The sequence below is a fragment of the Flavobacterium defluvii genome, assembly GCF_900129555.1.
In the GTDB taxonomy this organism is placed as follows: domain Bacteria; phylum Bacteroidota; class Bacteroidia; order Flavobacteriales; family Flavobacteriaceae; genus Flavobacterium; species Flavobacterium defluvii.
This window is the reverse complement of record NZ_FQWC01000005.1, coordinates 57,672-173,014: the sequence shown is the minus strand read 5'-3', so window position 1 is coordinate 173,014 and position 115,343 is coordinate 57,672. Positions and strand designations below refer to the sequence as shown.

The window sequence follows — 115,343 nt, the reverse complement described above, 5'->3', positions numbered from 1 at the left end:
CCCGCATCAGCAGCAGTATAAGTTGCAGGTAAACTTTCAGCATCTGTTAAATCTTTAATAATCTGAGCATAAACTTCGTCTACCGTTGCTCTTCTTGATTTTAAACTTTCTAACTGGATAGAAGTTGGTTCGTGAAGAACAATTGGAACGCCTCCCCAAATACGAACTGCCTGAAAATAAAGTAATCCGCGGATAAATTTAGCTTCGTTAATTAATCTCGTTTTTACAACTTCGGATCCTGAAACCTGAGGAATGTTATCAATAGAAACGTTTGCTCTGTTAATTCCTGCATAAATTTGTCTCCACGCTACCTGTACACGGTCATTGGTTGCATCATGTGTTAAACTGCTCATGGCTCTAACCTGCGGATTTGTTGCAGAAACTCCGGCAGCTGCATAATCTGAACCCATATCGGTTAAGAAATAAAGGTTTCTTCCAAATAAACTCTGTTCTCCCGGATCAAGGCTTAAAGAAGCATAAACCGCTGTTACACTCGCAACGGCATCATCCTGAGTTTTAAAGTAATTATCTTCGGTTACAAACGAGGTTGGTGTTACCTCAAGGTCGGTGCACGATACAAATAATCCGGCACTTAATAGGAATGTTATTATAATCTTTTTCATTTTATATTTTTTTTACTTAGAAAGTTACGTTCAGTCCCGAGATGAATGTTTTTGAGTTTGGATAAGAACCAAAATCAATTCCCGGATATAAGTTGTTTTGTTCGTATGAGCTTACCTCAGGATCATAGCCAGAGTATTTCGTCCAGGTCACTAAATTTTCTGCAGAAACATAGAATTTTACGCTTTTTGCTCCCAGTTTTTTTGAAGCACTTTTTGGTAAAGTATAGCCAAGTGTGATTAATTTTAATCGTAAGAAAGACGCATCTTCTACATAACGTTCAGAAACAATTCCCAGTGGTGAACTTGATGCTCTCGGAATTTCGTTACTTGGATTTGTTGGTGTCCAGCGATCAACCAGAGCAGTTGAAGCATTTGTTCCAAGGGTTGAAATTTCTAACTGCTGATTTAAAGCGTTGAAGATTTTTGCGCCATAAGAACCCTGAAAAGAGAAATTCAAATCAAAATCATTGTATGAAATTGTGTTGCTGAAACTTCCAACAAATTTTGGCTGAGATGAACCTAAATTACCTTTATCAAGTGCTGTTATTACACCGTCTCCGTTAGTGTCAACATATTTTCGGTCTCCCACTTTTGTATTTGCCAAACTGTTGATTTTTGGCTGTGTGTTAACTTCTTCCTGAGTCTGGAAAATTCCATTTGTTCTGTATCCCCAAAAAGTTCCTAATGGCAGTCCAACTTTTACTGTTACAGGCTGCTGTTGTAATAAAGAACCGTTTGGTACTACAGGGAAAAACTGATTAACACCATTTCCAATTTCTACAACTTTGTTTCTGTTGGCAGAAAACACAAGATTTGAGTTCCAAGAAAAGTTTTCTGTTTTAAGGTTTTCTGTATTTAAACCAATTTCGATACCTTTATTTTCAACACCTCCAATGTTTTGAAGAACACTCGCATAACCAGAAGTTAACGGAACAGGAACACTGATTAATAAATCGTTAGTTTTCTTGTAATACACATCAAAAACAAAATTGATTTTTCTTTCTAAAAGTGATAAATCTAATCCAACGTTATATTGTGTTGTTTTTTCCCATTTCAAATCCGGATTTGCCAATCGGGTAGGAGCAAGACCTGTGTATAGTGTTCCGCCAAAAGAATAATTTACAGAACCCATTTGAGCTAAGGCAAGATAGTTTCCAATTTCCTGGTTTCCTGTTGTTCCGGCAGTAATTCTAAGTTTTGCCTCTGTTACACCTTTTATGTTATTTGCAAATTCTTCATCGGTAATATTCCAAGAGAAACCTGCAGAAGGGAAATAACCCCAGCGCGATTCAGCACCAAATCTCGAAGATCCGTCTGCACGGGCAGAAAGTGTAAAATTATATTTTCCTCTATAAGAATAATTTACTCTCGCCAGCCATGATTTTAAAACACTTTCGTATGCATCGCTGTATGGTTTTACGGCAACACCATCCTGTAAAGCATTATAAGTATTGGCATCATTTACAAAAGTATTAGCTCCCGCAGTAACTACTTCACCTTTTGTGTATTGAAGTGTGTAACCTCCCAAAGCTGAGAATTTATGGTTTTCACCGAAGTTAGTATTATAGTTTAGTGTATTTTCATTTAAAACAGAACTTACCAATCTGTCTCCAACAGAAGCTGAACCTTTTGTTCCTGCACCGTTTGATGTATTTGCCGGAGCATAATAGTTTTGTTTTGTATCGATTACATCACCGCTTACGGCAACTTTAGCAGTTAGTTTTTTAGTGATTTTATATTCGCCAAATAAACTGGTAAGGATTCTGTTGATTTTAGTTTCGTTAATAGTATTTTCTAAATCGTTAATTGGGTTTGGTACAAAACCATTTACTGAAGTAGCATAAATATTATTTTTTACATTATAAGTTCCGTCTTCATTTCTAATAGGAACAACCGGAGCGGTTAATAAAACACTCACTAAAGGGTTTGGATTTCTTCCACCGGCACTATTGCTAGCTATACCATTTGAAACGGAATTGCTGTAATTAGCGTTAACGCCGAATTTAAAGTTTTGAGAATAGTTTTTTTCATAGTTAACACGAAGTGAAATTCTTTTAAAATCAGATCCCAAAACAATTCCTTCCTGATCAAAATATCCGGCAGAAATAGCATATCGTGATCTTTCGTCTCCACCGGAAAATGACAATTGATGATTTTGTACCGGAGTTGCTTTTTTAAATGCAGCCGACTGCCAGTCATAGCTTCCGGAAGTTTTAAAAGCTTCAATCTGTGCATCAGAAAAAGATGGAGTCTGACCAATACTTGCCTGCACATCATTTCGTAAACTTGCCCATTGGCTGGCATTCATTACGCTAAGTTTTTTCGAAATATTCTGAACTCCAAAATATCCCTGATATGAAATATTATCCTGACCTTTTGTTCCTTTTTTAGTTGTAATAATAACGACACCGTTTGCCCCACGAGAACCGTAAATTGCCGTTGCCGATGCATCTTTTAAGACTTCAATAGATTCAATATCAGAAGGATTTATCGTAGACAAAACATTTAAGCTTGCTCCGGCATTCGCTACTCCGGCAGAGCTGTTTGCGTTGTCATTGTAAATCAAAATTCCGTCCAGAACATAGAGAGGTTCGTTACCTGCCGTGATTGAGTTTCCTCCACGAATACGAACGCTTGAAGAAGCTCCCGGCCGACCAGAACTTTGTGTAACTACCACACCCGAAACTGCGCCGCGCAATAAGTTATCTGCGGATGATGTTACCTGAGATAAATTGGCTTTTGGTACAGATGCTACAGAACCCGTAATGTCTTTTCTCTTTTGAGTTCCGTACCCTACCACAACTAGTTCGTCAAGTTCTTGTCTTTCTTCTTTTAAGTGAATTATTACCGGATTTTTTTCTACTACGATTTCCAGTTTTTTATATCCTATGTAGCTTACGATTAAAGTGTAAGGAAATTTCTGGCCTGTCTGAAAATAAAATTTTCCTTCAGCATCTGTCACAACTCCGTGAGTTGTACCTTTAATTGTTACAGATGCACCTATAATTGGCTGATTTGTAATGTCATCGACTACCGTTCCGTCGAGTTTAGATTGTATAAGCGGTGTTGTATTTTGTGCCTGAAATTGCAGGGATGTTAACAAAATTGTAACCCATAAAATGAGGTTTATATTTTTTTTCATTTCTTTGTAATGGTTTAAGTAATTAACAAGGTGCCCTGAGAGCTGAATTTTCAGCACTCTGATTGTTTCCTTGATTTAGTGATAAATGTTCTTTAAGCCTCGCCATTTCTGTTGCCGCAGAAATGGCTTTTTTTATTTACAGCAACAGCTTTGCATTGTTTTCATTTTAGTTTTTTTAGTTGGTTAATTATTTTCTTTTTAAAATATAGGTATGTTCAAAAATCCTTTTGCTGCAGCTTTTGCATCAATTAGATGATTGTAATTCAATAAAAGTATTCTGGTGGTGAAATTGAGATTTCGTTTTTTTTAGATTTAGTATTTAATCTAATAACGAACGGATTGCGTTGGTAATTAACAACAGAAGCACATATAACAACAATTGTTATAAGTATTATTTTTAGGAAGAATGAAATACGATATGCTTACGGTTGTTTTCACAATATAGTTTTTTTAGTTTGAAATATTATCTTAAACTCTACTAATCCTATAGACAAAGTTAATTTTAATATAATAAAAACCAAAAGTTTAGTAAACTTTTTTTAAAAAAATAATAAGTTTTATATGGTTAGGTTTAAAATTTATAGAGTTAAATTACTGCAAATCAATTACTTATGTTTGTTGTTTATTTTTTATATGTTAAAAATATTTTTTTTTCAACTCAAAAATTGTAGTATTTTACGGTTAATTTGCTAGTTATTAATATCTTAAATTGCTTTAAATAAGTCACAAAACACTTCAAAACACCTTCAAAAGCATTATGGAGTGAAAGCAAAATGTTGTGATGACATTAAATTCTTGAAATTTTAATGGTTAATGTTTGTAATATAGTTTTCCTCTTCTAATAATTAGACAGATATACTATGTAATGAAAGACAATTTGAGAATGAAATAGCGATCATCTCTTCAATTTTAAAAGCTATTTGAGTTTTTATAAATCTATTTAAAAGAATTACGCTAAATTTATATTCTTAAAAAAGTGTAAGTAATTGATAAAATTAAGTAAATACTTGTATTTGTAATAAGTACTCTTTTGCCTCCAAAAAAACAGCCTAATGATAAAAGTAGAACAAGCCATAGAAATAATTGAAGCAAACAGCAAAAAAATGCCAACAAAGCTAATTTCGGTCAGAAAAGCATTGGGCTATGTTTTGGCCGAAAAAATAATTTCGCCAATCAACATGCCGCCGTTTCGTCAGTCGGTTATGGATGGATATGCTTTTACGCATAGTATTAGACATCAATATGATATAGTTGGAATTTCACAAGCAGGAGATTATTCGAATATAAAATTAAAAAGTACCGAAGCAATTAGAATTTTTACCGGTGCTTTTGTTCCGGATGATGCAGATACAGTCGTAATGCAGGAAGACGTAATGGCAAATAAAGATTCGATTTTGATTGCAGCAATGCCCGAAAAATTGTCAAATGTGCGTCCGAAAGGAGAACAAATTGCTAAAGATGATATTGTTTTTGAAGCCAATACATTGCTAACGCCTGCGGCAATTGGTTTTTTGGCAAGTTTAGGAATTACAGAAGTTGAGGTATACAAAAAGCCCAAAGTTGCCATTTTAGTTACGGGAAACGAATTAATACAACCGGGAAAAAAATTAAAAAAAGGAAAAATATTCGAAAGTAACTCGATAATGCTTGAAGCAGCCCTTCAAACTATCGGAATACAAAAAGCAAAAGTTTACAGAGTAAAAGATAATCTTAAAGCAACTAAAAAAGCATTAAAAGGTATTCTAAAAAAATATGATATTGTTTTGATTTCGGGCGGAATTTCGGTTGGGGATTATGATTTTGTAAAAGAGGCATTATTGCAAAATGAGGTAAAAGAGCTTTTTTATAAAATCAATCAAAAACCGGGAAAACCTATGTTCTTCGGATCTAAAAATGATACCTTAATTTTTGCTTTACCAGGAAACCCGGCTTCATCATTAACAAATTTTTACATTTATGTTTTGCCGGCAATAAAAAACAGAATAGGATTTTCTGAAATTCATAAAACAAAAGTCGTTCGAAAATTAAATTCAGAAATTAAGAATGATACAGGAAAAACATTGTTTTTAAAAGCAAAATACGACGAAACGAATGTCACAGTTTTGAATGGTCAAAGTTCAGCAATGCTCAATACATTTGCGGTTGCTAATAGTTTATTGATCGTTCCTGAAAATATAAAAGAATATAAAAAAGGGCAGTTAGTAACGTTGCTGCCGATTTGATTAAATTTTAGATTTTAGAATTCAGATTTTAGATTTTTAGAATAAGAAAATAGAATGAAGAGTATAGAAAATAGATTTTTGGGATTAAGGATGAAAAGCGGTGTGTAATTTTAAACATATAGCAAAGCAACTTGAAACTTTAAACAAAGAAAACCTGAAACAAAACAACAAAGAACAAAAAAATGAACCTATTAAGTTCCGAAAATATTCTATTATTCAGTTTCGCATTAATCATTATTGCGTTTTTATATTCAAGCGTAGGACATGGCGGGGCTTCAGGATATTTGGCTTTGATGAGCATTTTTGCTTTTCCGGTTTCTATTATGAAACCATCGGCTTTGTTGTTAAATTTATTTGTTTCGAGTATTTCGTTTTTGTTTTATTACAGAAATAATTATTTCAGACCAAAGTTGTTTTATCCGTTTGCAATAGCCTCGATTCCAGCGGCATTTATAGGCGGATTTATCACTTTAGATAATGCGATTTATAAAATCATTTTAGGAATTATCTTGGTTTTTGCGGCTTTAAGATTGTTTGGAATATTTAATTTTAAAGAAAAAGAAGAAGTAAAAATAAATCTTCCTTTAGCATTGGGAATTGGTTTCGCAATCGGTTTATTATCTGGAATGCTGGGAATTGGCGGCGGAATTATCCTGAGTCCGATTCTGTTATTTCTGGGCTGGGCATCGGTAAAAGAATCGGCTGCGGTTTCGAGTTTATTCATTTTTGTGAATTCATTTGCCGGAATGTTAGGTTTCTTTTTAGCAGGAAAAACAATACCTGTTGAAAGTTTTTATTTAGTGCCAATTGCAGTAATTGGAGGAATGTTAGGCGGATTTTACGGAAGCGGCTCTTTCTCAAACAGAACCTTAAAAATGGTTTTAGGAACGGTTATTTTAATGGCAAGCGTTAAATTGATTTTTCCGTGATAATTATAAAATGGAATTAACCGCAAAGAACGCAAGGTTTTGAAAAGTGGTTTATAAAATGGAAAAGAACGCAAAGCTTTGTGTAGATACAGTTTTGCGAACATAAATTTAAAAGTTATAAACAAGAAAAAAATTTAACGCACTTTGCGGTAAAAACTCATTTCATCCTGAAACTTGAAACGTTAAACCTGAAACAAAAAAACAATGAAAACAACAGTATTTATTCTTTGTGGCGGAAAAAGCTCCCGAATGCAGTCGGAGAAAGGCTTGGTATTGTTTCAGAAAAAACCATTTGTAGAACATATTATTCAGGCAATTTTACCCATTACAGATCAAATAAAATTAATTACAGATTCACAGGAATATGATTATCTCGAATATGAAAAAATACCGGATTTAGTTTTAGACAAAGGTCCTATAGGCGGAATTTATACAGCGTTGACACATTCTGAAACCGAATTTAATTTGATTTTGAGTTGTGATATTCCGTTAATTTCAACCGAATTATTAAAAGAATTAATTTCTAAACATACAGAAGAAGCAGGAATTACAGTATTTGCTTCAGAAAGTAAAACGCATCCCTTAATTGGAATTTATTCTAAAAAAATTCTTCCAATTTTAAAAACTGCGATTGAAAATGATGAACTAAAGATGATGGATCTTCTGGCCAAAGTACCGCATCAGATTATAAAAATAGAAGAAAGTGAAAATTTTCCTTTAACCAATATCAATTCGGCAGACGAATTAAATGACCTGAATATCAATTTAAGTTAATGATTATGCAAAGCTTAAAAATACCTAAATTAACGGTTGTAGGCGCAGGTCCAGGCGACGCTGAACTAATTACTATGAAAGCCATAAAAGCTTTAAAAAGTGCCGATGTAGTTTTGTATGATGCTTTGGTTAACGAGGAGTTATTAGAATATGCACCAAATGCCGAAACTGTTTTTGTTGGAAAACGATTAGGTTGCCACGCTTATACACAAGATCAAATTAATGACTTAATAGTTTCGATGGCAAAAAATTATGGACATGTTGTACGTTTAAAAGGTGGTGATCCGTTTGTTTTTGGAAGAGGAAGTGAAGAAATCGAATTTGCAGAACAATATGGCATAGAAACTGCCGTAGTTCCCGGAATTTCTTCGGCCTTGGGAGTTCCTGCTTCGGCCGGAATTAGTTTAACGCAGCGCAAAACGGCCGAAAGTTTCTGGGTAATTACAGGAACAACTTCAGATCATAAACTATCAAAAGATGTGCACTTGGCTTCAAAATCGGCAGCGACTGTAGTGATTTTGATGGGAATGCATAAATTAGACGAAATCATTTCTATTTATCAGGAAAACAGAAACGATGATCTGCCAATTGCCATTATTCAAAACGGAACAAAAAATTCCGAGCAAAAAGTGATTGGAACTATAAGTACAATTACTAAATTGGTTTCCGAAAAAAAGATAGCTTCGCCGGCCATAATTGTAATTGGCGAAGTAGTTAAAAATACATCAAACTGGATTGCCTATTTTCAGGAACATTTTGATGATGAATTCATTTTTCAAAATTTAAATTTATAAAATGATTGAGGTTAAATATTTTGGAGCTGTTGCTGAGAAAACAAAATGCGAATTCGAAAAATTATCTTTTTCTGAAGAATTGTCATTGCAAAAACTATTACAGGATTTAAACGAAAAATATCAATTGGAGTCGCTTTCATTCAGCGTTGCAGTAAATCAAAAAATAGTTTCAAAAGCAGCAGAATATGATTTGCAGACCAATGATATTGTAGCTTTATTACCGCCTTTTGCCGGAGGTTAAAAATTAATTTATGAGTGCATCTAACCGATATAACCGACAAATAATTCTTCCCGAAATAGGAGAGGAAGGTCAGCAGAAATTATCGAAATCTAAAGTTCTGGTAATTGGTGCAGGAGGTTTGGGGGCAGCAATTCTGCCTTATTTAGCAGCAGCGGGAGTTGGTGAAATCGGAATTGTAGATGATGACAATATTGAGATTTCAAATTTACACCGTCAGGTTATTTACAAAAGTTCCGGAGTTGGAAAATCAAAAGTTGAAGAAGCTAAATTGATGATTTCTGAATTGAATTCAGAAATAAAAGTCAGCACTTTTTCTCAAAAATTATCAGGTAAAAATGCCATCTCATTATTTCAAAATTATGATATTATTGTTGATGCAACAGATAATATTTCGATTAAATATTTAATAAATGATGCTTGTATGATAACCAGTAAACCAATGGTTTACGGATCGATTTTTAGGTTTCAGGGGCAGGTTTCGGTTTTTAATTATCAAAACGGGCCAACATACAGATGTTTATATCCTGATGAAACCAACAACGCATTAAATTGTGATGATGCCGGAGTAATTGGGATTTCGGTTGGAATTATTGGAATGTTTCAGGCGAATGAAGTTCTAAAAATGATTCTCGGAATTGGAGAAGTTCTAAGCGGAAAAATATTGGTTTATAATATTTTGAATAACGAACAGCAAAAATATGATTTTGATAAAAGTGATTTTCAGTCATTAAGCAGAGAAACATTCGAAGAAAAATATAATAAATCTGAAGTTGAAGAAATAAGTTTTCAATCTATTTTAGATGAAATAAACAATGAGAAAGTTTTGTTTTTGGATGTTAGAAATGAAGACGAATTGCCAAAAATGAGTTTAAAAAATCAAATCCAGATTCCGTTACCGCATTTAGAAAATGAAATTAAAAAACTGGATAAAAACCAAACCATTTATATTTTCTGTCAATCTGGAATTAGAAGTAAAATTGCAGCAGAGTTATTTCATAAACATCAATTTAAAAATGTAAAAAGTGTTGCAGGCGGAGCTTTGGCAATGAAGCAATTATTAGAAGAAAAAAAGAATAGCCACGAATTCACGAATTAATCCAATTAGTTTGCGGATAGATTTTAAAAAATAAATTCGTGAAATGTGAATTATACAAATTATTACGTGATCATTCGTGAATTCGTGGCCGAAAAAATATAACATAATGAGTAAAAATGTATTTGTAGAAGGCCCTATCTCGCCTGAGTTTATCGCCGAATCGATTGCTAAACATCAATCGAAACATACAATTGGCGCGCACAATATTTTTTTAGGACAAGTTCGTGCCGATGTAATTCACGACAATACAGTCGTTGCGATTGATTATTCGGCATATAAAGACATGGCAAATGAAGCTTTGTATACGATTCGCGAAAAAGCTTTTGCCAAATTTGACTTAACCTGCATGCACATTTATCACAGTCTGGGCGTTGTAAAAGCTGGCGAAATCTGTCTGTTTGTATTTGTTTCGGCGACACGACGCAAACAGGTTTATGAAGCAACAGAAGCTATTGTAAACTGGATTAAAACCGATGTGCCGATTTTTGGAAAAGAAATGTTTGAAAACGATACTTTCACCTGGAAACAAAATACCTAACAAAATAAAATGGTAGATATTACGCATAAAATAAGCACTTTAAGAGTTGCAACTGCAACCGCAATTGTAAAAGTCAGCAAACAAGAAACAATTGATGCCGTTGTCAATAATTTAGTGCCAAAAGGGAACGTGTTTGAAATGGCAAAAACTGCCGGATTATTTGCGGTAAAAAATACGCATCTATCAATTCCGGATTGTCATCCGCTTCCTATCGAATTTACTTCGGTTGAATATCAAATCGAAGGATTAGAGATTCATATTATTTTCAAGGTAAAAACCGTTTACAAAACAGGAGTTGAGGTTGAAGCCATGCATGGCGCATCGATTGTTGCCTTAACCATGTATGATATGCTGAAACCAATTGATAAAGAGATCGAAATTTCGACAATTAAATTAATCAATAAAGAAGGCGGCAAATCATCTTTCAAAAATAAATTCCCTAACGCAATAAAAGCGGCTGTTTTTGTGTGTTCTGATTCTATTTTTGCAGGCGATAAAGAAGATCGTTCAGGAAAAACAATTGTAGAAAAATTAGATTCATATGGAGTTGAAACATCACATTATGAGATTATTCCAGATGAACTTGATATTATTCAGGAAAAAACAAAAGCTTACGCAAAAGATAATCAGCTGGTAATTTTTACCGGAGGAACAGGGTTATCTCCACGAGATGTAACGCCTGAAGCTTTAGAACCAATTCTGGAAAGCAGAATTCCGGGAATTGAAGAAGCGATTCGTAATTACGGACAGCAGAGAATGCCTTATGCGATGCTTTCAAGAAGTGTTGCAGGAACTTTGGGTAAAAGTTTAGTTTTGGCTCTGCCGGGTTCAACAAATGGCGTAAGAGAATCGATGGATGCTGTTTTTCCACATGTAATGCATGTTTTTCATATTTTAAAAGGCAAAAACCATGACAGCCTCTAACACAATTTTGACGGACGGTTTTGGGCGCAGGCACAATTATCTGCGCATTTCGCTGCTGGAAAAATGCAATCTGCGTTGTACGTACTGCATGCCGGCTGAGGGAATCGTGCTTTCTCCAAAAGCTAGTTTAATGACAGCAGATGAGATTTTTGCCATTGCTCAGACTTTCGTACAAAATGGTGTTGAAAAAATCAGGTTAACCGGCGGAGAACCTTTATTGAGAAAGGATTTTCCTGAAATTGTTTCTAAATTATCAAAACTAGATATTTCACTTTCGATTACTACTAACGGAATTTTAATCGATCGGCATATAGAAGTTTTAAAACAGTTTAATGTCAAAAAAATCAATTTGAGTTTAGATACTTTGGTCGCTTCTAAATTCGCTTCTATAACGCTTAGAAATCAATTTGAAAAAGTTATTGATAATCTGCATTTACTGCTAAATAATGATTTTCAGGTAAAAGTAAATGTGGTCTTGATGAAAGGTTTTAATGAAAATGAAATTGCCGATTTTGTCAAATTAACACAGTTTCTGCCTATTTCTGTTCGTTTCATTGAGTTTATGCCTTTTGCCGGAAACGAGTGGGACAGAAGTAAAATGGTTTCGCAAAAAGAAATTTTATCATTAGTTGAAACACAATTTTCATCGGAAGAAATTCAAAAACTGGAAGATGAAAAAAACTTCACTTCGAGAAATTATAAAATAAAAGATTTTCAGGGTAATTTTGGCATTATTAGTTCCATAACAAATCCATTTTGCGATAGCTGCAACCGAATTCGTTTAACCGCTGATGGAAAAATTAAAAACTGCCTTTTTTCGAATTCTGAAACGGATTTATTGACTCCTTTTAGAAATGGTGAATCGATCTCGAATTTGATTGCGCAATCTGTTCAAAGTAAAAAGAAAGTCCGCGCCGGAATGGTAACAATTGATGAAATGAATGATCCTGCCAAACATTTTGATAATCGAAGCATGATTGCAATTGGAGGGTAGAAATGAATTGTGAATTGTCAGGCTGAGCGAAGTCGAAGCCTTTTTTACATAATCTTGTCATTTCTCCTTCACCGAAATGACAAAACTGTGCGTTAAAACAAAAAAAGGTTTAACTTTTTAAAGTCAAACCTTTCTGTAATTATTTTTTCTTTTTAGCTTTTGCCTTTTTTTGAGACTTAGCTTTTTTCTTTGCTATTTTTTTAGCTTTAGCTTTATCCTTTGCTTTCTTGGCTTTTTCTTTTTTCTTTGCTTTTGCTTTTTGTTTTGCCTTTTTAGCTTTCTCTTTCTTTTTTTCTTTTTTAGCTTTAGCTTTTTTCTTTGCAGCTTTCTTTTTTTCTTTTTTCTTCTCTTTTTCTTCTTTTGATTTTGCAGGTTTTTCAGAAATTTCCTGAGCTGCGTTTGCAGTATTTGTATTTTCTTCTTTAGGTTCAGTTACAGTTGCTGCAGCCGGGGTTAATACTTTTTTTGCCGGAGTTCTTTTTATTGCTGGCGTAGGAGTTGTTACTGCGGCAGTCTTTATAGCTGGTCTGGCAGGAGCGTTTACTGTTTTTGTCGCTGCCGCTTTTGTTACAGAAGCCGCGGGAGCTTTTACAGATGTAGTTTTAGCTGTTGATGATGCTGCCGGTTTAGCTGGAGCAGCTTTACGAACCGGAGCTTTTTTTACAGGTGTATTTTCAGTTTTTGAAGGTTCTGCAGCAGGCTGAACAACTTCTGTTTTTGGTGAATCGATATTCTCTGGATTCGTTTCTTCGGTCTTGTTTTCCATATTTTTAGTGCTTTTAATGAGGATTATTATCAATAATGTAACTAAATTGTTAACTTATAGTTAAGTAAAGATAATTATAAAACAAGTCTTTCAATGTTAAGTTTTTCGTGAATAAAGAATGTTAAGTTTTTGAAAATGAAATATTTAATTTTTTGAGTAAAATAAAAATCAAAATTTCTTAACAATTCTACATGAAAAATCGGTGTTTTTCTATTTTAATGTTATGTTTTAAGAAAAAAGATATATCTAAATATGACTTTTGAAAAACAAATACCTTCGCCCTGATTTGAAAGTCATCCTTTTGTATTGTCCAGATAACTATCGCTCGTATCCAAAATTTTGAAATTGCTTTTTGGAGCTTCGCAAAGCGAACAGCAATAATCTTCGCCTAAATCTGTAAATAAAATTCTTTTGAAATTCCCTGACTTTCGTATCCGTATTCGGGTTTATACCACGTTAAACATTCCTGACATTGATAAACATCGAGCTGTTATTTTTCTTTTTTCTGTAGGTTTATGCTCTGAAATCATTGAACATAAATATTTCTAATTTGAGGTTAAAAGGTTTTGATTTGAAGAATATAGATATTTCAGAGATTTACTACGTAGTAATACGTATGTTTATTCAAAAATAAGAAAGTGAGTTTTTTGTAGAGACGCACCGCAGTGCGTCTCCACGACGAATGTAATTTATTTTTTTCTTCCAACAAATCGAATTACAGAACCCGTTCCGTTATGGAATAAACCTTCGCTGAGTTCAATTTCTTTTTCTTCTAATTCGATGATTTCATAATTCGGAAAATCGGCTTTGATTTCTTCTATTGAAAAAAGAGATTCAATATCTTTTGGCCCGCCCACTTTTTCGTTTTTTGTTACATATTCCAAATGGTTTTTACTGAAAGCTTCAAAAATAATAAAGCCGTCTTTTTTTAATAATGTATCCAGCTGTTTGTGAATATCCGATTTAATTTCTGCGGGAAAGTGTGCATAAATTAAAGCAATACAGTCAAATTGTGATTTCTGAAAATCTAAAGTTTCCAGTTCGCCAACCTGATAATCGATTGATACGTTGTTTGCTTCAGCAAGTTTTAAGGCTTTGTTTTTTCCTTCTTCGCTAATATCAAAAGCAGAAACTTCCCAGCCTAGTTTAGCAGCAAAAACAGCATTTCGTCCTTCGCCTTCGGCTGGAAAAAGAATCGTTCCCGGATTTAATTTTCCCAGTTGTTCTTTTAAGTAATTGTTGGGTTCTTCGCCATATGCAAATTCTTCGGTGCTGTAACGGTCATCCCATCTTTTTGTCCAATTGTTCATTTTACAAATTGAATTTAATTATTATAGGTTTATGATCACTAAGCATTGTCCATTCTTGATAAGTTCCTATTTGAACGCTTTCTAATGCTTCAATAAAATCATTAGAAGCAAAACAATAATCAAGATGATAAGGCTTGTTTTCGTGTCTATAAAGATATAAAGTTGGATGCTCTTCTTTGCCCTGAATTTGATTAAAATATTTGTGATAGGTACTGAAAATATTTTTGTCTTCCAATTTATTTACAACCGTTGTGTGGTTGCCTTCTCTTCGGGGTTTGTCCCAAATCGTATTGCTATTGAAATCTCCAATTAAAATGGTTTTGGTTTCTTTAATAAGATCTTCATAATAATTAATGGCTTTCCAAACCTGAGTTACATATTGCCCGTCTTTGTCCTGAGGATTGTTTGCCCAAATTGCAAATAAAGTAAAATCGAATTTTCCACCAGTTACAGCAATTGGCAGAATATTTTGAAAAGAAGGATTATGACAATCCAACAATTGAAACCGATAATCGCTATAAGAGAAAACACCAAGTCCTTTATGCGGATTTGTTCCGTACCAAAGTATGTCTTTTGGTAATTGAACGTTAGCCGGAAATTTTAATTTTTCCGGGTTTTCACATTCTGAAATTACAACAATATCAGGATTATGAGCGAGAATAAATTCTGCTTTTTTTCTGAAGGCCATGTTGCAGTTCCAGGCTATGAGTTTCATTGATATAAGAATTTAAAATTTTATTCCTATAAATTTCCAAAAGCTAAATTTTCTTTTTGTAGTATGCTCTTCAGGTTTATATTCTTTAATTTCTACCTTTTCTCGATCTTTAACTACAATACCAAAATGATTTTCAAAATTTGAATTTATACGTTCAAATTTCCCAAGTGAGATCATTTTATCATTTATTTGTTTCCCATCTGCATAATCTTCATAAATTTCTACAGGTAAAGGTTTATAATAAGGTGTAGATTTTATAAAATTAGTAAAAAAGTATGGGTCTAAATCTCCAAATTCAAGACTGAAAACAAGCGGAACTTCAATTATTTGACCATTTTTTTTGTTTTTAAATCCACAGTGAAAACCATGAAAAAAGTATCTCCATTCTTCGAGTTTTCCCGTTTGTTTGTTGTCCCTCAAAAACTGATTAAATGTTATCCAAGGACAATCTGAATCAATTGTAACTTTAAGTTGTTCAGCTAGTTTGAATATTAATTTTTCACCTAATTTCCTATAATCCTTAGCACAATTTTCAAAAAAGAGTTGGTGTTCTTCAATTTCTTGATCTGTAATTAGTTTAGCAATATTAATTTCTGGATTTAAAAGATGAATTCCAACTTGAAATCCTTGTAATTGATTTTTAAAATTTTGACCGACAGATTCTCTTTGATTTTGAACTGAATTTTCAAAAATAATTTTTAGGGTTTTGGTTCTGGGCATTTTTCTAATTTCTTCTAATGAAGGAATTTGATCAATTGATTTTACAATAATTGTTTCTGTCGTTCTTTTCACAATAACTGTTTGGTTAATCTAAAAAATAAATTGAAATATTTTATCAAATATATTAAATAAAAATACCCTTTCTCAAAACTGAAAAAGGGTATTTTATAAAAATATTTTTATTTAGTCAATCTTAACCAACAAATTTTGTTTCACCACTATTTACGTCAATTTCTGCAAAATTATGTTTTCCGATCACGATAAGCAGCTTGTCTGAATTATATCCTACATATCTAATTTCTGGTTGTCCTTTTTTTGGTTTTCCGCAAACAGAAATTACATTGGTCTGCCATTTCAATTTGCTTCTTTTGTAAGCTGATATGGTTTGCAAATCATTTTCAACATAATAAACAATGTTGTTTTTTTTAATTCCTCTTTTTTGTGTTTTGGCAAAATTAATTTCTGAGTTTTTTGAAATTAATGCATCATTGTATTTTTGGGAAATGCCAGGCTGGGCTACAATGAAGGTAAGCATTGATAGGTTTAAAAATTGTTTCATTTGGGGATAGAATTTGGGGTTCGTAATCGATTCAAATATAAATAATTAATGTAAATAATACGTTTTTTATAAAGAAAAAAAATACCCTTTTCCGAAAATAGGAAAAGGGTAAAATTTATAGGTTAATTTTGAAGAAAAATTATTTCTTCCAGCTAAAAATTCTTGGATTCACAGAAATCATTAACCAAGCCCAATTGTTGGTATGGCCGGCGTCTCCGTTTTTAATGAATTCCATTGTTTTAGAACCAAACATTTGAGAGTAACCTCCTGTAACTGTAATGTCTTTTTTGAAATTATAACCAAAAGAAGCATCGATTTCTGTTCCTAAATACGAATCCATTTTTTCATTTAATGGCGTAACAACATCAGCAGCAGATAAAAACACATGCGGAATTAGAGCAAACTGCCATTTGTTTACATTATAATTTAATTTTATAAAAGCATCTTGTAAACCAACATTATTTAAATGATTTCCAACATAAAAATAATCCATATAACCATTAAAACCATGATTGGTTCCAAAAATTGGATTGAATGATTTGATTACAGTGCTTCCATCATTAGTATCTTTTCCTGAAAGAAATTCATATCCTAACCCAGCTTTAAAAGCATCTGTTATTTGATATCCAAAGTTCACAGCAGCATTCCATGCGCTAACTTCTTGATCTGTGCTTTTTCCGGTTTGCCCGTATGCCCAAAAATTAGCGTCTATTTTACTGGTTTTATAAGCTAAGTAAGGTCCAAAAGTCTGCTTATAATCTACAAGTAATTTATTATCAGGATTAGGATTAGGTGCATATTCGTAACCAGTATTTAATACTAAAAAACTCAAACCAAAAGCTTCATTAAATTGGTTGTGGTACCATGCATATTGCAAAGCTTTATAATTGGCAACGGTATATGGAGTCTGCAGTACATTTTCGGCAGTAGAATTATAAGCTCCTCCAAAATCTAATTTTTGTTTTTCGGTATGAAATGAAACCGTAAGTGCATCATGACTTTGAGCCTGTTGTCCCCAGTCTTGTTCTCCTAAAATACGCTGATTATCATAAGAAAGTACCTGACGCCCCATTCTTGCGCTCCATTTTTCAGTAAAATTATATTGTGCCCATGCTTCAAAAACAGCAACTCCGTTTTTATCAGCAACTGCATTTGTTGGAACATCGCCCCAGGTTCTGGTATTTTGAAGGGTTAATTTAACGGCTAATTCATCTTGTTTATAATTGAAATTTAAACGAGAACGCTGTGATATTTGAGAAGTCCCTTTTTGACCTTCCTGCAGAAGCTGTTTATATCCGTTTCTGTATTCAAAACGAGGCCTTACTTGTAAATTTACATCTAATTCTTGTGCATATAAAGCTGCATTGGCAAATAAAAGGAATAGAACAATTAATTTTAATTTTTTCATAAAACTGGTAAATTTTTGATGGCGTAAATTTATAAGAAAATACGACTTTACTACTGCTAAATGTTATTATTTTAAAAATGAATCAGTGACAGGGATAAGTTGCTGCTTTTCAAATGTTTTTACTGAGTTCGCATCACTGCCATTCTTTTAAGCGCCAAATTGAAGTAGCCAATTCTGACAGTGAAACTTGTTCCAGTCAAAAATGAAAAAACATATATTGTATGTAAAAAAATACTTTTTTTAGTTAAATATGCTAAAACGCAGCTTGATAAAATTACGTATTTATACGTATTTAAATTAAAGAATACTCAGCTGCTTTGTTAGAAAGCTCCATTAAGTTTTTTACCTTTAGCTTTTTCATCAGATTAAAACGGTGTACTTCGGCAGTTCTTTTACTGATTTCGAGTACTTCTGCAATTTCTTTATTTCCCTTTCCTGACAATAAAAGCGTTAGGATTTCTTTTTCTCTTTTGGTAATCATCATTTCGTCGCCTAAGTTTTGTTTAGGTTCTAATGAATTAGAAGGATTTGTTAATTGACTGATTAAGATAGAAGAAATGTCTCCGCTGAAATATTTTCCACCTGCTGCAACGCTGTGTAGTGCTTTTAAAAATTCTTCTTTGCTGGAACCTTTTAATAAATAACCATCGGCGCCTGCTTTTATAGATTTCAATACGTATTCTTCCGATTCGTGCATCGAGAGCATGATGATTTTTATAGGATTGTTTTCGTTTCTAAGTTTTTCTACTAATTCAATACCAGTTAGATTTGGCATGCGAATATCAGCAATAAGTAAATCGGGTTTTGTTTCGGCAACAACTTCGAGTGCGTCAGCACCATCAATTGCTTCGCCTGCAACCTCGATATTTGCTTCGTTTTCAAGTAAAGATTTGATTCCATCTCTAACAAAAACATGGTCATCTGCCAATACTACACGAATGATATTACTCATAGTTTACTTAATTTTTAATCCTGAATTTTTACGTATATTCATCTAATAGAAGATGCTAATGTACGTAATTTTTAAATTAGATAATTACAAAATGGGGCAATTAGATAATTTTTTGAGATACTTCAGGTAATTATTATCTAATTATCAAATTGGCACATTATCTCATTTAAGAATAGGAATATTAAAAGTAATTCTCGTTCCTTCGCCGGGAATGGAGTTGATAAAAACACGACCGTTGATGGACTGGATTCTTTCTTTCATAAATAGAAGTCCCATTCCGGATTCGCTGCTGCGTTTTTTGTCTACGGAATTGATGTCGAACCCTTTTCCGTTATCATCAATAATTATGCTTAACAGGGATTCGCTGTGTGAAAGTTGCACAATAATATGTGTCGATTCGGCGTACTTAATGGCGTTGTTAATCGCTTCCTGTGTTAGACGATAAATATTGATTTCTATTAAGGAATCTAAACGCTGGTCAAAATTGGTTTTATTGTAAAAAAGGATTTCTTTTCCGGTTAGTTTTGAAAGTTCCTGCGTTAGTTTTGAAAGCGACGAAACAATTCCGTGATTGCTTAATTCTGGCGGCATTAAGTTGAAAGCTGCCGTGCGGACACCTTTTATAATGTCGAGGGAAAGTTTCTTTAAATACTCAATTTTTTGTTCAGACTTTTCTCTGTCATCCAAATTAATACTTTCCAGACTAAATTTTAATCCGGTAAGCATTTGCCCAATTCCGTCATGAATTTCTTTGGCGATTCGGTTTTGTTCGTTTTCCTGATTTTCAACAATTTTGCTCGAAATAATCTTTTGCTGGTTGATTTTTTCGGTTGTATTTTCAAGATTTAAACGCTCGACTTCACGCTGTGCTTTTTTGCGTTCGGTAATGTTGAAACAAACGATTAAAAGCTCCGGCTCGTCTTTTTTAATCATTACCGGAACCATTGATAAATCGAACCAAATGGTTTGATTTTCTTTATTTAAGATACTGATTTCGCCCTGCCAGCCGCTGCGCTGCTTTTCGAAAATCAAACGGTCAAAATTGAGTTGTTCTTTTTCGTCAATTGTTAAAACTTCAGAGAATTTTTTGTTGGATGAAAACTTGGTGTAATTTAAAAGTTTTGCAAATTTTTCTCCAACATGAATGATGGAACCGTCTGGTGAAATTCGACAATACAGTAAAGTATTTTCCATTGCATAATTGAGCGATTTTAATTCTTTAACTGAATTTTCCTTGATTTCGGTTAGAATTTCTGTGTCGTAAGCGAGTTTTAAAACTTTCTTTTCTGAAGATAAAAGTTTGGCAATCAGCCTTTCGATTTTTTTATTTGTAGGTTTGAAAATGAAGAAAAATTCTAAAAGCAGAACAAGAAGTGTAAAACCAAAAATCCAGTATCCTATTTTGCGTTGCTCGGTTACTTTTTTGTGCGTTTCGAGATCGTATTGCATTACAATCTGATTAATTTTAGAAATGAAAAAACCTTCATTTTCTAAAATAATCTTTACCAGTTTTTGATTTTCTGATGATTGTTTTTTCTGCTTTAAATTCAACAGAAAAGAATTGGTTGTTTGTGCAATTTTGTTGAAAATCGGATTGGTTTGTAAATACAATTTAGAAAGTGTTTCTGATTTTTCTTTTGGAAAAGCCAAACTTTCACTACCATTTTCGAGTGTGTTTTGGTTCTTTTTCCAAAGTGCTAAAACTTCGTTTAAATGCGAAATTTGTTTTGCAGAGACAGTATCTGAAACGTAATGTAAAATCAGAACTTCTTTTACGATTTTCTGACTCAGCATTCTCTGTCTGCCCGAATAATTGATGATTTTGGAATCGTTTAACTGCTGATTTAAATTGTACTGAACTAAAAACTGACTGACAATTATAGTTAAGACAATAGTAAGAAGCGCAAAAAAATATAGTCGTCGTAAATTTTTGAACGTAATTTTATCTTCTTCCTGATTGCTTTTTTTCATAAAGTCTATTTACAATCCTAAAGAAGCTTTTATTAGATTAAGATTTTCTTCAGTATAGTTAATTTTTAGGGCTTCCTGATGTCCTTTGTCAGACATTTTATCCCAGGTTTTTTTGATGATATTTTTTAGCTTTTCTTCATCGTGTTTGTGAACAAAAGGTTCTAAGTAATATTCTAAAAACACCAGACAAATAACGTCTTCCAGCAACTGGGTTTCAGCATCTTTTTTAAGTAGTTTTTTCTCAATTAAAAAAGAAACGCGATCAATAAAAGTTTGATCGTAACCTGCTTTCGCTAGAATTTCGGCAGTAGTTTTTGAGTGGAATTTTTTAAGTTCTTCTCTCCATTTCAAATACCCTACACGATCCATAGGGTACGATTCTCGGGCAACTTTCCATCGGCAGATATGCTGTGCTTTTGATGCAATCTGAATTTCTTCGGACGCATTCGGTTCAAACTGCATTAATCTTTCATACATCCTGTTTGAATACAATAATTCTTTTGGATATTCTTTGTTTTGGTCGGTTTCGATGTTAGGATCTTGAGCGTTTTCAGCATCAATCCATTCGCTTGCTTTTTGAAAAGGTGTACTCATTTTTTGATTGTATAATAGAATTTCAAAGATATGGAATTATGCAGAAAAGTCGAAAGTTTAATGTGAGAAGCACGAAGCAGGATTTAAAAACTTTGTGCAATCTTGCTTCTTCACCAAAAACGGTAACCTGATATTTTTCCTGTCCAGATTTAGCGACAAACTTTTCACAAAATTTATAACCAGCCATACCATTTCCAATTACTATTACTTTAATCATGATTTTGTTAATTATATTTTCACTGCGTTTGGATTTTTATCTTAATATGATATGTAATAAGGGATTTGAAAGAATTGATGATGTATAAAAAATAAAATTTGAATGGATTCTAAATAACAATTTCAGAAAAATATCGTAAATTCATAAGAATTTTACATGTGTTTTAAGAAAGGTATATCTTCAAATAAAAATATTATGAAAAAAATAATTTCGATTTTGCTTTTACTATTAATGATAGTAAGTTGTAAACCAACAGCGGGCAAAAATTCAGATATAAAACAAACTGCCTCAGAATATGGATCTCAGGAAGATGAAATGAAGTATTACTTTACTGCAACCGGAAATGAGCCGTTTTGGGGATTAAAAATGGGAAATGATAATATTGTTTTTACTTCTTTAATTCCAGGAAAAGAAAAACTCGTTTTTGCCTCTGTTGAAGCAATCAAAGCTATGGATGCAAATATCAAAATGTATAAAGTAAGTAATGAAACTTCTACAGCGACAATTTCAATTCAGCAGTTAGAATGCCAGAATTCAATGTCGGGTGCAATTTCTCCTTATAAAGTTTCGATAGAAATTAAAAACAATTCTGAACTTGAGGCCAAAAAGATTGGAGGATGTGGAAAATACAATACAGATTATCGTTTGCATGATATCTGGGTTCTCGAAGAACTAAACGGATTTAAGGTTTTTGTAACTGATTTTCAAAGAGAATTACCAAGAATCGAAATTAATGCAGCAGAAAATAGATTTATGGGTTATGGCGGATGTAATGCTATTAGCGGTTCTATTTTTTATGAGAAAGATCTGCTTCGTTTTACAAAAGTAATTTCGACTTTAATGGCTTGTGCACCCGGAAATAAGGAAGGTGAGTTTACAAAAGCTCTGCAAAGTACCACTACTTATTCTATTGAAAATAACAGATTAACTCTTTCAAACCCGTCTGCCAAGCTTTTGGTTTTCAAAAAAGTGGATTAATTGTTTATTTTAAATGTCTTATAGTGGTTTAAAAATAACTTATAGTAACATAAAGATGGCTTAGTGCTGCAATATTTTTGTAAAATAAAACTTATAAATATTTATTTTACATGAAAAAGATTTTAATGTTATTTATTGCTGTATCATTAGCTTGCAGCTGCAAATCAACTAAGACTACAAATTCTACAGCGTCAGCAAATGAAAACGCAATCGAAAAGAAATTACAACAAACCTGGGTTTTAGAGAATTTAAATGGAAAGTTAATTACTAATAAAGATTTTTCAATTTCTCCAACATTACAATTGGCTTCATCAAGTTTTTCTGGTTCAACAGGATGTAACGGCATTAAAGGAAGTTTGTTATCAGACGGTGCGGGAAAACTTAAGTTTCCAAATGTAACTTCAGAAACTAAAAAATGCGATGCTAAAAAAGAAGGTGAGTTTTTACAATTGTTAAGAACGACTTCTAGTTATTCTATCGAAAATAACAAACTGTATCTTTCTAATCAGTTTGGATTGACAATGTCTTTTAAAAAGGGCTAATTAAACTAAAGGCTTCGATTGATTTCGAAGCCTTTTTTATTGTGTTGAATCGTTTCCGTTCAACGGATTATCCGCGTACTATCTCATATTTTTATTCCAATAATTCTTTTGGTTCTTCGTCATCATCACCTTCAATAAAATCCAGTTCTAAAGCTCTTACACTCTGAACTGCATTTCCGGCAATTCCGCGAATAGATCCGTACATTCCCAGAGTATTATGAACTACTTTTTCGATTTGTTTTTCGCGTTGTTTCCAAATTCTCTGCATGGCTCTTTTCTCAGCTTCCAGGTCGTTTTGCATTTGAGTAAAACCTTCTACAATTCCTTCAATTTGCAAACGGAATTCGTTGCTTGTTAAAAAATCGTACAGCATCGACATTTTATCGCCTTTGTTTTCCTGCGCCTGTACGGCTTGATTTATCTGAATCAGCGACTGCCGTAAAACGGCACTTAAACCTTTAAATTCTTCATATGTACAAATCCAGATTCCGTCACGCATGCCCATACGTTCCATTCCAGCCGGCATAACTTCAGTGACTAAAACTCCAATATTGGCCCTTTTGGTACGAATATCGTTTTTGAATTTTTCGATCCAGGAAGGCTGAAAAGCTTTTGTTCTTTTGCTTTCATAATAAATAGAACCGCAATTTTGATGTTCGCGCGTGTTTACAATCTGAAGACAATCGGCACCATTTGCACCTTTTTTAACTTCATCGATGCTGTCGAGAGGGAAATTATTTGCCAGCCATTCTTCAATCGCTAATTCCATTACTTCGCCTTGTAACTGCATAGAACCTTGTTCCTGTTTGCGTTTCATTTCTTCTGTCAGCTTTTTTTGTTCTTCCAGCTGTTTTTGAAGTTCTTTGAATTTTAGTTCGTTTTTATCGTCTTCCTGTTTTCTGATTTTTTCACGTTCCAAAGCCAGTTGTGCATTCAATTGTTTTTCGGCTTCGGCCTGAATAGCTTCTTTCATTTCAAGTTTTTCGCGTTGTAATTTTGCGATTTCACCTTCCATTTTATTTAATTCCCTGATTTTTTCTGATTTTTCAGAGAGTTCTTTTTCCATTAAAAGCAAACGGTCTTTATTTTCTTCTTCGAGTTTGGCTTTCAGTTTTTCTGAAATTTCTTTTTCCGCTGTTTTTTTCTCACGTTCTAAACGTTCAGCAAAAAGTTCATTTTCCTGCTTCTTTTTGGCTTCAAATTCGGCTTTGGCTTTGTCCAATTGTTCATTTTTTAGCTCTAACTCACGGTTTTGAATATTGGCTTTTTGTTGAAATTCTTTGCGAATACTATCTTCCAGCTGATGTTTTAAAACATCATTTACGTCGATAGGAGTTCCGCAATTTGGACACTGAATTGAAGATTGTTCAGCCATTTTATTGATTTTTTTTATGTGTAGAATTATAATTTGCTAAGGTATTTAAAACTTCTCTTTTTATGATGCGGATTTCTGTACTAAATTGTAACGATTTTTTGTTATGGCCACGAAAGCGCTAGGAGGCTAAGTTTTTATTTCACGCAGATTTTATAAGATTTAGGCAGATTCTGCAGATGATTTTTTAAAAATAAATCTGCTAAAATCTGCTGAATCTGCGTGAAATTTATTTTTTGCATTTAGTAAATAAAACTTTGCGAGATTAAAAAAACTTAGCCTCCTAGCTCCTTTGTGGCAACAAAAACTCAACAGCAGATTGCGTTATTTCAGAATTATCGTCTTTTGAAGTTATTATTGATACATTAGTATAAAGATTTACTTTTTTCAATTCAATAAAACCAATCTCAGGATCCTGATTGTTTTTTGCAATATTCGATGGGACAATCGAAATTCCTAATCCGTTTTTTACCAATTGTACAATAGAATTAATGTTGTTTGCTTCGTGAATAATTTTTGGTTCAAAGCCATAAAAAGCACAAAGCTGGAGCAAAACTTCATGATAATGCGGCGCATAGTCTTTATTGAAAAAAACAAAAGTTTCGTCTTTCAGTTTTAAAATCTCATTTTCTGATTTTATCTGAACGGATTTTTTATTGTAAACCAACGAAAATCCATCTTTAAACCATAAATGAGATTGTATTTTAGGCGATTTTATTGGCGAACGAATAATTCCCATTTCGATTTTTCCCAATTCTAAAGCATCAATTTGTTTGGTAGTTGAAATTTCAAAAAGCTTGAAATTGACATACGGAAACTGTGCTTTGAGATGTTTGATTAAATCTGAAATAACAGCAGAATAAATTGAACTGATGTAAGCGATTCTGAATTCGCCCGAAACATTCTCGGCAATTTTTTTTGTTTTCGCTGAAATATGCTCCAGATTCTGAAAAAGTGCTTTTATTTCTTCTTTAAAATATTTTCCAGCTTCGGTTAATTCTACTTTTTTATTATTTCTTATAAAAAGTTTTGCCTCAAGTTCTTCTTCTAATTCTGCAATTTGACGGCTTAATGGAGGCTGAGATATAAAAAGTTTCTCAGAGGCTTTGGTGAAATTGAGTTCTTCGGCTACAGCCAGAAAATATTTTAAGTGACGTAATTCCATGATACTTTTAAAGTATTGTTAATTGATAAAAATAGTATTTTTAAAGTATTTATGAAAAAGATAGTTTTGAAAAAGCAAAAAATAAGTCTCTCGCAGATTGGGCAGGTACAGCAGATTATTAATTTTAGATAAATCATCTTAATCATAATAATATTCCAATCATATAATAGCAAAAAGATTAGCTCAATCTGTTTGATCTGTGAGTGATAAAAAACAAAGATCATGAAAAAATCAACTATTGAAGAAATCAAAGAACGATTTGACAATGATGTCGAACGATTTTCAAATTTAGAAACGGGGCAAGTCGCTACAATCGATGCCGCTATTTCTTTAGAATTAATAACCGAAGCTTCAAAACGTATTGTTCCGAATGCTAAAAATGTTTTGGATGTTGGCTGTGGTGCTGGAAATTATACTTTAAAAATGTTATCTAAAGTACCAAACTTGAATTGTACGTTAGTCGATTTGAGTTTACCAATGCTAGATCGTGCTTTTCAAAGAGTTTCGGCAGAAACGAACGGAAAAGTAGAAATAAAACAAGGCGATATTCGAGAAATAGCTTTAGAAGAAAACAGTTTTGATATTATCATGGCGGGCGCTGTTTTGCATCATTTAAGGGATGATGAAGATTGGGAAACAACTTTTTCCAAATTATTTAAATTGTTGAAAACGGGCGGCTGTCTTATGATTTCTGATTTGATTACGCAGGATACAGAATTATTGAACGAATATACCTGGCAGCGTTATGGTGAATATTTAGAAGAAATAGGAGGAGCAGAGTACCGCCAGAAAGTTTTGGATTATATCGAAAAAGAAGATTCTCCGAGATCTATGAATTATCAATTGGATTTAATGAAAAAGATAGGTTTTTCAAAAGTCGAAATCTTGCATAAAAATATGTGTTTCGGCGCTTTTGGGGGAATTAAATAGTTTTTCGCCACGAATTGAGAATTAAATTTCGTGAATTCGTGGCGAAAAAAAGTTTATAAAATTTGAACCGTTTTGTAAACCTGAACTGGAGCAGATAAAAAGGTTTCGCTTTTTGAGATAAAATCAACTAAATATGGCTGATTGTTATGTATATCAAGTCCCGGCTGATCTTTCCATTCTTCCCAAATGATGAAAACATTTTCGGTATTATGAAGATCATAACGAATACAGGCATCTTCTTTTCTGGTTTCTGTTACCAGGTTTTTAATTAAGTTTTTGACTTCTTCAAGATTTTCCTGTTTACTTTTTATAATTGCGGTGATAGAGATCATAATTATAAGTTTTTAAAGGTTTCTTCTAAATGTTTGGTATAATTTTCTTTGAAGATGACAATGTTTTCTGCAGTTGCACCTTTTTCAACGTCATGAAAATGGAAACCGTTTAGTTTTTCCATACCTACAAATTTATTCATTTTATGAAAGCCAAACATAGCTCCTTCATCAACAGATGTTTCTTCGAAGAATTCTCCAGGTAGGGTAAAAGCTGTTGCAGGTGCATTCCAACTTGTGGTGAGCATGTATTTACGTCCGTGCAATTGTCCGCCTGTTCCGTAATTAATGTCTGGATTTACCCGGCTTCTTCTGTCGCTTTTGTAAATTCCTTTGTTGTGTCCGGCAGTAAAAACGTCGTCAATGTATTTTTTGAAAAGATTTGGTAATTGAAACCACCAAACAGGTGTGTGATAGACCACAATATCTGCCCAAACAAATTTTTCTACTTCTTCTTCTAAGTTAAAGTCCTGTTTAATATCGGTTGTTTTTATTTCGTAATTTTTGCTTTTTAAAAATTCGATTGTCCAATTTGTAACGGTTTCATTGAATTTTCCACCTGAATGGGCAAAGTTTTGACTTCCGTTGATAATAAATATTTTTTTCATTTTACGTTTTCTAGTGAATTCGTGACGCGTGAGGGATAGGAGTGGAAATCCTTTTGTGTCTCGTTTTTTAACGAGGCATAAAAGATTGAAACGCATAGCCCGACCCGGAGGGGCACGCCCAAATTCTAATTATTTAATTTTTTGAGATTTGTTTTTTAAACACATAGAGACATAGATTTTTTTTCTTTGAAAAGAGAATTGAAAGAAACTAGTTTCTAACACATAGTTCTCAAAGTTTGTTATTCCTCAGAATGACAAGATTTTGTTATCTATGTTTGTTAATGCAAGTGAAACACCTTTATAGACAAAGAACGCTATGTTTCTATGTGTTTAAATATTATTTTAATTTCGAAATTGCCTGATTGATAAATTCCAATTCTGAAGCTGATAAATCGAAATCCATTGTTTTGGCGTTTGAAATGGCTTGTTCTGCATTTCTTGCTCCGGCTAAAACGATTGTAATTCCTTTTTGTAAAGTTGTCCAGCGAAGAACTAATTGAGAAATTGAAATATGTTTTGCGTTTGCTAATGAACTTAATTCTTCTACCAAAGTTTTTACTTTTTGAAGATCAAACTGACCGAAATATCCATTTCTGTGATCGTTTTCTTTTAGTTTACTGTCTGTAAAATATTTCCCGGTTAATAAACCTCTTTCCATTGGGCTGTAAGCAATTATTCCAATATTTTCCTGAATCGTAAGCGGTACCAAATCGGTTTGAATTTTCTGATTCAGCATACTAAATGGAACCTGATTTGAAGCTAACTGAATTGTTTTTTGTGCTTCTTTAATTTGTTCTGCGCTGTAATTACTCACTCCGGCAGCTCTTATTTTTCCTTGTTGGATAAGGATTTCTAAAGCTTCCATAGTTTCCTGAATTGGAGTAGTAGAGTCTGGCCAGTGAATTTGTAATAAGTCGATATAATCAGTTTGAAGGCGTTTTAAACTTTCTTCGACTTCTTTTATTACGTTGCTTTTTGAAGCATATTTATAAATTGGTATTTTTTTGCCATTATCATCAGCATCAAAAAAGAAATCACCTTTTCCGTTATTGCTTCCGTCCCAAACCAAACCAAATTTAGTTAGCAATTGTACTTTTGAACGATCCTGAGATTTTAAAGCTTCACCAATCATTTCTTCGCTTAAACCAAATCCATAAAAAGGAGCAGTGTCGATTGTAGTAACGCCGTGATCTATTGAAGCGTGAATCGAATCGATTGAATCTTTCTTTTCGTTTCCGCCCCACATGTTCCCGCCAATGGCAAAAGCACCGTATGTAATGGTTGATAATTCGAGTTCGGTATTGCCTAATTTTCTATATTCCATAATATTGTGTTTTTATGTCTTAAATTTCACTTGGCAAAATTATACCATTTTTACAAGTGTAAATTTGTATATATTTGTCTTTTTTATGTAAATTTGCAACTTCAATTAATTCTTCAGGTTATGAAAAAAGAAAATTTATACGAACCGTTTACTGTATCTTTTGAAACGTTGGATGAATATCCGGATGTTGGCGACCGTCATAATTTCTTTGAATTGGTTTATATCTTAGACGGAACAGGAAGACAGTGTATCAATAAAAATATTTTTAATTATGATGCAGGACATATGTTTTTATTGACGCCGGAAGATTGTCATAATTTTACAATTGAAACCAAAACGAAGTTTTTCTTTTTGAGATTTAACGACATTTATTTGAAGAATTCGAGTCTGCAAAATGAAAATATTCAGCGATTAGAATATATTCTTCAGAATGCCAATCATCAGCCGGGTTGTATTTTAAAAAATGATGCCGATAAATGTTTGGTAAAAGTAATGATTGAAGCTATTTGCCGTGAACATCAGGATAAAGATGTTTACAATCAGGAATTGATCCAGCAATTGGTTAATACCCTGATCATTATTGTGGCTAGAAATATTGCGAAGTATTTACCTGAACAGGTAAATGTAGGTTCCGAAGCCAGAGCAATGGATATTCTGCAATATATCCAAACTAATATTTATTATCCTGAAAAGATTAAAGCTGAATCTATTAGTGATTATTTCGGAATTTCGAATACGTATTTAGGACGTTATTTTAAGAAACATGCCAGCGAAACGATGCAGCAATATATTAGTAATTATAAAACAAAACTGATTGAACATCGTTTACAATTTAGTGATAAGCGTATTAACGAAATTGCGTATGAATTTGGTTTTACTGATGAAAGTCACTTTAATAAATTCTTTAAAAAGCAAAGAGGAAATAGCCCTTCTGAGTTTAGAAAGACGATTCGTGTTAGTGCTTAAACACGAATTACACGAATTTGCACAAATTTTTTTCTGCCACTTAGCTATCGGGATTCACAAATTAAAAAGATTTTTAATCTGCGTTAATTTGTGCAATTTGTGTTTTTTTAAATAATCTTCTTGATTACACGTAATTTATGCGTGTGTTTTTTAAGTTCTGGATTGTAGATTCCTAAATGGTCTAAACGGTCAATACGAACTTTACCGCTGGCGTGAATGATGTAATTGTTTTCCATAATGATTCCCACGTGAATGATGTTGCCTTCGTCGTTATCAAAAAAAGCTAAATCGCCAACTTCACTTTCTTCAATAAAACTTAAAGGTTCTCCTTCAAGTGCCTGCTGCGATGCATCACGATGAATTTTATATCCGTTTAATTTGTAAACCATTTGGGTAAAACCAGAACAATCGATTCCAAAAGGTGTTTTTCCACCCCATAAATATGGAGCATTCAGGTACATAAATGCAGTGCTTATTAACGCGCTTTTAGGTTTTAGACCACTGGTTTTAGTTCCTTCAAAATCAAAATTAGAAGTATTGATTTCGCTGTTATTCAAAAATGCTAAAGAAGCACCAAGTGGAATTGGTAACAATAAATTATCCGGAGCTGTGATGTAATCAATTAAATCAGCGTTTAGAATTATAGGCTCTTTGCTTAATTGATTGTATTGTTCCTCAGAAATTACCTGATATTGTTTAGAATCGACCCAGCCTTCATAATCATCAAACTGAATTTTTATTCGGGCCCATTGATTTTGACGTTCTAATATTTGGATATGTTCACCAAATAAAAGTTGTGTAACAATTTCGCTTCTGTCGCTAGGCTCAGATCGAACGGGTACTATGGCAAGATTGCAGATTCCGAACATTTAGATAATATGTATTAGTTTGAAAAATCAGGAGTTATTTGATTTATAAAATAACTCCTGATTGATTTATAATTTTTAAGCTCTTTCGATAACAATAGCAGATGCGCCACCGCCGCCGTTGCAAATTGCAGCAGCTCCGGTTTTAGCATTGTTTTGTTCTAAAACATTTAGTAACGTTACAATGATACGCGCTCCGGAAGCTCCAAGAGGATGTCCTAATGAAACAGCACCACCGTTTACGTTTACTTTATCGTTATCTAAATTTAATATTTTTGAATTGGCTAAACCTACTACAGAGAAGGCTTCGTTAAATTCGAAGAAATCAACATCGCTGATTGCAATTCCTGCTTTGTTTAAAGCTTTTGGTAAAGCTTTTGCGGGACTAGTTGTAAACCATTTTGGTTCTTGCGCAGCATCGGCGTAACCTTTTATGTAAGCTAAAGGCTTAATTCCTAACTCAGCAGCTTTTTCTTCAGACATTAAAACTAAAGCAGCAGCACCGTCATTAATTGTCGAAGCGTTTGCAGCTGTAACTGTTCCGTCTTTTGTAAAAACAGGAGCAAGGGTTGGGATTTTATCTAATTTTACATTCGTATATTCTTCGTCTTTTGCGAAGATAACAGGTTCGCCACGTCTTTGCGGAACTTCAACAGGAACTACTTCGTTGTCGAATTTTCCGGAATCCCAGGCTTTTGCACTTCTCTCATATGACTGAATAGCAAATTTGTCCTGTTCTTCACGGCTGATGTTGTATTCAGATGCACATAAATCAGCGCAAACTCCCATTGCGTTGTTGTCGTAAGCATCTGTTAAACCATCTTTTTGCATTCCGTCGAGCATTGTGGCAGGACCAAATTTGTTTCCGGCACGCATTTGTACATAGTGCGGAATTAAGCTCATGCTTTCCATACCGCCGGCTACTACAATTTCAGCGTCTCCGCAAGCTATTGCCTGAGCACCAAACATTACAGCTTTCATTCCAGAGGCACAGACTTTGTTTACTGTTGTGGCAGCAACTTCTTCTGATAATCCGGCAAAAAGTGCAGCCTGGCGCGCAGGAGCTTGTCCAACTCCAGCCTGGATTACATTCCCCATGAAAACTTCATCAACTAATTTTGGGTCAAGGTTAATTTTTGAAAGGGCTCCTTTTATAGCAGCAGCGCCTAATTTTGGTGCGGGTACGGTAGATAACCCTCCCATGAAACTTCCGATAGGTGTTCTAACGGCAGAAACGATAACAACTCTTTTGTTCATCTTCTGTTTAATAATAGTTAGTACAGCAAATTTACTCTTTATTTAAATAAATTCAAATTTTGGGCAAATAGGTTTAGAATTTAAATTTAAGATGAATTTTTTGTTAATTCTATTTGTTTGATTGTGAAGTGTTTTAAAAAAAAGTTTAAAAAAAGATAAAAAAAAGCGCAAAAATAGTTGCGAGAAATAGAATGTTGTTCTACATTTGCAACCGCAAAATAGGACACGTTTCCTTGAGCTTGGAGAGGTGCCAGAGCGGTAATGGAGCAGATTGCTAATCTGTCGACGGGTAACCGTCGCCAGGGTTCGAGTCCCTGTCTCTCCGCTTAATTTTGCCTCGGGGTGTAGCGTAGCCCGGTTATCGCGCCTGCTTTGGGAGCAGGAGGCCGCAGGTTCGAATCCTGCCACCCCGACAAAAACTTTAAGCGATAAAGTTTTAAAAATAATGGACGCATAGCTCAGCTGGATAGAGCACCTGCCTTCTAAGCAGGCGGTCGAAGGTTCGAATCCTTCTGCGTTCACGAAAAGCTCCTCAATTTGAGGAGCTTTTTTGTTTTTTACAATCTAGTCAATTTTATAAAAATTTTACTCAATAGTTCTGTTTTTCGGTAACTTATTTATTTTATTGGTTTTAGTATTGTATTTTTATACTAGAAATTAAACTCTGAACCAATGGAATCTCTTATATTAAAATATAAAAGTTTAGGAATAGCTGATGTATTACATTATGAGAAATTCAATTTAATTTCCATAAGTCATCACTCTACAAAAATTGAAGGTTCTACTTTAACAGAATTAGAAACTCAAATCCTCCTAGACGATGGTTTGACTCCAAAAGGAAAGCCTGTTAACGACACTTTAATGGTTACTGATCATTTTAAGGCCTTACATTTTATAATTGACAAAGCAAGAAATAAAACTGCTGTTACAACAGAATTAATAAAAGAGATTAATTCTTATGTGATGAAGAGTACAGGAGGAATTTACAATACTATTTTAGGAGAAGTAGATGCTAGTAAAGGAATGTTTCGAAAAGGAAATGTTACTGCTGGCGTGTCGTATTTTCCTAATTACGATAAGGTTGAAAGATTAACGAATGAATTAGTTTTATCAATTAATTCACAAATGAATACTGATTTATCAATAGATGAAAAATTGAATTTATCTTTTGATGCACATTTTAACCTTGTTAGTATTCATCCATTTTATGATGGAAATGGAAGAACTTCGCGTTTAATTATGAATTATATTCAGGCTTTTTATGATCTTCCTTTAGCAATTGTAAATAGTGAGGATAAACAAGAATATATTCAGGCATTGATTGATACAAGAGAAAAAGAAAATATCGAGATTTTTAGAAGCTTTATGAAAAATCAATATGAGGAATATCTTAAAAATGAAATAAAAAAGTTTGAAGATAGTTTTTCTTCTAAATCAAATAAAGGATTTAGCTTTCTATTCTAAAAGAGATTTATAAAAATATCACTCGAATCCTTCTGCGTTCACGAAAAGCTCCTCAATTTGAGGAGCTTTTTTGTTTTCTAATCGCATTGGTTTTTTAATAGAATTAAAACATTCCTACTTGGTTTGGACATTTTCCCTTGAAAAGTATTTTTCCATAAAAGTAAAAACCTAAACATTTCAAATACTTATTTAGATTTTACCCATACATTAATACTCTATAAATAAAGCTGTTAAAAAATAAACAGGTATAAATACTTAGCTGTTGATTTTTATTAATATTTATATTTGAAAGTTCAATATGGTTTTTCATGTAAAAAAAGAAATGATGGATCAAACTAAAATTATATTAGGAGCTGAAACCTCAATTTTAAAATCTTTTTTAATAAGCTTAACAGTTGGGTTAATAGGTGTTGTTGGTTTTCCCCTGTCAAGCAATGTGAGTGGATTTTCTCTAATTTTTATTGGTATTTTGCTTGGTATGGCATCTTTGGGATGTGGTTTTTTTACCGGAACACTTTTTGGGATGCCAAAAAGGAATACAACAGATTCAAGCGATTATACTTTAAATAATAGTCTTGTTGAAATTTCGGAATGGCTTACAAAAATTATTGTGGGTTTGGGTTTGGTAAACCTAAAACAAATTCCAAAATATCTTAACAGCTTAGGTCAGTTTCTAAAACAAGATTCTAACGGTCAAAGCTATGTTGATATTTATGCCATGTGCATTTTGGTTTATTTTTCAATTTTAGGATTATATATTGGATATAATTATATGAGGCTTGTGTTATCACTAAAATATAAAACAGTAGATGATAACATGCTAAAAGAATTAGTTAAAGTAAATGAAAAACTTGAAGAGACAAAAAATGAAAATGAAAAGCTAAAAGAAGTGACTACTGTTTTACAAGATGAAGTGGATGTAAAAGGCAACGTAACAAAGGAACTTTTAAAAATTGCTAATAAACCAGAAATTCCTATTGAAGATATACAAGTTAAGAGTGCAGAAATTGCAAATAGGGAAGATGTGAATGAATCAGAGAGCAATATTAAATCGTATGTTAAAAATATGATTAACAATGCACAAAAAAAATTAGAAAAAGGATTAAGCATGAACATAAATGATCCGCAGCATGGTCAATGGGGCGGAAATGCAATAAATAACGAAAGACAATTATCTGCAGAAGTAATCGAACGCTCTAAAGGCTTCTTTATGATTAATATAAAAGTTGAATCTACTAATGCTGATAATCCATTAAAGTCTGGTGAAATAATACTTTTAGCATTACATAATACTTTTGGAGATCCTCCTTTCCGTTTACTTACTGTAGAAAATGGAAAGGCTGAACTAAGTCTTTTTTCATATGGTTCTTTCACTATAGGTGCATTTGCTGATAGAGGCAAAACCGAATTAGAGTTAAATTTAGCAACCTTACCAAATGTATCTGAATATTTTAAAACGCACTAAACATTTTCCAATATCGTATTGATTTTAAAAAGTTTAAGAAAAGCTGCTCAAACCGAGTAGCTTTTTTATTTAACATTCCTTTCAAAATTTGAAAACTAGATATTTTTTTTAATGTTACAACAATAATTGCCAATTCCAGAATTAAAAATTCTAAGTCCTAATTCTCATTTTGAATAGTAAATCATATCAATTTGATAATTTTTTTTGCAGATAAAACTATTCTGTGTTTTGTATTTGGTTCATAGTTAGTGCTTTGAATGGTTTTGGTTTGCTCTGGCATATGATTTGTTTTTTGCACAAGAAAAAACAGAAACAATATGAAAGCAAATAAAACAAGAAAAAAAGAACTTACGAAACTATATGTATCTAATAAATCACTTAAAAATAAAGATCGAATAATAAATGTAATGGTGTTTAGTATCGTTTCCTTTATTGCTGTTTTGCTGATCTCTCAAATAATTTAGGACACATATAATTAATAAACTTATTGAAGATTATGAAAATTATAAACCCGATAATTGATCCTAAAATAAACTTAACTCCTAAAAAAAGTTTCTTTTCTAATTCATTTTGTAATATAAAATCAATTTTACCTGTTGAAGAAAATGAAAATCCAGTTGAATTTACTATTGAAAAAGCCAGATCAGCTCATACTTTTTGGATTAAACAAATCTGCGAAGTGACTTTATCCTCTGCAAAAGAGCGGGGAACGGGTATATCAGGACGTTCTCCAGAACTGCTCGAGACAAAAATGAAAAAAGGAGAAGCTATTATTGCGTTTGCATCAGATGGAAGATGGGCAGGTTTTTCGTTTATTTCTGCTTGGGAAAATGGCAGTTATGTTTCTAATTCAGGATTAATCGTTGCTCCTGAGTTCAGGCATACAGGACTTGCTAAAAGAATTAAAGAGAAAATTTTTGAATTGAGCCGCGAAATGTACCCCAACGCCCGTATTTTTAGTTTAACCTCAGGACGTGCCGTAATGAAAATGAACCATGAACTCGGTTTTGAACCGGTTACATTTTCTGATCTTACATCTGATGAAATGTTTTGGGAAAGTTGTAAAACATGTGTAAACTGCCCAATATTAATGATCAAGGAAAGAAAAAACTGTTTATGCACCGCTATGCTTTATGAACCAAAATAACATGTTTAGTAATTTAAGTAAAAAAATAGAGATAAAAAAAGACAGTTTTTAGTTACATATTGATACATTTCTTAGATTTGTATAACCACTAAAAAAACTCAGCATCATGCCGGTAATTGAACAATCAGGATATAATTCTCCCGCAATTATTCATAGAAACAGACATGTTTCTACGATTTATGCCGCTTTGTTTAAAAAGTTTGAAGTTCCGGGGTATACAAGAGAAAAGCTCGAATTGAATGATGGAGACTTTATCAATATCGATTTTCTTATAAATAATCCAAAAAAAGCGGTGATTTTGTGTCACGGTTTAGAAGGCGATTCCCGCAGAACTTATAATAATAGCTGTGCGGCTTATTTTCAGGAAAAAGGATTTTCGGTTTTTGCATGGAATAATCGCACTTGCGGAGGAGAGATGAACCGTCTTCCAAGACTATACCATCATGGAGCAGTTGACGATCTCGATGAAGTTGTTCAGTTTGTTTTAAAAAAAGGATTTGAAGAGGTTTATATGATTGGCTATTCAATGGGAGGTGTACAGCTGCTGAATTATTTTGGATGGACAAAAATTGATGAACGCATAAAAGCCGGAGTTTCTATTTCTGTACCAACTCATATTGCTACAAGTGCCGAAATATTGAAACAAGGTTTTAACAGAGTTTATTTGAAGAATTTTACAATTGATATTAAAAGAAAATTAAAATACAAAGCCACACAATTTCCAGATTTTATAAATCGGGATCAAATTGATAAAATTTCCTCGTTTGATGAAGTCGATCAGTACTTTACTGCACCATTGCATGGTTTTGCCAGCCGGGACGATTATTACCAGCGTGTTTCTCCTGAATTTTCTCTTAAAAATATCACAACTCCGGTTTTAATTATTAATTCTTTGGATGATCCTTTTTTGGGGGAAAGATGCTATCCTAGAGAAATAGCTCAGGAAAGCCAATACGTTTATCTGGAAACCCCAAAATATGGAGGTCATTGTGCTTTTCCTTTACGAAATTCAATGTATTCTTATGCAGAGAAAAGAGCGTATAATTTTTTTAAAACATATAAATCTGCCGAAGTAATTAAGGCTTAATCAATAATTCTTTTTATAGGTCATTTCTAAAAGATTCTCCATGCTGTTTGGAATACTGCATAATAATAAATTATTAGAGGCTGCAGGAAGTCCTTCAAAAGCAACTGCACCTAAATAATGTTCGTTAAAATCAAAACTGTACACCTGCCAGTTTTGAGTATTTTTTACCAATTTAAAGTCCAGATTGTGCTGTCCGTCTGTAGACGGAATATACTTAAAATCTTCATCAATTCCCTTTCCTAATGCCTTTACAAACGCTTCTTTACGTGTCCATAACGTGTAAAAAGCATTTTTTTTATCATCAGCATTTTGAATTGCAGCTCTTTCATGATCGTCAAAAATATCCGGAAGAAGGCTTGTGAATTTAAAGTCTTTTGACAAATATTCGATATCCAGCCCTACCATTTTGCGAGAAATTGCAATAGCTGCATAGTCTTCAGAATGTGACATATTAAAATGCAGCCACGGATGTGAAGCTAAATAGGGTTTTTTATTAAAATCATAATCAAGATGAATGTTTTTTATGTCAGATTTCGTGTAAGCTCCTAAAATAAGTTTTAAAATCGATCGGTATATTATAAATCTATTTCTGTCTATTTCTTTATAAAAACGTTTTGCTTTTTTAAGTTCGGGAGAATTAAGAAACTGAGATAAATACGATTTTAACTCAATAAAATTAGGCAGGTAAATAGTGTAAATGATAATATCGCCCGTGCTTAAAGAATATTCCCTGCCAGAAACTAATGTATCACTCTTTATATTCAAAAATGAAATAAAGAGTTTAGATGTTTTCATGTTTTTCATCTAAAATATCTTGAAGTAGTCTGGCTAAAACAATATCATTTGGCGGGGCTACAATATCCAAATGATTTCCTGAAATATTATGAATTGTAACTCCTCCCAAAGCTGCTTTTTTCCAGCCAAGATGTGTTGGATCAAGTTTATAGTTATCATCATCTTTTGATCGAAATAAATCTACGTTAAAACTTTGTGGTTTAAGATGGTAACGATCAACAATTTTTCTAACTAAACCATCGGCTTCTATAAATTGTTCCAATGCCAATGCTTCCTGTTCCGTCATGACTTTTTTCTTGCCGAAATGTCTTTGTAAAATGTATTCTTTTTTACCGTTTATACGCATTTTAAAAGCTTTCCAGCTCAACAGCATTTCTTTTAGAAAATCCAATCTTCGATGTGTAATATCAAAGTATCTCACGAGTTGTTTTCGTCTGTAACTTCCATAATAATAAGATGAATCTACATAAGAGTCGAGTAGTGCAGTCAGGCTCACTATTTTTCCTTGTTCTTTTAACTGGCGGGTCATCTCAAAAGCGACAATTCCACCAAATGAAAATCCGGCCAAAGCATACGGACCTTTTGGATTTACTTTGATAATAGCATCGATATAATGCGCCGCCATGGCCTCAATTGATTCGTACCAACCGTCAAAACCTTTTGGTTTCGTACCCTGAATACCATAAATAGGCTGATCGTCATCAAAATGTTTGCTTAAATTCATAAAATTTAAAACATTAAGTCCTGCACCGTGAATGATAAAAAGAGGTACTTTATTACCCTGCGGTTTTATTGGAACCAAACAATCTGAATAGATTTCAGTTCCGGTATTTAATAATTTGGCAAATTTCTCGACGGTTGAATATTTAAACAATGCTGATAAAGGAATTCGTTTTCCGGTATGTTTCTCGATTTCAATCATCACTTTTACGCCTTTGATCGAATGTCCTCCCATTTCAAAAAAATCACTGAAAATGTCAATATTTTCAATATTCAGACTTTCTTTCCAAATAGCAGCCACAATATTTTCTTCTTCTGTGCGAGGTGCGGTGTAATGAAGTTTTTTATTGGTTTTATATTTCGATAATGCTTTACGGTCTATTTTTCCGTTTAATGTTGTTGGGATTTTTTCCAATAAATTAAAGTCATGCGGAATTAACTGTGCAGGAAGCTTAGAAGTTAAAGCTTCACGCCATAAAGGAATTTGACTCTCAGCATTTTCCAGATCAGAATCAGGAACGATATGAGCGATAAGAAAATTTTCATCTGCCAAAACAACAGCATATTTTATACCATCAAGAAGTAGTAAAGCTTGTTCTACTTCGCCAGGTTCGATACGATGTCCTCTAATTTTGACTTGTTGATCCAGACGTCCTAAACATTCAATTTCGTTATTTGGAAGTAATTTCCCTAAATCGCCCGTGCGATATAGCAAGTTATTTTTATTGGAAGAAAATTTGTTTTCAATAAATTTTTCAAATGTTAATTCCGGTCTGTTCCAATATCCTTTTGCAACGCCATCGCCGCCAATTGCAATTTCACCAATTTTTCCCGGTGCGACAAGCTGACCTTGATTATCAATGATATAAATCTGCGTGTTTCCAATTGGTTTTCCAATCGTTATTAATTTATCCTCTGTTTTTATTTGTTTAACAGATGACCAGATTGTGGTTTCTGTTGGGCCATAAACATTCCAAAGTGTATCACATTTCTGCAAAAGTTCTTTTGCAAGATCAGCCGGCATTGCTTCGCCTCCGCATAAAGCTTTTAGAGGTAATTTTTGAGTCCAGCCAGAGTCTAAAAGCATTGACCAGGTTGTTGGTGTTGCCTGTAGAAAATTGATGTTTTCTTTTTTTACCAAATCAAGTAAAAGCCGGCCGTCTCTGGTAGTCTCATGATCTGCCAAAATTAATGTCGCGCCTTTTATAAGTGGTAAATAAAGCTCTAAACCTGCAATGTCAAAAGAAATTGTAGTAATAGAAAGCAACCTGTCATTTTCGTCAAGACCAGGTTCCAAAGCCATGCTGTAAAGAAAATTAACTAAGTTTTTATGCGTAATAGGAACGCCTTTCGGATTTCCGGTCGATCCGGATGTGTAAAGTATATAAGCATTATTATCTGGACTAACTGCAACAGAAATAGGTGATGACGAATAATGGTTCAAAGAATCCATGGCATCTTCTATAAAAAATGTTTGCGGCCATGTTGGCAGCGATGCAAATAACATTTTACTGGTGATTAAAGCTTTTGCACCAGAATCTGTCAGCATAAATTCTAAACGTTCTTTTGGATATTCTGGATCTAACGGGAGATATGCCGCACCGCACTGCATTATAGCAAGCAGAGTATAAAGCAGTTCCGGACTGCGCGAAACAGAAACTGCTATAAAATCTCCAGACTGAACACCTTGTGCTTTTAAATAATTTGCCAGTTGATTTACTTTTTGGTATAATTGAGAATAAGTAGTTTTTGAGTCATAAAATTCTAAAGCTGTTTTGTTTGGTGTTATTTCTGCCTGTTTTTGAAGTAATTCTGTTAAAGCTGAATTTGGATAAGGCATTACTGTATTATTCAAGGCATTATAATCGGCTAAATAATGACTTCCAATTATTTCAGATAACGGTTTTTCGGCATTGGTAATTAAATTGTTGAAGGTTTCCTGAAGTGTAACCATCATTTGATTTATTTTTTCTTTGGTAAACAATGTTGTATTGTATGACCATTGAAATATAGGGCCGTTTTTGGTTCTGAAAATATGAAGCTGGATTTCAAAAGTTCCAAATTGTCTGGGATTCACTTTTAATTCATGAGAAAGTCCTGCAAACGAAAATTCGCTTTCGATGTCACGATTCATATCAACTGTTAATATTACAGGAACTAGCGGAATTCTGGATGGATCTCTTTGAACTGCAAAACTTTTAAGCAAATGGCCAAAACTTACCTGTTGATGTTCATAAGCATCAAAGAGCTGAGAATTTCTTTGTTTTAAATATTCTAAGAAAGTAGCGTCGGGATTAATTTTACTTCGTAAGGGAAGCAGGTTTGCACAATCTCCAACTAATTGTTTCATGTCATAAAGTGTATTTCCTGATGATGGAAAGCCAACTACCAAATCATTTTGACCTGTAATTTTGCACAAAAAAACTTCGAATGCTGCCAGCAAAGTAGTAACCAGACTGCAGCCAACATTTATTCCTATAGTTTTTAATGAATTGGTAAGTGTATGATCTAGTGGAAAATCAATACGATCGCTGTTGTAGGTGCGCAAAGAAGGTCTCGGATAATCTAAAGGCAATTCGATTACCGGAGCAGATTCTTTATAAATATTCAGCCAAAAATCTTCAAGATGTTTGTATTCATTACTTTCCGTAAAAGAATTAATTCTTTCCGCATATTCGCTAAAGCGTTCAGGATTTGGCAAATCCGGTTCTTTACTTTCTGCATATGCAGAATACAATGCTCCAAGTTCTTCTAATATAATATCAATACTTAATCCGTCACCAACAATATGATGAATAGTTAAAGTTACAAGATGTTCAAGATCATCAATTTTAAGCAAATTAATTTTAAATAAAGGTCCGTTAACGAGATCAAAAAGAGCATTCACTTCTTCTTTGACAAAAGCATTTATAGAAGCTTCTTTTTTTGTTGTTTTTATTTTAGAAAAATCATTGCGGGAAATTTCAAAATTAACCTCGGTGTAAATACACATAAAACGACCGTCCGGGCTAAATACAGATCTCAAACCTTCATGACGATGTATTAGAGTTTTTACTGCTTGCTCAAAAACAGCTAGTATCAAATTGCCTTTGAGTTTGACAGATACAGACAAATTATATGCTCTATTGGCATCGCTGCCTCCAAAAATACAATCGGTCCATATTTCCTGTTGTGCATTTGTTGTATGAATTACACGTTCAATTTCAGGCGAAAATGGATTGAATCGAATTAAAGTTTCAGTTTCCATTTCTGTTTGTATTTGAGATTTGATTTCCATTGGTATTATGTTTTAAATCGAATTGCACAATTTTTAAATTGACAATTTTGAATATTAATTACCTTGAGATTTTTACTTATTATTTAAGATTTATCCTTTTAAAGTTTCCGCTTTGAGATGGATCTTCGATAAACCAGGCCGGATTTCCGTTTTCATCACGTCCCAGTTTACTCCCTTCAACAGGAGGTTCGTTTGCCATTATGGTATATTTCTTTTCAGAAGCAGTATTGGTTTCAAAAAATGGCTGATTGGTAATTTTAGAAATGTCGAAAATCTTTCCTTTTTTATGGACTCCATTATTTCCATTGGTTACACGATCATCATTATTTAATTTAACTGCCTCAAAATGTTTTACTTTTAAATTTACAAATGAAGTATTTCCGTTTACTGATGAGTTTTTTAAGTTTTGTAATTGGTCTACTTTTTGGCTCAAAAGCTGAATTTGATGTATAATATCTTCTAATGAAACTTGATTTTCATTTGCTGATACCGTTGTATTATTTGGCTGAATAAAAGGTTCAGCAGTTTGATTGATAATAATTTCGTTTTCTTTGGTTTTAACTTTTTCAGGAAGATTAAGTTCAATATAATCTGCTAAAAGTGCCGGTGTTGAATAAGTTTCGTTAAGTTGTCTGAAAGTAATAGGAAGATCAAATTCTTTTTTCAATTTTCCTGATAATTGGGTTAACGATAAAGAATCCAGCCCTAATTCTAAAAATGTATTTTCAGCCGAATCAGAATCGTACGTTATTCCTGAGGCATTTTTTATAATTTCTGAAATCTGAATAAGAATCGAATCTTTTCTTGAATTGGTTGTACTTGTTAAAGGTTCTTCATTATACGAAATATTTTGTATATCAGCCGCAGCAGTTTTTTGAACAACAATATTTTCAAGAGTATTTAGAGGTTCAATCCAGCAGGGTTTTCGGTCAAAAACATAACCCGGCAGTTCAATTTTTTGTCTTTGCTGCTGACTGTAAAAAGATTTCCAGTCCGGATTTATTCCTCTTAACCATAAATCGCCCAAAGCATTTAATAAAGTGGCATATTCATTATCATTTTCCTCTTTAGGAAAATTGATACTCGCAAAAGCGGCAATAACTTTTCCTGCAGCCTGCTGGCGTGCTAAAGTAATAAGTGTTTGGCCCGGACCAACTTCTAACAAAACAAAATCTTCTAATTCAAAAGCCGTATCCATTGCATCTGCAAATCTTACGGTATTTTTTAACTGATTAACCCAATATTCCGGATTTGTGGCTTCGGTGTCTGTGAGCCAGGTTCCTGTTGCTGTCGAAATAATAGGTAATCTCGGAATACTTAATTTTATTTTTTCTATTTCATTTTTAAAACTTTCCAAAATAGGATTCATCATAAAAGAATGAAATGCATGACTTGTAAGAAGCAGTTTGTTTGGAATTTCATTTGAATCCAGTTCCTGATTAAAAAGCGCAATATCTTCTTTAGTGCCCGAAACCACACAAAACTGATTTGAATTTATGGCCGCAATCGAAAGGGTATCCGGAATTAATTCCTGTAATTTTTCTATTGGAACTCTTACGGCTAACATTGATCCGCCCGGAAGTCCGCTCATTAATTTTCCTCTTACGGCAACTACACGCAAAGCATCTTTTAAACTCATAATTCCGGCTAAATGTGCTGCTGCAAATTCACCAATGCTGTGGCCGCACAAAAAAGTTGGTTTAATGCCCCAGCTAAGCCATAACTGAGACAAAGCATATTCGGTAACAAATAAACTTGGCTGTGTTAAGCGAGTGTCTTTTAAACGCTCTTCGGCTTCGGTAGAATTAATTTCGGGATATAGTATAGTGCGAATATCTAATTGTAAGTCTTCTACCAGTAATTCGGCACATTTATCAACGGCGTCGCGATACACTTTTTCACTATCATAAAGTGTTTTTCCCATTTGTAAATATTGTGCACCTTGTCCCGGAAAAAGAAATCCTATTTCGCCAGGGACACTTTTTAATACTGAAGATTTGGTACTTTTTGCAGTTAGAGAAAGCAGTTTTTCAGCAGCATTTTTTGAAGAATCGGCAATTAAAAAACTTCTGTGATTGAAATCATCCCTTGTCATATTCAAAGAATAAGCCACATCTGCCAAAGGAATTTCTTTTGCTTTATCAACAAAATGCCCCAAAGCATTTTCGTAGCCTAACAAGCTGTTTTTGCTTTTGGCAGACCACATTAAAATTTCAAGTGGTCTTCCTGTTGAGGATTGCTGAGGTTTTGAAACATATTCTTCTACAACCGCATGAACGTTTGTGCTTCCAATTCCAAAAGAACTCACACCTGCTCTTCGTATACTATCGTTTTTCCAGTCAATTAATTCATTGTTAATGTAAAACGGACTGTTGTAAAAATCTATATTAGGGTTTGGTTTCACAAAATTTACCATTGGCGGAATTTTTTTATGGCGCATTGCAAGCAAAACTTTTATTAGCCCTGCAACACCTGCAGCAGCAGTAGTATGTCCCAGATTACTTTTTATAGAACCTAAAGCACAATAATTATTTTTTTCCTGTTTGCCATATGCAATTTTAAGTCCTTCTATTTCGATAGGATCGCCAATAGGTGTTGCTGTTCCGTGCGCTTCCATATAACTTATGGTCGAAGGAGATATTTTAGCATCGTTAAAAGCACTGATAATCGCTCCAGCCTGACCTTTTGGACTTGGCGCCATAAAACTGCCTTTGTCGCCTCCGTCATTATTAACGCCAACGCCTTTAATTACGCCATAAATAATATCGCCGTCTTTTTCTGCTTCTTCCAGCCTTTTTAATAAAACTACCCCTGCACCGTCACTAAAAACGGTTCCTTTTCCCGAAGCATCAAAAGATCTTGTAGAGCCATCGGGACTTTTTATAAATCCGTCATCAAAAAGGTGACCGCTGTTCATAGGAGCTGTTACGCTTGAACCGCCTGCAAGAGCTACATCGCACATACCAGCTCTTATCGCTTTTACAGCTTCGGCTACAGCCAGCAAAGAAGTAGAACAGGCAGAATGCACGCTTACAGAAGGGCCTTTTAAATTTAAATGATATGAAGTACGAGGTGCAATAAAGTCTTTTCCGTTTACGGTATAAATCTGGAGTTCGCCAACTGAACTTTTTAGTTCTTTATTCAGAAAAATATTGTTTTCAAAATAACTGTTTATTTCACTTCCTGAGTATACACCAATACTGCCTTTATAATGTTTTGGCAGATGTCCGGCTTGCTCCAGAGTTTCGAAACAAATCTCCATAAATACCCGTATTTGCGGATCCATTGCGGCGGCAAGCTGCGGATTTAATCCGAAGAAATTGGCATCGAATGTTTTGGCTATAGGTAAAATTCCTCTTGCGCCTATATAAAGCGGATCTTTACGAAGGTTTTCAGGCAGACTTGGATCGAGTTCATCTTTTGTAAAAAGAGAAATTGTTTCTTTTCCGTCTCGCAGATTTTCCCATAATTCTTCGATTGTGTCTGAACCTGGAAATCTTCCGGCCATACCAATTACGGCAATATCTGCAGAAGTTGTTTTATTGTTGTTTTCCTTAAATGAAAATACATCTTCTCTGCTATTGTTTTCGCTGTTATTTTCTTCTAAAATAGCTGCAAGTTCTCTTATGGTTGGGTGAATATAAATTTTTGAAACAGGAACATCTTTTAATAAATTCTGTCTCATTGTTGTGGTTACTTTTTGTGCCAAAACCGAGCTTCCGCCCATATCAAAAAAATCGTCATCGATACCTATATTCGATATTTTCAATTCATCTGCCCAGATTTTTGCAATTTCTTTTTCTAATGGCGTGTTTGGTTTTTTGAAAAGCGGAGCAGAATCGGGTCTGTTATATTCAGGAACAGGTAGATTCTTTTTGTCAATTTTTCCATTTGGGGTTATCGGAAAGTCTTCTACCCAAATGTATTTTGACGGAATTAATATTTCGGGTAAAATTTTAGCAAGTGCTACTTGTATTGTTTTTTCATCCTGCAATAGTTCGCCGGATTTTAAATAAGCAATAAGTTTATCTTCATTTCCAATAGAATTGCTTACAACAACAGCAGATTGTTTTATTCCTGAAAGACTGTTTAATGTGGCTTCTATTTCGCCCAATTCAATACGATGCCCTCTAATTTTTACCTGATGATCGATTCGGCCTAAACATTGAAATTCTCCGTTTGGCAGTAATTTTCCAAGATCTCCTGTTCGGTATAAAATAGAATTTGGTTCGGATGAAAACGGATTTTGAATGAATTTTTCTGCATTAAGTTCCGGACGTTTCCAGTAACCTTCTGCAACTCCGTCTCCGCCAATAACTATTTCTCCAATTATTCCCGGAGCAACTGCTTTTCTTTCTTCATCTAATAAATAAATTTGTGTATTTGCAATAGGTAATCCAATTGTAATTAATTCATCATCAGCATGAATTTGTTTTACTGCAGACCAAATAGTAGTTTCGGTTGGGCCGTACATATTCCAAAGTGAATCACATTTTGCCGTTAATTGACGGCCAAGATTTAAAGGCATTGCTTCTCCGCCGCACAGAGCTTTTAATGCGAGCGGATTTTTCCATCCGGAGTCAAGTAATAACTGCCAGGTTGTTGGCGTTGCCTGCATTATTGTAATTTTCTTTTCTTGTAAAAGATTAAGTAAAAGCTGACCATCGCGGGTAGTTTCGTAATCGGCAAAAACTACCGAAGCGCCTTTTATTAATGGCAGAAAAAGTTCTAAACCAGCGATATCAAAAGAAATAGTAGTTATAGAAAGCAATTTGTCTTCTGCAGTTATGCCCGGCTCAATAGCCATGCTATAAAGAAAGTTGACTAAATTTTTGTGCGTAACAGTTACTCCTTTAGGTTTTCCTGTAGAACCAGAAGTATACATCATATAAGCAGCAAAACTTTGAGAAACGCCGGCAGAGAGCGGTAGAGTTGAATGCTGTTCAAGTGAAGCTAATGTATCTTCAATTACTATGGTTTTTGAATAATGGGGTAACGAACTTAAAAGTGATTTTGTTGTTAATAGAAAACTGGCTTCAGAATCTTCCAGCATAAATTCTAAACGTGCAGTTGGAAATTTTGGATCTAAAGGCAGATAAGCAGCTCCACATTGTAAAATAGCTAAAAGCGAAGCCGTTAATTTTGGAGTTCGCTCCATAGATACAGCAATAATTTGTCCCGAAGATATACCCTGAGCTGAAAATGAATTTGCCAGTTGATTGGTCATTTTTGCCAATTCGCTGTAAGTAAGCTGTTCATTTTCAAATTCGAGTGCTATCGCATTTGGAGATTTTTCGGCTTGTTCTGCAAAAAGTTCATGCAATGCATTTTTTGGGTAAACCATTTTAGTCAAACTTATCTCGTTGCCTAAATTATTGTTGTTAGCTCTTTTCATTTTAATGTCTTAAAATTAAAGTTGAACGAAATAATACATGGTAAACTAGAAAAAAAGTCACTTAAGTCGGGGCCAACAATTCATTTACAACTGGTTGTTAGTTAATAGATAAATGAAAGAATAATAAGTAGTTTTTAATCATTGTTATAACATCTATTAAAATTTTATTTTGCCTTGTATTCAATAAGTTAGTTCAAAAAAAAGATTTTTTTTTCACTCATAATTGTATTTTCCGTATAAAGCTATTATTCTCGATGAATGACATTTTTTGGATTATACTTTTCAAAAAAATCAAAAATTGGAGGGATTTTTAATGTCAATTTTTTAAACAAAAACATTCTACATTTTCACAGGTAAATTTATTACCAAATTCATCTGCCGGAATGTGTTTTAAAAGTCAATAATTCCTTATTAAGACTAATTTTTCCCTTGTAAGGAAAAACTTTATTTTGATATAAAAAATCAATTAGCTTTGTTTGATTTAAAATATTTATAATCAATAATTTAGGTGTTAATTTAATGCAGAATTTTTTACGAAAGCACCTATTAATTAAAGATTAAATAAAAAGGATTTAGTGATATAATTTAGAAGAATAAATAAGCGTTAATAGAAGTATTAACTGTTTTATACTGTAATCAAAATATTTAATTTTCGAAGTTGTATTAAAGACTTAAAATGCATAAAAAACATTTTTTCGATGTAGGTAAATAGTCACTAAAATACTACATTTTGTGTAGTTTATCGGAAATAAAAATCGTTATATCGATTTTATTTTTCTATTAAATATTTTTGCAGTATAAATAAAAAGGCTTATAAAAACTGTGAAGTATTTAAATATAAAAATCTTTAATCTACTCATAATAATGATGGCTTTTTTTCCTTTAAAAGGAATTAGCCAAACCACGCAGATAAACGATACAATGGAAACTATAATTCCATCCGGGAGCAATGCAAGCGGTAGTTCAGGTTCTGTGACATACTCAATTGGACAAGTATTCTATACTTACATAGGATTGCAGGCAGATTATATTGTTGCTCAGGGAATTCAACAGCAGGAATCAGATAAAAATCTGGGCACGCCAGAGGTTGAAGAGCCTAAAACAGAAATATTTGTTTTTCCAAATCCGGCAGCAGATTTTGTTAATGTAAGCATGAAAGGATATGAACTGGAAAGCGAAAACCGATCCTTTAAACTTTACGACATTCAGGGCAGATTAATAAAACAAAACAAAATTAATCAGGATGATACCCAGGTTAGCTTAAATAATCTTAGTCCTTCTATTTATATCCTTGTGGTGTATGTAGACAATCACATTTTGAAATCATTTAAAATATTAAAAAAATAAAGCATAGCATAATGAAATTTTCGCTTACCATACTATTATTATTTGTGACCTTTACGTTCAAAGTATTTGCACAGGCACCAGAAAAAATGAGTTATCAGGCCATTATAAGAAATCAGAATAATGATTTGGCTGCAAACTCAAGAATAAGTCTTAGAGTTATTGTGCATCAGGGAACTGCAACCGGAACAACAGTTTATCAGGAAACACATTCTCCAACAACAAATAATAATGGTTTAGTTTCTCTTGAAATAGGAACAGGAACGGCCAGTACAGGAACTTTTAGTGCAATTGCGTGGGACAAGGGTCCGTATTTTATCGAAACACAGGTTGACGCAAACGGAGGAACAAATTACAACATTATGGGCACTACCCAGCTTTTAAGTGTTCCTTATGCATTACATGCTAAAACTGCCGAAAGACTGGTAAGCGGAACCGGCGGCGCAACTAGAGCAGCTATAATTTCATTTACTTCATCCAGAAATATTACGGCCACAGATGTAAATAATACATTAGAATGTACAGGAACTGCAACCTTAACCCTAACTTCAGATTTTGGAAGCATGGCTACAGGCGATACGATCAATTTAGAAGCTCATAATGGAGCAGTACTAACAATTCAGGCATCTTCTGGAGTATCAATTAATTATAATTCAGGCGGGAGTGCCAAGTTTACCAGCACTGCCGGAAACGTACGATTTGGGTTTCTTAGAAAAATAGGTACAAACGCCTATATTATATCAGGACAATGAAAAAGCTGCTAATTTTTTTATTCTTTTCAACTGCAGTTTTTTCGCAAAACTATCAATATGCTATTGAACAGGTTCCTGCGACAGTTCCTGAACAACCCACCGGCGTAAACAATCAGTTAGAAGAAATCGAATATTTTAAAGCTTATTTATTGCCCATTGCGCAAAAAGCAACACTTCAGGCGGCTTTAGATAAATATGGATCAGTTCGTTTAGAAAGAGGAGATTATTCGGGGGTTAATCTTATAATGAAAAGCAATCAGCGATTATACGGACATCCCACGTTAACTAAAATCTCTAATGTGACTATTGCAGCCGGAAGTACAAATGTTCATATAGAACAGCTTTCATTTGTAGATCGTACGCTTAGTTTTGAAGCCGGTGCCCCAATTACAAACTGCGTTCTTAAAACGTTGCGATATGTTTATGTATCGGCAATTGGAGCAAAATTAGAAAATAACGAATTGATAAATATTGGAGGACAAATTAAATTTGACTGCAGTGCAGCGGGTTATTTCAGAAACAATAAAATCATAAAACACCAGGCTCAGTCTATTTCTAATCAATTAGTAATGAAAGGAAACAGCACAACGCCGAGCTACGGTAACGTTAACCTGCATTCTAATTATTTAACTCCTGCGGGCGACGCCACAGATATTGACGGATTACAGTCGGCTATTTTTGTTGGCGTTGACAGCGAAGGATGGAACCTGAATGGGCAAGGAACAAAAGCAATGTTTACAGCCAAAAATATGGGTAATTTAAAAATTACCGATTTTGGCGGCGGAAATGCTTATTCAGCCGTTCAAACCGGATCGTATGATATTGACGCTCAAAATGTTTTCTTCTTAAATAAATATCTTAAAACCTCAAATGATATTATCTCAGCCAGAACAAATATGTTTTTGGTCGATGGAGAAGGGACTTATAAAAGAGGAAGCGGAACTGTTACCGGATTTGATTTACTTGGAAATCTTGACAAAACCAACGCTGTAAAATATAATGGAGCTGAACAAACGAGTACAATTACCAACTCAGCTGTTACAACTGCTATAACCAATACTATTTTAGGAACAAAATATACTCCGTGGGCAAGACCGGTCTGGGAAATATTACCAGATCCTTTAGGACCAAACTGGAAAACAGAAAGAACGGGAAAAACCGATCAAACGGCTTATATTCAAAATCTTATTGATACAAAAGGAATTGCAGAATTACCGGAAGGAAAATTTTATATAGGATCTACTTTAAAAGTACATCTTGACGGAAATCATGGCATAATTGGGCAGGGAACAGGTAAAACAGTAATTGTAGGTTTAACAGATGATTTTCCTTTAATTACGCTCGATACGGGAACCGATACAAATTTTGTTTTGGCCAATTTAACCCTGCAGGGCGGAAGTGTGGGAATATATGCAGGAAAAAAGAACAATGTGGGAATTGGTCAAATTGCCTATGCAAACTTAAAATTTGTTGTGTTTAGAGATCAGACTTACGGAATTCATTTGTACCAGATTATGGGGCTTGATAATAATTACTTAGAATATCTAAGTTTTGTAAATTGCAGCAAAGGCTTTTTTCAGGAACCGCTGTTACCATACGCAGGAGATTATAACACATCGAGTTACGTAGACAAAACAATGTTTTACAGAAGTCAGTTTATAAATTGTGAAACCGCAATGTCTATGAAGGCAACAAGACCGGATAACTTAAACGCCTGGCTCGAATGTAAGTTTGATAAAGGAAAAACAGCTCTGGATATGGGAGCGCAAAATTATCCTATAATTGCCAATTGCGATTTTAGTAATTATACTGGAAGCAGCGTAATAAACAGTAACTCGATTTCGATATACAGTTCTAATTTTTATAATAATACGTCATCAACAGCAACTTTGAATGCTATGATTACTTATATTGAAGGATGTAAATTTTCAGATAGTTCTAAAATGTTTGCACCTGTAATGTATAACTCAACTTTTCATTACATACTGAATTCCAGTATTACGGGAGATGTAGTTGTCGCTAAACCGTCGAATTTATATTACGATTCTTCAGCGATTTATGTAAACTCGACATTATCGGCAAATCCAGCTTTAAGCAAATTATTGGTAAATGTAAAAGTAGGTGTTCCGACGGTTATAATCAATTCGACGCCAAATCCATATCCTCAATTACTAGTTACTCAATAAAAAAATATTTTTATATAGAAAAAGGTTCAGATTTAAATTATCTAAACCTTTTTTTTTGCTTTAATATTTAATTTTTGTAGGCTATTTCTGTTGATTTTGCCTTATTTTTCAATACTTCAAATCAAATTTTATTTCGTTTAAAAGAGTAATTTGATAGCCGTAAAAGGCTTCAAATTGTATTTTATCGGATTTTAAAATCCGTTGAACAGATTTATTATTATAAACTGAAAACAATATATATTTTTAACCACGATTTAAAAAGAATACTAAATAAAAACGTTCATTTGGCTTTAAACTTTATTAATAATTAAACACTTACGTAAAAAAGATGGTTTTTTAATAAAGTATGATGTAAACAAATTATTACGCTTTTGTATTTTCAAAATCCGGTAATAATTTCAAAATAAGTATTATTTATATTTTTTGATTTTATGAAATACAGTGTATACGAAAATATTAGAAAAATAAGAGAATTAAAAAATTTAACCAGAGAGTTTGTAGCAGCTGAACTTAAAATGAGCACCAGTGGTTATGGCAAGATCGAAAGGGGAGATGTTGATTTAACTGTTTCTAAATTAATTGAAATTTCAAAAGTTTTAGAGGTCTCAATTGAGTTCATATTCAAATTCGATGTTTCTATATTTTTTAACGAAACAAGCAGGTAATCATCTGCAAAAAAATACCAGCAAACAAATTAAAAGAATAAGATTATGGAAAATTATTACTTAAGAATAAAAGAGTATCGGTTGCAAAGTAATCATACTTCTGAATATGTAGCCATTCAAATGGAAATGAGCGTAAAGAAATACGAAAAAATAGAACAGGGGATGGTTGATCTGAAATTGTCAAAACTAGACAAACTGGTTAAAATTTTAGGGATTAAAAAAAGCGAAATTTTCAAGTTGACAAATTAAACTTTTTAAATAATAATCATTTTGAATTCTTCTTCAGGAAGAATTCAAGGTGAATAAAAAACAGAATTTTATTACTTGTGTTTTACTTTTAAAACATATCCTAAAGATTCTAAAATTAACACATAATGCGTTTTTGTAATATCTTTGATTACCGCATTTTGATCGCAGAAAGGTCCTGAATTTAAATGTATTTTATCTCCAATCTGGTATTGCATTACTGAAATTTCTTTGGCAGTATCGCCGCAGTTAAGCCACTCTTTTATAGTTTCAATTTCATTGTCTTTTACAATGGCATGTCTTCCAAGCCAAAACAAATACCTAACCACGCCCGGAGAATGAAATACCATATTTCTGTCTTTTTCAGGTAATTGAACAAATATGTAATTATTAAATAATGGCACTTCTACCTTAACTTTCCTATCGGATCTTTGCTGTGTTTTTTTAATTAAAGGACAGTAACAATTTATATTAAACTTTGTTAATTGCTCTGCAGCTCTTTTTTCCCATTTAGGTTTGGTGTATACTACGTACCATTTCATAATCTTAAATTTATTTGAGGTTGTAAATTAGTTTATAGGTAAGATGTATTTGTTTTTTAATGCATACACAATTCATTAAAAAAAAAAAGAAATATTTCAGTAGAAATATAGAGTGTAAATTTAATTTGAAGACAAAAAAATCACCAAAATATTTCATGCTAATTTTTCCTTATTAAGGACATTTAATCACAAAAATGTAATTTCTTATCAGCTTCATTATCATAATTTTATCTTAAAATATTGTGATGTCAGGATTGTAAATGTCGATTTAAAAATCTTGTTTTTATACAGCATATTTAAATCTCTATAAACAGTCGAAAGCCACAAATTTTGCCTTATTATTTTCTCTTTTTTGGATAGTAAAAATGTAACTATTCACGGGGAACCCTTATTCAAAAAATTAAAATACAGCGCCTAAACCCCAATAAACAGGTTCATAATTTTTTTCACAGATCATTACTCCATTCATAAACTGATTATTTAATTTAAAACATTAAAAAGATGAAAATTGGAATAACCTTTAGTGCTTTTGATTTGTTACACGCGGGGCATGTAAAAATGCTTGAAGAAGCAAAACAAAATTGTGATTATTTAATTGTTGGCCTGCAGACAGACCCAACGCTGGACCGCCCGACAAAAAACAAACCAACTCAAACAGTTGTTGAACGTTACATACAATTAAAGGCATGTAAGTTTGTTGACGAAATTGTACCTTATGCTACAGAACAGGATTTAGAAGATATTTTAAAATCTTTTACTATCGATGTACGTATTATAGGCGATGAATATAAAGAGAAAGATTTTACAGGCAGAGCTTACTGCGAAGAAAAAGGAATCGAGTTGCACTACAATACCCGCGATCATCGTTTTTCGAGTACAAATCTTCGTCATGAAGTGTATCAAAAAGAAATTTTAATGCATTCTAATGGCAATTAGTACTACCATTACTCATGTAGTTTTAACCGGCGGAATTGGCAGCAGACTTTGGCCTCTTTCCAGAAAAACACTTCCAAAACAATATCTCGAACTTTTTGACGGACAGTCACTTTTTGAAAAAACAGTACTTCGAAACGAAAATGTTTCTACAAAAACGATAGTGGTTGGAAATATTGAAAACTATAAAATGAGCAATGCTATAATGTCAAAATTCAACAAGCATTTTACTCATATTATAGAAGCAGTTCCCCGCAATACAGCTGCAGCGATTGCATTTGCAGCATTGGCATCAAAACCAGATGATATTTTGTTGATTACACCATCAGACCATATTATCGGAGGTACCGAATTGTACAACAATGCTTTGTGGCATGCCATTGTATTAGCCAATCAGGATTATCTGGTAACCTTTGGCATTCAGCCCACTAAACCCGAAACTGGTTATGGTTATATCGAATTTGAAAATGAAAATGTAATTGCATTTCATGAAAAACCCGATTTTAAAACAGCTGTAAGATATCTTGAAAGCGGAAATTATTTCTGGAATAGCGGACTTTTTTGTTTCAAAGCCGGAAAGTTTTTAGCAGAACTCGAAAAGCAGGAGCCAGAAGTTTACCAAACTTCAAAAATAGCTTGGGAGAGCAATATAAATGGGTTTCTGGATTATGATTTATCTCTCAATATTCCTTCCATCAGCATTGATTATGCCGTTATGGAACGAAGCAATGACATAAAAGTAATTCCCGCTCATTTTGACTGGTCAGATTTAGGTTCTTTCGAATCGGTTTATGATTATCTCGTTCAAAAAGGACATCCTATCGATGCTAATCGCAATATTGTTATAGGGACTTCTTTGCACACGACCTTTATTGGGGTTAAAAACTGTATTCTCATATATACATCAGATGCTTTGATGGTGCTCCAAAAAGAAAACTCTCAGGAAGTAAAACAAGTGTATCAGCAGTTAGAATCGATAGCTTCACCATTATTGTAAAAAGAATATTATGATCGATAAAAATTCCATAATATACATTGCCGGACACAACGGAATGGCAGGAAGCGCTATTTGGAGAACTTTAACTGCAAAAGGTTATCATAATCTTGTTGGAGCTTCGAGCAAAGAACTCGATTTAAGAAAACAAAAAGCCGTTCGGGATTTCATCAGAAAAACAAAACCGGATGTTATTATCGACGCTGCCGCAAAAGTGGGAGGAATCCAGGCAAACAATGATTTTCCGTTTGATTTTTTAATGGAAAACATGCAGATTCAAAACAATCTCATAAACGAAGCGCATCGTCTGGCGGTTGATAAATTTATTTTTTTGGGAAGTTCCTGTATTTATCCAAAATTAGCGCCTCAGCCATTAAAAGAAGAATATCTTTTGACAGCACCTTTGGAACCAACAAACGAATCGTATGCTTTGGCAAAAATTTCAGGAGTAAAATTATGCGAAGCCATCCGCAGACAATACCAAAAAGATTTTGTGAGTTTAATGCCAACCAATTTATACGGCTTTAATGACAATTTTGATTTGAAAAGTTCTCATGTTTTACCCGCCATGATTCGCAAATTTCACGAAGCCAAAGAAAACAATAATGCAGTCGTTACACTATGGGGAACAGGAAAACCAATGCGCGAATTTTTGTTTGTAGACGATATGGCCGAAGCAGTTGTTTTTGCTTTAGAAAATGAGCTTCCGGATCATTTGTATAATGTTGGAACCGGAAAAGATTTAACTATTAAGGAACTGGCATCAACAGTCCGGAAAATTGTGGGGCACACAGGAGACATTCTTTGGGACGACACCAAACCCGACGGCACGCCAAGAAAATTAATGGATGTTTCTAAAATGCACAACATGGGCTGGAAACATCAAACAGAACTCGAAGCAGGAATATATAAAACCTACAGTTGGTTTTTAGAGAACATCGAAAACTTCAAACAAAAGGTTTATTAACCTTTTTAGATTACTCCCATACTTCAAATCATTACAACTTTATAAAATTGCGACTTTGCAGCATAATGCCTCTGTGCTTTATAATTTAGATTATGAATCCATTGAAAAAAACAGCTCTTATAACAGGAGTCACAGGACAAGACGGAGCCTATTTAAGTGAATTTTTATTAGAAAAAGGCTATATCGTACACGGATTAAAAAGACGTACTTCGTTATTTAATACAGACAGAATCGACCATTTATATCAGGATCCTTATGTAGAAAACAGAAATTTTATTCTGCATTATGGCGATATGACAGACAGCACAAATTTAACCCGTATTATTCAGGAAATTCAGCCCGATGAAATTTACAATCTGGCTGCCATGAGCCACGTTGCCGTTTCGTTTGAAACTCCGGAATATACAGGAAACGCAGACGGATTGGGAACTTTAAGACTTCTGGATGCCGTTCGTTTGCTTGGGTTAGAAAAAAAGACACGTATCTATCAGGCTTCAACTTCAGAATTGTATGGCAAAGTACAGGAAGTTCCGCAGTCTGAAAAAACGCCATTTTATCCGCGTTCGCCTTATGCAGTGGCCAAAATGTACGCATACTGGATTACGGTAAATTACAGAGAAGCTTACGGAATGTACGCCTGCAACGGAATTTTATTCAATCATGAATCGCCTATTCGCGGTGAAACATTTGTGACCCGAAAAATTACCCGAGCCACTGCCAGAATCGCTTTAGGTCTTCAGCATAAATTATATCTTGGAAATCTCGACGCACAGCGCGATTGGGGACATGCCAAAGATTATGTACAAATGATGTGGATGATTCTTCAGGCTGATGAACCGGAAGACTGGGTTATTGCAACCGGAAAAACCACAACTGTCCGCGAATTTGTACAAATGAGTTTTGCAGAAGTTGGTATCGAATTAGAATTTAAAGGAAAAGGAGTAAACGAAAAAGGTCTCGTAAAATATTGCAGTAATCCTGATTATCAAATCCCGATAGGAACAGAAGTTTTGGCCGTCGATCCTAAATATTTCAGACCTACAGAAGTAGATTTATTAGTTGGTGATCCCACAAAAGCCAGAACCAAACTGGGCTGGAAATGCAGTTATGATTTACCGGGATTGGTAAAAGAAATGATGCAGTCTGATTTAAAGCTGATGGAAAAAGAACAGCATTTAAAAGAATACGGATATACCATCTTAAATTATTTTGAATAAGCCGAAAAACCATAAATAAACCAGCAATTTAATTTAAAACACATAGGAACTAGTTTCTTTTAATAGTCTTAAAATTCCTAAAAACTATGTTTCTATGTGTTTAAAAAAAATTACACTTCACGTAAAAACTAACTAAATGAAAATCAAAAATATTTGCTGTTTAGGCGCCGGTTATGTTGGCGGACCCACAATGTCTGTTATAGCATTAAAATGTCCTGAAATTAAAGTAACCGTTGTCGATTTAAATACAGAACGCATTTTGGCATGGAATGAAGAAAATTTAGAGAAACTTCCTGTTTATGAACCCGGACTTGCCGAAGTCGTTCGCGAAGCAAGAGGCCGAAATTTATTTTTTTCGACCGAAGTTGACAGCGCCATCGAAGCCGCAGACATGATCTTTATCGCAGTAAACACGCCAACTAAAACATACGGCGAAGGAAAAGGAATGGCTGCCGATCTAAAATTTGTAGAATTATGCGCAAGGCAAATCGCCAGAATTGCTAAAAATGATAAAATCATTGTAGAAAAATCAACGCTTCCTGTTCGAACTGCACAAACTTTGCAGACTATTTTAGACCATACCGGAAACGGAGTAAAATTTGAAGTGCTTTCCAACCCTGAATTTTTAGCAGAAGGAACAGCCATCAATGATTTATTAAATGCAGACCGGGTTTTAATTGGCGGCAACCAAACCGAAAGCGATCAAAAAGCCATTCAGGCATTGGTAGATATTTATGCACATTGGCTTTCGCCGAAGCAAATTTTAACTACAAATGTATGGTCTTCAGAATTATCAAAATTAACTGCCAATGCATTTTTAGCACAGCGAATTTCGTCAATAAATGCATTATCAGCTTTATGCGAAGTTACAGAAGCCGATGTTGATGAGGTTGCTGCAGCGATTGGGACAGATAGCAGAATTGGTTCTAAATTTCTAAAAGCTTCAGTTGGTTTTGGCGGTTCTTGTTTTCAAAAAGATATTTTAAACCTTGTCTATTTATGCCGCTATTTTAATCTGCCGGAAGTTGCCAGTTATTGGGAACAGATTATCATTCTCAACGATTATCAAAAATACCGTTTTGCAAAAAATATTATCTGCACGCTTTTTAATACCGTAAGCGGAAAAAAAATAACCTTTTTGGGCTGGGCTTTTAAAAAAGATACCAACGATACCAGAGAATCTGCAGCAATTTATGTAGCAGAACATTTAATCGAAGACGGTGCCGAAATTCATGTTTATGACCCAAAAGTTTCGGAAGAAAAAATAAAAGCAGATATGCGCTATTTATGGGAATTAAAAGGAATTTCTGAGGAAAAAATCAAATCAAAATTAAACCAGATTTTTGTTTACAAAACTGCAGTCGAGGCTCTCGATAAGGCACATGCAGTCGCAGTTTTAACAGAATGGGATGAATTTAAAACCTATGACTGGAAAACTGTTTACAGCAAAATGTACAAACCCGCTTTTGTTTTTGACGGACGTAATATTCTAGATTCTAAAAAACTTACGGCAATAGGTTTTCAGGTAAAGGGAATTGGAAAAGACATTCGTTTTAGTGATAAATTAAAAGGAATAAATGAATTGGTCCTTAGATAAAATAAGACAGCATCAGCATTTTGATAAAAGTTTAAATTTCATAAAGTTAATTTCGATTGTAGGAAGTACAGAAGTCATATTAAAATTAATAGGCTTTATTTCCGGAATATTAATCGTCAGAATGCTTCCTGTTTCTGAATACGCATTGTATACGCTGGCAAATACCATGTTGGGAACTTTAGTCATGTTTACAGATTCAGGTATTTCAAATGGTGTAATGGCGCTGAGTGGAAGAGTCTGGAAAGACCCAAAAAAACTCGGAATTGTCTTGGCAACAGGTTTAGATTTAAGAAAGAAATTTGCCTTCATAGCCTTAATAATTGCCACGCCAATAATCATCTATTTATTATTAAAAAATAATTCGGGCTGGTTATCAGCAGTTTTAATCTTTCTTTCTTTAATTCCGGCTTTCTATGCCGCGTTATCCGATTCTTTATTAGAAATAACACCAAAACTGCATCAGGATATTTCAAGTCTTCAAAAAAATCAATTAAGAGTCGGAATCGGAAGACTGGTTTTGATTGTTTTAACGATATTTATTTTTCCATGGACATTCGTTCTTATTTTGGCTTCCGGAATTCCGCAGATGTATGGGAATTCAAAATTGAAAATAATCAACAGAAAATTTGTAGAAAGCAATCAAAATCCTGATCCCGCGATCCGAAAAGAAATCTTAAAAATTGTAACCCGCATTCTGCCCAATATTGTATTTTACGCGCTATCAGGACAAATCGTAATTTGGATATTATCTGTTTTTGGCAACTCAACTGATTTGGCTAGTATAGGAGCCTTGGGCAGGTTTGCGGCACTTATGGCCTTTTTTACAACAATTTCAGGTACATTATTTCTGCCTCGCTTTTCTAGATTACCAGAAGAAAGAGAAATACTTTTAAGATATTTTTTATCTTTTCAATTAATTCTTTTTCTGGCTGCAGGCTGTATTATGTTGACTGTCTTTTTGTTTCCTGCCCAAATGTTGTGGCTTTTAGGGGCTTCGTATAGTTCTTTATCATCCGAACTTTTTTTAATAATGCTTTCAAATTGTATTGGTTTAATTGCCGCGATGAGTGGAAATTTAATTGGCAGCAGAGGACATTTTTTAAATCCAATTCTCATCATTTCCTTGAATTTAGGCACTGTTATTTTCGCTTATTTTATTTGGGATTTAACAACCCTTAGAGGCATTTTATATTACAGCATTTTTAATCAATTTATATCCTTAACAGCAAATTATATATTTAGTTTTTCAGTAATAATTTCTGCCAAAAAAATAGATTAAGAATTATCTCTAAACACAAGATTTGCAAACATAGCCCGCGGTTTTCAACCGCGGGAACATAATGTAAAGAACATCCAATATATGCTCCCCGTGGTTAAAACCACGGGCTATGTTAAAAAAATAGAATCAAACATGAATAAATTACCAGGTCAGGGAGGTCTTACCAAAAAAATAACCGTTGCTAAAGGAAATGTAAACCGCAGGAAGTTTGCAAAAAAAGCAGCAACAGATTTATCTCATTTGATATCGCAAGTCAGTAAAAGAAAGACTATCGAAATGGAAGTAGCCAGTTTCTCTTCCTGCAATGATTTTCACGAACAGCTTTTATCTGTTTTATCTTTTATTCGCTATGTAGGAAGGCCTATAAAATGGACCATTTATTCAGATGGATCACATAATGAGGAACAAATAGAACAACTGGAAAACAGTTTTGATTTTGTTAAAGTAGAAAAAGGACTCGACTGGACAAAAATCCAATCTTTAAAAGGTTTATGTAAAGAAGAATTAGAACCGTACGAAAATTATTTAATGGATTACGCCAAAAAATTTCCGCTGGGCAAAAAACTCTTTTATTATTTAAATCATACAATAGAAAAACCAACATTGTTCATCGATTCAGATATTTTATTTTATGAACACGCCAATGTTTTAAAATTAATCTTAACAGAAAAACCTGCTGCAAACGGCTGGTATATGCCGGATGTAAGCTGGGGATGTCTCGACAGCCGATATAAGGCCGCAAATACAGAACAAATTTATCAGGTAAACTCGGGTTTTATTTTTGCCAATACAGCTTTCGAACATATAAAAGAATCCCTCGAATTTTTTAAAACCTACAATTTCATTTACGAATATTTTAGTGAGCAGACGGTTTATCATCATTTGCTAAAAAACAATTCCTATATGCCTTTAACCCCAAAAACCTTCATTTTAGACTTAGGTGATCAATTTGATTTCTCTTATTTACTGAGCCCAAAACAAATGGCCGTAAGACATTATACAGGCCCGGTTCGTCATAAAATGTGGCAGCGAAATTATAAATGGCATTTAGGCTTATAAAAATTAATTAGATGAAAAAAGGAATTGTTTTAGTGGCCAATTTAAAAAGCCAGTGGTACAGCGAAAACTTAATTTATTCAATTAGAAAAAGCGGCTGTCTGCTGCCTATTCGGTTAATTCATTTTGGAGGAGAAAAAATCAATTCTCCCTATATTTTAAAAGAAGTTGAATTTTTAACCATCGAGGATTTTCCTGAAGAAGCCGTAAATTTTATTCAGAAGCTGAGAAGCGTTTTAACAGAATGTCCGATGGGATTTTTATACCGATTCCTGGCTTTCTTTTCAGATTGGGATGAATTTATTTATACTGATAATGATATTGTAGCCTTAATGAACTGGGAACGTTTGTTTGAGTTTGCCGAGGATTATGATTTAGTTCATGCCGATACAGAATACACAACCTGCGGAATCCACAATTATATGCAGCCCGAAAAAGTAAAAGAAATTTTTGGAAGCGAAAGTTTAAATTCTGCTATTACAGCCGGACATATTTTGGTCAAGAAAAGCCAAAAACTGATTGATGATATGAACGCTGCTGTAGAATGGTTCAAACAAAATCCTGAAATTCCCCAAAAACACGATCAATCCTTATTGCATATAGCTTCTTTAATTGGAAACTGGAAATTACTCAATTTATGCAAGCCGCCATTTAACTGGCTAAGTTCATGGTCTGGCGATTATATAAATACTTTAGACTTAATTCATGCCGTTCAGGGCGGATATAAACAAATTACAGAATCGTATCAATCGTGGTATGCGCAATTATCAGAAGAATCCAAAAAGGAAATCGATAAACAATCTTCATCGTTGGCTTTAGACGTTCCAATCAGTCATTTGCATTATTCAGGAAGGGGCCGGTTGGGAGCAGAATCTATAGACGATTTAATGTATTCCAGCCAAAGCGATAAAGAACGTATGATGAGTTTGTATAAAGTGCAAAGCTCTGATTTATTTTATATTACCTATATCAGGAATCAATCAAAACGAGTTAAAAGAAGACTTAAACGCATATTAAATTTATGAATGCAGCAGTTTGCACTATTTTCGAAGGGCATTACCATTTTGGGGTAGCAGCACTTTCTAATTCACTCTATCAAAACGGATTTACCGGCAATATTTATGTTGGTTACCGGGGTTCTCTGCCAAAGTGGATTTTAAAAGGCGAAAAGCAAACAATTGGAAAGTGGAAAGAAGCCATAATTTTAACTCCTGTTCCGGAAATAAAACTGATTTTTCTGCCAATTGTAACCAATTATAATATGGCAAATTACAAACCCGATTTTATGCTGGAATTATGGGAAGGTCCTGCAAAAGAGGCAGATGCAATGTTTTATTTTGATCCGGATATTGTCGTAAACGATTCATGGGCTTGTTATGAACAATGGGTACATTATGGCGCAGCACTCTGCGAAGATATAAATTCGCCTTTGCAGGAATTTCATCCGCGCAGGCAGGGCTGGAAAACCTATTACAAACATTTTAATATCGATTTACATTTTAAAAACCCAACATATGTTAACGCCGGGTTTTTGGGACTTCTTAAAAAAAACATTTCATTTTTAAATCTATGGGTTCAGATGCAGGAACTTATGGGGCCGGCAATTGGCGGTTTAGAAAATTCTATATTTTTAAATCAGTCTTACAATTCAACAGTTTTAAAAAGAGAAGGATTTCAGATTTTTGATAAACCCGACCAGGACGCGCTTAATGCCGCAATTGAAGTTTATGATGGACCTGTGAGCTACATTGGCAAAGAAGGAATGGGATTTTCTAAAGGAAACTCAACAATGTCTCACGGAATGGGAAGTCCCAAACCATGGAAAGCGCATCATTTAGTAAGAGCAATTGCCGGAAAAATTCCAAGAAACTCAGATGTTATTTATTGGAAATACTGCAGTTATCCTATACCCGCACATTCTAAATGGGAAATTAACAGAAAAATTATAGGCATCAAATTAGCCAAAGTTATTGGCAGATTTTATAAAGTGTAACTTTTTTTAAACGGATAAAATAAAAATTATGATTCCCAAAACAATTCATATTTGCTGGTTTAGCGGAGAAGAATATACTCCGTTTATAAAAGAATGTATGGCTACATGGAAAGTTCATCTGCCTGATTTTAAAATACGAATATGGAATAAAGATAGTTTTGATTTTGATTCGGTTCCTTTTGTAAAAGAAGCCTTTGAAGCAAAAAAATGGGCTTTTGCGGCTGATTATATCCGTTTATACGCCTTATACACAGAAGGCGGCTTGTATCTCGATTCTGATGTAAAAATTTTAAAACCTTTTAAAGAAAGATGGTTTGAATATGATTTTTTCAGCGCTCACGAAATACATCCCGGATTGTTTGAAAACGCCGGGGGAATGAAACAGTTAAACTCATCGTATCTTCCTGTAAACGGAGAAAGTATTACAGGTTTTGCCGTTCAGGGCGCCATTTTTGCTTCGGTGCCAAATCATCCTTATGTAAAAGATTGTTTAGATCAATATACAGATCTGCAGTTGTTTGGAGATGACGGAACAATGAATTTAAAAAAGGTAATAATAGGTTCTGTTATAACTCCCGTTGCCGAAAAATATGGCTACACGTATCAAAATAAAGAGCAGATTCTAAAAGAAAACATGCTCATCCTGCCGGCAAATATATTGGTTGGAAATTCTATTTATTTAGACAGACATTCATACGCCATCCATTTAATAAACGGAAGCTGGAGAGGAAAAAAAGGCATTGAGAAATTCCTGCATTTAGTCAGGAACCACTACCCAAGATTATTTCCCGTTGTCAATTTTATTGACAAAAGTTTCAAGAAAACCTACCGTACATCAAAATATTTGAAAACCATTATAACAAAAAACTAAAATGGAAATACTTTTCATTTGCGGTTCTGCCGAAATTGGCAATGATGGTGTAGGCGATTACACTCGTCGTTTATGCGGAAAGCTTATAAAATCGGGACATGATGCCCAGATTTTGTCTTTATGTGATCATCAGGCGGTTTCTTTTACAAGCGAAAGTCAGGTCGTAGAAGAAACTTCCGTAATCGTACATCGAATTCCAATTGCGACACCAAATCAGCAAAGACTAATCTGGCTGCAAAGTATTTTAAGAGATTTTGAACCCGATTGGATTTCGCTGCAATATGTTCCATATAGTTTCAACCCAAAAGGATTACCATTTTGGCTTCCATCTTATTTAAAAAAAATCAGAGGAAATCATAAATGGCATATTATGTTTCACGAATTATGGCTTGGTATTGACAGCGAATCTTCAATTAAACATAAATGTATTGGAAAACTGCAGCAGGTAATCGCCAAAAAAATAGTTCAAAATACCAAAACACATTCGATAAATACTCAAAACAAACTGTATCAGTTCTTTCTTGAGTCTCAAAATATCAAAGCTGAAATATTACCTATTTGCGGCAATATTCCTTTAACTGCAGAAAAAAAAGAGCCGCTGGAATTTGCTCAGTTTGTTTTGTTTGGAACCATTCATAACGGCGCTCCGTTTGAAGATTTTATTAAAGATTTGAAAAATATTTCAGATAAATTTGAAAAGCCTATAAAGTTTGTTTTTGTTGGAAAAAATGGACCTGAATTAATTAATTACACCACTATATTAGATAATTATAATATCGCTTATGAAATTCTGGGTGTACAATCAGAAAAAGTAATCTCGCAGGTTTTAAGAGACAGCGATTTTGGGATTTCGACAACACCTTATTTTCAAACAGAAAAAAGCGGCGTTTTTGCAGCTTACAAAGAACATCAAATCAATACTATTTGTGTTTCAAGAAACTGGACGCCAACAAAAGGGCAGTATGTAATTCCGCAGATTATTAAATACGAAAAAAATAAGCTGAATATCACCCCGCAAAATGTTGAGGTTTCTGATGTAAATGCAATAGCGGCCCAGTTTATCAGTTCAATTTCTGTATTATGAAATTATTGGTTTCTCATCCCACTTTAAATGCCAATTCAAAAAATCTGGTAACAGGTTTACTGAAAGATAATCAACTTTTTAAATTGTTTACTTCTATAGCCATATTTCCCGGGCAATTGTTATTTAAACTTGGCAGTTATCCAAAATTAAAAGATTTAAAAAGAAGAAATCTGGATAAAACATGGCAGCCTTATACAAGATCAAATTCTTTTTTTGAGTTTGGACGTCTGCTGACTTCAAAATTTAAACTGGATTTTTTAATTACTCACGAAAAAGGTTTTTTCTGCATCGACAAAGTCTATCAAAAACATGACAAATGGGTTGCCGATAATTTAGCCCAATTAAAAAAAGAAGGTCTTTTGGGAGTTTATGCTTATGAAGACGGAGCATTATCGACCTTTAAAGAAGCCAAGAAATTAGGCCTTTACTGCATTTACGATTTACCAATTGGATATTGGAAAACCGCGCGTTTATTAATGCAGAAAGAATTCGACTATAATCCAGATTGGTCAGAAACACTTATTGGTTTTAATGATTCATTTAAAAAACTAAATAAAAAAGACGAAGAATTAGCCTTAGCCGATGTCGTTTTTGCGGCAAGCAGTTTTACCAAAAAAACATTAGAAAATTATAGAGGAAACATACCCGAAATAAAAGTAATTCCGTACGGTTTTCCGCAAGTAACCAGAAAAAAAAACTACGAGCCTCTTATCGATCGAAAACTTAAAGTTTTATTTATTGGAGGTTTGTCGCAGCGAAAAGGAATTTCCTATTTATTCGAAGCAGTTGAAGAAATGCAGGACAAAATCGAATTGACCATTGTAGGTCATAAAGCTGTACCAAATTGCAAAGCATTAAATCAGGCTTTAGAAAAACACAAATGGATCCCGTCTTTATCCCACAACGAGGTTTTAGATTGTATGTACGAGCAAGACATATTTGTTTTTCCTTCACTTTTTGAAGGTTTTGGTTTGGTAATTACTGAGGCTATGTCGCAGGGAATTCCGGTAATTACAACAGATCGAACCGCCGGACCGGATTTAATAGAAAATGAAAAAGACGGCTGGATCGTTCCGGCCGGATCTTCAAAAGCAATAAAAGACATATTTATCAAAATATTCGAAAAACCGGAAATTCTGGAGCAGTTTGGGTTTGCCGCCCAAAATAAAGCTCAAACCAGACCTTGGTCTGTTTATGGACAAGAAATGTCTGATGCACTTGCTTCTTTAAAATTATAAAAAAAATAAAATGAACACAGTAAAAGAACAAGATTTGGAGCGCGCTTATAAATCTTTAAAAATAGCTATTTGGTTATATTTTTTACTTTGGGTTTTTGAAGGCGCTCTCCGCAAATGGATTCTGCCAGGTCTGGCTACGCCTTTATTAATAGTTCGTGACCCGATAGCAATTTTTATAATCATAAGAGCTTTTTATTTAAAAGTAAAATTTATAAACGGCTACGTAGTTTTGAGCGCTATTTTTACCTTATTAGGTTTAGCCATAACGCTTACTTTTGGTCACGGAAATCTGTTTGTAGGCCTTTACGGAGCCAGAATAATGCTTATTCATTTTCCTTTGATTTTTATAATCGGAGCTGTTTTTACAAAAGAAGATATTCTAAAAACCGGACGTGTAATGCTGGCGGTCAATATCTTGATGACTTTAATTATTTACCTTCAGTTTACAAGTCCGCAAACGGCGTATATAAATATTGGTTTAGGCGGAGAAGGAAGTGCAGGATTTGATGGCGCCATGGGATATTTTCGTCCGTCGGGAACATTTTCCTTTACAACAGGATTATCTGCCTTTTACATTTTAGCTTCAGTATTTGTATTTTATTTCTGGCTTTCAAAAGAGCGCTGTTCAAAGCTTTTATTGATTTCCAGCACAATTGCTTTATTAATTGCTTTGCCTTTAACGGTGAGCCGAACTGCAGTTTTAGGCGTTTTCTTAGTTGGCTTTTTTGCCTTTGCAGGTTCGGCAACCAGTATAAAATCTATAATAAGATTAATTTCTACAGTAGTTGTAATTCTAATTTTATTTACTGTTTTACAAAAAACTACGTCCATTTTTAATCTCGGAACTCAGGTTTTTATGAGCCGTGTTGATACCGCAAAAGGGCAGGAAGGAGGTTCTATCGTGATGAGAACCATAAACGGATTTACAGAACCTGTTACAACCTTATTAAATGCGCCATTGTTTGAAGGAAACCTTGGAATGGGAACCAATGCCGGAGCACAAATGTTAACAGGACAAAGAAAATTTCTGGTTTCAGAGGGCGAATTAAATCGTGTTGGCGGCGAGCAGGGACTTATTTTAGGCGGAGGTCTTATTGTTTTGAGATTAGTTTTGGCATTTGGTGTTTTTTTCAGTTCTATAAAACTGCCGGGAAATTATAAACTGCTTCCGTTAACTTTTTGCGGAACAGCTTTGTTTTTAATAACCCAAGGACAATGGGCACAACCAAGTATGCTGGGCTGCGCGGTAATTGCAACAGGTTTATTAATCGCTGGTTTAAATATCAAATTGAATACAGAATAATGAAAATTGTGCTTTTTACGCATCCTTCATTTTTGGGTCATCAAAGTATGCCGCGCTATGCCAATATGCTCCTGAACGGAATGAAAGAAAGAGGACATGAAGTAGTGGTCTGGACTCCAAAAGCCAGATTTTACAAAATACCTTCAATACCGTCTTTTAAAAAATGGCTGGGATATATCGATCAGTATTTTGTATTTCCATTAGAAGTAAAACTAAAATTGCGCAATTCATCAAAAGATACACTTTTTGTCTTTGCAGATCAGGCGCTTGGACCGTGGGTCCCTTTGGTAAAAAACAGAAAACATGTCGTGCACTGCCATGATTTTTTGGCCTTAAAATCGGCATTGGGAATGGTGCCTGAAAACCCTGCATCGTTTACCGGAAAGTTATATCAATCCTATATTCAAAGAGGTTTTTCTTCGGGAAAAAATTTCATTTCAATTTCAAAAAAAACCCGGCATGATTTACACAAACTGCATTTGGGCGAAATTGCAAATTCTGCAGTATGTTACAACGGATTAAGCCGTCCGTTTTTTTCTCTGCCAAGACAATCTTCAAGGGATTTGCTTGAAACAAAGCTAAATATCTTTTTGTCACAAGGTTATATTATGCACATTGGCGGGAACCAATATTATAAAAACCGACAAGGCGTGCTTGAAATTTATGAAACATGGAGAAGTGTATACAACACCAAAATTCCTTTGATTTTAATTGGCGAAAAACCTACTGAAGAATTAAATCTTTTGTATAAAAAATCACCTTATAAAGAAGATATTCATTTTGTAACAAATCTATCAGACGAACATGTTAATAATGCCTATTCCGGAGCAATATGCTTATTGTTTCCATCTTTAGACGAAGGTTTTGGCTGGCCGATAATTGAGGCTATGGCTTCTGGATGTCCGGTTATCACGACTAATAAAGCGCCAATGAATGAAGTAGGCGGAATGGCCGCTTTTTATATTGACAAAAAACCAACAAACGCTGAACATTGGCAGCAATGGAAAGAAGATGGCGCAAAGACAATAGAAAAAGTTTTGAAATTAAACCGGTTTCAGCATACAGAAACCATTGAAAGATCCTTTAATCAGTCGCAAAAATTTACTGCCGAATATTCTTTGAATGCTATCGAAATCATTTACAAAGAAATTAATCAAGTTGTATGAAAGTAATTCATTTTATAGCGGGGATTGATAAGGGCGGAGGCGGAACTACTGAATATATGAGATTATTGAGCACGGCCTTAAAGAAACATATGGAAATAGTTGTGGCAACAAAAAAAACTTCTAATCCTATTGATATTGAAGGTGTTCGGGTTAAATTTTTTCAAACCAGTACTTTAAGATGGTTTTCAATGCTAAAAGAATTTCGGGAATTTCTGCTTGAAGAAAAACCAGATATTGTTCATATAAATGGCATTTGGAGTCCGCAAAACTGGGGCTTCCAAAAAATAGCACAGGAATTAGGAATCAAAGTTATTATATCGCCGCACGGTATGCTTGAACCCTGGATATTGTCCCGAAATTACTGGAAAAAAAGATTAGGAATGTTTTTTTATCAAAATAAAGCTATTCAAAAAGCTGAATTTTTGCATACAACTGCCGAAATGGAAGCTTTAAATATTCAATATTTAGGTTATAAAACACCAATTCATATCATCCCAAACGGAATTGATTTGAATGATATAAAAGGAATTAAAGAGAATTACGGAACAAAAAAAATAGTTTTTCTGTCAAGAATTCATCCCAAAAAAGGAATCGAGTTACTGCTGGAAGCCTGGCGGAATTGCAATACAAACGGATGGAATCTGGAAATTGCCGGAAATGGAAATGACTGCTACATAGCAGGTTTGAGCAAAAGTGCTCAGGATTTAAAAAACGTAAATTTTGTTGGGGCAAAATACGGTAAAGAAAAATGGGATTTTTTGCGATCTGCCGATGTTATGATTCTCCCAACTCACAGCGAGAATTTCGGAATTGTAATTGCCGAGGCTTTGGCATTAGGAGTTCCGGTTATAACAACGCAGGGTACACCATGGGAAGATCTGGAAATTCACGAATGCGGATGGTGGATTAGTTTATCGGTTTCAAATCTTGAAAAAATTATTTCAGAAGTAATTCAGACTTCTGCTGCCGAATTGGAAACGATGGGAAGAAACGGAAGAAAACTCGTGGCAGAAAAATATGAAATCAGAGCTGTTGCGAATGAAATGAACGATTTGTATAAAAAAATACTTAATTAATCTATTTTGGATTTATCTACTTACAGTCATTCTTTTAGTTTAAAAAACAAAATTTCCAGACTTATCTGGAATTTTGTAAGACTCATTTTGTTCCGGCCATTTGCTTCCCGATTATTAAAAAAATGGAGAGTTTTGGTGCTAAAATGTTTTGGTGCAAAAATAGACTGGTCAACGCATGTCTATGCATCAGTAAAAATATGGGCTCCGTGGAATTTAGAAATTGGAAAAAATTCCAGTTTAGGACCTAAAGTTGATTGTTATAATCAGGGAAAAATAAGTATTGGCGATAATACCATTATTTCGCAAAAAACCTATTTGTGCGCCTCAACCCACGATTATACTCAAAAAGATTTTCCTTTAATATTAAAACCCATCACAATTGGAAACGGAGTCTGGATTGCAGCCGATGCTTTTATTGCGCCAGGAGTTTCTGTAGAAAATCATTCGGTTATTGCGGCGCGTTCTGTGGTTATTAAAGATGTTGAGGAAAATGCTATTGTAGGAGGAAATCCTTCGAAACTAATAAAATTTAGAAGCTTTGAATAAAATTCCAATTTCCGTAATCGTTTCTGTCAAAAACGAAGCTCAAAATTTACCCTTTTGTCTGGATAAATTAAAACGATTTTCTCAAGTAATTGTGGTTGATTCAGGAAGTACTGATGATACTATAATTATTGCTAAAGCTATGGGCGCTGAAGTATTGCAATTTCATTGGAATGGAAAATTTCCTAAAAAACGCAATTGGACGCTGCAAAACGCAAATCTTCTTAACGAATGGATTTTGTTTCTCGATGCTGACGAATTTGTGAGCGATGAATTTGTATCTGAAATAGAACATAAAATTCAGGATCCTGCTTACAACGGTTTTACCATTAGATTTGAAAATTATTTTATGGGAAGAAAACTTAAATATGGATATGGTTTTCAAAAATCGGCATTGTTTAAAAAATCCAAAGGCGCTTATGAAAAAATCGAAGAAGATTTATGGAGTCATTTGGATATGGAAGTACATGAACATCCTATTATAGAAGGTAAAGTTGGTGTTATCAAAACCAAAGTCGTTCACAAAGATTTTAAAAACTTAGAACATTATATAGATAAACATAACGCTTATTCAACTTGGGAAGCACAAAGATATTTACAGCTTAAAAAATCTAAAAACACGCTTTTATCCTTAAATCAAAAAATAAAATACGGATTGCTGAATACGGGTTTACTCCCGGTGGTTTATTTTTTTGGAGCTTACTTTTTAAAACTTGGTTTTTTAGACGGAAAAGAAGGATTTTATCTGGCACGTTTTAAGTCGCATTACTTTTTTCAGATTCAGACAAAAATTGATTTAATCAAAAATAAATAGGACAAGATGAAAAGAATATTGATAACAGGCGGAGCCGGATTTGTAGGTTCGCATTTGTGCAAAAGATTGCTCAATGAAGGCAATGAAGTAATTTGTCTTGATAATTATTTTACGGGAGCTAAATCGAACATTATTGATTTACTAGATCATCCTCATTTTGAAATGGTTCGTCACGATATTACAGAACCATATTATGCTGAGGTAGACGAGATTTACAATTTGGCCTGTCCGGCGTCTCCGGTGCATTATCAGTACAATCCAATAAAAACAATAAAAACCTCTGTGCTTGGAGCTATCAATGTACTCGGATTGGCAAAAAGAGTTAAGGCAAAAGTTTTGCAGGCTAGTACAAGTGAAGTTTACGGTGATCCGCTTGTGCATCCGCAAACCGAAAGTTATTGGGGACACGTTAACCCAATTGGTATTCGTTCTTGTTATGATGAAGGAAAACGCTGCGCCGAAACTTTGTTTATGGATTATCACAATCAGAACAAAGTTGCCATAAAAATCATCAGGATTTTTAATACGTACGGCCCAAACATGAATCCGTCAGACGGGAGAGTGGTTTCTAATTTTATTGTTCAGGCTTTGCAGGGAAAAGATATTACCATTTTTGGAGACGGTTTACAAACGCGTTCTTTTCAGTATGTTGATGATTTGGTAGAAGGCATGATTAGAATGATGAATTCAGAACGTGGTTTTTTAGGTCCGGTTAACCTGGGAAATCCAAATGAGTTTACAATGCTCGAACTGGCACAGGCTATTATCGAATTGACCGATTCTAAATCTAAAATTATTCATCTTGGTCTTCCACAGGACGATCCTAAACAAAGACAGCCGGATATTTCTTTGGCTAAAAATAAACTAAACGGCTGGGAGCCTAAAATACAATTACGCGAAGGTTTAGTTTCTACAATTAATTATTTCGACAAATTATTAGTAAGTCAAAAAGTGGCTTCTTTTTAAAACCTTATCAATCTGCTTATTTCTTTTTTTCTCAATTACCTTATTAAGGAAATAAACTATAAAAATTTCAACTTAAAACTTTGAATTTTAGGAGTTTTAACGACAATTGTGGTGGTTCGTCGAGAAGTTTTTCTAGTAGAAATCTTTTGTTTTAGTTTTATATTGAAATTATGTAAAATTTTTATTTTAAAATGTAATTATTATGAGAATTACCATAATCACAGTGTGTTACAATCGTAAAGAAACGATCGAAAAAGCCATCAAAAGTGTATTAGCTCAAAATTATAATGATATCGAGTACATAATAATTGATGGTAATTCTACAGACGGCACAAAAGATATTATTGAGTCATATCGCAATAAAATTTCCAATTATATTTCTGAACCAGATAAGGGAATGTACGATGCAATCAACAAAGGGCTAAAACTAGCAACCGGAGATGTAATTGGTTTGATGCATTCTGATGATGAGTTTTTTGACAGAAAAGCGGTTTCAAGAATTGCTGCCCGTTTTGAAAATGATGCTAATATCGACGGTGTTTATGGCGACGGTGTTTATGTTTCGAATGATAAAAACGAACGCTTAATTCGTGACCGAATAGGAGGGATTTTCAGCCTTAAAAGAATTAAAGAAGGCTGGCTGCCGCTGCACCCTACGGTTTATTTAAAAAAAGCAGTAATTGATAAACATGGTTTGTACAATCTCGATTTTAAAATTGCTTCTGATACTGAATTTCTGCTTCGCTATTTGTATAAATATAAAATCAATATGAGTTATATCGATGCTTATATAGTGAGAATGAGAATGGGCGGAATGAGTACGAGTTTTAAACGCGCTTTTGAAGTTTTAAAAGAAGATTATAAAATTTATAAGTTTCATGGTTTGGCTGCAATATCAGTTGTGTTTCTTAAAAAATCGATCGCTTTGAGGCAGTATATAGTTCATTAATTTCTTTTTTGAGAAGTGCAGATTAGAATTTAGAGTAATTAAAAATACTAATATATACCACAATGAAAATGAAGAAAATTTTACTCCCGATAGTTTTAGTGCTCTTGATGCTCCAGTCTTGTACAACCAAGAAAGAAATGCTGTATTTACAGGATTTAGACATGTATTCAAATTCAAATTTAAATTATGCATCGCCTAAAATACAACCCAATGATATTTTAAAAATAGATATTGGTGATATTAATCCGGTTGTGGCTGCGCCTTTTAACGTAAATCCGGCATCGACAAACGGACAGACTTCTGTAGAAATGATGAAATTATCAGGTTATTTGGTTACACCGCAGGGAAATATAATGATGCCTATTTTAAATGAAGTAAAAGTGGGCGGTTTGACTCCGGCAAATGCCGAAATAAAAATAAAAGAACGTCTTATAAATGAAGGTTATTTAATAAATCCAACAGTTCAGGTTAGAGTTCTCAATAATAAATTTACAATTTTAGGAGAAGTAAATGCTCCGGGGGTAATTTCTTTTAGTGAAGAATCCATCAGCTTACTGGATGCGATTGGACTGGCAAAAGATTTAACGTATTCTGCCATTCGAAAAGACATAAAACTAATAAGGGAAGTAGACGGAAAACGTCTTGTTTATCATATTGATTTAACCACAGCTTCGTGGATGTCTAACCCCAATTTTAGAATCAGACAAAACGATGTTATTGTTGTAGAACCAAATAAATTAAAAGTAAACAGCGGCGGCTTAATCAAAGACCCTATACAGGTTTTGGGTATAACAGCTTCTCTTTTGGCGGTTATTTTACTGATTGTTAAGTAAAGTAATCTGGAAAAATAATACGATTGTACATAATTAATAAAATAAGTTATGGATTTTAAAAAAGAATTTCTAAAGTATCTTCGTTACTGGCCTTGGTTTTTACTTAGTTTGATTTTGTGTGTTGGTGCGGCTTTTATTTTTATTAAAATAGTACCGCCAACGTATCAAACTTCGGCTTTAATTTTTATCGATAAAAAACAAGATGATAAAAATAAAATTATAACCATTAGCACGGATCAGAAAAGCAATGAGGCTAATTTAGACGACGAAATCAGATTAATTACTTCAAACGAGTTTTTAATGGATGTAGTTAAAAATATGGATTTAGGTGTTAGTTATTTTGAAAAAGTATATACCACACAAAATAATTATGTCAATAAGGTTCCTTTTATCTTAAATCTTACGGTTTCCAGAGATTCTTTGCCACAAGTTAGTTATGAAATAAAAGTTGATAAAACCGGATTTGTGATAACCGATCCTGCTGCTGAAAAGAAATTTAGAGTAAATGGTTATGATGGAAAGGATGAAGTAGAAGGTTTACCATTTAAAATTAAATTATCTGCAAAAGCGAAAAAAAATCCATCAAATTATTTTGAAAACGAATACAAAGTAAATCTTGAACCTACAGCAGAAGCCCTTAAAAATCTCAAAACGGCGCTTATAGTTGTATCTGATGAAAAATCAAAAGGAACAATAGAATTAAATCATATTAGTTCAGATCCTGTACGTTCCAGAAAAATATTAAATGAAATTATCGTACTTCTGGATAAAAGTATTGTAGTTAACAAGCAGAAAACGTTTACCAATACGGTTGCTTATTTGAAAAAAAGAATTAAAAGTTTTGCCAGAGAAAAAGATTCTATCGAAAGTGTAAAAGAAAGATATCTGCAAAACAATGAAATTGGCGTAATGGACAATTATGTTGCCGAAAAAACTGCCGACAGAACTCAGAAAGATGAAAGTTCGCAACTCAACGAAAGACAAATTGCGCTTGCCAGTTACGCCTTAAACGATATCAAAAAAACAGAAGCGGGGCAAACTTTGGGTACAAATTATAATCTCGAGTCATCCATCGTTAACCAGATGCTTTTAAATTATAATACCAAGCTCATGGACAGTGAGTTAATCCTGCAGAGAGCACAAAAAAATAATCCGGCTTATATTACTTTAATGACGCAGTTAAGAGTTCAGAAACAGGAAATTCTAAATTCTCTGGAAGGTTATTTAAATTTTTTAAATCAAAATAATATTGCCAATAAATCAGAGCAGAGTATTGCGGCTTCAAAAATTAAAAATATTCCAACACAGGATAAAATACTGGGAAATATTAACAGCAATCTCAGTATGAAGGAAGAAACCTATGTTGCATTATTGCAAAAGAAAGAAGAAGCGGTTTTAAATGGCGCCATTTTAGAATCAAATTTAAAAACCTTAAATGCTCCCGAAACAAATTATTCGGCTATTTTTCCGCAGCCAAGATCTTTTATGCTTGGAGCATTTTTGTTTGGCTTATTACTTCCTTTCGGTATCATTTACGTTCGCTTATATCTTGATACCAAAGTGCATAATGAAGAAGACATTCAAAAAGTAATGAATAATATTCCAATTTTGGGACACATTCCTAAAATTGATACCAATGAAAAACTGGAAAACACAGCTACATCTCATTCCTTAATAGCAGAAGCAACAAGAACTTTAGTTTCAAATGTTCGTTATTTACTGCATAAAAAGAAAGAAGACAAAGGGAACATTATATTATTTACATCTTCAATTCAGGGAGAAGGAAAATCCTTTTGTGCCTTTCATAATGCTGTAACAATAGGCAATCTAAACAAGAAAGTATTGCTTATTGGTGTTGATTTAAGAAATCCGCAGCTGCACGAATACTTTAATATCGATAAAAATGTGCCCGGCCTGACTAATTATTTGTCTAATAAAAATGACGACTGGAAAGGCTTTCTGCAAAAAAATAATAATTATTCTCAAAACCTCGACATACTGCTTGCCGGAGAAGTTCCGCCAAATCCGTCGCAGTTAATAACCAATTCTAATTTTGAATTGCTGATAGAAGAAGCAAAAGAACTTTATGATTTTATAATATTAGATACCGCTCCGGTTCAAATCGTATCTGATACGCTTAATTTTAGCTATTTGGCCGATGTTACAGTATTTGTAGTAAAATATGATTATACAGACAAAAGCAATTTAGTTCATGTAAATAATTTTATTAAAAAAGAACAATTAAAAAATGTAGGTATTCTTATTAACGCAGTAAATATGAAAACCGCCTACGGATATGGTTATGGACAAAATTATAGTTACCAGTATCAGGAAATAAAAGTAAAAAAACCATGGTATAAAAAAGCACATAGCTTAAAAGAAGCTTAAGTAATAAAGCATTACAAAAATTAAATAAAAACAAAATGTATCATAAAATAGTGCTTTTGATATTGCTTTTAGTTATTGGTGTCGTTTTTTATTTTTCCTGGCTGCCAGATCCTGGTTTAAGAAGTGAAAGCTATTTACCAAAATGGCTGTTGAATTGGAGTAATCATTATTATAATCTCCGTACCGCTGTTCCTTTTTTAGCTGTTGGTTTCTTATTAGAAGCATATTCACAGCATAAGAATTCAAATGAAATAAATCAAAATAAAAGTTTGAGTTTCATACAAAATATTGGCATTGCTGCAATAATCGTTTGTATAGCCGAAGGAGGACAATTTGTAATTCAAAAAAGAAATCCTGATGTAATGGATGTTTTTTATGGGATTATTGGAAGTATAATAGGAGGATTATTTTACAATTTATTGAAAAGAATTAAAAAATGCGAAACAGACATAAATTTACCTTCATAATCTGTTGTGCCATTGCAGACATGATCGCTATGATACTGGGTACTATAGTGTTTCTGAATTATGCAAATGAAGAAAAAATTGGCTGGAACGCATTGTTTCTTGATAAAATGATTCCTATTACAATTTTGAGCTGGTTATTCTCGGTTACCTACTTTCAGTTGTATAGGATAGACGTTCTTTTTAGTTTAGAATATTTTTTCCGCAATAGCTGGCGAGCTTTTTTTACCCAAAGAGTTCTATGGCATAGTTACATTTTTATTTTTCAGGATAACGTGCTGTATTTTTTTGGGAGCAAAGCAAATTTGATTCAGTTAAGCTTTTTGTTATCTTATTTCCTGCTGTCCAGAATTTTGTTTACAGTGGTGATAGGAAAAATAAAAGGATGGGTTTTTAAACGTTATACAGTAGCAATCTGGGGATTTAATAAAACGAGTATTGAACTGGCATCGCACTTAGAAAACAATTCCTTTTTTATTCATTTTCTGGGAATTGTCAACGAAAACTCATCTGTAGAATATACAAGCAATGAAGATTTCAGCGAAGCACTGTCAGAAGCCATACATAATGCATCAAAGGAAAAAATAAACGAATTGTATATTGTTTCAAAACCTGATTTTATTTCAGATTTGAATTATTTCTTTGAGCTTGGCGATAAATACTGCATGCGTTTAAAATTTGTTCCGGACTTTTCATCTATTTCAAAAAAACATTTTAATTCGAGCCATTTAAATAATTTTCACGTCATTAAGCCGCGTTTTGAGCCTTTACAAAATGCTTACAACAGATTAATTAAAAGAATATTCGATCTTACTTTTAGTATTCTGGTTATTGTTTTCATCATGTCATGGCTTTACCCTTTAATTGCTATTTTGATTAAAAGACAAAGCAAAGGGCCGGTTTTATTTAGACAAATGCGTACAGGCAAAAAAAATGAACCCTTTTGGTGTTATAAATTTCGAAGCATGTACATAAATTCTGGAGATGAAAGCCAGCAGGCGCAAAGAGGAGATTCGAGAATTACGCCAATTGGTAAATTTCTTCGAAAAACAAGTTTAGACGAAATGCCGCAGTTTTTTAATGTTTTACTCGGAAATATGAGTGTAGTAGGACCGCGTCCTCATATGATTAAGCATACATCAGACTATAACGGACATATTAATAATTTTATGGTCCGCCATTTTGTAAAACCCGGAATTACAGGACTTGCGCAGGTTTCGGGACTTAGAGGAGAAACGAAAAGAGTAGCCGACATGAAACGTAGGGTTACTACAGATATCCAGTATTTACAACGCTGGAGTTTAATAACAGACATTAAAATCTGTTTATTAACAATAATTGTAACCGTAAAAGGAGATAAAAATGCTTTTTAATTCATAAACTAAAAAATAATTCAAAATGTAAACTTAAATAAACTAATAAACCAACCATCATGGACATGACTAATTACCTTATTGGTCTGCTCACAGGAGTATCTGTGACAACCTTTTTTATCGGAAAAGAATGGTATAAGTATTATACCAAATATACGATTCAGCAAAAACAGCTCGATCGGGTTTTAAAATTGAATGATAAAATTAAAAAACTAAAAAATTTAAGTCCCTCTGATGCCCCAAAACTTAATGCCGGAATTTAAAAATAGCTTTTTAGCTGATTTGCCTTCAATTGCTTATTGATGAACAAGAATCCAATAAGCCGGTTGCTTTTCTTGATTGAATAGCGACACCGACTTTATTCTTTATCAAGATCTTCAAAATAGACTGTACCCAAAGGTTTAGACGAAATTTAATTTGATAATAATGAGCTCGATATCCTATCGGGCTCTTTCCTTTTTATATTTTTTTAATTCATTAGAACGGGTAAATGCTAATTTTTAAGAGATGATTAAAAAAGAAAAAGTCCTGGTTAAGGACAATAAAGGCATTTTTTTAAAAATGTTTAAAAGAAAATTTAAAAACGAATTTGAATTTTCTGATGCTTCTTTTTTGTTGAAAAATGAAAAGAAATCAAATGATTTTGACCATTCAGTATTTGTAATTTATGAATATTCAGAATTAATAGATTTCTTTAAATCTGAGTACAAAAGTCCTCATTGCATGATTTTTTTGTTTAGTAAATATCTGTATTCAAGTTTGTCTTTGATAGAAGAAATCAAAGGTTTAATGCTGATAGATGCCACAAAAACCAAAACTGAAATTTTTCAGGATTTGAAAATGTTTTTTAAAAAACCTTCTAACTTAATTCCAAAATTATCAGATAAGAAATTAGTAAAACTAAAAATGTCCGAAAAACAACTAGAAGCACTTCAGAGAGCTTTATTTTTTAGGATGTGATTTTAAATTAAGAATCAAAAAGCCGCTCAAATTGAGCGGCTTTTTTTATGTCTACATGTTAAATGGTTGTTTGTCAGTAAAATAGGTGTAAATACCTGAGTATTTATAATTTAATTGTATTAATTTTATTATAAAAATCAATGTTCTTTTCATAATAAGAAAGTAAAGTTTTACAATAAACGATTATAAGTGAATTTGGAAAAATAACTAATACGACTGAAACCATGAAAAATGAAATGAATCCTCAGGAAAAAAATGCAAAAGTTATTCTGGATCAACGTCCTTCAACCTGGCCTGAAGAAGGAAAAATTGATTTAAACATTCATGATCTCCCGCACCGTGGTGCTATAATCGAATGGTGGTATCAAAACTGTCATATAATATCTAAGGATGGTGACCGCTTTTCTCTATTTGCATCGTTTTTTAGACTAGCATCTAAAAAAGACGAAGACGAAGATGATTATTCATATGCCCATTTTATAATTTGGGCTTTATCTGATAAAGTCAATCAAAAATATTATACAGACTCGCTTGTCGATCCAAGTATGCCTGCAGAATCTCTTAAAGTTCTCAGTAAGAAAGAAGAAACCATTAATAAACAGTTTTATCGCGCACTAAAAGAAGTATATTCAAAAGGAAATGTGCCGTTTCCGGATAGACTTCTTAAAGAAGAAGCAAATGTAAGTCTTGACAATCTTTCCCTCGAATATGATCAAAATTCTTTTAAAAAAGATCAAAATGGTAATTATCATTTAGTACTAGATAATCCATTAGACAAAATAGAGTGTAAACTCGAATTTATTCCTTTAATTGAACCCGTTCGTCACGGTAATCAGGGAGAATTGTATGGTATCTGGAAAGAAGATATGTTTTATTATTTTATTCCAAAATGCAAAGTAAACGGCGAAATTTACATTGACGGCAAGTCTTATCAGGTAGAAGGCAGCGGCTGGTATGATCATGAATTTAGTAAATCCGGAGATGAAACTGCAGTTAGGGATTTTAGACATGATATGTCATGGGACTGGATATCGCTGCAACTGGATAATGGTTTTCAAATGTCGCTGTATGATCTTTATGATAATACTAAAAATGGAGAATATGCCGGAGGTACCGGAATTATAATTGATAATGAAGGTAAAAGAATAAGCGTTGAAGATTACTCCTATACACCTGTAGAATACTGGACAAGTTCGAGAACCTTTATATCGTATCCCATTTCGTGGGAACTTGAAATTCCCAGTTTTAATGTTTCGATGTTTGTTACTGTTGATTTTCCTGAACAGGAATTTATTACAACTCTTTCGATGCCTGCATTTTGGGAAGGAAGTATTAAAGCTTCAGGAAAATTTATGGGAGCCGGCGTGACAGGTGTAGGTTATTCAGAAAGAACAGGATTTAATACAAAAGAAAGTATTGAAAGTTTCTTAAAAGGAGTAGGAAAGATTACCCAAAATGTGGTAGAATCGCTATTGCCATTAAACCCAACAGATGATCAGTTTCATAAACTCATTAATAGTCCGGTGGGAATTGATTTTTTTAGTCCGGTCGATAAAGAACAATATGTTACTTCAGTTATTAAACCAATTAGAGAAATAGTAGACAGAAGTAAAAAAGCCTGGAGATCGTATGTACTGCTTGCTTGTATTGATGCCGTTGGCGGAAACTCACAGCCTTTTATTGATATTTTGGCCATGCCGGAACTTATTCATTCGGGGTCATTAATTGTAGATGATGTACAGGATAGTTCAGATACAAGAAGAGGCGGTACCTCTCTGCATCATCTTTATGGGGAACCTCTTGCAATTAATGCCGGAAATACCTGTTATTTTCTCGGAGATTTAGTCGTGAAAAAATCATTAATTCAAGATGATGTTCGTTTAAAAATCTACGAGCTTTATTTTGAGATGATGAGAGCTGCACATGCAGGTCAGGGGTTGGATATAAGCGGACTTCATTTACTTATGCCAGATGCGGTTAGCAGCGGAGACAGCTCAATACTTGAAAAAAGAATTTATACCATTCATCGTTTAAAAACTGCTGCGCCTGCTTGTACTTTAGCCAAAATAGGAGGAATAATTGGTGGAGGAAAACCGGAACAAATTGAAGCGCTGGCCAATTATTTTGAAGCCATAGGTCTTGCGTATCAAATAGTTGACGATGTACTAAATTTAGAAGGATACGAAAATAATCTTAAAGATAAAGGAGAAGATATTACAGCAGGAAAAATAACGATGCCTGTTGCAAAAGCAATGGGTTTACTCCCTTTGGACAAACGCGAATATATCTGGAAAACAATTCAAACAATGCCAAAAGATACAACAGTAATAGGTTCTGTTATTAAATTACTGGAAGAATGCGATGCGCTGTCTCTATGCCGCAAAGAAGCAGAAAATATAATGGAAGATGCCTGGAAAGATGTAGAAGAAATATTAACCGATTCATTTTATAAAATGAGACTGCGTGCATTTGGCTGGTATGCGCTAAAAATAGAATAAGTAAATTTTTTGAGCACAATTCTTGTTTTTATTGAGTTAATAGCAATAATTTCAATTCTGTACATTTACGATTAGGGGTAATAAAAACCCGAATTTAAATTATATAAATGTACTTAAAATATCTATTAATCTGCTTTGCGTTATTTTCAATCAAAGCAAATTCACAAATTGTAGAAGAAAAGAAAAATTTCCGTGCGGCAGATTCGCTGCTAAAAGAACATAGTTTTTCGGTTCACCGTGATAATTATTTTTTAACCGGAATGCCATTAAATGAAGCTGTTACAAGAAATAATGCCGATGTAAAGTATCAGGTTAGTTTTAAACTTCGGTTAAACTCAAAACCTTTATGGGGTGGATTTTTTCCGTATTTAATGTATACCCAAAAAGCATTTTGGGATATTTATGCAAGCTCAAAACCATTTTCAGAAATTAATTTTAATCCCGGCATTGCTATCGTTCGTCCGTTTTATTTAAAAGGCGGAAGACTTACTTATGGTACGATTTCTTTAGAACACGAATCAAACGGAAGGGATTCTATATATTCCAGAACGTGGAATATGCTGGCTTTTTCATTAAAGTCGCAAGTTTCTCCACGATGGACCGTTGGCATTAGAGGATGGATTCCGCTGGTTGATAAAGAAGATAATCCCGGATTGACGAAATATGTTGGATATGGCGAAGCAAGTGCGACTTACCAGATAAAACCCGGAAGATGGAGTGCCGATATTCTTTTTAGAAAAGGCAGCGGTCTTATCAATTACGGATCTTTGCAGACACAATTAAACTGGAAGCCCTATAGAGATGAGAACTATTATGTCACACTACAATGGTTTGTAGGTTACACCGAAAGTTTAATTGATTATCAGGAACACAAAAGCATGATACGTTTAGGTTTTACAATTAAACCTGAAAATATGGGCATTTTTTAAATTATTTTTTACCCGAAGCCCAAAGAACGGCATTTTTCAAAAGAGTAGTGTAAGCTTCATTTTCAAATAATTCAGGCGAATGTCCCATGAAAATATACAGATTTCGGGATTTAAAATGATCGTTTGTCCAAACTACAGGATGATCGCCCATTTTTATTTCAGAATTGGGTTTATAAGTCGATTCGTCAACCGAAGCTAAAACATGAACATTTCCTCTTGGGCTTTTATCATAGGTATACCATTCTTCTTTTTGAATTAAAAAATCTGTCGGAATTCCTTTTGTAACGGGATGCGATTTATCTTCAATATTTACTTTAGCATTTGCAAAAGTGGCTATATAATTTTTAAATCGTATTCCGCCCATAAAATCAGAAAACCATTGCCACATCGGGTAACCGTCAAATTCGCCCAGCAAAGTTGCATGATGAAGACCAATCCATCCGCCTTTGCCGTCGTTGATATATTTTTCAAAAGCTTTCATAGATTCTTCGCTCCAGGTATACGGAGGATAATCCAGCTGAATGAAAACTTTATATTGTTTTAAAAAAGCATCATTAATTTTTGCCGTATTTTCGATATAATCAATTGTAAAACCGCTCTCTGCAGCCAGTTTATTAAGCCATGGTTTTGCAGCCTGAGAAAATGCAAGATGATGCCCGCCGTTTTCATACAAAACCAAAGCTTTAAATTTTGATTTTTTTGAAGACTGGGCATGACAGTTTCCCTGAAAGAAGAAAACTGTCATTATTATAATTAAGAAATTTTTCATTGTTAACTTTTATTTTGATGCCAAAGCCGTTATCGCTTGTAAAAACCAAGCCGAATGCGGAATCCATTGTTCTGTCCAGCGCCATTCGTCGTTACCTTCAACATCCATTTTAAAATCAATTCCGGAACCGTCTGCATTTCCTTCTTTACCCGTAATACCATTTGAGATTCCGCCTTTTTCAGAACCATGACCATAATTAGAATGCATATAAGGCACATTTGTTTCTCCAAACTGATATAAAAAACAAACAGAGTAAGGATTACAGCCTAAAATCCATGATAATTGCTGCGATGCATATAAATCAAGTGGGTTTTTCTTAGAACCGTTGTTTTGTACAGAAATTACTTTTGCACCTTCTGCCGCTGCCGTTGCGAGCGATGCTAATCTTGCATTTTCGCCCTGCCACCACCAGCCGGTTTCGTTATCATGCGGAATAAAAAATCCATCTTGTACTTTGTTATTAAAAAGGAAACTTTGGCGTGCATAACCAAACGGATTTTCTACATTATTGGTAACAGCCAAATTATATTCCAAAGCTTTTTTAATAACATTTTTAGCCGTCTTTATTTCGTTGCTGTCGTTTTCTTTTTTCAAATAACGAGTCAAAGCCACGATTGGTAAACCTGCATCGGCAGCATGCCAAAACGGGCGATTGCTGTCGTTGCTTACAAACCAGCCTTTGTCAGTCATTCGGTTTTCAAGTTTGTGAGCCCATTTTCTGGCTTCATCTTTATAAAAAGTATCATTGGCAGCAATCCATAATTCGGTTGCAGCCATTAAAGCGCAATAATCATCAATAATATTTTCTTTTCCGTCATCATCATATTTTGTGTTGTTTATTAAAAGATGCGCATAAGCACGTTTAGCTCCGTCTAAATATTGTTTTGAGGTAAAATCGCCGCTTTTTTTCCATTGCGATATTCTGGCTAATGAAGCTATTGCCATTCCTGCGCCTTCGCGAAAAGCACTCTGATATTCATCTGTAGTTACACTATTAGCCTTTAAGCCTACAATTCTTCGGGCAGAAGGATTTTTATCAAAATAGCTAAAAACAATCATGTAAAAATAATCCTCATCAGATAAGCAGCGCATCATATAATCGGCTCCCCACAAGGCTTCGCTGTCTAACGAATCTTTTATTTTCCACTGTACAAGTTGTTTCGAAAGCGTCTCAGATGTATTGATTAGTGACCACGTAACTAAAGGTGTCTGCTGTGGAGAAACAAAATTAGCGTAAGCCAAATGCGAAAAATATTTACTAACATCTCCGGATGCATCGCACCAGCCGCCGTGCACGTCTACTTTTTTTGCACTTCCGTATAAAAGCATGTTTTTATCGGCTTCAAGTTCTTCTGGAGTATTGGCCCTCTGCTTATTATAATAATGTACAATGGCAGAAATAGTGCGTTTAGCCAATATATTTTCTTCAATAGAAAAACTTGCTGAGGTATAAATCTGATCTGCAATTTTGAAAGAGATTTTATAATTTCCCGGTTTTTCAAAAGACGTAAAATCGGCTTGATAAAATTTTTCACCAAGTTTCCAGTCTTCAACATTCTGAGCTTTTCCAACAAAAGCTGTAAATACTGTTTTTTGAGTTTTAGTATCAATAATATCAAAAGTTTTACCTTCACCAAGATCTGTTGGATATCCAATAATGGCTATTTTTGGACTCTTTGGATCAAAACCAACCTGATTTACATAAATTATAGGTTTACTATAAGCCATAATAGAAATAAACAGTACTATTAGGACATATCTTATTTTTTTACTGAATTTTGACATATTTAGTAATAAATCTTGAAGTTAAACTTTACTGATTTTACCAGCAAATTACAAAAAGGAAAATTTTTAGACTATTTTCTAAATGGCAGTATCAATTTAATTAATATTTAATAAAGCCCTTTATTTATGTATAATTTAAAAGAAAATGTATACAGAATGATGTGTATTTGATGGGCTTTTTTGCAACAAATTGTACAATTTAAAACCTCATTTTGGTCTTGCCTAAAAGATTTATTCCTGATTTTTAGAAATTTCCTCAATAATTATTTTTTGAATTTCTTCAGGTTTTTCCATCAGTACAGAATGTCCCGCATCTTCATATAGATATATTTTTTTCTTCGGTGCTTTTAGGTATTCAAAATATTTTTCGGCAATAGTATAATTAGTCTGAAAATCTTTTTTTCCAACAAAAAAATAAACCGGACATTTTACTTTTGGAAGTTCTGTAAAAAGATTTTGTTTTACAGCGGCATTCCACGTTGGCATCCAGGTTTCACCCCAGCCTTTAAGATACTCTTTTATAGCAGGAAGATTTTCATCGGGAATAGGCTGTCCGTCATAAAAAAACATCCATTTTCTGGAATAAAATATCTGGTTGTAGTTCTCAAAAGGAATTTTTACTGCATTTAATTCTTCTAAAGCAGCAGGATTATCTTTAGCATCTACTTTTAATTTATCAAGCAGCAGCTGTTCACTTTTTGTTTGATCGATTACGGAACTAATCGAAATATAAGCATTTAAAAGTTCGGGATGTTTCTCGGCCATACTAAAACCCAATACAGTTCCCCACGATTCTCCAGCGAGAAAAAGCTTCTTTTTATTGAATTTTTTTAGAAGAATTTTTATCACTTCATAAGTATCATTTTCCATTAATTCGAGTGTGATTGGAACTGAAGATTTGTTTAAAGCCAAAGTTTTTCCGGAATCTCGCTGATCCCATTGCACGACTAAAAAATGATCCTGAAGTTTATTTGTAAAAGTCTCAGCCTGATTCATTCTCGAACTGCCCGGACCTCCGTGTAAAAATAAAATAATAGGGTTGTTTTGGTTTCCTTTATAAGAAATAATCTGTTTTATTTTACCAACAGACAATGTATCATAATAGGTTTGGATTTGTGCGTTCGATTTACTTATAAGTAATACAAGAATAAGCAGTGTAAAATTTATTTTTTTCATTTGTTTAAGGCAGTTAATGATGAGATTTAATAAGATTCGTTTTGCTTTTGTTTTACTAAAGTAATGATTTTGATTAGTTTAATTTTTATAGCCTAAAATAAAACTCTCAATTTTTTTGATCAAGATAAAAATAATATAGATGAGCATTTTTATTGATTAAAATTTGAGTAATAAAATATTTTAATTTACTTACATTTTGTTTGTTGTAAAAATCTGAAAATCATATATTTTAACTTTTTTTTATTAAATTTGGTATTACAATTTCTAGCAATATCGATTATGGAAAAATTAAAACGCCCGGTTTATCTAAAAGCTGGTTCTGATGATTTTTTTAAGAAGCTGCGCACAGAAGTAAACGAAACTGTTCTACAAAACTCATCATTATACCTGTTAAATGTTGTAAAGTCATTAGGTCTTTTGGTTGTGTTTTTTTTATTTTATGGTTGTATTTTGTTTTTTGGTAACAATACATCATTACTTTTTCTTTTTTATATTTTATCCGGTTTTACAATGATTGTGCTTTTTATAAACGCTTTTCATGACGCTGCACATGGAGCATTATTTAAAAAAGGAAAGTATAACGAATGGTTCTTGTATGTTTTAGAACTTTTTGGAAGTAACCACTGGCTCTGGATGCGAAGACATATCAATCTTCATCATGCTTATCCAAACGTTCCGGATTGGGATATTGACATTAAACAAAGCGATATCATTCGAATTTTTCCAAACAGTCCGTTGTTTAATTACCATAAATACCAGCATATTTATATGTGGTTTATCTATCCGCTTTATAGTCTGAATTGGTTGTACATACGTGATTTTAAAGACTTTTTTGGAACCAAAAATAATTATGTCAAAAAGGTTGTTGACGATATTCCTGTCAAACAAATTTTTATATTATTTGCCGCAAAAATTATAAATCTGTTTTACATACTTTTTATACCCATGCTTGTTTTAAATCAGCCTTGGTATATCGTATTGGCAGGATGGTTTGCAATGCATTTATGCGGAAGTGTTTTGGGAGTCGTAGCACTTGTTTCGACACATGTTGACGAAGACGCACATTTTCCCGTAACGGATGATGAAGGAAATCTTTCGGCAACCTGGGCGGTTCATCAAATGATTGTCACTAAGGATTTTAGTACCAATAGTAAACTGGCTAATTTTTTATACGGAGGTTTTACACACCACGTAGCACATCATCTTTTCCCGGGAGTTGGGCATACGTATTATCCGTATATAACGCCCATCATAATTCGTTACGCCGAAGAATATGATCTTCCATATACTTCCTATCCATTTTATCATGCCGTGCGATCGCATTTTAGAATGCTGAAAAACAAAGGTGTCAATGAGAATATTTTTATGACGGGAGAGATTTGAGGTTCGAATCCCTCCGGGGTCACAACTATTTTAAAACCGGAATTTTTACAAAACTATCATTGTACCATTTTATCTGCAAAGGTTCTTTTGCATCCAGAATTGTTTCGTCACTCACATCTTTTCCCGTTCCGTAATTCAATTGCGAAAAAGGATTTTTGTTGATGGTAACAGCAATTAATAAACGGCTTCCTTTTCTTAATTGTTTGCTGGCAAAATGAGTGTTGGTAAACGAAATTGTTTCTATTGTATTAGGTTCCAGCAATTGCCTTTTCTCAATATCTTTTGCATAACTCGCACGCCCAATGTAATAAGATAAATGAAAGTATTCTCCTTCTGGTGTAACTTCATAAAGCGTAACGCCCAAATCCATATCTTTTTTATTGATGCTGCATTTGATTTCGCCTAAAAAAGATCCATTTACAATAAGAGGTTCTTTTAAAGGTTCACTCATATAGAAATAGCCATCATTTGTATTGACTTCTTTTTTTATAATCGGACTAGGATAGTAATTATTATTGCTGTTTTGTCGGTCTTTAAAATCAACTTCCTGCGATAAAAATTCTTTCTTTTTTGGTTTTTTAGAATCGGCCAGATAAAAATCTCCGGTTTTATTATTTGTCAAATAAAAAGTCAGGAAATCATTGTGCATTTTTTCAAATGATGGTGCGCTTTTCCATTCATTGGCGCCCATAACTTCATAGTTGATTTTATCTTTTAAAACATCAGGTTTAGTTCCGTTTTTCAAAATATAGTCAAACCATTGATAGGTAATTTTTTTAATATCAAACAGAGCATTTGCATCGACTTTGTAATCATTTATAACCGCTTCGCCGCCAATCTGTGTTCCAAAATGTCCGTAAGGGCCAATTATTAAATAAAAAGGCGTTTTTGGACTGTATTTTTGAAGTTCTTTTAAATAATACAAACTCGAATTTTGAGAATCATTATAATAACCGTCAAAAGCCAAAACCGGAATATTGATCTGAGAAAAATCATTTTTATAAGGTGCCATTTTTTGCCAGTATGCGTCAAACGACGGATGTTTTATCCATTTTTGAAACCATCGGTTAGGTTCGCCGTCAATGCTGTCTAAAGTTTTGTAGGCTGTTCCGGCTTCCCACCATCTAAATTTTAAACCTCTAAAACGTGGTCGGTTATTATTGGTAACCGTATCAAGATATTTATTATTTCCAACATAAAAAGCCCATTCGTAATTTGGGTTTATGAAAATATTATTTTCCATCGGAAGTCCCATTCCGGGTCTGTTAGCCACAGCAGGAACAATAGTTTTAAGTGCCGGATGCAGTTTTTTACAGGCCACCCATTGTGTAAATCCGTTGTAACTTCCGCCGTACATCCCGATACTTCTGCTGCACCAATTTTGTTTGCTTATCCAGTCAATGGCATCATAAACATCATTGGCTTCATCTTCATACGGATTAATTTCGTTTGGACTGAAACGCTTTCCTCTTGCATAAACTATTACGCCAATGTAGCCTTTATCTACAGATTCTTTTATAGATTTAAGATCTCTACCCGTATCGCGAACATAAATTGTATATTGAAGAATTACCGGTTTTGGAGTTTCGTCATTCTTTTTTCGGGCAACCATTGCCGATAATATGGCACCATCTCTGGTTTTTATTGAAACACTGTCCTGAATATCGTAATCACTTTCTGTATTGGCTAATTTGGCTGTTTTTGTTTGTTGTGCAGAAATTTGACAAACAATAAAAAATAAACTCAGAAATAAAAATAATGCTTTGTTATTCATAATCAGTTAGTTTTTCAGTTGAGCGAATTTAATTATAAATTTATATATTTACTTTACTATAGACTCAAATTATAACTTTATGTTACATTTCATTAAAACTTCAGTTTTGTTAATGTTCTTTCTGGGAATAGTTTCTGCGAAAGCACAAAATGAAGCTTATGCAGAACCTGTAGAGCATAAAATTGAAGACACAACTTTTGTAAACTTAAAAGATTACAGCAAGGATTTTGTTTATGATATGAAATATGCCACGGAAGATAATTTTCTGAAAGCCAAAGTATATGATTGTGCAGAATGTTTTCTGCGTTTAAAAACCGTAAAAGCTTTGGTTGAAGCCAATAAGGATTTTATGAAAAAAGGATATAAAATAAAGCTGTACGATTGCTACAGACCTTTGTCTATCCAAAAGAAAATGTGGGAAATTGTATCGAACCCTGAGTATGTAGCCGATCCAAAAAAAGGCTCCATCCACAATAGAGGAGGAGCCGTTGATATTTCTATAGTTGATGCAAACGGAAAAGAAGTTGATATGGGAACTGCTTTTGACTTTTTTGGTCCCGAGGCCGGCCACAACTATACTAAGCTTTCTAAACAAATTTTAGCCAACCGAAAATTTCTTAAAAAAATAATGATCCAAAACGGTTTCAATTCGTTTGATTCAGAATGGTGGCATTATAATTTAAAAACCGGATTGAAAGATACGGTTTCTAACCAAAAATGGAATTGCGAATAATTATTCAACGCATCTGATATTCTGCATGAAATACGTATTGGGCTGATACGTTTTTCCGTTCAGTTCAGAAACTAATTCTCTTTTTACAATATAATCTTCAACATCAGTCAGGTATTTAATTCGCATAATTAAAACAGGAGAAGTTTTCAAATCTTCATAATTATCTTTCATAAACATGAAAATTCCTGTATTAACGCGATTATCAAAACCTTTGTCGTCGCGAATTAAAGTTCCGCAGTTTTCCTGATTAATATGAAGAAGTGTTACAATTTTTCCGTTTTCTAATTGTAAATACACTTTTGAGTTTTTATCAAAACAATTTGCTTTCAAAAAGTCTTTACTTTTTTGAATAAGCTGTAAGTTTAAAGTAGGTAAACCATCAGTCTGCGCAAGCGAAAAGAAAACATAACTAAAAGTTCCGCCAAAGTTTTTTTCACTAATTAAATATTCGTTTGTTACTTTATAAGTTCCAATTGAGTCCGTTACGTTGGCACTGTATTCACAAGGTTTTTGAGCAAATGCGGTAAAGGTTAATAAAAAAAGAGTCAGGGTAATTAGTTGTTTCATTTTAGTTTATTTTTCTGCAAATTAAAACTATTTTGCTTTCATTTTTATCTGTTGTAAAAAAACAATATCTATTTCCTCCATTTTTTATTTTCCATTTTTTGCGAATGTTCTCAACTGTTTCAGGAAAATTGCGGGTTGTCACGTTTGCCTGCTGATTTTGCAGCTCATTTTTCATGTCATTTTTATTGTAAGAAATCACTTTTTCTATTTCAAAACGACGTCCCGGAAAATCAATTAAATCTTCTGAAGTATATAAATGCGAATGCTTATGAAGTTTGTTTATTTTGAAAAAAGTGCTTACTTCATCAAATCCTCCTGATTTCATTATGGCCGAATTGGGTTCGTAAAGATATTTTTGAGGAAAATTGTAAGATGGAAATTCAGTTTGGTCTAAAATAAATTCAAACGTTTCAATTTTGTCTTTTAAAATATTGGCTGTTTTTAAAGTTATTTTGCCCGAATAATCTTTGTGAATTTCAAAAAGCAATTCTTTAACTTCATTTTCAAGCGCAATAATATGAATGTTTTTTACAAATTTTAATTCTGATAAGCCTGCTGAAATATCAAGTAAAGGTGCTGTTTTTATTAAAATAGAATCGGTTTTTTCAAAATAAAAATCTAAAGATTCCGGTACATTTGGCAGACAGTCTTTCAGCATAAAAACTTTGCCTTTTGTATCATTTCGACGCGAAGGATCAATATAAATCCAATCCCATTTTATTTCTGATTCTTTTAAAACGCTGGCAGAATCATCAGCATAAAAACGGCAGTTTTGAACTTTTAACTGCTCAAAATTATGTTTTACAATCGCTGATAAATCTTCGTTTATTTCGCAATGTGCAATGGTTTTAAATTTTTGAGAGAAATAAAAATCATCGACCCCAAAGCCTCCGGTAAGATCTATTAAACTTTCTCCTGAAATTAAAGATGCTTTGTAAGCCGCTGTTTTTTCAGAAGAAGTCTGCTCAACAGAAATTTTGCTGGGATAAATAATATTTTCGGTCGAAAACCAGGTTGGTAATTTGTCTTTGGCTTTTGCCTTTGCTTCAATTTGGTTTAAAATTAAAATCCATTCCACTTCCGGAAACGGATTTTTTTGAAGCGCTAATTTTGTTATTGATTCACTACTATTCTGCGTAATAAATTCCTGAATGTTTTTACTTAAAATAGAAGTGTTCAAAGCTAAATTCTTTCGGTTAAAACAGATATGATTTTATTGTCTGGAAAGAATTCTTTTAAAATTACTTTTATCATTGTAAAAAGCGGTACTGCAATAATCATTCCGACAATTCCAAACAGAATACCGCTGATTAAAGTAATGAGGAATATTTCCAGCGGGTGCGAATTTACACTTTTTGATGAAATTATAGGCTGACTTATATTATTATCAATCGCCTGAACCAATAAAAAACCTATTACGACATAAATTGTGGTTGGCAGAATTTCGGATCTAAAATCTTGCCCAATTAAACTTATCATTGTTAAAAGCGCAGCCAAAATGGTCCCTATAATCGGACCGATGTATGGAATAATATTTAGAACGGCACATAAAAACGCAATAACAAAAGCATTTTTGTTTCCAAAAATAACCAAAACGATAAGATACAAAATAAACACAACTGTTAACTGAAGTAAAAGCCCAATAAAATAGCGGGTCAACATGTGGTTTATTTTGGTAATAGAATTTAAAATTTTGTCTTCGTTTGAATCCGGAAGTAATTTTCTGGCTGTCGATTTAAAATCATCCTGATCTTTTATAAAGAAAAAAGTAATGAAAAATACAGAAACGAGTCCCATTCCCATATCGGCCATAAAATTTAAAATTGAATTGATGAAACCTGTAAAGTAACTGAAATTCAGCATTGAAGTGACTTTAGAATCTCTCAAAACTTTATTAAGATCAAAGTGCTGAACATTAAAATAGGTTTCAATACTTTGTTCTGTTTCCATAAATTGTGCCTGCAGCTGATTGGTGTCTAAAAGCGATAAATTATTGGCTTGCGAAATAATCAACGGAACAAATAAAAAGATAAAACCAATTAATAATAAAATAAAAATTACAATGGCAGTTGTAGCGGCAAAAGAATCTCTGAATTTTAATTTATTTTTTAAAAATAAAACCAACGGATTAGATATCAGACACAATATTAACGAAATGCACAGATAAACAATTACAGTTTGTATTTCGTATAAAAAGTATAAAACAATACCAATTATTAAGATTGTAGCCAGTGCTCTTAAAATCCCGTTAGAAATAGTTTTTGATGTTATCATATTAAAATTTTAGACTATAAAAATAGGAAAAAGCTTTTTAAAATTTTACAGATAACAAAAAAAAGCGAGATGTTTTCATCTCGCTTCTATAATGCATTTCTTTTAATTAAGGCTGTGCAAAAGAATTTCTTGGACCACCGCTTGCGAAAATTGCAGCAATTCTGTTTTTCTGTCCTGTAGAGAACATATACATTGCAGCATCATCAGTATAATCCATGTAGTTCATTGTCATCTCTACCGGAGTACCAGAACACGTACTGTAGTGAGGATAAGCAGGAGAACCATAGTTTGCAGTGTTGTGAGTTGGAGTATCAGATACTAAATCGCTTCCGCAAGTTGCATCTCCCCAAATGTGACGTAAGTTCAACCAGTGTCCAACTTCGTGAGTACCAGTTCTTCCTAAGTTATAAGGAGCATTTGCAGAACCAGATAATCCGAAATATTTAGGATCAATTACAACTCCGTCTGTAGAAGAAGATCCTCCAGGGAATTGCGCATAACCTAAAATTCCGCCTCCAATAGTACAAGACCATAAGTTAAGTTTTGTTGTTGGAGAAGTTGGTGCTAAACCACCCTGAGCTGTTTTTTTCATAGCATCATTTGTTCCCCAAGAAGTTTTAGTTGTAGATTTTCTAATAACCTGATCTAAAACAAATGAGATTCCTACGTTTGCTTTTACACCGGCAAAAAGAGCAGGAACATTGTTGTAATCTGAGTTTAAAGCATTGAAGTCTTTGTTTAAAACATCAATTTGAGATTGAATTTGTGTGTTTGAGATATTCTCTGCAGTCGTTCTGTACAATACGTTTACTACAACAGGAATTTGGATTTTTCCATTTACAAGTTTTCCTGTAAGTAACGCTTTGTTTGTGTAAGCTTCAATTTCGTTCATTCTAATAGCCAAAGTAGGATCAGCTTTTAATTGAGCTTCTAAAACGTCCTGACTAGCGCAAGTACGAAGAGTTGGTTTTGCAGCTGCATCTGAATTTGTTCCTTCAGATTGATCATTTTGGCAAGAAAACAGCACCAACGCTGTAATTGCGGTAATAATAACTTTTTTCATAATTAACGGGGTTTTTTGTTATAAAATATTAGTTTTGGTTAACCAGATCGCAATTTTATAACAAAAACATTTTGTAGCCAAATTTTTATATGAAATTATTTTGGAGAATTTTGCGATCCCTTATATAGTCTAGTTCTTACAAAAAAGTTAAAATTATTTTTATGAAGTAAATTCTTATTTATGAGTATTTTAGGAGTAAAAAAACTATAATTAGATCAAAATTTAACCTTTTGGCAAAATGTTTATTCTAATTTTAACGTTTTTCCTACGTATTTCTACTTTTTTTTGAAAATCAATTTTTTGTGTTAAAGGCTCAAAGCAGTGATCTCATAAAGCGCAATACTGGCTGCCTGAACCACATTCATACTGCTGTTTTTTCCAAACATATTGATGTGTACAATTTGATCGCAGATTTTTAAAAGTTCATCCGAAATGCCATCGATTTCACTTCCTATTAAAAGTGCCGTTTTTTTATCTTTTGGAATTATAACTTCTTTTAAAGGTTTGCTGTTGCTTGTAATTTCCAAAGCAATGATTTCGAAGTTGTTTTGTTTTAGATAATCAATTAATTCTGAAGTTTCTTCGACAATCTGATGTGGTACATGAAGATGTGTACTGCGGGAAGTTTTGTTAATTTTTCTAGGTGTAAGCGGAATATCTTTTCCAAGAAAAATAATATTTTCGACGCCAAATGCTTCAGAAATTCTAAAAAGTGAACCAATATTCTGCTGGAAATAAATATGATCACAAACTAAAGTTATTGGAAATGTTTTTCGCTCAAATTGATTTTCTTCGTGAGTAAGCTGCACTTTTTTAATTTTAATTTGTAAAAATATAATTGATAATGTTGGCGCCCATTTTTAAAGCTTTGTCGCGAACATTTGCCGGATCGTTATGTACTTCAGCATCTTCCCAGCCATCACCCAAATCACATTCGTATGTGTATAATAAAACCAGTTTGTTTTCTACAAAAATTCCAAAAGCCTGCGGACGGGTTCCGTCATGTTCATGAATCTTTGGTAATCCGTTCGGAAAAGGAAAAGGTTTTTGAAAAATTGGATGACTCGCCGGAAGCTCAACTAAATTATTATTTGGAAATATCTTTTTGATTTCTTTTCGAATATATTGATCCATTCCGTAATTATCATCGATGTGAAGAAATCCGCCTCCGTTTAAATAATTTCTAAGATTTGCAATATCAGAATCGCTAAAAACCACATTTCCGTGTCCGGTCATGTGCACAAAAGGATACGAAAGCAAGTCAGGATTGCTTGGTTCAACTGTCGAAGGCTTTGCTTTTATTCGGGTATTAATTGTCGAATTGCAAAAACGAATTAAATTAGGCAAAGAGGTTGGGTTTGCATACCAATCGCCCCCGCCGCTGTATTTTAGCAATGCAATTTCTTGTGAAAATGAAGAGATTGAAAAAAGGAAAAACAGGTAAAATATTTTTTTCATGTAATTGTATTTTTTCTGTCATTTCGACGAAGGAGAAATCACACTAGAAACTCCGTAAAGATTGTCGACAATCTGTGTTGATAAGTGAGTGCGATTTCTCCTTCGTCGAAATGACAATACTGAATTGATTAATTAGGCGTTTCATTAAAAAACACCACACTATGACAGGCTACAACCGCCGCTGTTTCTGTACGTAAACGGGTATTTCCTAAAGTTACGGGCTGATATTTATTTTCGATAGCCAATGCAATTTCTTTTTCAGAAAAATCACCTTCAGGACCAATTAACAAAGTGACATCTTCGTTTGGTTTTAAAGCTTCTTTCAAAGATTTTTTATCGGTTTCCTCACAATGCGCAATAAATTGTAAACCGCTGTTTTTCTTTTTTATGAATTCTTTAAACGAAATAGCTTCATTTAATTTCGGAAGAAACATTTCATTTGACTGTTTCATTGCCGAAAGAATGATTTTTTCAAAACGCTCCTGGTTAATCACTTTTCTTTCAGAACGATCGCAGATTATGGGCGTAATTTCCTGAATACCAATTTCTGTTGCTTTTTCTAAAAACCATTCAAAACGATCATTCATTTTGGTTGGTGCAACCGCAAGATGCAGGCGAAATTTTGGTTCCGGAGATTTTTTTATCGAACGAACATCAACCACACATTTATTATCTGAAGCGAGCGTAATTTCAGTTTCAAACAATAAGCCATGACCGTTTGTAACATATAGTATATCTGAATCTTTTTTTCGTAAAACCTTTATGATGTGTTTGCTTTCTTCTTTATCAAAAGAAAAACTTTCCGTTGTTTCGTCTATACTCGGATTATAAAATAACTGCATAATTAAAACTGAATTCGTGCTTTTGAAACTACTGAAGAATCTTCAAAACGTTTTGATAAATATTTTTGATAACCTACAATTCCAATCATTGCGGCATTATCTGTTGTATATTCAAATTTCGGAATAAAAGTTTTCCAGCCGTATTTGCTTTCACTTTCTTTTAATGTATTTCTGATTCCTGAGTTGGCAGAAACCCCGCCGCCAATAGCAATTTGTTTGATTCCTGTTTCTTTGACAGCCAGTTTAAGCTTGTCCATCAAAATTTCGATAATCGTATGCTGAATTGAAGCGCAGATATCGTTTAGGTTTTCTTCAACAAAATTTGGATTTTCCTGTTTGTTTTTTTGAATGAAATATAGAATCGCCGTTTTTAATCCTGAAAAACTAAAGTCTAATCCGGGAACTTTTGGTTTTGTAAACGTAAACGCTTTTGGATTTCCTTCTTTGGCATATTTATCTATTAAAGGTCCGCCCGGATAAGGAAGTCCGAGAATTTTTGCGCTTTTATCAAAAGCTTCTCCAACAGCATCATCTGTAGTTTCGCCAATAATTTCCATATCAAAAAAACCGTTCACTTTTACAACCTGCGTATGTCCGCCGCTTATGGTTAAAGCTAAAAAAGGAAATTCTGGTTTATCGTAGCCTTCTTCATCAATAAAATGTGCTAAAATATGCGCATGCATATGATTTACAGCTATTAACGGAATATTTAATGCTAACGATAACGATTTACTGAAAGAACTTCCTACAAGTAATGAACCCATTAAGCCAGGACCTTGTGTAAAGGCAATGGCAGTTAGCTGTTCTTTTTGTACATTTGCTTTACGGAGCGCTGCATCGATTACAGGAACTATGTTTTGCTGGTGTGCTCTTGAAGCTAGTTCAGGAACCACACCGCCATATTGATTGTGAATTAATTGATTAGCCACAACATTTGAGAGAACTTTATCGTTATGTAAAACTGCAGCAGCAGTATCATCGCATGAACTTTCGATGGCAAGAATAAAAACCTCTGAATTTTGCATATAAAGGCACGAATTTTGAATTATATTTGACAAATCAAATTTTAAATTTCTTTGATTTGAAGCAGAGCCCCAAAATTAAAGAATTTTTATCAAAACAGCCGCCCTTTGTCTGTTCAAATTAAATTTATACAAAAACAATAATAATAAGCAGTTATCAAAAGAATTAAGAAAATAGTATCCAGAACCCTGATTGGCTTAATTTTACTTTTGCTGGTACTTGCTATCACTCTTTCTTTACCTGTCGTTCAGACAAAAATTGCAAAATATGTTACCGAAACCCTTAATACTGATTTTAAAACAGACATTAGTATTGAAAAGGTTGCGATTAATATTTTTGGCGGTGTAAAGCTTAAAAATGTCCTTATTCGGGATCATCACAAAAAAACGATGATTTATTCGGATATTATTACTACTGATATTTTAAGTATAAAACGACTTATAGACGGCGATTTGCTTTTTGGTGATCTTCGTTTAACGGGCTTGATTTTTAATATCAAAACCTATAAAAACGAAGACGAAAACAATATTAATAAGTTTATTAAATTGTTTGAAACCAAAGAAGAAAAGAAACAATCAGGTAAACATTTTCTTTTTACGGCCAAAAATGCCTACATCGAAAAAGGAAATTTCTCTGTTGTTGATGAAAATAAAAGAACGCCTCGTTTTTTAGATTTCAAAAAGCTGAATGCTTATATAAGCGATTTTAAATTATACGGGCCGGATGTAACGACTACGATTCACAGATTTTCATTTCTTGATCATCGCGGTTTGTACGTATCAAATTTCACAGGGAAATTCAGTTATACTAAAAAACAGATTAAAGTTGATAATCTGGCTATCAAAACAAAAAGATCTTCGATTTACGGAAAAGCGATTTTAAATTATAAACCGGGAGATTTTCTCGAATTTACAGATAAAGTTCAGTTTAATGTTGCAATGGATTCTTCTTCAATTGCTTCAAATGATATTCGTTATTTTTACGACGGATTGGGTAAAAACCAGCATTTTAAAGTTAAAACTAAAATAAAAGGAACTTTAAATAACCTGAATTTAAATCATCTAAGACTTAGCGATGCAAACGGTTCTAAAATTTTTGGAACAATCAATTTTAGAAACCTTTTGGGGACAAAAGAACAGAAGTTTTCTATGGACGGAAAATTTGATAAATTGATTTCCAGCTATGATAATTTGGTGGTTTTACTTCCGGATGTTTTAGGTAAAAAACTTCCGAAAGAACTTAAAAGAATCGGAAAATTTAATATTGTTGGTAAAGCAAAAGTTTCGACTACAGATTTAGAAACCGATTTTAAAATGGCAACTGATTTAGGAAACGGAAAAGTTGATCTTCATATGAATAATATGGATTTTATCGACAAAGCTTCTTATTCCGGAAATATAGTTTTGGATAATTTTAATATTGGTGCTTTATTAGGACGAAAAGATATTGGTAAAACAACTTTAGATATTGATGTTGAAGGTGTTGGTTTTACTGAAAAATATTTAAATACAATTTTAAAAGGTGATATTAAGAAATTAGATTACAATAAATATACTTACAGTAATATTGTTGTAAACGGTAATTTTAAACTTCCGTATTATAAAGGACAAATTTCTGTAAACGACCCAAACCTGAATTTAACCTTTGATGGTTTAGTTGATTTAAGTAAACGCGAAAGCCGTTATGATTTTCATATTAATGTAGAAAATTCAGATTTACGAAAACTAAAATTCATAAACGATTCTATTTCTCATTTTAAAGGCGATGCAGTTGTACAGCTTACAGGAAATTCGATTGAAAATCTTCAGGGAAATATTTATATTACAGATGCAGAATATCAAAACCCAAAAGCAACATATACTTTTGATGAAGTTACCGTAAGTTCAAATTTTGATGCAGACAGACTTCGAACCATTACGATGAATTCATCAGATATTGTTGAAGGGAAAATAGTGGGTAAATTTCAGTTTGCACAATTGGATAAACTGGTAATGAATTCCGTTGGAAGTTTATACACTAATTATAAACCTTTTAAAGTTAAAAAAGGACAGTTTCTGCGTTTCAACTTTCATGTATATAATAAGGTAGTCGAAATGTTGTATCCTGAAATGCAAATTGATTCGAGTACTGTAGTTCGTGGAAAAATAGATTCGGATCTTCAGGAATTTAAATTTGGATTTAGATCAAAACAAATCAGCGCGGCAAAAAATACTTTTGATAATATCCGAATCAGCATTGATAACAAAAACCCACTCTATAATGCTTTTGTCGAGTTAGATAGTATAAAAACGCCTTATTATAAAATACGTGATTTTAATTTAATCAATGTAACTTCAAAAGACACACTATTTGTTCGTTCGGAGTTTAAAGGAGGCGATAAAGGCCAGGATTATTTTAATCTGGATTTGTTTCATACCATTGATAAAAACAAAAATAATATAGTCGGGATCAAGAAATCCGAAATGAAATTTAAAGATTATTTATGGTATTTAAATGAAGATGCCAAAAAAGATAATCAGATTGTTTTTGATCAATATTTTAGAAATTTCACGATTGATAATATTGTTCTTTCACATGAAAATCAGAAAATTGATTTAAACGGAGTTATCAAAGGGAAGGATTATAAAGATGTTGTCCTCAATTTTGAAGATGTGGATATTAATAAGATTACACCTTTTAATTCGAAGTTTGTTTTTAATGGAAATTTAAACGGAAGCGTAAATTATAAACAGAATAAAGATGTTTATCAGCCAACTGCCAATATTGTTGTCGATCATTTGAATTTAAATAAAGTCGATTTAGGAACTTTAAATTTTGATATTTCGGGAGATCAGAGTTTTAAAAAGTTTACTATAAATTCTTCGATTGTAAATGGTTTTGCAGAGTCGTTTAGGGCAAATGGAACTTTTGCAGTCGAAAATAAAGAAACATTTTTAGATTTAAATTTAAAGCTTGAAGGATTTAATCTTGCAACTTTAGGAACTGTTGGCGGTGATGTTTTATCAAACGTAAGAGGTTCTGTTTCCGGAAATGCGGCAGTGGTGGGTAATTTGAAAAAACCGGAAATCAACGGACGTTTGTATGTTGAAAAAGCCGGAATGACAATTCCGTACCTAAATACCGATTATGAATTGAGTGACAGAACCGTTATTGATTTAACAGATGAAAAATTCCTGTTTAGAAATAACCAGTTAACCGATACAAAATACGGTACAAAAGGATTGCTGAACGGAACCATTGAGCATCATAATTTTGGAGACTGGAAACTAGATTTAAACATAACGTCAAAACGATTAGTGGCGCTTGATACAAAAGATAGTGAAGATGCGGCTTATTTTGGAACAGCATTTATAAACGGATCTGCAAGTATAAAAGGTCCCGTAGAAAGTTTATTTATCAAGGTTGATGCAAAATCTGAAAAAGGTACAGAAGTTAAAATCCCTATTAGTAATGTGCAGAATTCCGGAGAAAGCAGCTGGATTCATTTTGTAACTCCAAAGGAAAAATACAATTTGTCAAAAGGTATCGTTGAAAAAACGAGAAATTATAACGGACTTGAACTGGAATTTGATTTTGATATTACGCCAGACGCCGAAGTCGAAGTAATTCTGGATCGAAATTCCGGTCACGGTATGAAAGGAAAAGGATACGGATCTTTATTATTTAAAATCAATACGCTCGGTAAGTTTAATATGTGGGGAGATTTCCAGGCATACGAAGGAACATATAATTTTAAATATGGAGGTTTAATCGATAAAAAATTTGCGGTTAAAAAAGGAGGTTCGATTATTTGGGAAGGAAACCCAATGAAAGCACAGTTAAATCTGGAAGCTGTTTATCGAACTTCTGCAAATCCTGCCGTATTATTAGATAATTCTTCTTTCAATAAAAAAGTCCCTGTAGAAGTTGTAATTGGTTTGAGAGGGGATTTAACTAGTCCTGAACCTAATTTTGATATTCAGTTTCCATCGGTAAGCAGTGTTTTAAAATCAGAAATTCAATATAAACTGGATGATAAGGATATTCGCCAGACACAGGCTTTGTATTTATTATCTACAGGTTCATTTATGAGTCAGGATGGATTTAACCAAAGCGATTTATCAGGAACTTTTGCCGAAACTGCTGCGAGTTTGCTGGGAGGTATTATAAAATCAGATAATGATCTTATAGATATTAATTTAAATTTTATATCAGCAGACAGAAGGATAGGGCAGGAAGCCGACGGACAGTTTGTTGCTAATATCTCATCGCAGATTAATGAACGAATTTCGATAAATGGAAAAGTAGGAGTTCCGGTTGGAGGAGTAAATGAATCGGCTATTGTTGGAGATATAGAAATCTTATATCGTGTAAACGAAGACGGATCGATGAACCTTCGTTTATTTAATAAAGAAAATGATATTAATTATGTCGGACAAGGAATTGGCTATACTCAAGGTGTAGGTATCTCGTATGAAGTCGATTTTGATACATTTAGTGAGCTTGTAAATAAACTTTTTAAAAGTCATAAACTCGAAAGAGCCATTAAAAGTTCAGACGAATTTCAGGATTCAAACTTAAATCCTGATTATATTAATTTTAATAATACTAAAAAGGAAGCAGAAAAAAATAAACAGAAACCTGAAAAAAAGGAAGAAGAAAAGCCAAAGCCGCAAAATAACAATGAAGGTTTGATTCCGGATAACGATTTCTAACATATTGTTAAAATAGTATAAAAAAACCATTCGATGTGACGAATGGTTTTTTTTATGCTTAAATTTAGCAATTTTCGTTTCAAACGGTTAATGAACTAAATCTTAGATTTTTATAACACTTCATTTGGGTATTGTTATTTTTAAGGAATTAATTAAAAAAAGGGGTATTTATTATTTTAAATGAAATTTTTGGTATCAAAAAACTTATTAACGAAAACGTTTGAATTTAACAGATTTTATTAATTTATAATAAACATAACGAGAAAACTGGTGAATGTTTGCTAATTTTACAACTTTAATACTTAAATAATGTCAAAAACAATAAAAAAAGTAGGTGTTCTTACCTCTGGAGGAGACTCACCGGGAATGAATGCTGCAATACGATCTGTTGTTCGAACATGTGCTTATCATAATATAGAATGCATAGGAATTTATAGAGGGTATCAGGGAATGATCGAAGGAGATTTTAAAGAAATGGGCCCTCGAAGCGTTAACAATATTGTAAATAAAGGGGGGACGATATTAAAATCGGCTCGTTCTGTTGACTTTAGAACCCCTGAAGGTAGAAAAAAAGCTCACGAAAATCTTTTAAAAGCCGGAATCGATGCTTTGGTTGTAATAGGCGGAGACGGAAGTTTTACCGGAGGTTTAGTTTTTAATTCAGAATATAATTTCCCTGTAATGGGAATTCCAGGTACAATTGATAACGATATTTACGGTACAAGCTTTACTTTAGGTTATGATACTGCTTTAAATACTGTTGTTGACTGTATTGATAAAATTAGAGATACTGCAAGCTCACATAACCGTTTATTCTTTGTGGAAGTTATGGGTAGAGATGCTGGTCACATAGCACTTAATGCCGGTATTGGCGCTGGTGCAGAAGAAATCCTTATTCCTGAAGAAGATTTAGGTCTTGACAGATTGTTAGACTCTCTTCAAAAAAGTAAAGCTTCAGGAAAATCATCAAGTATAGTAGTTATTGCCGAAGGTGACAAAATTGGTAAAAACGTATTCGAATTAAAAGATTACGTTGAAGCAAATCTGCCTGAGTACGACGTAAGAGTTTCTGTTTTAGGACATATGCAGCGTGGTGGTTCGCCGTCTTGCTTCGACCGTGTTCTGGCAAGCCGTCTTGGTGTAAAAGCTGTAGAATCTTTACTTGAAGGAAAATCAAACTACATGGTAGGTCTTAAGGAAGATAAAGTTGTCTTAACTCCGCTTGAGCAGGCAATTAAAGGAAAATCTGAAATTGATAGAGAATTATTGAGAGTGTCAGACATTATGTCGACATAATTATATAAAATAAAGTTTAAAAGAGAAGAAGTTTATTGTGAGGAAATTAGACTTTGAATTAGTATAATAAAAACAAAAGCAAAAATTTAGTAAAATGTCAAAAGTAAAATTAGGAATAAACGGATTTGGACGTATCGGAAGAATCGTTTTTAGAGAGTCTTTCAATAGAGATAATGTAGAAGTTGTAGCGATCAATGATTTATTAGACGTAGATCACTTAGCTTACTTATTAAAATATGATTCAGTTCACGGTCGTTTCAACGGAACTGTAGAAGTTAAAGAAGGAAAACTTTATGTAAACGGAAGAAACATCCGTATCACTGCAGAAAGAAATCCTGCTGATTTAAAATGGAACGAAGTTGATGTTGATGTAGTAGCAGAATGTACAGGTATCTTCACAACTATTGAAACTGCAAGTGAGCACTTAAAAGGAGGAGCTAAAAAAGTTATCATTTCTGCTCCATCTGCTGATGCTCCAATGTTTGTAATGGGAGTTAACCATGAAACTGCAAAAGCTTCTGATTTAGTTGTTTCTAACGCTTCTTGTACTACAAACTGTTTAGCTCCTTTAGCTAAAGTTATCCACGATAATTTCGAAATCGTTGAAGGTTTAATGACAACTGTTCACGCAACTACTTCAACTCAAATGACTGCTGACGGACCTTCTAGAAAAGACTGGAGAGGTGGACGTGCTGCAGCAATCAATATCATTCCTTCTTCAACAGGAGCTGCAAAAGCGGTTGGAAAAGTTATCCCATCTTTAAATGGAAAATTAACAGGAATGTCTTTCCGTGTTCCTACTGCTGACGTTTCTGTTGTAGATTTAACTGTAAAAGTTGCTAAAGAAACTACATATGAAGAAATCCTGGCTGTATTGAAAAAAGCTTCTGAAAATGAATTGAAAGGTATCTTAGGATATACTGAAGATGCAGTTGTTTCTCAGGACTTTATTTCTGATAAAAGAACTTCAATCGTTGATGCTACTGCAGGAATCGGATTAAACTCTACTTTCTTCAAATTAGTATCTTGGTACGATAATGAGTACGGATACTCAAGCAAATTGATCGATTTATCTGTGCACATCGCAGGTTTAAAATAATATTTTATATTTTTACAAAATCCCGTTATCACCAAAGTAACGGGATTTTCTTATTTTGTTGTCTCTTTAATTAATGTAAAAAATACACTTATTGAAGAAAAACTAATCCAAAAAACAAAAAAAAATGAAATTAATAGTTGATAGTGGATCTACTAAAGCCGATTGGATTGCAATTGATGATAATGGAAAAGTATTATTCACGACACAAACTTTAGGATTAAATCCTGAAATTCTGGACGGTCCGGAAATTATCTCACGTTTAAACGACCGTTTTGATATTTTACAAAATAAAAAAAATGCAACGCACTTGTTTTTTTACGGAGCAGGATGTGGAACAGACAGAATGAAAGAATGGTTAAAACAAATCTTTCAGGAGTATTTTTCAAACGCAATTGTTGATGTTCAGGAAGATACTTATGCAGCTGTTTATGCAACAACTCCAAAAGGAGAAGAAGCAATTGTGTCTATCTTAGGTACTGGCTCAAACTGTAGTTACTTTGATGGAAAAGTATTGCATCAAAAAGTTCAGTCATTAGGATACATCGTAATGGATGACTGCAGCGGAAACGTTTTTGGAAAAGAATTAATTAGAAAATACTATTTTAATAAAATGCCTAAGGAATTGGCTGTTGAACTTGAAAAAGAATACGACGTTGATCCTGATTTTATTAAAAACAAATTATATAAAGAGCCAAATCCAAATGCTTATTTAGCAACTTTTGCAAAGTTTTTAATTAAACATAAAGACACAGAATTCTGCAGAAAAATCATTTTCAAAGGAATGAAATCTTTTGTGAAAAACTATATTAAGCAGTTTGATAACTGTAAAGAAGTTCCTGTGCATTTCGTAGGTTCTATCGCATTTTATTTAAAAGATGAATTACAGGAAACATTCGATAAATACGAGCTTAAATTAGGAAATGTATTAAGAAGACCAATTGACGGTTTAATTGCTTACCATGTCGCTAATCAATAGTTCCGGGTTTATGGAAATTGCAATTATTGCTCACGACGGTAAAAAAGCCGATTTGATTGATTTTTTGATTAAAAATGAAGCTGTTCTTCATAATGAAAAAATCAAACTAATTGGTACCGGAACAACTGGAGGAAAAGCCGAAGCAGCGGGATTTAAAACGCAGAGAATGCTTTCAGGACCTTTAGGAGGTGATGCTCAAATAGCGGGCAGAGTAGCGGAAGGAATTACAAATATGGTTTTCTTTTTTAAAGACCCATTATCAAGCCACCCGCATGAGGCTGATATTAATATGCTAATTCGTGTTTGCGATGTGCATAACGTGCCGCTGGCAACAAATGAAGCAACGGCACAATTATTATTAGATGCTATTGCACTGCAATTATAGAGATTTCAACATTTACATTTTTTGGCAGACATGCCACTTGAACCGTTTCACGTGCTGGAGCGGTTTTTTCGTTAAAATAAGAACCGTAAACCGTGTTGATAGCTCCAAAATTATTCATATCCATAATAAAAATTGTAGCTTTAACTACATTTTCAAAAGTCATATCAGCAGCTTCAAGAATTGCTGCAATATTTTCCATTACTTGTTTGGTCTCGTCATTAATATTATCAGTAACAAGCTCACCCGAAGCAGGATTGATAGCAATCTGACCCGAAGCATAAAGTGTATTTCCTGATAAAACAGCCTGATTATAAGGTCCAATAGGTGCTGGAGCCTTTTCTGTAAAGATTATTTTTTTCATAATAAATTTATTTTAAGTCGACGAATTATCGATTTGAAGTACTTCGTTTATTCCACTTAATATCACTAAGCATACCGGATTTAATTCCGATAAAAAAGTTCCAGTTAGCGTTTGGTCCCATAGGGTTCCAGTTAAATGCCATTCTCCAGCTTAATAAATCTCTTTCAAAACGGAATTGAGTAAAAGTAACCCCTTTTTGTACAAAATCATAACCGGTAGAAACCCCGCCTTTCCATTTAGGTGTAATATCCATATTGGCAGAAATCATGATTGAATTTCCGGAAATTTTATTCTCACGAGCAGCATTTGTATAGGTTAACGAGTAAGCCATTGTCATATCCCAAGGGATTTTTGAACTAAAAAATTCGCTTACTGCATCATCTTCTCTTTCCGGTTCATTGGCAAACTGACTATTTCGGCTGTCATTTAAATCAGTATTTGTTCCAAATAAGTCATCATTACGACCACCATTACGCTGGCTTTGGTTGTTTTTTTCTTTACCGCTTCCTTTATTTGAAAAAGAGTAATTCATAGTAAGGTTTGCGCTGGTCATTCTAAATAAACTTCCACCGTTATCAATGTTGTATTTGTTGATAACGTTCCCTGCATTATCAATAGCGTATGGATTTAAAACAGCTCCAAAATTGACATTCATTTTATTGTCAAAAAATTGCGTTCCACCACTTACCACAACCGGCTGCCATGCCAGAGTCTTTTTTCCGTCAGCGCTAAAATTATAACTAGTGTTGAAATTTAAGTTGTTTAAAAGCATTATCTTCTTCGGTTCAGTTTTCGTGCTGTCCTTGTCTCTTACTTTAGCTTCAAAAGTATTGCTTAATGCAAAACCAACTATATTCGAATTGTTTTGCCCGGGTGCACCATAAACACCATTTGCGAATCGGGAATATTCATCTGTCGAAATTCTACCCGCTGCGTCAACTGTATAATGGTCGTAGTATCGTTCAAAACTTGGCGTATACGAATACGTTATACTCGGTCTCATGACGTGACGAATAGCCTGAATTTTTTTATCTTCACCAAAATTAAAGGTACCATAAATAGTGGTTCCTAAATTGGTACTTAAATTATAAGTTCTGTAAGAATCAAATCCGTTTACAGTTTTGTCTATAACTTTTCCTTGTGTTGCATCGTAATTTCTATCAATAGTTTTGGTAACCCATGTTTCCTGATAGTTAGTTGATGCTCCGGCACTAAAATATTTAAATATTTTAAAGTTTGTACTAATTGGAATAGTGTGCTGCATACCAATTTGTGCATCTCTAAACATCTGTGGTTTAAAGAATAATGAATCGTAAGTAACGATGTTGTTTTTACCCGTTACGTTATATTGAAGGTTAATATTTTTAATAAAACCTTTTTTAACCCCGTCTTTTCCAACAAAAGGATAAACACGATCAATGCTTCCCTGAAGATTTGGAAGACTCATCTGGATTTGTTCTGTCTGCGTATTTTGCTGATGTGTTGCTGTTAACGAAATACGAGAACCCGGAATAGTATTAAAAGTTTTGTTATATGAAATTGATGAACTTAATGTATTGTTTAGATTTGAACCAATATTGGCCTGGTTAATCGACCGTTTAAAGTATTTACTGCTACCCATATTTACAGAGGCAGAGAAAGTAGAATTCGGATTAGATTTTGTGTCTTTTGAGTGTGACCACTGAATATTGTAAATATTTTGTTTTGAGTAATCAGGATAACCTCTTTCGCTGCTAATTAAATTCTCATAACGAATATTAACGTTTCCTCGGTATTTATACCTTGTAGCATAGGCCGATTCAAACCGCAAGGCGTAACTACCATTGGTATAATAATCTCCCAAAACAGTTAAATCATAATTGTCGCTTAAAGCAAAATAATAACCACCATTTTGTAAAGAGAAACCTCTTGTGTTAGAATCGTTATAGCTTGGAATAATAACCCCAGAAACACTTTTTTCCTGACTTAAAGGAAAGTATCCATAAGGAAGTGCTAATGGAGTAGGAACATCAGCGATAACCATTTGGGTTAAGCCTGTTACGATTTTTTTTCCGGGAACAAATTTTATTTTGTTAGTCTGAAAATAGTATTCCGGATTATCAATATCTTGTGCCGTTGTAATACGTGCTCCTTTTAAATAATAAACAGAATCGTTTTCTTTTTTAGTAATAGCAGCCTTAATATTCAATTCGCCTTGTTTGGTTCTTGAATTGTAAATTAAAGCTTTCTTTGTTTTAAAATTAAATCGAATAGAATCCGGCTGAACTTCGCTGGCGCCTTGTTTAAAATTGGGATACTGGACTAAAACTCCTGCAGAATCCTTTATTCTTCCGGCATAAACTTCATCTTTTTCGTAATTCAAAACAATTATACCCGATTTTAATTCAACATCTTTATAGTATAATTCTGCTTCGTTATATAAAGTAATCAGTTTTTTCTTCTGATCGATTTTTGCATAATCTTTTGCCTTATATCGAACCTTGCCGTCTAAAAAAGTCTTGGTAGGCCTGACAGTGTCTAGTTTTATAGTGTCATTTTGAGTTATTTGAGGCTTATCTGTTTGTTTTGCAGCTGGTAAAGGCTTTTTTTTAGATTTTATCTCTTGCGAATATAAATTACCACATCCCAATGTTAGGAAAAATGATATTAAAACGATATTAAATAAGTTTGTCTGCAAAGGTTTAAATACTATTTTTGTAAAATTATGGCTTGTTTTTTGACATGTCAAACTTACATATAATTTTTTGGCAAAAATAATCAATTGTAAAAATTATAACAGCTGCGTTTTATTAAAATTAACTTTTAGATTTATGAATAGATTAAACAAAATTAAGGTAATCTTTACTTTTTTTCTAACAATAGCGTCATTTTGCACATATGGTCAATCAAATGTTTTTAAAGTAACACTTGATGCCGGACATGGAGATCACGACTTTGGTGCAGTTTACAGCGGCCGGATTGAAAAAAATATTGCCTTGGCTATTGTTTTAAAAGTGGGGAAAATTTTAGAGCTTAATCCAAATGTTAATGTAATTTATACTCGTAAAACAGACGTTTTTATTGATTTGGTCGAAAGAGCCAATATTGCAAACAGAGCCAACTCAAATATATTCGTTTCTATACACTGTAATGCCAATAAAAATACCGCTGCAGACGGAACCGAAACCTACGTAATGGGTTTGAGTAAAGTAGCATCAAATCTTGAAGCCGCAAAAAAAGAGAACTCGGTAATTACTTTAGAGAAAGATTATAAACGAAAGTATGAAGGTTTCGATCCAAATTCGCCAGAATCCATGATCGGAATGACTTTAATGCAGGAAGAATATTTAGATAATAGTATTTCGTTAGCAAGTAAAATTGAAGATAATTTTGAAAAACTTGGAAAAAAAATTAGACAAGGCGGAGTAAAACAAGCGCCGTTTATGGTTCTTCACAAAGCTTACATGCCGAGGGTTTTAGTTGAAACAGGATTTGTTTCTAACCCAACAGAAGGAAATATTTTAAATTCAGAAGAAGGACAGGACGATATTGCAAAAGCTATTGCAGAAGCCATTTTGAGCTACAAAAGAGAATATTTTGGATCAGGAACTCCCGAAGCGGTTGAAGCTAAACCGGTAAAAGATACTTCGACACCAAAAAAAGCTAAAGTTGTAGAAGCTCCAGCTGCACCAAAAGGAACATTCTTTAAAGTACAGCTTATCGCGAGCATTAAAAAAACACCATTAGAGCCTAAAAATTTTAAGGGTTTAAAAAATGTGACAATGATTTACGAAAACAATATTTATAAATATTTCTATCAGGAAACTCCAAATTATGAAACTGCAAAAAAATATCTGGAAGAAGCTAAGAATAAAGGATATGGCGCTGCTTTTTTAGTTGCAAACAGAGACGGACAGAAAATCAGTATTGAAGACGCAATCAAATAATAGTCACAAGTTCGAATATTTATACTAAATTTGTAACAAACACTTAGAATTTTGAAACTAACAAGAGAAATTAAAACGGCTGTATTAGTCATCGCATCTATTTTATTATTTATCTGGGGCTACAGTTTTTTAAAAGGCAAGGATCTTTTTACAAACTATAAAACATTATATGCTGAGTATGATAATGTTGAAGAGCTGGCACAATCGGCACCTGTTACCATAAACGGACTTGTAGTTGGTAAGGTAAATAAAATAACAATCAACGAAACAACTGGAAAATTATTAGTTGAACTTCAATTAAAAACAGATTTTCCTATTTCTAAAACAAGTAAAGCATCTTTGTATTCTGCTAGTTTAATTGGAGGAAAACAAATTGCAATTATTCCTAATCTTGCAGATAAAGAGCCGGCAGAAGACGGAGCAACGCTTCAGTCTGAAGTAAAGCTTGGATTAACCGAATCTTTAGGAGGAAAGATTGAACCAATTGAAGAAAAGCTCAATAAAATGCTTGTAAATATTGATAATCTGGTTACTGGATTAAACAATGTTTTAGACAAAAAAGGACAGGAAGATTTAAAGAAAACTCTGGCTGAGTTAAGTCAGACAATGGAACAATTCCACAGAGCTTCAGGAAGTATCAACAATATCTTGGATACTAACAAAAGCCAGATAAACGGAGTTGTGACAAACTTTAATAAAATGTCCAGCAACTTCAATAAAATTTCCGATTCTTTAAACAAAGCCGATCTTGGAAAAACAGTTCGTAATTTAAATCAAACTTTAGCAAAAGTTGACGGAATTATGGCAAATTTAAATTCTGGAAAAGGAACTGCAGGTAAATTATTAAACGATGATGCTCTTTATAATAACCTTGCAAAAACTTCAAAGGAACTCGAATTATTATTGCAAGATGTTCGTTTATATCCAACACGTTATGTAAATGTTTCGCTTTTTGGAAAGAAAAACAAACCATACGTAGCACCAGCAGAAACCCCTAATTCAACTGATAAAAAATAATTATAATGAGTTATTTAGATAACATTTTATTCGCCATACTTCTTGTAGCAGGTTTTGGTTTTTTTGCAGCGAGCGTAAAAAAAATCATCCGCAACATTAATTTAGGAGTTGACGTAGATAGAAAAGATAATCCTAAAGCTCGTTGGAAAAATATGGCAATGATTGCTCTTGGGCAGTCAAAAATGGTGAGACGTCCTGTTGCCGGAATACTGCATATTTTTGTATATGTAGGTTTCATAATTATTAATATCGAATTACTCGAAATCATAATCGATGGTTTATTAGGAACTCATAGAATTTTTGCACCTTATTTAGGTGTAGTTTATGATGTTTTAATAGCTTCATTTGAAATACTGGCAATACTTGTAATTTTTTCAGTTACCGTTTTCTGGCTTAGAAGAAATTTTATCCGACTGAAACGTTTTATACATTCTGATTTAACAGGATTCCCAAAAAGCGATGCAAATTATATTTTGTATTTTGAAACTGTTTTAATGATTTTGTTTTTGTTGATGAATGCATCAGACCTTCATTTGCAAAACGTTCCGGGAGGAGTTTTTCATAAAGCAGGAAGTTTTCCAATAAGTCAGTTCATTGCGCCAATTTTTAATGGAATGTCAAACGAATTGGTTGTAATATTATTTGAAGCATTTTGGTGGCTTCATATAGTGGGTATTTTGATATTTATGAACTATTTGTATTTTTCAAAACACTTACATATACTTTTGGCTTTCCCAAATACTTATTTTGCGAATTTAAAACCAGAAGGACAGTTTGATAATTTAGCTTCAGTTACAAAAGAAGTTAAGCTGATGATGGATCCAAATGCAGATCCGTTTGCAGCAGCTCCGGTTGATGAAAATGCAGTTCCTGCTAAATTTGGAGCGAGTGATGTTCAGGATTTAAACTGGGTTCAGCTTTTAAATGCTTATACCTGTACAGAATGTGGTCGTTGTACTTCTTCTTGTCCGGCAAATCAAACAGGAAAAAAATTGTCTCCACGTAAAATTATGATGGATACGAGAGACCGTTTGACAGAAGTAGGGAAAAATATTGATGCCAATAAAGGTGTTTTTGTTCCGGATAATAAAACATTATTAAACGATTATATTACGCCAGAAGAACTATGGGCCTGTACGTCATGTAATGCCTGTGTAGAAGAATGTCCGGTAAACATCAGTCCGTTGTCTATAATTATGGATATGCGTCGTTATTTAGTAATGGAGCAGAGTGCTGCGCCAATGTCATTAAATGCCATGATGACGAATATCGAAAATAATGCAGCACCTTGGCAGTACAGCCAGCAGGACCGATTAAATTGGAAAAACGAAAATTAAGATTTGGTTTAACTGTTTAATTGTTTAACTGTTTAATCGATAAATAGAATAAAGTGAGTTTTTTAGAAATGGTTAATTATTTAATCGATTAACCAAATCAACGATTAACCGATTTAACAAAAAAAGAAAATGTCAGAAAGTTTAGTAGTGCCAACAATGGCAGAAATGCTTGCCGAAGGAAAACAACCAGAAGTTTTGTTTTGGGTAGGTTGTGCAGGAAGTTTTGATGATAGAGCAAAAAAAATTACGAAAGCATTTGTACGTATTTTAAACCGTACCAATGTATCTTTTGCAGTATTAGGTACAGAAGAGAGTTGTACAGGTGATCCTGCAAAAAGAGCCGGAAATGAATTTTTGTTTCAAATGCAGGCTATGATGAATATTGAGGTTTTGAATGCTTATGAAGCAAAAAAAATCGTTACAGCATGTCCGCATTGTTTTAATACATTAAAAAATGAATATCCTGAATTAGGCGGGAAATACGAAGTTATTCATCATACAGAATTCTTAAAATCATTAATTGATGACGGAAGGCTTACGGTTGAAGGAGGACAGTTTAAAGGAAAGAAAATTACTTTTCACGATCCTTGCTATTTAGGAAGAGCCAATAAAGTTTACGAAGCTCCAAGAGATTTAATTCAGAAATTAGATGTTGAATTAGTCGAAATGAAACGTTCTAAAGCAAATGGCTTATGCTGTGGTGCCGGTGGAGCCCAAATGTTTAAAGATGCTGAGCCTGGAAACAAAGAAGTAAACGTTCTTCGTACAGAAGATGCTTTGGAAGTTAAACCGGATATTATCGCTGCTGGATGCCCATTCTGTAATACTATGTTAACAGACGGTATTAAACATGCACATAAAGAAGGTGAAGTAAAAGTAATGGATGTTGCTGAGTTAATTGCTAATGCACAGGATTTGTAAAGGTTCTAAGGGACTAAGTTGCTAAGTTTTTAACTTGAAACATTAAACCTGAAACTTTTCAAAATCTAAAATCAACAATCTAAAATCTAAAATTAAAAAATGTATATACCTTTTGAAAATTTACCTGGTGAATCCAGAGTTTGGATTTACCAATCGAACAGAAAATTTTCTGAGGAGGAGTTTTCTGAAATTGAAACTGATTTAAAAGCTTTTGTAGAAGAATGGGCCGCTCATGGAACAAGTCTTGAAGCGTCATTTCTGTTAAAATATAATCGCTTTATAATATTAGCGGTAAATCAGGAAGTGCAAGCTGCTACAGGTTGTTCTATTGATAGTTCTGTAGAATTTATTCAAAGCTTAGAGAAAAAGTACAATGTCGATTTATTGGACAAGATGAATGTTACTTTTAAACTTGGAGAACATATTGCACACAAACCATTAATTGATTTCAAGAAAATGGTAAAAGATAAATCGGTTTCTGAGAATACGATTGTTTTCAATAATCTAGTTAACAATATTGAAGAATTCAACGAATCTTGGGAAGTTCCTGCTGCCGACAGTTGGCACAGCAGATTTTTCTAAGAGAAATTTATAGTATATTTGAAAGGCATGAAATTTAGGTTTTATGCCTTTTTTTAATTGTTTCAAGTTTTAAGTTTCAGGTTTCATTAAGTTTGTTATTCCTCGTTCCTAGGAAAACAATATAGCAAAGAATCTAACAGTCTAATTATCTGATATCTCCAAGTTTTACAAAAATCTAACAAATCAAACGGTCAATTAAACGCTATTTTTGAGTATTTTCGTAGAATTAAATTTAATACATGAAAATAGCAATAGTTTGTTATCCGACATTTGGCGGTAGTGGTGTAGTTGCTACAGAACTAGGTCTCGAATTAGCCAGACGCGGACACGAAATACATTTTATAACTTACAGTCAGCCAGTACGATTGGCACTTTTAAATCCAAATGTTCATTATCACGAAGTAAACGTTCCTGAATATCCTTTATTCCATTATCAGCCGTACGAATTGGCTTTGTCAAGCAAATTGGTTGATATGGTAAAATTGTACAAAATAGAAGTTCTTCATGTACATTATGCTATTCCTCATGCTTATGCAGGTTATATGGCGAAACAAATGCTGAAGAATGAAGGAATTAATCTTCCGATGATTACAACACTTCACGGAACTGATATTACGCTTGTTGGAAATCATCCGTTTTATAAACCTGCGGTAACTTTTAGCATCAATAAATCAGATTATGTGACTTCGGTTTCGCAAAGTTTAAAAGATGATACTTTGAAATTATTCAAAATTAAGAATAAGATTAAAGTAATTCCAAATTTTATAGAGCTGGATAAAGTTAGAAAAGACCCAACAGAACCTTGCCACAGATATGTTATGGCAAAGGAGAATGAACGAATAGTTACGCATATTAGTAACTTTAGAAAGGTAAAACGTATTCCGGATATTATTAAGATTTTCTATAATATTCAAAAAGAAATGCCTGCAAAATTAATGATGGTGGGTGATGGTCCTGAAAAGGAGAGAGCTGAAGTCTTGTGTATGGAACTTGGAATTTACGATAAAGTAATTTTCTTTGGAAACAGTAATGAAATAGATAAGATTTTATGCATGACCGATTTGTTTTTACTTCCATCCGAAACGGAGAGTTTTGGTTTGGCAGCTTTAGAAGCAATGGCTTGTGGTGTTCCGGTAATTTCAAGTAATTCGGGAGGTTTACCTGAAGTTAATTTTGACGGAATTTCGGGTTACTTAAGCGATGTTGGAAATGTTGATGAAATGGCAGCAAATGCAATTAAAATCCTTAAAGATGACGTGACTTTAAAAGAATTTAAAGCAAATGCACTGGAAGTTGCCAAAAAGTTTGACATCAAAAACATTCTCCCTAAATACGAAGCTTTGTACCAAAAAGCAATTGATGATTATAAAGAGTAAGAACCATTAATTTTAAAAATTTGAACGTAATGAAAAAAGTAATTTCGGTTTTAGTAATTTTTGTTTTGGTTTCCTGCGGAGCAAAAAAAACAGCAAATTCAACAGCTTTGTATGAAGTTTTAAC

100 protein-coding genes and 3 tRNA genes (2 of these 103 cut by a window edge) are annotated in these 115,343 nt (G+C 33.5%); 66 read left to right on the top strand and 37 right to left on the bottom strand.

The annotated features are described in order from the left end of the window. Positions 1-623, bottom strand: the 5' portion of a protein-coding gene (locus BUC29_RS12815) for a RagB/SusD family nutrient uptake outer membrane protein (protein WP_073416571.1). 853 nt of this gene lie to the left of the window's left edge; 623 of the gene's 1,476 nt are visible here — the first part of the coding sequence; the start codon lies at positions 621-623; its stop codon lies off the left edge, out of view. Positions 624-639: 16 nt separating this feature from the next. Continuing rightward, entirely contained in the window at positions 640-3,765 is a 3,126-nt protein-coding gene (locus BUC29_RS12810) for a SusC/RagA family TonB-linked outer membrane protein (RefSeq protein WP_073416570.1), read from the bottom strand. Between the two features lie 1,052 nt (positions 3,766-4,817). On the opposite strand from BUC29_RS12810, the gene BUC29_RS12805 reads away from it, so the two are divergent. The 9 genes from BUC29_RS12805 (at position 4,818) to moaA (ending at position 12,277) form a co-directional block, all read left to right on the top strand. Beyond that, entirely contained in the window at positions 4,818-5,987 is a 1,170-nt protein-coding gene (locus tag BUC29_RS12805; RefSeq protein WP_073416569.1) for a molybdopterin molybdotransferase MoeA, read from the top strand. Between the two features lie 182 nt (positions 5,988-6,169). After that, positions 6,170-6,916 (top strand): sulfite exporter TauE/SafE family protein, encoded by a 747-nt coding sequence (locus BUC29_RS12800; RefSeq protein ID WP_073416568.1) that lies wholly within the window; start codon positions 6,170-6,172, stop codon positions 6,914-6,916. A 204-nt stretch (positions 6,917-7,120) separates the two neighbouring features. Beyond that, entirely contained in the window at positions 7,121-7,690 is a 570-nt protein-coding gene (locus tag BUC29_RS12795; protein WP_073416567.1) for a molybdenum cofactor guanylyltransferase, read from the top strand. A 5-nt stretch (positions 7,691-7,695) separates the two neighbouring features. Then, entirely contained in the window at positions 7,696-8,484 is a 789-nt protein-coding gene (gene cobA / locus BUC29_RS12790) for a uroporphyrinogen-III C-methyltransferase (protein ID WP_073416722.1), read from the top strand. 1 nt (position 8,485) lies between these two features. Beyond that, on the top strand, positions 8,486-8,725 hold the full coding sequence (locus BUC29_RS12785) for a MoaD/ThiS family protein (RefSeq protein ID WP_073416566.1): 240 nt from the start codon (positions 8,486-8,488) through the stop codon (positions 8,723-8,725). A gap of 10 nt (positions 8,726-8,735) precedes the next feature. Further along, entirely contained in the window at positions 8,736-9,821 is a 1,086-nt protein-coding gene (gene moeB, locus BUC29_RS12780) for a HesA/MoeB/ThiF family protein (RefSeq protein WP_073416565.1), read from the top strand. Between the two features lie 106 nt (positions 9,822-9,927). Then, the gene (locus BUC29_RS12775) at positions 9,928-10,359 is read left to right on the top strand and encodes a molybdenum cofactor biosynthesis protein MoaE (RefSeq protein WP_073416564.1); all 432 of its coding nucleotides are present in this window, start codon (positions 9,928-9,930) and stop codon (positions 10,357-10,359) included. A gap of 9 nt (positions 10,360-10,368) precedes the next feature. Beyond that, the gene (moaCB, locus tag BUC29_RS12770; RefSeq protein ID WP_073416563.1) at positions 10,369-11,283 is read left to right on the top strand and encodes a bifunctional molybdenum cofactor biosynthesis protein MoaC/MoaB; all 915 of its coding nucleotides are present in this window, start codon (positions 10,369-10,371) and stop codon (positions 11,281-11,283) included. Next, positions 11,270-12,277: a GTP 3',8-cyclase MoaA gene (gene moaA, locus BUC29_RS12765; protein ID WP_073416562.1), complete on the top strand. Its 1,008-nt coding sequence runs from the start codon at positions 11,270-11,272 to the stop codon at positions 12,275-12,277. The genes moaCB and moaA overlap by 14 nt, the downstream gene beginning before the upstream one ends. A 139-nt stretch (positions 12,278-12,416) precedes the next feature. Here moaA and BUC29_RS12760 read toward each other — a convergent pair whose 3' ends face one another. The 10 genes from BUC29_RS12760 to BUC29_RS12715 form a co-directional block, all read right to left on the bottom strand. Beyond that, the gene (locus BUC29_RS12760; RefSeq protein WP_073416561.1) at positions 12,417-13,043 is read right to left on the bottom strand and encodes a hypothetical protein; all 627 of its coding nucleotides are present in this window, start codon (positions 13,041-13,043) and stop codon (positions 12,417-12,419) included. 689 nt (positions 13,044-13,732) lie between these two features. Further along, the gene (locus BUC29_RS12755; protein ID WP_073416560.1) at positions 13,733-14,353 is read right to left on the bottom strand and encodes a class I SAM-dependent methyltransferase; all 621 of its coding nucleotides are present in this window, start codon (positions 14,351-14,353) and stop codon (positions 13,733-13,735) included. A gap of 1 nt (position 14,354) precedes the next feature. Then, the gene (locus BUC29_RS12750; RefSeq protein ID WP_073416559.1) at positions 14,355-15,068 is read right to left on the bottom strand and encodes an exonuclease/endonuclease/phosphatase family protein; all 714 of its coding nucleotides are present in this window, start codon (positions 15,066-15,068) and stop codon (positions 14,355-14,357) included. 12 nt (positions 15,069-15,080) lie between these two features. Beyond that, positions 15,081-15,860 carry a DUF6896 domain-containing protein gene (locus tag BUC29_RS12745; RefSeq protein ID WP_073416558.1) on the bottom strand — a complete coding sequence of 260 codons (780 nt, stop codon included), beginning with the start codon at positions 15,858-15,860 and terminating at the stop codon, positions 15,081-15,083. Positions 15,861-15,981: 121 nt separating this feature from the next. Next, positions 15,982-16,347: a hypothetical protein gene (locus BUC29_RS12740; RefSeq protein ID WP_073416557.1), complete on the bottom strand. Its 366-nt coding sequence runs from the start codon at positions 16,345-16,347 to the stop codon at positions 15,982-15,984. 139 nt (positions 16,348-16,486) lie between these two features. Next, complete coding sequence (locus BUC29_RS12735) at positions 16,487-17,755, bottom strand: alginate export family protein (RefSeq protein WP_073416556.1); 1,269 nt, start codon at positions 17,753-17,755, stop codon at positions 16,487-16,489. Between the two features lie 292 nt (positions 17,756-18,047). Continuing rightward, a complete protein-coding gene (locus BUC29_RS12730; protein WP_073416555.1) occupies positions 18,048-18,707 on the bottom strand; it encodes a response regulator transcription factor in 660 nt (219 codons plus the stop codon). 162 nt (positions 18,708-18,869) lie between these two features. Further along, positions 18,870-20,678: a sensor histidine kinase gene (locus BUC29_RS12725; RefSeq protein ID WP_073416554.1), complete on the bottom strand. Its 1,809-nt coding sequence runs from the start codon at positions 20,676-20,678 to the stop codon at positions 18,870-18,872. Positions 20,679-20,687: 9 nt separating this feature from the next. Beyond that, positions 20,688-21,272 (bottom strand): DUF4202 domain-containing protein, encoded by a 585-nt coding sequence (locus tag BUC29_RS12720; RefSeq protein WP_073416553.1) that lies wholly within the window; start codon positions 21,270-21,272, stop codon positions 20,688-20,690. A 22-nt stretch (positions 21,273-21,294) separates the two neighbouring features. Further along, positions 21,295-21,489 carry a hypothetical protein gene (locus BUC29_RS12715; RefSeq protein WP_073416552.1) on the bottom strand — a complete coding sequence of 65 codons (195 nt, stop codon included), beginning with the start codon at positions 21,487-21,489 and terminating at the stop codon, positions 21,295-21,297. Between the two features lie 195 nt (positions 21,490-21,684). On the opposite strand from BUC29_RS12715, the gene BUC29_RS12710 reads away from it, so the two are divergent. Further along, a complete protein-coding gene (locus tag BUC29_RS12710; protein ID WP_073416551.1) occupies positions 21,685-22,467 on the top strand; it encodes an META domain-containing protein in 783 nt (260 codons plus the stop codon). A 110-nt stretch (positions 22,468-22,577) separates the two neighbouring features. Next, entirely contained in the window at positions 22,578-23,009 is a 432-nt protein-coding gene (locus tag BUC29_RS12705) for an META domain-containing protein (protein WP_073416550.1), read from the top strand. A 91-nt stretch (positions 23,010-23,100) separates the two neighbouring features. Here BUC29_RS12705 and BUC29_RS12700 read toward each other — a convergent pair whose 3' ends face one another. Both BUC29_RS12700 and BUC29_RS12695 read right to left on the bottom strand, forming a co-directional pair. Then, on the bottom strand, positions 23,101-24,384 hold the full coding sequence (locus BUC29_RS12700; protein WP_073416549.1) for a DUF2130 domain-containing protein: 1,284 nt from the start codon (positions 24,382-24,384) through the stop codon (positions 23,101-23,103). 280 nt (positions 24,385-24,664) lie between these two features. Continuing rightward, entirely contained in the window at positions 24,665-25,546 is an 882-nt protein-coding gene (locus BUC29_RS12695; protein ID WP_073416548.1) for a LysR family transcriptional regulator, read from the bottom strand. Positions 25,547-25,768: 222 nt separating this feature from the next. On the opposite strand from BUC29_RS12695, the gene BUC29_RS12690 reads away from it, so the two are divergent. Further along, positions 25,769-26,476: a class I SAM-dependent methyltransferase gene (locus BUC29_RS12690; RefSeq protein WP_073416547.1), complete on the top strand. Its 708-nt coding sequence runs from the start codon at positions 25,769-25,771 to the stop codon at positions 26,474-26,476. A gap of 53 nt (positions 26,477-26,529) precedes the next feature. Here the strand turns inward: BUC29_RS12690 and BUC29_RS12685 are convergent, their stop codons facing one another. The 3 genes from BUC29_RS12685 to BUC29_RS12675 form a co-directional block, all read right to left on the bottom strand. Further along, the gene (locus BUC29_RS12685; protein ID WP_084538645.1) at positions 26,530-26,808 is read right to left on the bottom strand and encodes a putative quinol monooxygenase; all 279 of its coding nucleotides are present in this window, start codon (positions 26,806-26,808) and stop codon (positions 26,530-26,532) included. A gap of 2 nt (positions 26,809-26,810) precedes the next feature. Continuing rightward, the gene (locus BUC29_RS12680) at positions 26,811-27,413 is read right to left on the bottom strand and encodes an NAD(P)H-dependent oxidoreductase (protein ID WP_073416545.1); all 603 of its coding nucleotides are present in this window, start codon (positions 27,411-27,413) and stop codon (positions 26,811-26,813) included. A gap of 337 nt (positions 27,414-27,750) precedes the next feature. Next, the gene (locus BUC29_RS12675; protein ID WP_073416544.1) at positions 27,751-28,737 is read right to left on the bottom strand and encodes an aldo/keto reductase; all 987 of its coding nucleotides are present in this window, start codon (positions 28,735-28,737) and stop codon (positions 27,751-27,753) included. 120 nt (positions 28,738-28,857) lie between these two features. On the opposite strand from BUC29_RS12675, the gene BUC29_RS12670 reads away from it, so the two are divergent. Next, positions 28,858-29,703: an AraC family transcriptional regulator gene (locus tag BUC29_RS12670; RefSeq protein WP_073416543.1), complete on the top strand. Its 846-nt coding sequence runs from the start codon at positions 28,858-28,860 to the stop codon at positions 29,701-29,703. A gap of 107 nt (positions 29,704-29,810) precedes the next feature. Here BUC29_RS12670 and BUC29_RS12665 read toward each other — a convergent pair whose 3' ends face one another. Both BUC29_RS12665 and BUC29_RS12660 read right to left on the bottom strand, forming a co-directional pair. Then, positions 29,811-30,572 carry a C40 family peptidase gene (locus BUC29_RS12665; protein ID WP_073416542.1) on the bottom strand — a complete coding sequence of 254 codons (762 nt, stop codon included), beginning with the start codon at positions 30,570-30,572 and terminating at the stop codon, positions 29,811-29,813. A 75-nt stretch (positions 30,573-30,647) separates the two neighbouring features. Then, positions 30,648-31,826 carry an acetyl-CoA C-acyltransferase gene (locus tag BUC29_RS12660; RefSeq protein ID WP_073416541.1) on the bottom strand — a complete coding sequence of 393 codons (1,179 nt, stop codon included), beginning with the start codon at positions 31,824-31,826 and terminating at the stop codon, positions 30,648-30,650. A gap of 241 nt (positions 31,827-32,067) precedes the next feature. Between BUC29_RS12660 and BUC29_RS12655 the strand changes: the two genes are divergently transcribed. From BUC29_RS12655 to BUC29_RS12625, 7 genes are all read left to right on the top strand, one after another. Next, positions 32,068-32,151 (top strand) — tRNA-Ser (locus tag BUC29_RS12655). A gap of 13 nt (positions 32,152-32,164) precedes the next feature. Continuing rightward, positions 32,165-32,239, top strand: a tRNA-Pro gene (locus BUC29_RS12650). A gap of 34 nt (positions 32,240-32,273) precedes the next feature. Beyond that, a tRNA-Arg gene (locus BUC29_RS12645) sits at positions 32,274-32,347 on the top strand. A gap of 151 nt (positions 32,348-32,498) precedes the next feature. Continuing rightward, a complete protein-coding gene (locus BUC29_RS12640) occupies positions 32,499-33,290 on the top strand; it encodes a Fic family protein (protein WP_073416540.1) in 792 nt (263 codons plus the stop codon). A 298-nt stretch (positions 33,291-33,588) separates the two neighbouring features. Continuing rightward, entirely contained in the window at positions 33,589-34,755 is a 1,167-nt protein-coding gene (locus tag BUC29_RS12635) for a pYEATS domain-containing protein (protein ID WP_073416539.1), read from the top strand. Between the two features lie 496 nt (positions 34,756-35,251). Further along, positions 35,252-35,902: a GNAT family protein gene (locus BUC29_RS12630; protein ID WP_139260512.1), complete on the top strand. Its 651-nt coding sequence runs from the start codon at positions 35,252-35,254 to the stop codon at positions 35,900-35,902. A gap of 106 nt (positions 35,903-36,008) precedes the next feature. Then, positions 36,009-36,989, top strand: coding sequence for a YheT family hydrolase (locus BUC29_RS12625; RefSeq protein ID WP_073416538.1), 981 nt, complete (start codon positions 36,009-36,011; stop codon positions 36,987-36,989). On the opposite strand, the gene BUC29_RS12620 is transcribed toward BUC29_RS12625, so the two are convergent. The 3 genes from BUC29_RS12620 to BUC29_RS12610 form a co-directional block, all read right to left on the bottom strand. Beyond that, positions 36,990-37,784 (bottom strand): 4'-phosphopantetheinyl transferase family protein, encoded by a 795-nt coding sequence (locus BUC29_RS12620; RefSeq protein ID WP_167369538.1) that lies wholly within the window; start codon positions 37,782-37,784, stop codon positions 36,990-36,992. It lies immediately after the preceding gene. Continuing rightward, positions 37,771-41,781 carry a non-ribosomal peptide synthetase gene (locus BUC29_RS12615; protein ID WP_084538644.1) on the bottom strand — a complete coding sequence of 1,337 codons (4,011 nt, stop codon included), beginning with the start codon at positions 41,779-41,781 and terminating at the stop codon, positions 37,771-37,773. Before BUC29_RS12615 ends, BUC29_RS12620 begins: the two co-directional genes overlap by 14 nt. Before the next feature lie 79 nt (positions 41,782-41,860). Continuing rightward, positions 41,861-47,176 carry a type I polyketide synthase gene (locus BUC29_RS12610; RefSeq protein WP_073416536.1) on the bottom strand — a complete coding sequence of 1,772 codons (5,316 nt, stop codon included), beginning with the start codon at positions 47,174-47,176 and terminating at the stop codon, positions 41,861-41,863. An 864-nt stretch (positions 47,177-48,040) separates the two neighbouring features. Between BUC29_RS12610 and BUC29_RS12605 the strand changes: the two genes are divergently transcribed. From BUC29_RS12605 to BUC29_RS21355, 5 genes are all read left to right on the top strand, one after another. Further along, on the top strand, positions 48,041-48,523 hold the full coding sequence (locus BUC29_RS12605; protein ID WP_073416535.1) for a T9SS type A sorting domain-containing protein: 483 nt from the start codon (positions 48,041-48,043) through the stop codon (positions 48,521-48,523). Positions 48,524-48,534: 11 nt separating this feature from the next. Next, positions 48,535-49,272 carry a hypothetical protein gene (locus BUC29_RS12600; protein ID WP_073416534.1) on the top strand — a complete coding sequence of 246 codons (738 nt, stop codon included), beginning with the start codon at positions 48,535-48,537 and terminating at the stop codon, positions 49,270-49,272. Then, positions 49,269-51,458: a hypothetical protein gene (locus BUC29_RS12595; protein WP_073416533.1), complete on the top strand. Its 2,190-nt coding sequence runs from the start codon at positions 49,269-49,271 to the stop codon at positions 51,456-51,458. The genes BUC29_RS12600 and BUC29_RS12595 overlap by 4 nt, the downstream gene beginning before the upstream one ends. 431 nt (positions 51,459-51,889) lie before the next feature. Beyond that, a complete protein-coding gene (locus tag BUC29_RS12590) occupies positions 51,890-52,123 on the top strand; it encodes a helix-turn-helix transcriptional regulator (RefSeq protein ID WP_073416532.1) in 234 nt (77 codons plus the stop codon). A 45-nt stretch (positions 52,124-52,168) separates the two neighbouring features. After that, positions 52,169-52,372, top strand: coding sequence for a helix-turn-helix domain-containing protein (locus BUC29_RS21355; RefSeq protein ID WP_139260510.1), 204 nt, complete (start codon positions 52,169-52,171; stop codon positions 52,370-52,372). Positions 52,373-52,443: 71 nt separating this feature from the next. On the opposite strand, the gene BUC29_RS12585 is transcribed toward BUC29_RS21355, so the two are convergent. Continuing rightward, positions 52,444-52,911, bottom strand: a complete 468-nt coding sequence (locus BUC29_RS12585) for a UpxY family transcription antiterminator (RefSeq protein WP_073416531.1) — start codon at positions 52,909-52,911, stop codon at positions 52,444-52,446. A gap of 501 nt (positions 52,912-53,412) precedes the next feature. Here BUC29_RS12585 and BUC29_RS12580 point away from each other — a divergent pair. From BUC29_RS12580 to BUC29_RS12450, 27 genes are all read left to right on the top strand, one after another. Further along, the gene (locus BUC29_RS12580) at positions 53,413-53,847 is read left to right on the top strand and encodes an adenylyltransferase/cytidyltransferase family protein (protein ID WP_073416530.1); all 435 of its coding nucleotides are present in this window, start codon (positions 53,413-53,415) and stop codon (positions 53,845-53,847) included. Continuing rightward, positions 53,837-54,841 (top strand): mannose-1-phosphate guanylyltransferase, encoded by a 1,005-nt coding sequence (locus BUC29_RS12575; protein WP_073416529.1) that lies wholly within the window; start codon positions 53,837-53,839, stop codon positions 54,839-54,841. Before BUC29_RS12580 ends, BUC29_RS12575 begins: the two co-directional genes overlap by 11 nt. Positions 54,842-54,851: 10 nt before the next feature. Then, positions 54,852-55,805 (top strand): GDP-L-fucose synthase family protein, encoded by a 954-nt coding sequence (locus BUC29_RS12570; RefSeq protein ID WP_073416528.1) that lies wholly within the window; start codon positions 54,852-54,854, stop codon positions 55,803-55,805. A gap of 92 nt (positions 55,806-55,897) precedes the next feature. Then, positions 55,898-57,022 (top strand): GDP-mannose 4,6-dehydratase, encoded by a 1,125-nt coding sequence (gmd, locus tag BUC29_RS12565; protein WP_073416527.1) that lies wholly within the window; start codon positions 55,898-55,900, stop codon positions 57,020-57,022. Positions 57,023-57,158: 136 nt separating this feature from the next. Continuing rightward, the gene (locus BUC29_RS12560; RefSeq protein ID WP_073416526.1) at positions 57,159-58,619 is read left to right on the top strand and encodes a nucleotide sugar dehydrogenase; all 1,461 of its coding nucleotides are present in this window, start codon (positions 57,159-57,161) and stop codon (positions 58,617-58,619) included. After that, on the top strand, positions 58,600-59,898 hold the full coding sequence (locus BUC29_RS12555) for a lipopolysaccharide biosynthesis protein (protein ID WP_073416525.1): 1,299 nt from the start codon (positions 58,600-58,602) through the stop codon (positions 59,896-59,898). Before BUC29_RS12560 ends, BUC29_RS12555 begins: the two co-directional genes overlap by 20 nt. A gap of 132 nt (positions 59,899-60,030) precedes the next feature. After that, the gene (locus tag BUC29_RS12550) at positions 60,031-60,957 is read left to right on the top strand and encodes a hypothetical protein (protein ID WP_139260508.1); all 927 of its coding nucleotides are present in this window, start codon (positions 60,031-60,033) and stop codon (positions 60,955-60,957) included. Between the two features lie 11 nt (positions 60,958-60,968). Further along, entirely contained in the window at positions 60,969-61,979 is a 1,011-nt protein-coding gene (locus BUC29_RS12545) for an alpha-mannosyltransferase (protein ID WP_073416523.1), read from the top strand. Then, positions 61,976-62,947, top strand: coding sequence for a hypothetical protein (locus BUC29_RS12540; protein WP_073416522.1), 972 nt, complete (start codon positions 61,976-61,978; stop codon positions 62,945-62,947). Before BUC29_RS12545 ends, BUC29_RS12540 begins: the two co-directional genes overlap by 4 nt. A 28-nt stretch (positions 62,948-62,975) precedes the next feature. Continuing rightward, the gene (locus BUC29_RS12535; protein WP_073416521.1) at positions 62,976-63,818 is read left to right on the top strand and encodes a glycosyltransferase family 32 protein; all 843 of its coding nucleotides are present in this window, start codon (positions 62,976-62,978) and stop codon (positions 63,816-63,818) included. Position 63,819: 1 nt separating this feature from the next. Next, positions 63,820-64,902 (top strand): glycosyltransferase family protein, encoded by a 1,083-nt coding sequence (locus tag BUC29_RS12530; RefSeq protein ID WP_073416520.1) that lies wholly within the window; start codon positions 63,820-63,822, stop codon positions 64,900-64,902. Beyond that, entirely contained in the window at positions 64,899-66,140 is a 1,242-nt protein-coding gene (locus BUC29_RS12525; protein ID WP_073416519.1) for a glycosyltransferase family 4 protein, read from the top strand. The genes BUC29_RS12530 and BUC29_RS12525 overlap by 4 nt, the downstream gene beginning before the upstream one ends. 10 nt (positions 66,141-66,150) lie before the next feature. Then, positions 66,151-67,443 carry a hypothetical protein gene (locus tag BUC29_RS12520; protein ID WP_073416518.1) on the top strand — a complete coding sequence of 431 codons (1,293 nt, stop codon included), beginning with the start codon at positions 66,151-66,153 and terminating at the stop codon, positions 67,441-67,443. Continuing rightward, positions 67,443-68,609, top strand: coding sequence for a glycosyltransferase family 4 protein (locus BUC29_RS12515; protein ID WP_073416517.1), 1,167 nt, complete (start codon positions 67,443-67,445; stop codon positions 68,607-68,609). The genes BUC29_RS12520 and BUC29_RS12515 overlap by 1 nt, the downstream gene beginning before the upstream one ends. Continuing rightward, entirely contained in the window at positions 68,606-69,685 is a 1,080-nt protein-coding gene (locus BUC29_RS12510) for a glycosyltransferase (protein ID WP_073416516.1), read from the top strand. The genes BUC29_RS12515 and BUC29_RS12510 overlap by 4 nt, the downstream gene beginning before the upstream one ends. 6 nt (positions 69,686-69,691) lie before the next feature. After that, positions 69,692-70,231 (top strand): LbetaH domain-containing protein, encoded by a 540-nt coding sequence (locus BUC29_RS12505; RefSeq protein ID WP_073416515.1) that lies wholly within the window; start codon positions 69,692-69,694, stop codon positions 70,229-70,231. Further along, positions 70,224-71,042: a glycosyltransferase family 2 protein gene (locus tag BUC29_RS12500; protein ID WP_084538642.1), complete on the top strand. Its 819-nt coding sequence runs from the start codon at positions 70,224-70,226 to the stop codon at positions 71,040-71,042. The genes BUC29_RS12505 and BUC29_RS12500 overlap by 8 nt, the downstream gene beginning before the upstream one ends. A 6-nt stretch (positions 71,043-71,048) precedes the next feature. Continuing rightward, positions 71,049-72,008 (top strand): UDP-glucuronic acid decarboxylase family protein, encoded by a 960-nt coding sequence (locus BUC29_RS12495; protein ID WP_073416514.1) that lies wholly within the window; start codon positions 71,049-71,051, stop codon positions 72,006-72,008. 202 nt (positions 72,009-72,210) lie between these two features. After that, positions 72,211-72,957, top strand: a complete 747-nt coding sequence (locus BUC29_RS12490; protein WP_073416513.1) for a glycosyltransferase family 2 protein — start codon at positions 72,211-72,213, stop codon at positions 72,955-72,957. A gap of 62 nt (positions 72,958-73,019) precedes the next feature. Further along, positions 73,020-73,790: a polysaccharide biosynthesis/export family protein gene (locus BUC29_RS12485; protein ID WP_073416512.1), complete on the top strand. Its 771-nt coding sequence runs from the start codon at positions 73,020-73,022 to the stop codon at positions 73,788-73,790. 48 nt (positions 73,791-73,838) lie between these two features. Beyond that, on the top strand, positions 73,839-76,178 hold the full coding sequence (locus BUC29_RS12480) for an exopolysaccharide transport family protein (RefSeq protein ID WP_073416511.1): 2,340 nt from the start codon (positions 73,839-73,841) through the stop codon (positions 76,176-76,178). 35 nt (positions 76,179-76,213) lie between these two features. Further along, a complete protein-coding gene (locus BUC29_RS12475; RefSeq protein ID WP_073416510.1) occupies positions 76,214-76,645 on the top strand; it encodes a VanZ family protein in 432 nt (143 codons plus the stop codon). Then, positions 76,615-78,015 carry an exopolysaccharide biosynthesis polyprenyl glycosylphosphotransferase gene (locus BUC29_RS12470; protein ID WP_073416509.1) on the top strand — a complete coding sequence of 467 codons (1,401 nt, stop codon included), beginning with the start codon at positions 76,615-76,617 and terminating at the stop codon, positions 78,013-78,015. The genes BUC29_RS12475 and BUC29_RS12470 overlap by 31 nt, the downstream gene beginning before the upstream one ends. 65 nt (positions 78,016-78,080) lie before the next feature. Next, positions 78,081-78,278: a hypothetical protein gene (locus BUC29_RS12465; protein ID WP_073416508.1), complete on the top strand. Its 198-nt coding sequence runs from the start codon at positions 78,081-78,083 to the stop codon at positions 78,276-78,278. A 298-nt stretch (positions 78,279-78,576) separates the two neighbouring features. Further along, on the top strand, positions 78,577-78,975 hold the full coding sequence (locus tag BUC29_RS12460) for a hypothetical protein (protein ID WP_139260504.1): 399 nt from the start codon (positions 78,577-78,579) through the stop codon (positions 78,973-78,975). A 224-nt stretch (positions 78,976-79,199) separates the two neighbouring features. After that, entirely contained in the window at positions 79,200-81,473 is a 2,274-nt protein-coding gene (locus tag BUC29_RS12455; RefSeq protein ID WP_073416506.1) for a polyprenyl synthetase family protein, read from the top strand. A 107-nt stretch (positions 81,474-81,580) separates the two neighbouring features. Next, positions 81,581-82,402, top strand: coding sequence for a phospholipase A (locus BUC29_RS12450; RefSeq protein WP_073416505.1), 822 nt, complete (start codon positions 81,581-81,583; stop codon positions 82,400-82,402). A 1-nt stretch (position 82,403) separates the two neighbouring features. Here the strand turns inward: BUC29_RS12450 and BUC29_RS12445 are convergent, their stop codons facing one another. From BUC29_RS12445 to BUC29_RS12435, 3 genes are all read right to left on the bottom strand, one after another. Next, complete coding sequence (locus BUC29_RS12445) at positions 82,404-83,171, bottom strand: ThuA domain-containing protein (protein ID WP_073416504.1); 768 nt, start codon at positions 83,169-83,171, stop codon at positions 82,404-82,406. Between the two features lie 9 nt (positions 83,172-83,180). Then, complete coding sequence (locus tag BUC29_RS12440; protein ID WP_084538641.1) at positions 83,181-84,956, bottom strand: glycoside hydrolase family 9 protein; 1,776 nt, start codon at positions 84,954-84,956, stop codon at positions 83,181-83,183. Between the two features lie 231 nt (positions 84,957-85,187). Further along, positions 85,188-86,132 carry an alpha/beta fold hydrolase gene (locus BUC29_RS12435; RefSeq protein WP_073416502.1) on the bottom strand — a complete coding sequence of 315 codons (945 nt, stop codon included), beginning with the start codon at positions 86,130-86,132 and terminating at the stop codon, positions 85,188-85,190. Positions 86,133-86,411: 279 nt separating this feature from the next. On the opposite strand from BUC29_RS12435, the gene BUC29_RS12430 reads away from it, so the two are divergent. Further along, positions 86,412-87,515 (top strand): fatty acid desaturase family protein, encoded by a 1,104-nt coding sequence (locus BUC29_RS12430; RefSeq protein WP_073416501.1) that lies wholly within the window; start codon positions 86,412-86,414, stop codon positions 87,513-87,515. A 25-nt stretch (positions 87,516-87,540) separates the two neighbouring features. Here BUC29_RS12430 and BUC29_RS12425 read toward each other — a convergent pair whose 3' ends face one another. Then, entirely contained in the window at positions 87,541-89,289 is a 1,749-nt protein-coding gene (locus BUC29_RS12425) for a CocE/NonD family hydrolase (RefSeq protein WP_073416500.1), read from the bottom strand. A 79-nt stretch (positions 89,290-89,368) separates the two neighbouring features. On the opposite strand from BUC29_RS12425, the gene BUC29_RS12420 reads away from it, so the two are divergent. Next, positions 89,369-90,022 (top strand): M15 family metallopeptidase, encoded by a 654-nt coding sequence (locus tag BUC29_RS12420; RefSeq protein ID WP_073416499.1) that lies wholly within the window; start codon positions 89,369-89,371, stop codon positions 90,020-90,022. Here the strand turns inward: BUC29_RS12420 and BUC29_RS12415 are convergent, their stop codons facing one another. From BUC29_RS12415 to tsaD, 8 genes are all read right to left on the bottom strand, one after another. Next, complete coding sequence (locus BUC29_RS12415) at positions 90,023-90,589, bottom strand: hypothetical protein (RefSeq protein ID WP_073416498.1); 567 nt, start codon at positions 90,587-90,589, stop codon at positions 90,023-90,025. It lies immediately after the preceding gene. 1 nt (position 90,590) lies between these two features. Further along, positions 90,591-91,769 carry a THUMP-like domain-containing protein gene (locus tag BUC29_RS12410; protein WP_073416497.1) on the bottom strand — a complete coding sequence of 393 codons (1,179 nt, stop codon included), beginning with the start codon at positions 91,767-91,769 and terminating at the stop codon, positions 90,591-90,593. Between the two features lie 2 nt (positions 91,770-91,771). Further along, positions 91,772-92,863: an AI-2E family transporter gene (locus BUC29_RS12405; RefSeq protein ID WP_073416496.1), complete on the bottom strand. Its 1,092-nt coding sequence runs from the start codon at positions 92,861-92,863 to the stop codon at positions 91,772-91,774. Positions 92,864-92,969: 106 nt separating this feature from the next. Next, positions 92,970-93,926, bottom strand: a complete 957-nt coding sequence (locus BUC29_RS12400) for a zinc metalloprotease (protein WP_073416495.1) — start codon at positions 93,924-93,926, stop codon at positions 92,970-92,972. Between the two features lie 305 nt (positions 93,927-94,231). Continuing rightward, complete coding sequence (locus BUC29_RS12395; protein WP_073416494.1) at positions 94,232-94,735, bottom strand: TrmH family RNA methyltransferase; 504 nt, start codon at positions 94,733-94,735, stop codon at positions 94,232-94,234. 10 nt (positions 94,736-94,745) lie between these two features. Then, a complete protein-coding gene (locus tag BUC29_RS12390; protein WP_073416493.1) occupies positions 94,746-95,384 on the bottom strand; it encodes a DUF4159 domain-containing protein in 639 nt (212 codons plus the stop codon). Between the two features lie 128 nt (positions 95,385-95,512). After that, positions 95,513-96,226, bottom strand: coding sequence for a 16S rRNA (uracil(1498)-N(3))-methyltransferase (locus BUC29_RS12385; protein WP_073416492.1), 714 nt, complete (start codon positions 96,224-96,226; stop codon positions 95,513-95,515). Between the two features lie 2 nt (positions 96,227-96,228). Further along, entirely contained in the window at positions 96,229-97,251 is a 1,023-nt protein-coding gene (tsaD, locus tag BUC29_RS12380; RefSeq protein ID WP_073416491.1) for a tRNA (adenosine(37)-N6)-threonylcarbamoyltransferase complex transferase subunit TsaD, read from the bottom strand. A 207-nt stretch (positions 97,252-97,458) separates the two neighbouring features. On the opposite strand from tsaD, the gene BUC29_RS12375 reads away from it, so the two are divergent. The 5 genes from BUC29_RS12375 (at position 97,459) to BUC29_RS12355 (ending at position 105,699) form a co-directional block, all read left to right on the top strand. Then, positions 97,459-101,943, top strand: a complete 4,485-nt coding sequence (locus BUC29_RS12375) for a translocation/assembly module TamB domain-containing protein (RefSeq protein ID WP_073416490.1) — start codon at positions 97,459-97,461, stop codon at positions 101,941-101,943. Positions 101,944-102,252: 309 nt separating this feature from the next. Further along, positions 102,253-103,239, top strand: coding sequence for a 6-phosphofructokinase (gene pfkA, locus BUC29_RS12370; RefSeq protein ID WP_073416489.1), 987 nt, complete (start codon positions 102,253-102,255; stop codon positions 103,237-103,239). Between the two features lie 94 nt (positions 103,240-103,333). Further along, a complete protein-coding gene (gene gap, locus BUC29_RS12365; RefSeq protein ID WP_073416488.1) occupies positions 103,334-104,338 on the top strand; it encodes a type I glyceraldehyde-3-phosphate dehydrogenase in 1,005 nt (334 codons plus the stop codon). Positions 104,339-104,462: 124 nt separating this feature from the next. Then, on the top strand, positions 104,463-105,314 hold the full coding sequence (locus BUC29_RS12360; protein ID WP_073416487.1) for an N-acetylglucosamine kinase: 852 nt from the start codon (positions 104,463-104,465) through the stop codon (positions 105,312-105,314). 10 nt (positions 105,315-105,324) lie between these two features. Further along, the gene (locus BUC29_RS12355; RefSeq protein WP_073416486.1) at positions 105,325-105,699 is read left to right on the top strand and encodes a methylglyoxal synthase; all 375 of its coding nucleotides are present in this window, start codon (positions 105,325-105,327) and stop codon (positions 105,697-105,699) included. On the opposite strand, the gene BUC29_RS12350 is transcribed toward BUC29_RS12355, so the two are convergent. Together BUC29_RS12350 and BUC29_RS12345 are read right to left on the bottom strand one after the other, a co-directional pair. After that, entirely contained in the window at positions 105,680-106,060 is a 381-nt protein-coding gene (locus BUC29_RS12350; RefSeq protein ID WP_035646972.1) for a RidA family protein, read from the bottom strand. The two genes, BUC29_RS12355 and BUC29_RS12350, sit on opposite strands and share 20 nt — an antisense overlap. A 25-nt stretch (positions 106,061-106,085) precedes the next feature. Continuing rightward, positions 106,086-108,788 carry a putative LPS assembly protein LptD gene (locus tag BUC29_RS12345; protein ID WP_073416718.1) on the bottom strand — a complete coding sequence of 901 codons (2,703 nt, stop codon included), beginning with the start codon at positions 108,786-108,788 and terminating at the stop codon, positions 106,086-106,088. An 82-nt stretch (positions 108,789-108,870) separates the two neighbouring features. Here BUC29_RS12345 and BUC29_RS12340 point away from each other — a divergent pair, with 82 nt between their 5' ends. The 7 genes from BUC29_RS12340 to BUC29_RS12310 all read left to right on the top strand — a co-directional run. Beyond that, the gene (locus BUC29_RS12340; protein ID WP_073416717.1) at positions 108,871-109,986 is read left to right on the top strand and encodes an N-acetylmuramoyl-L-alanine amidase family protein; all 1,116 of its coding nucleotides are present in this window, start codon (positions 108,871-108,873) and stop codon (positions 109,984-109,986) included. A 51-nt stretch (positions 109,987-110,037) separates the two neighbouring features. Next, entirely contained in the window at positions 110,038-111,003 is a 966-nt protein-coding gene (locus tag BUC29_RS12335) for an MlaD family protein (RefSeq protein ID WP_073416485.1), read from the top strand. A gap of 5 nt (positions 111,004-111,008) precedes the next feature. Then, the gene (locus tag BUC29_RS12330; RefSeq protein WP_073416484.1) at positions 111,009-112,340 is read left to right on the top strand and encodes a 4Fe-4S dicluster domain-containing protein; all 1,332 of its coding nucleotides are present in this window, start codon (positions 111,009-111,011) and stop codon (positions 112,338-112,340) included. A 129-nt stretch (positions 112,341-112,469) separates the two neighbouring features. Next, entirely contained in the window at positions 112,470-113,261 is a 792-nt protein-coding gene (locus BUC29_RS12325; RefSeq protein ID WP_073416483.1) for a (Fe-S)-binding protein, read from the top strand. 99 nt (positions 113,262-113,360) lie between these two features. After that, positions 113,361-113,843 carry an ABC transporter ATPase gene (locus BUC29_RS12320; RefSeq protein WP_073416482.1) on the top strand — a complete coding sequence of 161 codons (483 nt, stop codon included), beginning with the start codon at positions 113,361-113,363 and terminating at the stop codon, positions 113,841-113,843. 239 nt (positions 113,844-114,082) lie between these two features. Beyond that, positions 114,083-115,219 (top strand): N-acetyl-alpha-D-glucosaminyl L-malate synthase BshA, encoded by a 1,137-nt coding sequence (bshA, locus tag BUC29_RS12315; protein ID WP_073416481.1) that lies wholly within the window; start codon positions 114,083-114,085, stop codon positions 115,217-115,219. 29 nt (positions 115,220-115,248) lie between these two features. Then, on the top strand, positions 115,249-115,343 hold the 5' portion of the coding sequence (locus BUC29_RS12310; RefSeq protein ID WP_073416480.1) for a protease complex subunit PrcB family protein. It continues 328 nt past the right edge of the window; only the first 95 of its 423 coding nucleotides appear in the window; it begins with the start codon at positions 115,249-115,251; the stop codon falls past the right edge of the window.

Bases quoted from the DNA above. Each gene is read 5' to 3' on its own strand.
- BUC29_RS12455 (WP_073416506.1), top strand. From the start codon at position 79,200: ATGAAAAATGAAATGAATCCTCAGGAAAAAAATGCAAAAGTTATTCTG.
- BUC29_RS12535 (WP_073416521.1), top strand. From the start codon at position 62,976: ATGATTCCCAAAACAATTCATATTTGCTGGTTTAGCGGAGAAGAATAT.
- BUC29_RS12480 (WP_073416511.1), top strand. From the start codon at position 73,839: ATGGATTTTAAAAAAGAATTTCTAAAGTATCTTCGTTACTGGCCTTGG.
- moeB (WP_073416565.1), top strand. From the start codon at position 8,736: ATGAGTGCATCTAACCGATATAACCGACAAATAATTCTTCCCGAAATA.
- BUC29_RS12625 (WP_073416538.1), top strand. From the start codon at position 36,009: ATGCCGGTAATTGAACAATCAGGATATAATTCTCCCGCAATTATTCAT.
- BUC29_RS12695 (WP_073416548.1), bottom strand. From the start codon at position 25,546: ATGGAATTACGTCACTTAAAATATTTTCTGGCTGTAGCCGAAGAACTC.
- tsaD (WP_073416491.1), bottom strand. From the start codon at position 97,251: ATGCAAAATTCAGAGGTTTTTATTCTTGCCATCGAAAGTTCATGCGAT.
- BUC29_RS12705 (WP_073416550.1), top strand. From the start codon at position 22,578: ATGAAAAAGATTTTAATGTTATTTATTGCTGTATCATTAGCTTGCAGC.
- BUC29_RS12350 (WP_035646972.1), bottom strand. From the start codon at position 106,060: ATGAAAAAAATAATCTTTACAGAAAAGGCTCCAGCACCTATTGGACCT.
- BUC29_RS12340 (WP_073416717.1), top strand. From the start codon at position 108,871: ATGAATAGATTAAACAAAATTAAGGTAATCTTTACTTTTTTTCTAACA.
- BUC29_RS12530 (WP_073416520.1), top strand. From the start codon at position 63,820: ATGGAAATACTTTTCATTTGCGGTTCTGCCGAAATTGGCAATGATGGT.
- BUC29_RS12360 (WP_073416487.1), top strand. From the start codon at position 104,463: ATGAAATTAATAGTTGATAGTGGATCTACTAAAGCCGATTGGATTGCA.
- BUC29_RS12735 (WP_073416556.1), bottom strand. From the start codon at position 17,755: ATGAAAAAATTAAAATTAATTGTTCTATTCCTTTTATTTGCCAATGCA.
- BUC29_RS12515 (WP_073416517.1), top strand. From the start codon at position 67,443: ATGAAAATTGTGCTTTTTACGCATCCTTCATTTTTGGGTCATCAAAGT.
- BUC29_RS12425 (WP_073416500.1), bottom strand. From the start codon at position 89,289: ATGAATAACAAAGCATTATTTTTATTTCTGAGTTTATTTTTTATTGTT.
- BUC29_RS12430 (WP_073416501.1), top strand. From the start codon at position 86,412: ATGGAAAAATTAAAACGCCCGGTTTATCTAAAAGCTGGTTCTGATGAT.
- BUC29_RS12615 (WP_084538644.1), bottom strand. From the start codon at position 41,781: ATGGAAATCAAATCTCAAATACAAACAGAAATGGAAACTGAAACTTTA.
- BUC29_RS12605 (WP_073416535.1), top strand. From the start codon at position 48,041: ATGATGGCTTTTTTTCCTTTAAAAGGAATTAGCCAAACCACGCAGATA.
- BUC29_RS12800 (WP_073416568.1), top strand. From the start codon at position 6,170: ATGAACCTATTAAGTTCCGAAAATATTCTATTATTCAGTTTCGCATTA.
- BUC29_RS12325 (WP_073416483.1), top strand. From the start codon at position 112,470: ATGTCAGAAAGTTTAGTAGTGCCAACAATGGCAGAAATGCTTGCCGAA.
- pfkA (WP_073416489.1), top strand. From the start codon at position 102,253: ATGTCAAAAACAATAAAAAAAGTAGGTGTTCTTACCTCTGGAGGAGAC.
- BUC29_RS12540 (WP_073416522.1), top strand. From the start codon at position 61,976: ATGAATGCAGCAGTTTGCACTATTTTCGAAGGGCATTACCATTTTGGG.
- BUC29_RS12440 (WP_084538641.1), bottom strand. From the start codon at position 84,956: ATGTCAAAATTCAGTAAAAAAATAAGATATGTCCTAATAGTACTGTTT.
- BUC29_RS12545 (WP_073416523.1), top strand. From the start codon at position 60,969: ATGAAAAAAGGAATTGTTTTAGTGGCCAATTTAAAAAGCCAGTGGTAC.
- BUC29_RS12760 (WP_073416561.1), bottom strand. From the start codon at position 13,043: ATGGAAAACAAGACCGAAGAAACGAATCCAGAGAATATCGATTCACCA.
- BUC29_RS12495 (WP_073416514.1), top strand. From the start codon at position 71,049: ATGAAAAGAATATTGATAACAGGCGGAGCCGGATTTGTAGGTTCGCAT.
- BUC29_RS12740 (WP_073416557.1), bottom strand. From the start codon at position 16,347: ATGAAACAATTTTTAAACCTATCAATGCTTACCTTCATTGTAGCCCAG.
- BUC29_RS12405 (WP_073416496.1), bottom strand. From the start codon at position 92,863: ATGATAACATCAAAAACTATTTCTAACGGGATTTTAAGAGCACTGGCT.
- BUC29_RS12460 (WP_139260504.1), top strand. From the start codon at position 78,577: ATGTTTAAAAGAAAATTTAAAAACGAATTTGAATTTTCTGATGCTTCT.
- BUC29_RS21355 (WP_139260510.1), top strand. From the start codon at position 52,169: ATGGAAAATTATTACTTAAGAATAAAAGAGTATCGGTTGCAAAGTAAT.
- BUC29_RS12420 (WP_073416499.1), top strand. From the start codon at position 89,369: ATGTTACATTTCATTAAAACTTCAGTTTTGTTAATGTTCTTTCTGGGA.
- BUC29_RS12330 (WP_073416484.1), top strand. From the start codon at position 111,009: ATGAGTTATTTAGATAACATTTTATTCGCCATACTTCTTGTAGCAGGT.
- BUC29_RS12575 (WP_073416529.1), top strand. From the start codon at position 53,837: ATGGCAATTAGTACTACCATTACTCATGTAGTTTTAACCGGCGGAATT.
- BUC29_RS12590 (WP_073416532.1), top strand. From the start codon at position 51,890: ATGAAATACAGTGTATACGAAAATATTAGAAAAATAAGAGAATTAAAA.
- BUC29_RS12635 (WP_073416539.1), top strand. From the start codon at position 33,589: ATGGTTTTTCATGTAAAAAAAGAAATGATGGATCAAACTAAAATTATA.
- BUC29_RS12670 (WP_073416543.1), top strand. From the start codon at position 28,858: ATGAAAAAAGAAAATTTATACGAACCGTTTACTGTATCTTTTGAAACG.
- BUC29_RS12750 (WP_073416559.1), bottom strand. From the start codon at position 15,068: ATGAAACTCATAGCCTGGAACTGCAACATGGCCTTCAGAAAAAAAGCA.
- BUC29_RS12660 (WP_073416541.1), bottom strand. From the start codon at position 31,826: ATGAACAAAAGAGTTGTTATCGTTTCTGCCGTTAGAACACCTATCGGA.
- gmd (WP_073416527.1), top strand. From the start codon at position 55,898: ATGAATCCATTGAAAAAAACAGCTCTTATAACAGGAGTCACAGGACAA.
- BUC29_RS12775 (WP_073416564.1), top strand. From the start codon at position 9,928: ATGAGTAAAAATGTATTTGTAGAAGGCCCTATCTCGCCTGAGTTTATC.
- BUC29_RS12445 (WP_073416504.1), bottom strand. From the start codon at position 83,171: ATGAAAAATTTCTTAATTATAATAATGACAGTTTTCTTCTTTCAGGGA.
- BUC29_RS12810 (WP_073416570.1), bottom strand. From the start codon at position 3,765: ATGAAAAAAAATATAAACCTCATTTTATGGGTTACAATTTTGTTAACA.
- BUC29_RS12580 (WP_073416530.1), top strand. From the start codon at position 53,413: ATGAAAATTGGAATAACCTTTAGTGCTTTTGATTTGTTACACGCGGGG.
- moaA (WP_073416562.1), top strand. From the start codon at position 11,270: ATGACAGCCTCTAACACAATTTTGACGGACGGTTTTGGGCGCAGGCAC.
- BUC29_RS12385 (WP_073416492.1), bottom strand. From the start codon at position 96,226: ATGCAGTTATTTTATAATCCGAGTATAGACGAAACAACGGAAAGTTTT.
- BUC29_RS12600 (WP_073416534.1), top strand. From the start codon at position 48,535: ATGAAATTTTCGCTTACCATACTATTATTATTTGTGACCTTTACGTTC.
- BUC29_RS12690 (WP_073416547.1), top strand. From the start codon at position 25,769: ATGAAAAAATCAACTATTGAAGAAATCAAAGAACGATTTGACAATGAT.
- BUC29_RS12595 (WP_073416533.1), top strand. From the start codon at position 49,269: ATGAAAAAGCTGCTAATTTTTTTATTCTTTTCAACTGCAGTTTTTTCG.
- BUC29_RS12555 (WP_073416525.1), top strand. From the start codon at position 58,600: ATGAATTGGTCCTTAGATAAAATAAGACAGCATCAGCATTTTGATAAA.
- BUC29_RS12720 (WP_073416553.1), bottom strand. From the start codon at position 21,272: ATGAGTACACCTTTTCAAAAAGCAAGCGAATGGATTGATGCTGAAAAC.
- BUC29_RS12390 (WP_073416493.1), bottom strand. From the start codon at position 95,384: ATGAAAAAAATATTTTACCTGTTTTTCCTTTTTTCAATCTCTTCATTT.
- BUC29_RS12525 (WP_073416519.1), top strand. From the start codon at position 64,899: ATGAAATTATTGGTTTCTCATCCCACTTTAAATGCCAATTCAAAAAAT.
- BUC29_RS12685 (WP_084538645.1), bottom strand. From the start codon at position 26,808: ATGATCTCTATCACCGCAATTATAAAAAGTAAACAGGAAAATCTTGAA.
- BUC29_RS12755 (WP_073416560.1), bottom strand. From the start codon at position 14,353: ATGAACAATTGGACAAAAAGATGGGATGACCGTTACAGCACCGAAGAA.
- BUC29_RS12355 (WP_073416486.1), top strand. From the start codon at position 105,325: ATGGAAATTGCAATTATTGCTCACGACGGTAAAAAAGCCGATTTGATT.
- BUC29_RS12585 (WP_073416531.1), bottom strand. From the start codon at position 52,911: ATGAAATGGTACGTAGTATACACCAAACCTAAATGGGAAAAAAGAGCT.
- BUC29_RS12470 (WP_073416509.1), top strand. From the start codon at position 76,615: ATGCGAAACAGACATAAATTTACCTTCATAATCTGTTGTGCCATTGCA.
- BUC29_RS12320 (WP_073416482.1), top strand. From the start codon at position 113,361: ATGTATATACCTTTTGAAAATTTACCTGGTGAATCCAGAGTTTGGATT.
- moaCB (WP_073416563.1), top strand. From the start codon at position 10,369: ATGGTAGATATTACGCATAAAATAAGCACTTTAAGAGTTGCAACTGCA.
- BUC29_RS12715 (WP_073416552.1), bottom strand. From the start codon at position 21,489: ATGATTAAAGTAATAGTAATTGGAAATGGTATGGCTGGTTATAAATTT.
- BUC29_RS12725 (WP_073416554.1), bottom strand. From the start codon at position 20,678: ATGAAAAAAAGCAATCAGGAAGAAGATAAAATTACGTTCAAAAATTTA.
- BUC29_RS12465 (WP_073416508.1), top strand. From the start codon at position 78,081: ATGACTAATTACCTTATTGGTCTGCTCACAGGAGTATCTGTGACAACC.
- gap (WP_073416488.1), top strand. From the start codon at position 103,334: ATGTCAAAAGTAAAATTAGGAATAAACGGATTTGGACGTATCGGAAGA.
- BUC29_RS12785 (WP_073416566.1), top strand. From the start codon at position 8,486: ATGATTGAGGTTAAATATTTTGGAGCTGTTGCTGAGAAAACAAAATGC.
- BUC29_RS12630 (WP_139260512.1), top strand. From the start codon at position 35,252: ATGAAAATTATAAACCCGATAATTGATCCTAAAATAAACTTAACTCCT.
- BUC29_RS12415 (WP_073416498.1), bottom strand. From the start codon at position 90,589: ATGAAACAACTAATTACCCTGACTCTTTTTTTATTAACCTTTACCGCA.
- BUC29_RS12730 (WP_073416555.1), bottom strand. From the start codon at position 18,707: ATGAGTAATATCATTCGTGTAGTATTGGCAGATGACCATGTTTTTGTT.
- bshA (WP_073416481.1), top strand. From the start codon at position 114,083: ATGAAAATAGCAATAGTTTGTTATCCGACATTTGGCGGTAGTGGTGTA.
- BUC29_RS12680 (WP_073416545.1), bottom strand. From the start codon at position 27,413: ATGAAAAAAATATTTATTATCAACGGAAGTCAAAACTTTGCCCATTCA.
- BUC29_RS12700 (WP_073416549.1), bottom strand. From the start codon at position 24,384: ATGGCTGAACAATCTTCAATTCAGTGTCCAAATTGCGGAACTCCTATC.
- BUC29_RS12610 (WP_073416536.1), bottom strand. From the start codon at position 47,176: ATGAAAAGAGCTAACAACAATAATTTAGGCAACGAGATAAGTTTGACT.
- BUC29_RS12805 (WP_073416569.1), top strand. From the start codon at position 4,818: ATGATAAAAGTAGAACAAGCCATAGAAATAATTGAAGCAAACAGCAAA.
- BUC29_RS12490 (WP_073416513.1), top strand. From the start codon at position 72,211: ATGAGAATTACCATAATCACAGTGTGTTACAATCGTAAAGAAACGATC.
- BUC29_RS12795 (WP_073416567.1), top strand. From the start codon at position 7,121: ATGAAAACAACAGTATTTATTCTTTGTGGCGGAAAAAGCTCCCGAATG.
- BUC29_RS12640 (WP_073416540.1), top strand. From the start codon at position 32,499: ATGGAATCTCTTATATTAAAATATAAAAGTTTAGGAATAGCTGATGTA.
- BUC29_RS12475 (WP_073416510.1), top strand. From the start codon at position 76,214: ATGTATCATAAAATAGTGCTTTTGATATTGCTTTTAGTTATTGGTGTC.
- BUC29_RS12435 (WP_073416502.1), bottom strand. From the start codon at position 86,132: ATGAAAAAAATAAATTTTACACTGCTTATTCTTGTATTACTTATAAGT.
- BUC29_RS12570 (WP_073416528.1), top strand. From the start codon at position 54,852: ATGATCGATAAAAATTCCATAATATACATTGCCGGACACAACGGAATG.
- cobA (WP_073416722.1), top strand. From the start codon at position 7,696: ATGCAAAGCTTAAAAATACCTAAATTAACGGTTGTAGGCGCAGGTCCA.
- BUC29_RS12560 (WP_073416526.1), top strand. From the start codon at position 57,159: ATGAAAATCAAAAATATTTGCTGTTTAGGCGCCGGTTATGTTGGCGGA.
- BUC29_RS12620 (WP_167369538.1), bottom strand. From the start codon at position 37,784: ATGAAAACATCTAAACTCTTTATTTCATTTTTGAATATAAAGAGTGAT.
- BUC29_RS12710 (WP_073416551.1), top strand. From the start codon at position 21,685: ATGAAAAAAATAATTTCGATTTTGCTTTTACTATTAATGATAGTAAGT.
- BUC29_RS12520 (WP_073416518.1), top strand. From the start codon at position 66,151: ATGAACACAGTAAAAGAACAAGATTTGGAGCGCGCTTATAAATCTTTA.
- BUC29_RS12450 (WP_073416505.1), top strand. From the start codon at position 81,581: ATGTACTTAAAATATCTATTAATCTGCTTTGCGTTATTTTCAATCAAA.
- BUC29_RS12665 (WP_073416542.1), bottom strand. From the start codon at position 30,572: ATGTTCGGAATCTGCAATCTTGCCATAGTACCCGTTCGATCTGAGCCT.
- BUC29_RS12485 (WP_073416512.1), top strand. From the start codon at position 73,020: ATGAAAATGAAGAAAATTTTACTCCCGATAGTTTTAGTGCTCTTGATG.
- BUC29_RS12510 (WP_073416516.1), top strand. From the start codon at position 68,606: ATGAAAGTAATTCATTTTATAGCGGGGATTGATAAGGGCGGAGGCGGA.
- BUC29_RS12400 (WP_073416495.1), bottom strand. From the start codon at position 93,926: ATGAAAAAAGTTATTATTACCGCAATTACAGCGTTGGTGCTGTTTTCT.
- BUC29_RS12550 (WP_139260508.1), top strand. From the start codon at position 60,031: ATGAATAAATTACCAGGTCAGGGAGGTCTTACCAAAAAAATAACCGTT.
- BUC29_RS12675 (WP_073416544.1), bottom strand. From the start codon at position 28,737: ATGGAATATAGAAAATTAGGCAATACCGAACTCGAATTATCAACCATT.